Annotated in this window: 83 protein-coding genes and 1 tRNA gene (1 of these 84 running past the window's edge); 39 read left to right on the forward strand and 45 right to left on the reverse strand. The window is 69.2% G+C overall.

The window, feature by feature from the left end; all coding sequences use genetic code 11:
* From DM480_RS09350 to DM480_RS09365, 4 genes are all read right to left on the reverse strand, one after another.
* Positions 1-517: the beginning of a Ca2+-dependent phosphoinositide-specific phospholipase C gene (locus tag DM480_RS09350; RefSeq protein WP_115378581.1), read on the reverse strand. 605 nt of this gene lie to the left of the window's left edge; 517 of the gene's 1,122 nt are visible here — the first part of the coding sequence; it begins with the start codon at positions 515-517; its stop codon lies beyond the left edge, outside the window.
* 2 nt (positions 518-519) lie between these two features.
* Positions 520-3,207, reverse strand: a complete 2,688-nt coding sequence (locus DM480_RS09355; protein WP_115378582.1) for a TonB-dependent receptor — start codon at positions 3,205-3,207, stop codon at positions 520-522.
* 136 nt (positions 3,208-3,343) lie between these two features.
* Positions 3,344-4,540 (reverse strand): sensor histidine kinase, encoded by a 1,197-nt coding sequence (locus tag DM480_RS09360; protein ID WP_115378583.1) that lies wholly within the window; start codon positions 4,538-4,540, stop codon positions 3,344-3,346.
* Positions 4,530-5,774, reverse strand: coding sequence for a sigma-54-dependent transcriptional regulator (locus tag DM480_RS09365; RefSeq protein WP_115378584.1), 1,245 nt, complete (start codon positions 5,772-5,774; stop codon positions 4,530-4,532). Before DM480_RS09365 ends, DM480_RS09360 begins: the two co-directional genes overlap by 11 nt.
* 170 nt (positions 5,775-5,944) lie before the next feature.
* Between DM480_RS09365 and DM480_RS09370 the strand changes: the two genes are divergently transcribed.
* The 5 genes from DM480_RS09370 to DM480_RS09390 all read left to right on the forward strand — a co-directional run bounded on the left by DM480_RS09370 (position 5,945) and on the right by DM480_RS09390 (position 13,788).
* Positions 5,945-7,192 carry an efflux RND transporter periplasmic adaptor subunit gene (locus DM480_RS09370; protein ID WP_115381097.1) on the forward strand — a complete coding sequence of 416 codons (1,248 nt, stop codon included), beginning with the start codon at positions 5,945-5,947 and terminating at the stop codon, positions 7,190-7,192.
* A gap of 8 nt (positions 7,193-7,200) precedes the next feature.
* On the forward strand, positions 7,201-7,881 hold the full coding sequence (locus tag DM480_RS09375; RefSeq protein ID WP_115378585.1) for an ABC transporter ATP-binding protein: 681 nt from the start codon (positions 7,201-7,203) through the stop codon (positions 7,879-7,881).
* 123 nt (positions 7,882-8,004) lie between these two features.
* Positions 8,005-10,422: an ABC transporter permease gene (locus DM480_RS09380; protein ID WP_115378586.1), complete on the forward strand. Its 2,418-nt coding sequence runs from the start codon at positions 8,005-8,007 to the stop codon at positions 10,420-10,422.
* 14 nt (positions 10,423-10,436) lie between these two features.
* A complete protein-coding gene (locus tag DM480_RS09385; RefSeq protein WP_232833937.1) occupies positions 10,437-12,848 on the forward strand; it encodes an FtsX-like permease family protein in 2,412 nt (803 codons plus the stop codon).
* Between the two features lie 43 nt (positions 12,849-12,891).
* A complete protein-coding gene (locus DM480_RS09390) occupies positions 12,892-13,788 on the forward strand; it encodes an aldo/keto reductase (protein WP_115378588.1) in 897 nt (298 codons plus the stop codon).
* A gap of 1 nt (position 13,789) precedes the next feature.
* Here DM480_RS09390 and DM480_RS09395 read toward each other — a convergent pair whose 3' ends face one another.
* The 8 genes from DM480_RS09395 to DM480_RS09430 form a co-directional block, all read right to left on the reverse strand.
* Positions 13,790-15,709, reverse strand: coding sequence for an alpha-L-fucosidase (locus DM480_RS09395; RefSeq protein WP_115378589.1), 1,920 nt, complete (start codon positions 15,707-15,709; stop codon positions 13,790-13,792).
* The gene (locus DM480_RS09400; RefSeq protein WP_115378590.1) at positions 15,706-17,928 is read right to left on the reverse strand and encodes a hypothetical protein; all 2,223 of its coding nucleotides are present in this window, start codon (positions 17,926-17,928) and stop codon (positions 15,706-15,708) included. Before DM480_RS09400 ends, DM480_RS09395 begins: the two co-directional genes overlap by 4 nt.
* Positions 17,925-20,255, reverse strand: a complete 2,331-nt coding sequence (locus DM480_RS09405; RefSeq protein WP_115378591.1) for a GH92 family glycosyl hydrolase — start codon at positions 20,253-20,255, stop codon at positions 17,925-17,927. Before DM480_RS09405 ends, DM480_RS09400 begins: the two co-directional genes overlap by 4 nt.
* A 34-nt stretch (positions 20,256-20,289) precedes the next feature.
* On the reverse strand, positions 20,290-21,711 hold the full coding sequence (locus DM480_RS09410; RefSeq protein ID WP_115378592.1) for a glycoside hydrolase family 125 protein: 1,422 nt from the start codon (positions 21,709-21,711) through the stop codon (positions 20,290-20,292).
* The gene (locus DM480_RS09415) at positions 21,708-24,254 is read right to left on the reverse strand and encodes a glycoside hydrolase family 3 C-terminal domain-containing protein (protein ID WP_115378593.1); all 2,547 of its coding nucleotides are present in this window, start codon (positions 24,252-24,254) and stop codon (positions 21,708-21,710) included. The genes DM480_RS09410 and DM480_RS09415 overlap by 4 nt, the downstream gene beginning before the upstream one ends.
* The gene (locus DM480_RS09420) at positions 24,251-26,803 is read right to left on the reverse strand and encodes a beta-mannosidase (protein ID WP_232833938.1); all 2,553 of its coding nucleotides are present in this window, start codon (positions 26,801-26,803) and stop codon (positions 24,251-24,253) included. The genes DM480_RS09415 and DM480_RS09420 overlap by 4 nt, the downstream gene beginning before the upstream one ends.
* Positions 26,800-29,124: a beta-N-acetylhexosaminidase gene (locus tag DM480_RS09425; RefSeq protein WP_198665786.1), complete on the reverse strand. Its 2,325-nt coding sequence runs from the start codon at positions 29,122-29,124 to the stop codon at positions 26,800-26,802. Before DM480_RS09425 ends, DM480_RS09420 begins: the two co-directional genes overlap by 4 nt.
* Before the next feature lie 171 nt (positions 29,125-29,295).
* Positions 29,296-32,013 carry a TonB-dependent receptor gene (locus DM480_RS09430; protein ID WP_115378594.1) on the reverse strand — a complete coding sequence of 906 codons (2,718 nt, stop codon included), beginning with the start codon at positions 32,011-32,013 and terminating at the stop codon, positions 29,296-29,298.
* A gap of 277 nt (positions 32,014-32,290) precedes the next feature.
* Here DM480_RS09430 and DM480_RS09435 point away from each other — a divergent pair, with 277 nt between their 5' ends.
* The 5 genes from DM480_RS09435 (at position 32,291) to galA (ending at position 38,971) form a co-directional block, all read left to right on the forward strand.
* Entirely contained in the window at positions 32,291-33,070 is a 780-nt protein-coding gene (locus DM480_RS09435; protein ID WP_115378595.1) for a copper homeostasis protein CutC, read from the forward strand.
* 70 nt (positions 33,071-33,140) lie between these two features.
* Positions 33,141-33,878, forward strand: coding sequence for a GntR family transcriptional regulator (locus DM480_RS09440; RefSeq protein WP_115378596.1), 738 nt, complete (start codon positions 33,141-33,143; stop codon positions 33,876-33,878).
* 52 nt (positions 33,879-33,930) lie between these two features.
* Positions 33,931-34,935, forward strand: a complete 1,005-nt coding sequence (locus tag DM480_RS09445; protein ID WP_115381103.1) for an SIS domain-containing protein — start codon at positions 33,931-33,933, stop codon at positions 34,933-34,935.
* The gene (nagA, locus tag DM480_RS09450) at positions 34,932-36,068 is read left to right on the forward strand and encodes an N-acetylglucosamine-6-phosphate deacetylase (protein WP_115378597.1); all 1,137 of its coding nucleotides are present in this window, start codon (positions 34,932-34,934) and stop codon (positions 36,066-36,068) included. The genes DM480_RS09445 and nagA overlap by 4 nt, the downstream gene beginning before the upstream one ends.
* Positions 36,065-38,971 (forward strand): beta-galactosidase GalA, encoded by a 2,907-nt coding sequence (gene galA, locus DM480_RS09455; RefSeq protein ID WP_115378598.1) that lies wholly within the window; start codon positions 36,065-36,067, stop codon positions 38,969-38,971. The genes nagA and galA overlap by 4 nt, the downstream gene beginning before the upstream one ends.
* Positions 38,972-39,182: 211 nt before the next feature.
* Here the strand turns inward: galA and DM480_RS09460 are convergent, their stop codons facing one another.
* The gene (locus DM480_RS09460; protein ID WP_115378599.1) at positions 39,183-39,515 is read right to left on the reverse strand and encodes a hypothetical protein; all 333 of its coding nucleotides are present in this window, start codon (positions 39,513-39,515) and stop codon (positions 39,183-39,185) included.
* Between the two features lie 181 nt (positions 39,516-39,696).
* Between DM480_RS09460 and ptsP the strand changes: the two genes are divergently transcribed.
* A complete protein-coding gene (gene ptsP / locus DM480_RS09465) occupies positions 39,697-42,180 on the forward strand; it encodes a phosphoenolpyruvate--protein phosphotransferase (RefSeq protein WP_115378600.1) in 2,484 nt (827 codons plus the stop codon).
* Positions 42,180-43,895: an N-acetylglucosamine-specific PTS transporter subunit IIBC gene (gene nagE, locus DM480_RS09470; RefSeq protein WP_232833939.1), complete on the forward strand. Its 1,716-nt coding sequence runs from the start codon at positions 42,180-42,182 to the stop codon at positions 43,893-43,895. The genes ptsP and nagE overlap by 1 nt, the downstream gene beginning before the upstream one ends.
* Before the next feature lie 4 nt (positions 43,896-43,899).
* Here the strand turns inward: nagE and DM480_RS09475 are convergent, their stop codons facing one another.
* Both DM480_RS09475 and DM480_RS09480 read right to left on the reverse strand, forming a co-directional pair.
* The gene (locus DM480_RS09475) at positions 43,900-45,294 is read right to left on the reverse strand and encodes a sensor histidine kinase (protein ID WP_115378601.1); all 1,395 of its coding nucleotides are present in this window, start codon (positions 45,292-45,294) and stop codon (positions 43,900-43,902) included.
* Positions 45,291-45,965, reverse strand: coding sequence for a response regulator transcription factor (locus DM480_RS09480; protein WP_115378602.1), 675 nt, complete (start codon positions 45,963-45,965; stop codon positions 45,291-45,293). The genes DM480_RS09475 and DM480_RS09480 overlap by 4 nt, the downstream gene beginning before the upstream one ends.
* A gap of 159 nt (positions 45,966-46,124) precedes the next feature.
* Between DM480_RS09480 and DM480_RS09485 the strand changes: the two genes are divergently transcribed.
* Positions 46,125-46,787: a hypothetical protein gene (locus tag DM480_RS09485; protein WP_115378603.1), complete on the forward strand. Its 663-nt coding sequence runs from the start codon at positions 46,125-46,127 to the stop codon at positions 46,785-46,787.
* Positions 46,788-46,939: 152 nt separating this feature from the next.
* A complete protein-coding gene (locus tag DM480_RS18250) occupies positions 46,940-48,922 on the forward strand; it encodes a hybrid sensor histidine kinase/response regulator (protein WP_198665787.1) in 1,983 nt (660 codons plus the stop codon).
* 16 nt (positions 48,923-48,938) lie between these two features.
* On the opposite strand, the gene DM480_RS09500 is transcribed toward DM480_RS18250, so the two are convergent.
* Positions 48,939-49,844, reverse strand: a complete 906-nt coding sequence (locus DM480_RS09500) for a DUF4886 domain-containing protein (protein ID WP_115378604.1) — start codon at positions 49,842-49,844, stop codon at positions 48,939-48,941.
* Positions 49,845-50,088: 244 nt separating this feature from the next.
* On the opposite strand from DM480_RS09500, the gene DM480_RS09505 reads away from it, so the two are divergent.
* From DM480_RS09505 to DM480_RS09515, 3 genes are read left to right on the forward strand one after another with little or no spacing between them, the layout of a single operon-like run.
* Positions 50,089-51,213 carry an 8-amino-7-oxononanoate synthase gene (locus DM480_RS09505; protein ID WP_115381107.1) on the forward strand — a complete coding sequence of 375 codons (1,125 nt, stop codon included), beginning with the start codon at positions 50,089-50,091 and terminating at the stop codon, positions 51,211-51,213.
* Positions 51,210-51,833, forward strand: a complete 624-nt coding sequence (bioD, locus tag DM480_RS09510) for a dethiobiotin synthase (RefSeq protein WP_115378605.1) — start codon at positions 51,210-51,212, stop codon at positions 51,831-51,833. Before DM480_RS09505 ends, bioD begins: the two co-directional genes overlap by 4 nt.
* On the forward strand, positions 51,830-53,077 hold the full coding sequence (locus DM480_RS09515; protein ID WP_115378606.1) for an adenosylmethionine--8-amino-7-oxononanoate transaminase: 1,248 nt from the start codon (positions 51,830-51,832) through the stop codon (positions 53,075-53,077). The genes bioD and DM480_RS09515 overlap by 4 nt, the downstream gene beginning before the upstream one ends.
* A gap of 117 nt (positions 53,078-53,194) precedes the next feature.
* On the opposite strand, the gene DM480_RS09520 is transcribed toward DM480_RS09515, so the two are convergent.
* Positions 53,195-54,685, reverse strand: a complete 1,491-nt coding sequence (locus DM480_RS09520; RefSeq protein ID WP_115381109.1) for a deoxyribodipyrimidine photo-lyase — start codon at positions 54,683-54,685, stop codon at positions 53,195-53,197.
* Between the two features lie 45 nt (positions 54,686-54,730).
* Here DM480_RS09520 and pncB point away from each other — a divergent pair, with 45 nt between their 5' ends.
* The gene (gene pncB, locus DM480_RS09525; RefSeq protein ID WP_115378607.1) at positions 54,731-56,035 is read left to right on the forward strand and encodes a nicotinate phosphoribosyltransferase; all 1,305 of its coding nucleotides are present in this window, start codon (positions 54,731-54,733) and stop codon (positions 56,033-56,035) included.
* 147 nt (positions 56,036-56,182) lie between these two features.
* Here the strand turns inward: pncB and treY are convergent, their stop codons facing one another.
* The 6 genes from treY to DM480_RS09555 all read right to left on the reverse strand — a co-directional run bounded on the left by treY (position 56,183) and on the right by DM480_RS09555 (position 66,383).
* Positions 56,183-58,501, reverse strand: a complete 2,319-nt coding sequence (gene treY, locus DM480_RS09530; RefSeq protein ID WP_115378608.1) for a malto-oligosyltrehalose synthase — start codon at positions 58,499-58,501, stop codon at positions 56,183-56,185.
* Entirely contained in the window at positions 58,498-60,405 is a 1,908-nt protein-coding gene (gene malQ / locus DM480_RS09535) for a 4-alpha-glucanotransferase (RefSeq protein ID WP_115378609.1), read from the reverse strand. The genes treY and malQ overlap by 4 nt, the downstream gene beginning before the upstream one ends.
* 118 nt (positions 60,406-60,523) lie before the next feature.
* A complete protein-coding gene (treZ, locus tag DM480_RS09540; protein ID WP_115378610.1) occupies positions 60,524-62,215 on the reverse strand; it encodes a malto-oligosyltrehalose trehalohydrolase in 1,692 nt (563 codons plus the stop codon).
* A complete protein-coding gene (glgX, locus tag DM480_RS09545) occupies positions 62,212-64,314 on the reverse strand; it encodes a glycogen debranching protein GlgX (RefSeq protein WP_115378611.1) in 2,103 nt (700 codons plus the stop codon). Before glgX ends, treZ begins: the two co-directional genes overlap by 4 nt.
* A gap of 74 nt (positions 64,315-64,388) precedes the next feature.
* On the reverse strand, positions 64,389-64,943 hold the full coding sequence (locus DM480_RS09550) for a DNA-3-methyladenine glycosylase (protein ID WP_115378612.1): 555 nt from the start codon (positions 64,941-64,943) through the stop codon (positions 64,389-64,391).
* A gap of 60 nt (positions 64,944-65,003) precedes the next feature.
* Positions 65,004-66,383, reverse strand: coding sequence for a DUF418 domain-containing protein (locus tag DM480_RS09555; RefSeq protein ID WP_125471493.1), 1,380 nt, complete (start codon positions 66,381-66,383; stop codon positions 65,004-65,006).
* 184 nt (positions 66,384-66,567) lie between these two features.
* Between DM480_RS09555 and DM480_RS09560 the strand changes: the two genes are divergently transcribed.
* Together DM480_RS09560 and DM480_RS09565 are read left to right on the forward strand one after the other, a co-directional pair.
* On the forward strand, positions 66,568-67,098 hold the full coding sequence (locus DM480_RS09560) for a hypothetical protein (protein ID WP_115378614.1): 531 nt from the start codon (positions 66,568-66,570) through the stop codon (positions 67,096-67,098).
* A gap of 33 nt (positions 67,099-67,131) precedes the next feature.
* On the forward strand, positions 67,132-67,854 hold the full coding sequence (locus tag DM480_RS09565; RefSeq protein ID WP_125471495.1) for a hypothetical protein: 723 nt from the start codon (positions 67,132-67,134) through the stop codon (positions 67,852-67,854).
* A gap of 163 nt (positions 67,855-68,017) precedes the next feature.
* On the opposite strand, the gene DM480_RS09570 is transcribed toward DM480_RS09565, so the two are convergent.
* The 8 genes from DM480_RS09570 to DM480_RS09605 form a co-directional block, all read right to left on the reverse strand.
* Positions 68,018-68,093 (reverse strand) — tRNA-Phe (locus DM480_RS09570).
* Between the two features lie 29 nt (positions 68,094-68,122).
* The gene (locus tag DM480_RS09575) at positions 68,123-68,293 is read right to left on the reverse strand and encodes a DNA gyrase inhibitor YacG (protein WP_115378616.1); all 171 of its coding nucleotides are present in this window, start codon (positions 68,291-68,293) and stop codon (positions 68,123-68,125) included.
* On the reverse strand, positions 68,293-69,246 hold the full coding sequence (locus DM480_RS09580; RefSeq protein ID WP_115378617.1) for a ribonuclease: 954 nt from the start codon (positions 69,244-69,246) through the stop codon (positions 68,293-68,295). Before DM480_RS09580 ends, DM480_RS09575 begins: the two co-directional genes overlap by 1 nt.
* Complete coding sequence (locus DM480_RS09585; protein ID WP_198665788.1) at positions 69,239-69,841, reverse strand: Maf family protein; 603 nt, start codon at positions 69,839-69,841, stop codon at positions 69,239-69,241. The genes DM480_RS09580 and DM480_RS09585 overlap by 8 nt, the downstream gene beginning before the upstream one ends.
* Before the next feature lie 37 nt (positions 69,842-69,878).
* Complete coding sequence (infA, locus tag DM480_RS09590) at positions 69,879-70,124, reverse strand: translation initiation factor IF-1 (protein ID WP_055844981.1); 246 nt, start codon at positions 70,122-70,124, stop codon at positions 69,879-69,881.
* 152 nt (positions 70,125-70,276) lie between these two features.
* Entirely contained in the window at positions 70,277-72,367 is a 2,091-nt protein-coding gene (locus DM480_RS09595; RefSeq protein WP_198665789.1) for a response regulator, read from the reverse strand.
* 40 nt (positions 72,368-72,407) lie between these two features.
* Positions 72,408-73,763, reverse strand: coding sequence for an FAD/NAD(P)-binding protein (locus DM480_RS09600; protein ID WP_115378618.1), 1,356 nt, complete (start codon positions 73,761-73,763; stop codon positions 72,408-72,410).
* A gap of 13 nt (positions 73,764-73,776) precedes the next feature.
* On the reverse strand, positions 73,777-74,052 hold the full coding sequence (locus DM480_RS09605; protein WP_115378619.1) for a DUF6356 family protein: 276 nt from the start codon (positions 74,050-74,052) through the stop codon (positions 73,777-73,779).
* A gap of 150 nt (positions 74,053-74,202) precedes the next feature.
* On the opposite strand from DM480_RS09605, the gene DM480_RS09610 reads away from it, so the two are divergent.
* Positions 74,203-75,318: an NADH:flavin oxidoreductase/NADH oxidase gene (locus DM480_RS09610; RefSeq protein ID WP_115378620.1), complete on the forward strand. Its 1,116-nt coding sequence runs from the start codon at positions 74,203-74,205 to the stop codon at positions 75,316-75,318.
* Between the two features lie 46 nt (positions 75,319-75,364).
* Here the strand turns inward: DM480_RS09610 and DM480_RS09615 are convergent, their stop codons facing one another.
* Positions 75,365-77,140, reverse strand: coding sequence for an ABC-F family ATP-binding cassette domain-containing protein (locus DM480_RS09615; RefSeq protein WP_115378621.1), 1,776 nt, complete (start codon positions 77,138-77,140; stop codon positions 75,365-75,367).
* A 341-nt stretch (positions 77,141-77,481) separates the two neighbouring features.
* Here DM480_RS09615 and DM480_RS09620 point away from each other — a divergent pair, with 341 nt between their 5' ends.
* From DM480_RS09620 to DM480_RS09630, 3 genes are read left to right on the forward strand one after another with little or no spacing between them, the layout of a single operon-like run.
* On the forward strand, positions 77,482-77,781 hold the full coding sequence (locus DM480_RS09620) for a PepSY domain-containing protein (RefSeq protein ID WP_232833940.1): 300 nt from the start codon (positions 77,482-77,484) through the stop codon (positions 77,779-77,781).
* Positions 77,782-77,810: 29 nt separating this feature from the next.
* Positions 77,811-78,476 carry a response regulator transcription factor gene (locus DM480_RS09625; RefSeq protein WP_115378623.1) on the forward strand — a complete coding sequence of 222 codons (666 nt, stop codon included), beginning with the start codon at positions 77,811-77,813 and terminating at the stop codon, positions 78,474-78,476.
* Between the two features lie 10 nt (positions 78,477-78,486).
* Positions 78,487-79,881 (forward strand): sensor histidine kinase, encoded by a 1,395-nt coding sequence (locus tag DM480_RS09630; protein ID WP_115378624.1) that lies wholly within the window; start codon positions 78,487-78,489, stop codon positions 79,879-79,881.
* Positions 79,882-79,890: 9 nt separating this feature from the next.
* Here the strand turns inward: DM480_RS09630 and DM480_RS09635 are convergent, their stop codons facing one another.
* Together DM480_RS09635 and DM480_RS09640 are read right to left on the reverse strand one after the other, a co-directional pair.
* Positions 79,891-80,892 carry an LLM class flavin-dependent oxidoreductase gene (locus DM480_RS09635; RefSeq protein ID WP_115378625.1) on the reverse strand — a complete coding sequence of 334 codons (1,002 nt, stop codon included), beginning with the start codon at positions 80,890-80,892 and terminating at the stop codon, positions 79,891-79,893.
* Positions 80,893-80,936: 44 nt separating this feature from the next.
* Positions 80,937-83,261 carry a S8 family peptidase gene (locus DM480_RS09640; protein WP_115378626.1) on the reverse strand — a complete coding sequence of 775 codons (2,325 nt, stop codon included), beginning with the start codon at positions 83,259-83,261 and terminating at the stop codon, positions 80,937-80,939.
* A 127-nt stretch (positions 83,262-83,388) separates the two neighbouring features.
* On the opposite strand from DM480_RS09640, the gene DM480_RS09645 reads away from it, so the two are divergent.
* The 3 genes from DM480_RS09645 to DM480_RS09655 all read left to right on the forward strand — a co-directional run bounded on the left by DM480_RS09645 (position 83,389) and on the right by DM480_RS09655 (position 86,469).
* Positions 83,389-84,069 (forward strand): pyrimidine 5'-nucleotidase, encoded by a 681-nt coding sequence (locus tag DM480_RS09645; protein WP_115378627.1) that lies wholly within the window; start codon positions 83,389-83,391, stop codon positions 84,067-84,069.
* Positions 84,066-84,884 carry a 2,3,4,5-tetrahydropyridine-2,6-dicarboxylate N-succinyltransferase gene (gene dapD, locus DM480_RS09650; RefSeq protein WP_115378628.1) on the forward strand — a complete coding sequence of 273 codons (819 nt, stop codon included), beginning with the start codon at positions 84,066-84,068 and terminating at the stop codon, positions 84,882-84,884. The genes DM480_RS09645 and dapD overlap by 4 nt, the downstream gene beginning before the upstream one ends.
* Before the next feature lie 118 nt (positions 84,885-85,002).
* Entirely contained in the window at positions 85,003-86,469 is a 1,467-nt protein-coding gene (locus DM480_RS09655; RefSeq protein ID WP_115378629.1) for a carbohydrate porin, read from the forward strand.
* Positions 86,470-86,533: 64 nt separating this feature from the next.
* Here DM480_RS09655 and DM480_RS09660 read toward each other — a convergent pair whose 3' ends face one another.
* The gene (locus DM480_RS09660; protein WP_232833941.1) at positions 86,534-88,393 is read right to left on the reverse strand and encodes a methyl-accepting chemotaxis protein; all 1,860 of its coding nucleotides are present in this window, start codon (positions 88,391-88,393) and stop codon (positions 86,534-86,536) included.
* Between the two features lie 367 nt (positions 88,394-88,760).
* Between DM480_RS09660 and glpX the strand changes: the two genes are divergently transcribed.
* Together glpX and DM480_RS09670 are read left to right on the forward strand one after the other, a co-directional pair.
* Positions 88,761-89,726 (forward strand): class II fructose-bisphosphatase, encoded by a 966-nt coding sequence (gene glpX, locus DM480_RS09665; protein ID WP_115378631.1) that lies wholly within the window; start codon positions 88,761-88,763, stop codon positions 89,724-89,726.
* On the forward strand, positions 89,723-90,436 hold the full coding sequence (locus tag DM480_RS09670) for a CPBP family intramembrane glutamic endopeptidase (RefSeq protein ID WP_115378632.1): 714 nt from the start codon (positions 89,723-89,725) through the stop codon (positions 90,434-90,436). The genes glpX and DM480_RS09670 overlap by 4 nt, the downstream gene beginning before the upstream one ends.
* On the opposite strand, the gene DM480_RS09675 is transcribed toward DM480_RS09670, so the two are convergent.
* The 6 genes from DM480_RS09675 to DM480_RS09700 all read right to left on the reverse strand — a co-directional run bounded on the left by DM480_RS09675 (position 90,405) and on the right by DM480_RS09700 (position 98,426).
* Complete coding sequence (locus DM480_RS09675) at positions 90,405-91,232, reverse strand: DUF429 domain-containing protein (RefSeq protein WP_198665791.1); 828 nt, start codon at positions 91,230-91,232, stop codon at positions 90,405-90,407. The genes DM480_RS09670 and DM480_RS09675 overlap by 32 nt on opposite strands.
* A gap of 94 nt (positions 91,233-91,326) precedes the next feature.
* Positions 91,327-92,088, reverse strand: a complete 762-nt coding sequence (locus tag DM480_RS09680) for an ABC transporter permease (protein ID WP_115378634.1) — start codon at positions 92,086-92,088, stop codon at positions 91,327-91,329.
* On the reverse strand, positions 92,085-93,017 hold the full coding sequence (locus DM480_RS09685) for an ABC transporter ATP-binding protein (protein ID WP_115378635.1): 933 nt from the start codon (positions 93,015-93,017) through the stop codon (positions 92,085-92,087). Before DM480_RS09685 ends, DM480_RS09680 begins: the two co-directional genes overlap by 4 nt.
* 166 nt (positions 93,018-93,183) lie before the next feature.
* A complete protein-coding gene (locus DM480_RS09690) occupies positions 93,184-93,897 on the reverse strand; it encodes a DsbA family protein (protein WP_115378636.1) in 714 nt (237 codons plus the stop codon).
* Positions 93,894-95,246 carry a M48 family metalloprotease gene (locus tag DM480_RS09695; RefSeq protein ID WP_115378637.1) on the reverse strand — a complete coding sequence of 451 codons (1,353 nt, stop codon included), beginning with the start codon at positions 95,244-95,246 and terminating at the stop codon, positions 93,894-93,896. The genes DM480_RS09690 and DM480_RS09695 overlap by 4 nt, the downstream gene beginning before the upstream one ends.
* Positions 95,247-95,693: 447 nt before the next feature.
* A complete protein-coding gene (locus DM480_RS09700; RefSeq protein ID WP_115381113.1) occupies positions 95,694-98,426 on the reverse strand; it encodes a ribonuclease E/G in 2,733 nt (910 codons plus the stop codon).
* 474 nt (positions 98,427-98,900) lie between these two features.
* Between DM480_RS09700 and DM480_RS09705 the strand changes: the two genes are divergently transcribed.
* The 4 genes from DM480_RS09705 to DM480_RS09720 all read left to right on the forward strand — a co-directional run bounded on the left by DM480_RS09705 (position 98,901) and on the right by DM480_RS09720 (position 104,698).
* On the forward strand, positions 98,901-100,166 hold the full coding sequence (locus tag DM480_RS09705; RefSeq protein WP_115378638.1) for an N-acetylmuramoyl-L-alanine amidase family protein: 1,266 nt from the start codon (positions 98,901-98,903) through the stop codon (positions 100,164-100,166).
* Positions 100,167-100,272: 106 nt separating this feature from the next.
* A complete protein-coding gene (locus DM480_RS09710) occupies positions 100,273-102,774 on the forward strand; it encodes a penicillin-binding protein 1A (RefSeq protein WP_115378639.1) in 2,502 nt (833 codons plus the stop codon).
* 56 nt (positions 102,775-102,830) lie between these two features.
* Positions 102,831-103,958, forward strand: a complete 1,128-nt coding sequence (gene prfB / locus DM480_RS09715; protein WP_115378640.1) for a peptide chain release factor 2 — start codon at positions 102,831-102,833, stop codon at positions 103,956-103,958.
* Positions 103,958-104,698 (forward strand): class I SAM-dependent methyltransferase, encoded by a 741-nt coding sequence (locus DM480_RS09720; protein WP_115378641.1) that lies wholly within the window; start codon positions 103,958-103,960, stop codon positions 104,696-104,698. Before prfB ends, DM480_RS09720 begins: the two co-directional genes overlap by 1 nt.
* A gap of 27 nt (positions 104,699-104,725) precedes the next feature.
* Here the strand turns inward: DM480_RS09720 and DM480_RS09725 are convergent, their stop codons facing one another.
* Positions 104,726-105,115, reverse strand: coding sequence for a JAB domain-containing protein (locus DM480_RS09725; protein WP_115378642.1), 390 nt, complete (start codon positions 105,113-105,115; stop codon positions 104,726-104,728).
* A gap of 98 nt (positions 105,116-105,213) precedes the next feature.
* Between DM480_RS09725 and DM480_RS09730 the strand changes: the two genes are divergently transcribed.
* Genes DM480_RS09730 through DM480_RS09740 form a run of 3 tightly spaced genes read left to right on the forward strand, consistent with a single transcriptional unit; the run spans position 105,214 to position 107,415 of the window.
* Positions 105,214-106,008, forward strand: coding sequence for a thymidylate synthase (locus tag DM480_RS09730; protein WP_115378643.1), 795 nt, complete (start codon positions 105,214-105,216; stop codon positions 106,006-106,008).
* A complete protein-coding gene (locus DM480_RS09735; RefSeq protein WP_115378644.1) occupies positions 106,005-106,469 on the forward strand; it encodes a dihydrofolate reductase in 465 nt (154 codons plus the stop codon). Before DM480_RS09730 ends, DM480_RS09735 begins: the two co-directional genes overlap by 4 nt.
* Positions 106,470-106,488: 19 nt before the next feature.
* A complete protein-coding gene (locus DM480_RS09740) occupies positions 106,489-107,415 on the forward strand; it encodes a bifunctional riboflavin kinase/FAD synthetase (protein WP_115378645.1) in 927 nt (308 codons plus the stop codon).
* Between the two features lie 13 nt (positions 107,416-107,428).
* On the opposite strand, the gene DM480_RS09745 is transcribed toward DM480_RS09740, so the two are convergent.
* From DM480_RS09745 to queF, 3 genes are all read right to left on the reverse strand, one after another.
* Positions 107,429-108,712, reverse strand: coding sequence for a glycoside hydrolase family 130 protein (locus DM480_RS09745; protein ID WP_115381114.1), 1,284 nt, complete (start codon positions 108,710-108,712; stop codon positions 107,429-107,431).
* A gap of 49 nt (positions 108,713-108,761) precedes the next feature.
* Entirely contained in the window at positions 108,762-111,032 is a 2,271-nt protein-coding gene (locus DM480_RS09750; RefSeq protein ID WP_115378646.1) for a glycosyltransferase family 4 protein, read from the reverse strand.
* A 130-nt stretch (positions 111,033-111,162) separates the two neighbouring features.
* A complete protein-coding gene (gene queF / locus DM480_RS09755) occupies positions 111,163-111,609 on the reverse strand; it encodes a preQ(1) synthase (protein WP_115378647.1) in 447 nt (148 codons plus the stop codon).
* Between the two features lie 29 nt (positions 111,610-111,638).
* Here queF and DM480_RS09760 point away from each other — a divergent pair, with 29 nt between their 5' ends.
* The 3 genes from DM480_RS09760 to metC all read left to right on the forward strand — a co-directional run bounded on the left by DM480_RS09760 (position 111,639) and on the right by metC (position 115,321).
* A complete protein-coding gene (locus DM480_RS09760; protein ID WP_115378648.1) occupies positions 111,639-113,186 on the forward strand; it encodes a cryptochrome/photolyase family protein in 1,548 nt (515 codons plus the stop codon).
* A 67-nt stretch (positions 113,187-113,253) separates the two neighbouring features.
* Positions 113,254-114,117 carry a 3-mercaptopyruvate sulfurtransferase gene (gene sseA / locus DM480_RS09765; protein ID WP_115378649.1) on the forward strand — a complete coding sequence of 288 codons (864 nt, stop codon included), beginning with the start codon at positions 113,254-113,256 and terminating at the stop codon, positions 114,115-114,117.
* Complete coding sequence (gene metC, locus DM480_RS09770; RefSeq protein ID WP_232833944.1) at positions 114,107-115,321, forward strand: cystathionine beta-lyase; 1,215 nt, start codon at positions 114,107-114,109, stop codon at positions 115,319-115,321. Before sseA ends, metC begins: the two co-directional genes overlap by 11 nt.
* Positions 115,322-115,343: the final 22 nt, after the last annotated feature.

The following is a 115,343-nucleotide window of genomic DNA, read 5'->3' on the forward strand; positions in this document are numbered from 1 at the left end:
TATCGGCGGCGTTGATCGTCACCATGATCGGCAGGTGGCGCGGATGCGCGCGCGACCATGCGTCGATCTCGCCCAGACACCGCTTCAGCGTCACGCAGGTCGAGATGTAATCGACGTCGGGAATGTGGAACACCTTGTAGCCCGGCCGCAGCATCGCCGCCCGGTCGAACGCGCTCGTCTGGTGCGCGGCGCGGACCAGCGCCTCGCCCTTCGGGTCGGCGTAGCGGCCGCCCTTCGGATCGGCGAAGATGTCGATCTCCAACTGGCGGACGCCGTGGTCGAGCTGCCGCGAAAGCGGCAGGTGGTAATAATCGAGCGCGTCCGCCATCTGCGGCGCCCGCGCACGCAGCGCCGTCATGACGGCAGGCGGGATTTGCGCCTTGAAACTGTTGTGCGACCCCACGACCTGGATGTCGTTCATCCGCAGTGAGCGGGGCGCCTCCATACTGCCCGCCAGCGCGCCGGCCGCGCTGACGGTGGCGAGCATCGCGAAGGCGGGAAGCAGGAAGCGCCGCATGATCAGAACTCCGCCCGGGCGCCGAACAGGATCGTCCGGCCGTAATAGTTGATCTCGCCGAAGCGGATCGGATCGTCATTGTACGTGTAGAGCTTCGCGCCGGCGAGGTTGATGCCTTCGAGGCTGAACGTCAGCCTCGGCGTGACGCGCAGCGACAGGCTGCCGTCGAGCGAGCCGAAGGCGTCGGTGTAGGTCGGCGCCTGCGTCGTGCTGCCCGTGCCCGACAGATATTTGTCGCGCCACACGTACGATACGCGCGCCGAGACGGGACCGTAATCGTAGAAGCCGACGACGTTGAAGCTCTGCTTCGACAGTCCGAGCAGCTGATCGCGGATCGGCCGTGCGCCCGCGGTGTAGAGCGCGTTCACCGCGGTGCGCGTGTACGACGCCTGGAAGCCGAGGCCGTCGAACGGCTTGGGCAGGAAAGTGAAGACCTGGTTGTACGCCGCTTCCGCGCCATAGACCTTGGCATTGCCGCCGTTGACCTGCGTGCTGAGCAGCACCGTGCCCCGGTTGGGGATGACGATGTTGACGTTCTGCGCGGTGATGTAATCGTCCAGCGCCTTGTAGAAGACCGCGCCACTCAGCGAGCCGTGCGCGTTGAAATACCATTCCAGCGAGCCGTCGAACTGCGTCGCGAGGAACGGATTGAGCTGCGGGTTGCCGCCACTCGCGGTCGGCGCGTCGGTCGACACGGTGATGCGCGGCGCGCTGTCGGTGATGTTGGGACGGGTCAGCACGCGGCTGGCGGCGAGGCGGCCGACGAGGGTCGGCGTCAGTTCGGCGCGCAGGTTGAAGCTGGGCAGCCAGTCGTTGAACGTCTTGGGATAGCTGACCGCGGTGGGCGTCGCGCCGGTGGTCAGCGTGCCGCTGGCGACTTGGTCGGTGTGGACGAAGCGCACGCCGATATTGCCCGTCACCGGCACCGATCCCGCATCGAACCGATAGTCGGCGCGGATATAGCCTGCCGCGACCTTCTCCGTCGTCACGAACGACGAGCGCAGGTCGCCCGCGGTCAGCGGGGCGTTGGCGATCGTCTGGTTGAACAGGGCGTTGTAATAAGTCTGGGTAACCGGGACGATGAAGCTGCGCGGCGCGTTTCCGGGCACGCCCGAGAGGAAATCGTCATAGGGCAGCTGTTCGTAGGCGGGCGTGCCGAGGCTGGTCAGCGGCTGGCCGTTCGCCGAATTGACGATATAGTCGCGGCGCGAATAATCGCGCTTGCGCCAGTGATATTCGCCACCCATCGCGATCTTACTGAGGAAGCCATCGAAATCGTGGGCCACGTCGAGCCGGGCGTAGGCGTCCCAGTCCTTGCTGTTCTTGGGCGCGATGTTGAACGGATAGACGGCATAATTGGCCGGGTTGTTGACGTCGACCGGCGTGGTGAAGGGCGGCAGCACCTTGTAGCCGCCCGACGCGTCATACGTTAGCGGCGCGTTGAAGAAGGCGCGGCTGCGCACCGTCCCCTCCGCGTTGCTGGGGTGATAGCTGTGCGCCGACGACCAGTTGCCGTTCGCCGACACGTGCCAGGCGTCGCGATCCCACGTCTGCTTGAGGCCGATCGAGAGCAGGTCGTGGCGGTTGAGGCTGTATTCGCGCGACGCCATGAAGCGGACGCGGTTGATCGTCGCGGCGACGACGGTGTTGCCCTTGATGACCGCGCTGCCCGGAACGATCGAGGTATTGGGGTCGTCCGGATAGATATCGAGGCCGAATTCGTCATAGGCGACCTCCAGCCGGGTCGCGAGCACGTCGAGCGTGGTGCGCAGTTCCGGCGTCGGCTGCCATTCCGCCGAGACGAGACCCGAAAGCCGCTCGCGATGTTCGGTCTCGATCGTCGGGCGCGTGCGCGTCGGCGTGTAGAGCCCGGCGGGCAGGCCGCCCGCGGCGGCGGAGGTGAACTTGTCGAGGTTCCAGCCGAAGTTGAGGAATCGGTCGTTGCGGACGTCCTTGCCCCAATATTGCCCGGTAGCGAGCAGGCCGAAAGTGCCGTCCGGCGATTTCCAGCTGGTCAGCAGCGTCGCATTGGGCTCGACGCGATGCGTCTGCGTCGTGAACGTGTAGCGCGAATTGAGCGTCGTCTTCGTGCCGACATCGAGCGGGCGGAAGGTGTCGACATCGATATTGCCGCCCAGCGCGCCCTCGGTCATGTCGGCGGTCGGCGTCTTGATCACGTCGATGCGCGACACGAATTCGGCGGGCAGCATCTCGAAGCGGAACTGGCGGCCGTTGGCGCCGCCATTTTCGATCAGGTCGTTGAGGGCGATCGAGCGGCCGTTGACGAGCGTGTTCTGGAACTGCGGGCCGAGGCCGCGGACGGAGACGTACAGCCCCTCACCGCGCGGGCGCGTGATCGCGACGCCGGGCACGACCTGCAGCGCCTCGGCGACGTTCTGCGCGGGGAACTTGCCGATGTCGGTGGACGCGATCGAATCGACGCCATAAGCGGCGCGGCGCTTCACCTCGGTCGCCTCCGCGAGACTGCGCGCGTAGGTGCCGGAAACGACGATGTCGCTGTCGTCCTGCTGCTGCGGAGCATCGGCGGCCGGTACGGCCGCGGCAACGGGCGCGTCGTTGGCGTGCGGACCGGCGGCGGCCTGCGTTTGCGCAGCGGCGCCCTGAACCGCGAACAGCGCGGCGAACGTGAACGGAAGCGTGGCGCCCGCAAGGCGCGAAAGGTTGGTCATGTGAGAATCTCCCCCCGGCTTTATGCCGTTGCGAGGCGCGCTAGATTCCATTCATTACGGACCAAAGTAGAACCAATGACGCTTTCGTGAAGGCGTCGAATTTTCCTGCAAAGGATTGCTAGGCACGACGGATCGTTCAGAAGCCGCGGGGCAGCGGCAGGCTGGCGACGAACGCGGTCCAGCCCCCCGCAGCAGGCAGCAGCGCGATGTCGCCGCCATGACCGCGCACGATCTGCCGCGCGAGCGCGAGGCCGACGCCGCTGCCTTCGGGCTTGGTGGTCATGAACGGATGGAAGATCGTCTCGGCCAACTCGGGCGTGATCGCGGGGCCGCGATTGGCGATGGTGAAGGCGACGGCATCGACCGTCGTCGTCGCCGCCAGTCGCGCCGCCGGGGCGGGCACGGCGGCATCGATCATCGCCTCGGCCGCATTCTGGAGGACCGCCCACAAGGCGGCGGAGAGCTGGTCCGCATCGGCAAGTATCGTCGGCGGCGCGTGTGTGATGTCGACGTCGAGCACGATTCCCGGCCAGCGGACCGCGAACAGGCGGGCAAGGTCGGTGGTGAGATCGGCGATCCCGACCCGGTTGCGGTCGGGCGCGGGCAGGCGCGCAAGGCTGCGGTACGTGTCGCCGAACCGCTGAAGCCCACCGGACCGGCGCGCGACCGTTTCCACCGCCTCGCGCACCGCGGCAAGATCGGGCGGCGTATCGCGTAGCATCGCCGCCGCGGTATCCGCCAGCGAGGCGATGGGGGTCAGCGCGTTGACGATCTCGTGGCTGAGCACCTGGACGAGGTCGCGCAGCGCGGTCGCCTCCGCCGCCTTCAGCTCCGTGCCTATGTCGATCAGCGCGCCGACCTGCGCCACCCGGCCGCCCAGCAGCAACTCGCCCGCCGCCAGCGCGAACGGGCGGGCGATACCCCCCTGATCCAGCGTGACCGTCGCGGTGCGGCCGGGCGCGGTCTGCGTCATCACCGCGACCAGCGCGGGCGGGGCGGCGGCGATCGTATCGTCCGCAGCGAACAGGCGGCGCGCAGCCCGATTGACCGCGCGCAGCACGCCGTCCTCGAGCACGACGAGCGGCGCGGGCGACAGATCGAGATAGGCAACGAGGCGGCGGCGTTCGTCCTCGCCGGCGGGAACGGGTGGTGGCGGGGGCGGCGGCAGTGGCGGCCGGAGCGCGAACACCGCGGCGCCCCCCGTCCAGGCGGCGACCAGTAAGGCGAGCACAGTGGTGGCGTACAGCCCCGCCGCCGCGCTCCACGCCGCTGCCGCACCGGCCGCGGTCGCGACGAGCATGCGCACGCCGGTGGCGACGCGATCAGAGGCCATAGCGCGCCATGCGGCGATAGAGCGCGGCGCGCGTCAGCCCGAGTTCGGCGGCGGCGCGACTGACATTGAAGGCGTGACGCTTGAGCGCGGCGGCAACCAGCGTCTCCTCGCTGCGCGCGAGATTGAGGTCGCTGGCGAGCGCACGCGGCGAAAGGTCGTCGGGCGGCAGTGCCAGGGCGAGATCGGCGACGTCATGTGCCTCGCCCGTGCCGAGCAGCACCGCACGCTCCGCGGCGCGGCGCACTCCGCGCACATTGTCGGGCCAGGCATCGGCGGCGATCGCGCGCGCCGCCTCCGGCGTCAGCGCACGGGCGGACTTGCCGTGACGGCCCGCGAAGACGGCGAGGAAATGGCGTGCGATCAGAAGCGCATCGTCGCCGCGCGCGGCGAGCGGGGGCAGGTCGATCTCGATCGTCGCGATCCGGTCGAGCAGATCCTCGTGCAGCGCAGCGATCAGCGTCGGGCGGTCGCACCGGCTGGTCGCGATCACGCGTATGCCCGCGAGGCCGCGTGCGAGCACGGGCTGCAGGCCGGGTGCGAGCCGGTCGACCTGGTCGATCACCAGGCTGGCGCCCGCCGCCTCCGCCAGCGCGGCGTCGAGCATCGCCGCATCCGCCGCCCCGGCGTCCAGCGTCACCAGCGGCGCGTCGGCGCGCGGCGAAGCGCGGTGGATCGCGGACGCGGCCAGCGTCTTGCCGGTGCCGGCCGCCCCGCGCAGCAGCACGGGCGCATCGGTCGGCGCGATCCGCGCGATCAGGTCGCGGACCGCGGCGATGGCGGCGCTGTCGCCGAGCAACGCGGGGGCGGCATCGGCGGGCGGCAACGGCGCGGCGTCGCGTTTCGCCTGCGCCAGCGCGATGCCGCGTTCGACGGTGGCGAGCAGGCGCGCGTTGCTCCATGGCTTGATGACGAAATCGGCCGCGCCGCCGCGCATCGCCTGTACCGCGACCTGGATGCCGCTGTGGCCGGTGACGACGATGACCACAGCATGCCGGTCCGCCGCGATCAGCCGGTCGAGCAGCGCGAAGCCTTCTTCGCCGCTGGTCCGCCCGCGCGCGAAATTGAGGTCGAGCAGGATGACGTCGGCGGGCCGTTGCGCCAGCGCGACCCAGGCGGCGTCGGGATCGGCGGCAGTGGCGACGCGCATGCCGTGCCGCTCCAGCAGCAGTTGCGCCGCGCGGGCGATGTCGGCGTCGTCGTCGACGACGAGGATGCGGGGTGATTCGGTTGACATCGCGGCATCCCTGTTCGGAAACGGACACTTGCTACAGCCGGCGGCGGAAGGCTGGCTAGGGGTGTCGTAAAATCGCATCGGATCAGTGCTTTAGGCCCACGGACGCTGTCCGGCCTACACTGTCCGCCATGTTGGACACGCCTTCTTCGACCCCGATCAGCGGCGCGAGCATGGATCGCCGTATCGAACGCCCGGGCGCTCGGCGCCGCAAGCGGATCGTGCGGATCGCGATCGGCGTCGCGATCGCCTGCGCCGCCGTCGCCTTGTGGTGGCTGATGCCGGGGGGCAACAGCCTGGCGGTCGATGCGCAGGGCATCCGCACCGGTGCCGTCGTGCGCGAGGCGTTCCGCGATTTCGTGCCGCTGCGTGCCGAAGTCGCGCCCTTGCGCACCGTCTACGTCGCCGCGGTGCAGGGCGGATCGGTGGCCCAGGTGATCGCCGCGGACGGTACGATGGTCGCCGCGGGTGCGCCACTCGCGCGGCTGTCCAACCCCGGGCTCGAGCTGGACGTCGCCAGCCGCTCGGCGGGCATCGTCGGCCAGCTCAGCGCGAACAGCGGCGCGGCGCTCTCCGTGCAGCGCACCCGCCAGGACAGCGCCCGCGACATCGCCGATGCGCGCAACGCGCTGTCGAAGGCGCAAACCGCGCTGCGCCAGAAACAGGTGCTGTACGACAAGGGATTCGTCACCGCCGCCGCGATCGACCCCTTGCGCGAAGAGGTCGTCTATCAGACGAACCGCGTCGCCGCGCTGACCGCGGGACAGGCGCAGGCGAACGGCACGCTCGCCGACCAGTCCGCCGGCATCACCGCGACCGCGCGCGAATTGCGCGAAAGCCTGGCGATGGTGCGCGCGAGCCTCGCGGCGCTGACCGTACGCGCGCCAGTCGCGGGGCGGCTGACCGCCTTCACCATCCAGCCCGGCCAGATCCTGAAGGCCGGCGACCCCGTCGGCCAGATCGATTCGGAAGGCCAGTGGAAGCTCGTCGCCGACGTCGACCAATTCTACCTCGGCCGGGTGCGGACGGGCCTTGCCGCGCGCGCCGACCTCGACGGCACGAGCTATCCGCTCCACGTCATCCGCATCCTGCCGCAGGTGACCGAAGGGCGCTTCCGCGTCGAATTCGGGTTCGACGGCCGCGTGCCGGCGGGACTCAACCGGGGCCAGACGCTGGACGTGCGCCTGATCCTCGGCGCGGACCGCCCCGCGATCGTCGCGCCGGCGGGCGGCTGGCTGGATGCGGGCGGCGCCACCGCCTTCGTCATGGACGGCAGCGGCCGCGCCGTGCGCCGCCCGATCCAGACCGGTCGCCGCAACCCCGACCAGGTCGAGGTGACCGGCGGGCTCAATCCCGGCGAGCGCATCGTGACGACGCCGCTCGCCACCTACGCCCAATACCAGACCCTCCTCATCCGATAGGACTTGCCATGATCCAGCTTCAGGACGTCAGCCGCACCTATGCCTCCGACGAGGTCGAGACGACCGCCTTGGGCGGCATCGACCTCCACGTCGAAAAGGGCGAATTCGTCGCCATCATGGGGCCGTCGGGCTGCGGCAAGTCGACTTTGCTCAACATCCTGGGCACGATCGACCGGCCGAGCGGCGGCAAATATCTGTTCGAGGGCGAGGACATCGCCGCGGCGCCCGAGGCGGCGCTGGCGAAGCTGCGCCGCGACCGGCTGGGCTTCGTGTTCCAGAGCTTCAACCTGATCGACGAGCTGACGATCGCGGAGAATGTCGCGCTCGGCCTCGCCTACCGCGCGATGCCCGCGCGCGAGAAGAAGGAGCGGATCGCCGCGGCGATGGACCGCGTCGGCATCGCGCATCGCCAGCGCCATCACCCGCACCAATTGTCGGGCGGTCAGCAACAGCGCGCCGCGATCGCGCGCGCGATCGTCGGCGAACCGCGCCTGATCCTGGCGGACGAACCGACCGGCAACCTAGACACCGCGAACGGCGCGCAGGTCATGGAGATTCTGCAACAGCTCAACGCGGAGGGCGCGACGATCGTCATGGTCACGCACAGCCCCGCGCATGCCGACATCGCCAAGCGCACCGTCCACATGCTCGACGGCCGCATCCTCGCCTCCGCGCGGTTGGCGGCGTGATGCTGCGCCGCGCTCCTCGTGCGCGCGGCAACGGTCTCGTCGTCGTGCTGCTGATCCTCGTCCTGCTGCTGGTCCTGCGCGTCGCCGCGCAGACCCGCCCTGCTGCCTGAAGGGTATTTCCCGATGTCCGCCCCCGCATCCGCGCTGATCAGTTTCTACCGCGCGCTGACCCGCCATCGCCTGTTCGCGCTGCTCAATATCGGCGGGCTGGCGCTCGGTATCGCGGTGTTCCTGGTGCTGTTCCTCTACGTGCGGTTCGAGACGGGTTACGACCGCTCGATACCGGGCGCGGACAAGCTGTACATCGTCCAGGAACGCTATTTCACGCCGGGTTATCCGAAAGAGGCGAGCCCGTACACGATGGGTGCGTTCCTGGATCACCTGCGCGGCGACTATCCGGACGTCACCGGCACGCGCTTCTGGCCGATGAACGCGATCGTCCACCAGGGCAGCACCGTCACCGACGAGCAATTGTCCGCGGTCGATCCCAATTTCTTCGCGCTGCTGACCTTTCCCACCGCCAATGGCGATCCCGCGAAGGCGCTCGCCGGGCCCGATTCGGCGGTCATCACGCAGCAGGTCGCCCGGAAATATTTCGGGACGCAGCCGGCGATCGGCAGGTCGCTGACCATTACCATCGACGGCAAGACCTTCACCTATCGCGTCGCGGCGGTGATCGCCGATATGCCGACGGACTTCAGCTTTCCCAGCGACATTTTCGTGCCGATCGTGCGCGCCCGTTTCGCCAACGAATGGTTCGATCATTGGGGCAGCACGTCGCTGACCACCTTCCTCCGCTTTCCCGACCGGGTCGCCGCAACTGCATTCGAGGCCGAACTGAGCCGTTTCGCGGAGCGGCACGTCTTCCCGGACGGCAATATCAAGAAGGGGCAGTGGCAGCAGTCGCTGCGACCGCTGGTCGACAATCATCTGTACGATCCCGCCGATCGCAGCGCGGTGACGACGCTCGGCATCGTCGGTGCGCTGACCCTGCTCATCGCGATCGTCAATTACGTCAACCTGGCGACCGCCCGTTCGGGACTGCGGGCAAGGGAAGTGGCGGTCCGCAAGGTCCTCGGTGGCACGCGGGCAGCGCTGCTGCGCCAGTTCATGCTGGAGGCGATGGCGACCGTGGCGCTTGCCGCGCTGATCGGTCTGGCGATCGCCGAACTCGCCTTGCCGCTGGTCAATGCGGCGGGCGGCATGGCGCTGTCGATCCGCTATCTCGGGGCGGGGTCGATCCTGCCCCCGCTGATCGTCATGGTGTTCGTCGTCGGTGCCGTCGCGGGCCTCTATCCCGCATTGGTGCTGACGCGCTTTCGACCCGCGGCGGTGCTCGCCTCGGCGCGGGCGCCGGGTGGCGGCCGGGCGGGCGCGCGGCTGCGCGCCGCGCTGGTCGTCGGCCAGTTCGCGATCGCCATCGCTTTCGGCATCAGTACCGTGACGATGCTGGCGCAGGCGGCGCACGTCCGCGCCGCCGATCTCGGCTTCAAGCGGGAAAGCCTGTTCATCCTGACCAAATTCGCGTGGGTCGAGGAAAACCAGCAGGCGAGCGTGCTGCGCGCCTTCGCCGCCTTGCCGGGCGTCTCCGCGGTCACCTCGGCGCAGAACGCGCCGGGCGATCAGATGATGACCAACACGTCGAACATCTATCGCGCGGGGCTCGACGAAAGTCGTGGTCATTCGACGATGGACGTCACGGTCGGCACCAACTACTTCCCGACCGTCGGCGCCCGCCTGATCGCGGGGCGCCTGTTCGACACGGCGCATCCCGCCGACGATACCGCGCTGCGCCAGAAGGGCAGCAAGGCACCGTACAACGTCATCATCAACCGTACCGCCGCCGCTGACTTGGGTTTTGCCAATCCCGCCGCCGCCATCGGCCAGTCGCTGGACGGTAACGGCACGATGACGATCGTCGGTGTCGTCGACGACCTGCGCTTCCGCGGTCCGCGCGAGCCGGTCGCCAGCGTCGAATATCGCTATGCGAGCCAGCCGTTCGCCAGCCCGTACGGCATGGTCCGCTACGACGGCGATCCCGCCGCCTTCCGCGATGCGGCGGAAGCGACATGGAAGCGGGTCGTACCCACCGTTCCCTTCGCGGGTCGCACGGTCGAGGAGAATCTATATCGCCGCTATTACAAGACCGACGCGCAGCGCGCGAACCTGTTCACGATCGGGGCGGTGCTCGCGGTGCTGATCGGCTGTATCGGGCTTTACGGCCTTGCCGCCTTCGATACCGCGCGGCGGATCAAGGAGATCGGTATCAGGAAGACGCTGGGCGCATCGACGGCGGATGTGCTGCGCCTATTGATCGGGCAGTTCATGCGGCCGGTCGTGCTGGCGAACATAATCGCCTGGCCGATCGCGTTCGTCGCGATGCGGCGCTGGCTGGGCGGCTTCGACGACCGGATCGCGCTGTCGCCGATGGTGTTCGTCGGTGTCGCGCTGGCGGCGGTGGCCATCGCGACCGCGACCATCTTCGCTCAGGCGTGGCGCGTCGCCCGTGCCGAGCCCGCCCGCGCGCTGCGCTACGAATAAGGGGCGGTCTGTCGATGCACACCATGCTCACCTCGCTCTATCGCTCGCTCGCGCGGCATCGCCTGTACGCGGTGCTCAACATCGGCGGCCTCGCGCTCGGCATCGCCGTCTTCCTCGTCCTGTTCCTCTACGTGCGGTTCGAGACGGGATACGGTCGCTGGCTGCCGGGGAGCGACCGGCTGTGGCTGATCCACACGCAGGTCGCGGTGCCCAATTTCGATCCGTTCGACAACGTCACCACCTCCGCGCGTTTCCTGTTGCTGATCCAGGGCGATTATCCGGGCACGCGGGGCACGCGCTTCACGATGGGCAATGCGAGCATCCGCAAGGGGATGGGCGCGTCGAGCGAAAGCGTGATCCGGGCAGATCCGAGCTTCTTCCGCCTGCTGCCCTATCCGGCGGTGGCGGGCGACCCGATGCGCGCGATGCGCACGCCGGGCGCGGCGGCGATCACCGAGACGGTGGCGCGCACCTATTTCGGCGGTACCGCGAACGCCATGGGGCGGACGCTGACGATGACGCAGGAGGGCAGGACCGCCGACTATGTCGTCGCCGCGGTGCTACGCGACCTGCCCGCCGATACCATTTACGAAGCCGGCGTGTTCGTACCGATCGGCCCGCTCAAGGGGGACGAGCGCAACGACTGGAGCTTCGGAGACACGACGGTGCTGCTCAGCCTGCCCGATCCCGCGGCGGCGCGTGCGCTGTCGGCACAGCTGCCCGGCTTCCTACGCCGGCATCCAGCGAAGGAGGCGTTTCCCGGATCGAAGATCACGCTGAGCCTGGAACGCTTCGACGCGATGCATTTGCGTGACGGCGCGGCGAAGACGGTGGTGACGACGCTGGGCACGATCGGGATCGTCACGTTGCTGATCGCGCTGGTCAATTACGTCAATCTGGCGACGGCGCGGGCGGGTTTGCGCGCGCGCGAGGTCGCGATGCGCAAGGTGGTGGGGGCGACGCGGACCGCGCTCGTCGTCCAGTTCCTGGGCGAATCGATCGCGGCGGCGGCGCTCGCCGGCCTGCTCGGGCTGGCGCTCGCCGAACTGGCGCTGCCGCTGGTCAATGCGGCGGGCGGCACCAACCTTGCCATCCGGTACGGCGGGGGCGATTCAATCCTGCTGCCGCTCGCGCTGCTGACGATCGGCGCCGGTTTGGTCGCGGGCCTCTATCCCGCATTGCTGCTGTCGCGCTTCCAGCCCGCGGGCGTGCTTGCCTCCGCGCGTGCACCGGGCGGCGGACGCGCCGGCGCGTGGTTGCGGCAGGCGCTCGTGCTGTTGCAATTCACCATCGCGATCGCGCTGGGGGCGGGCACGGCGGTGCTCGTCGCGCAGACGCGGCATGTGCGCAACGCCGATCTCGGCTTCGCGCAGAACGGGCTGATGCTCGTGCCTGCGCTGGGCGATGCGGCGCTCGATCCGGGGCGGCGACAGCGATTGCTCGATGCGTTCCGCACCGTGCCCGGCGTGACCGCGGCGTCCTACGGCGTCTTCACGCCCGCCGGCGGCACGTACATGCTGCGTTCGATGAAGCGGCAGGGCGGGGCGGGCGGCGAGGTTCCGCTCAACTTCACGATCGTCGGCGCCGATTTCTTCAAGGTGATGGGTGCGCGCCTCATCACCGGGCGGCTGTTCGACCCGCGTTTCGCCGCCGACGATGCCGGTCGCAAGCGAAAGCCGGACACCATTTCGTTCGGCAATGTCGTGATGAACGAGGCCGCGCTGCGCAAGCTCGGTCTCGGCAGCGCGGCGCAGGCCACGGGCAAGATCGTCAGCAGCGAAGGGCATGAATCGACGCAGCTCGTCGGCGTCATCGCCGATATGCGTTTCAACGGCCCCAAGAACGGCGACGATGCGATGATGTACGTGTGGCAACCCTTGCCGAAGGAGAACAGCACCGCCTTCGTCCGCTTCACCGGCAGCCCGTCCGCCATGTCGACGCGGCTGGAGCGGGTGTGGCGGACGATGGCCCCCGGCGTGCCCTTCGACGCCAAGACCGTGGAGCAGGCGCGATACGACGCCTTCATCCGCGCCGATGCGCAGCGCATGCGCCTGTTCACGATGGGGGCGATGCTGGCGCTCGTGATCGCGTGCATCGGGCTTTACGGGCTCGCCGCGTTCGACACCGCGCGGCGGGTGCGCGAGATCGGGATCAGGAAGACGCTCGGCGCGTCGACCGCGGAGGTGCTGCGCATGCTCATCGGCCAGTTCCTGCGCCCCGTCGTCGTCGCGACGCTGATCGCCTGGCCGATCGCCTTTTACGCGATGCGCCAATGGCTTGCCGCCTTCGCCGACCGCATCGCGCTGTCGCCGGCGTTCTTCATCAGCGCGGGACTCGGCGCGATCGCCATCGCGGCGGCCACCGTCTTCGCGCAGGCGTGGCGGGTGGCGCGCGCCGAGCCGGCTCGGGCGTTGCGCTACGAATGAGGGGGGCTGTCGCGCGCGGCGGCGGCGTGGCAAGGCGTCGGGCATGACGACGATCACGCTTTCCGCCGCGCCGCGCCCGTTGGGGCGCAGCGACATCATGGTCTCGCCGATCGCCTGGGGCATGTGGCGGCTGGCGGGGGACGATATCGCCGCGGTGCGCGCGGCGATCGATGCGGCGTTGGCGGCCGGGATCACGCTGTTTGACACCGCCGATATCTATGGCGCGGACCAGCCCGCAGGCTTCGGATCGGCGGAGGTGCTGTTCGGGCGCGCGCTGGCAGAGGCGCCGGCGCTGCGCGAGGCGATGGTGATCGCGACCAAGGGCGGCATCCGGCCCGGAATCCCGTATAATTCGGGTGCTTCCTATCTGGCGGACGCGCTCGATGCGTCGCTGGCGCGGTTGCAGGTGGAGCGGGTCGAGCTTTACCAGATCCACCGGCGCGATCTGCTCACGCATCCGCAGGAGGTCGCTGGCGCGCTGGCGCGGATGATCGACAGCGGCAAGGTGCGCAACGTCGGCGTGTCGAACCACAGCCCCGCCGAACTCGACGCGGTGCAGGCGTTCCTGAACCAGCCGATCGTCAGCACGCAGCCGGAATTTTCCGCCCTGCACACCGCGCCGCTGTTCGACGGCACGCTCGACCAGGCGATGCGCGCCGACATTGCGGTGATGGCCTGGTCGCCGCTCGGCGGCGGGCGGCTGGCGGCGGGCGCGCACCCGGCCGCGACCGCGCTGGCGGCGCATGGTGCGCGCTTCGGCGTCGATGCGGCGACCGCGGCGCTCGCCTGGGTGATGGCGCACCCGGCACGCATCATCCCGATCGTCGGGTCGCAGCAGCCGCACCGCATCGCCGCGACCGCAGACGCGTACAAGGTCGAATGGACGCGCGCCGAATGGTATGCCGTGCTCGAAGCGGGGCTCGGCGCGCGTTTGCCCTGAATCAGCGCGTGAAGGCGCCGATGTCGGCGATCGCCAGCTTGCCGACGGGCTTGGCGACGGCGGAGAAGGTAAGGCGCAGGTAGCGCGCCCGCACCGGCGCGGCGAAGCCGATCCGCTGCGTCGACAGGGCATAGGCGATGTTGGGAAACTCGCCCTCGCCGGCCGGGGTCCAGCTCTTACCGTCGAGGCTGATTTCGGCGCGATAGCTGCGCGGCGGCGCGCTGTCCGCATCGGGATGGCGCCACGGCGTCAGGCTGAAACCGGCGAGCGACTGCGCGGCGCCCATGTCGACCGTGACGCTGGCGGGCGTTGCCGCGGTCGGCGCGGGCTGGCTCCATACGGTCGACCCGTCCGTATCGAGCAGCGTCTCCGCGCCGGGAGCGCTTGCGGCGACGATCGTCCAGCCGCGCGGCGACAGGATCGTGGGGCCGTTCGATTGCGGCGGGGCGACGGCGACGGGCGCGACGCTGCGGAACAGCGACAATTCGCTGATCGCGGGACATGCCGGTGCCGCCAGGATGACCAGCCGCACGCGGCGCGCGGTGACGGGCGCAGGCAGGCGGATGATCCGCTGCGCCCCGATGCATTCGTGCGTCGCGAGCCGCTGCCACGCGCCGCCCACCTCTGCCTCGACCGCGAACTGCGTCACGCGCACGCCCAGCGGCAGATATTCGCGCAACCGGATGAGGTCGAAGGTGCGGCCGGGCGGCAGATCGAGCGTCAGCGTCGGCGTCGTCACGCCGTCTGGCGTCGACCAATAGGTGTCGCGGTTGCCGTCCAGCACCCTGGCGGGGGCGAAGCCGGGTCCGCGCGCGTCGCTCGCGCTCGCGACCGATCCTTGCGCGAGGTCGGTGGCGAAGCTTCCGCGGATCGCATCGCCGAAGCTCTTCAGGACCGCGACGTCATGGTCGGCGATCCGCCCGCGCCGGTCGGGCGGCAGGTTGAGGTGCATGTTGGTGCCGCGCGCGACCGATTCGTCGAAAAAGCGGACGAGGCGTGCCGGACTCTTCACCTTCGCGTCCTCGTCGGCGTGGTAGAACCAGCCCGGACGGATCGACGTGTTGGTTTCCGCGGGCCACCACAAGGGTGCGCCGCGCACGCCGCTGTTCCCCTCTGCCTGGACGTAAGGATGGTCGGGCATCGTCGGCCAGCACGGATCGCCCGCGACGCCATCCTCGTTACCGACCCAGCGGATGTCGCTGCCCAGCGGATCGAAGGTGCAGGCCATCGGCTGATGCTGGTGGACGAGGGCGATGATCGAGGGCCAGTTATAGTATTTCGGCGCGTCGATCGTCCGCGTCTCGCGCGCGCCGCCATAATATCCGTCGCCGCCGTTCGCGCCGTCGAACCAGAATTCGAACAATTCGCCATAGCGGGTGCACAGCTCGACCACCTGCTTGCGATAATAATCGACATAGGCGGGACGGCCGTATTCGGGATGGTTGCGATCCCAAGGCGACAGATACAGTCCGAACGACAGGCCTGCGCGGCGCGCCGCACGTTCCATCTCGCCGACGATGTCGCCATGGCCATTCTTGTACGGGCTGTTGCGGATGCAATGTTCGGTCAGCATCGTCGGCCACAGGCAGAATCCGTCGTGATGCTTTGCGGTGAAGACGATCCCCGTCATGCCCCCCGCCTTCGCCGCGGCGACGATCTGGTCCGCGGAAAAGTCGGTCGGGTTGAACAGCGCCGGGCTCTCGTCGCCATAGCCCCATTCGCGGTCGGTGAAGGTGTTGATCGAGAAATGGATGAAGGCGTAGCGCTCGCGCGCGTGCCAGGCGAGCTGGCGTGGCGAGGGCGTCGCGCCCCACGGCTTGGGCGCGACGACGGTGGATACGCGCGGCCCGGCGGCAAGGGCAGGCGCGGCGCCCGCGGCGAGGCCGGCGACGACGAGCGTGCGGCGGGAGAGGTCGGTCATGGGTGCATGGCTCCGGAGGGGAGGGGATCGGGGGTCAGCCAGGTTTCGGCGATCTGCTTGCCGCGGCCGCTGCCGCCCATGCGGGGCGGGCGCGTCCAGGCGAGGTCGAGCGTGCCGCCCGCGGTCGCGGCGCGCGGGATCGCCAGCGTCACCTGCATCGGGTTGGCGGTACGGGCGAAGGCGTCCTGCAGGACGAAGCGGTCGTTGGCGACGAGCCGGATCGGCAGCGTGTAATCCTCGCCTGCATAGGTGATCGTCAGGCGATATTGCCGATGTGGGTCGAGGCCCGGGTAATGCAGGCGCAGCGGCCGGTCGTAGAGCGTTTCGGCATAATCGAGTGCGGCGGGGTCCCAACCGTCCGCCGGAATGCGGTCAGCGATGCCGTCGATCGCGGTCGCGAAGCCCTGCGGATCACGCGCCAGGCCAAGCCCGCGCACCAGATGCGGTTCGGCGTCGGGGCGGCCGAGATCGTCGTAGAGCGCGCCCTCGCTGCGGCGGCTGCGGTCGGGGATCGGCCAGCCATTCGCCATCTGCGCCTCGATCCAGGCGCGGCCCGTCAGGTCGATGTTCGCGCGGTCGAGGTTCGCGCCGCGCTCGACGTTCGATGCGCCGTAGCGCGGGACGCTGAGCTGCAGCCGCGCGCCCCGCCAAAGCCGTTCGGCGAGTGCGTTGAGCCGCGCGAGAAGGGCTGTCGCTTCCGGGCCGTCGGATCGGGCAAGGATCGCGCGCGCAGCGATGGCGTCTGACGCGGCCAGCGCCGCCGCGCGCCGCGCGCGCGCTTCGATCGTACGGTGGCGGACAAGCGCGTCGTAGACCGCGCGATAGCGCAGCGCGTCGATCCGCCAGTCGGCGAAGCGCGCCGGCCGGATCGCGTCGGCGCGCGCCAGCGTCGCGTCGATTCCGGCATTGGTCGCCGGATCGCCGACCCAGTTCGCCTCCAGCGCGGCGGGCAGCGCTGCGGCGCGGGGATCGCCGATAAAGACGCGCGCATAGTCGACCGCAAAGGCGGCCGGATCGGTATCCGGGTCCCAACCCAGCCGGAACCAGAGGAACTGGTTGAAATCGTCGTTGACGCCTTCGGAATAGGTGACAGACCCCGCGGTCCGCGGTGCGAGATCGGCGAAAATGCGCGCATAGGCGGCGGGGCGCGGGTTGATCGGTTCGCGTCCTTGCGTCAGCGCGAATTCGGGCCACCAGCGGTCGACCGGGAATTGCGCGTGCATCGTATGCGCGATGTCGGGGTAGAGGATCAGCGGATAGCGCGCGGGGATGCGCGCGCGCTGCACCGGCAAAGGATCGCGTGTCTGCGGCCCGACGAACACGCCGGTCAGCCAGTCGGGGCGTTTGTCCAGCTCGCGGTAGAAAGCGTCGAAGCCGGCGGCGTCGAACCCCTGCGACGAGATGTAGACCGGTGCCTTCGGATTGCGCGCATGCAGCACGGCCGCCTGCTGCGCGACGAGCGGGAACAAACGGTCGGGCGCGGTATGGCCGGGGTCGCCGCCCGGCACGTAGAGCGCATCGACATAGGGCAGGTCGGCGAGCGTCCGGCGGAACGCGGCCATCTCCGCCGCCACCGCGCGCGGGGTCGCATAATCGCCCAGTTCGGGGTAATAGAGCGCGACGTGGAGGCCGAGCCGGTGCGCGATCGTCGCGATCCCGGCCAGCGTCTCGCGCGGCGGGGCCGGGAACAGCGGGCCGGTCGCATCATCGTCCGACACCGGCGCGATCAGCTGCACGCCGCTCGCGCCCCAGAGCGCGAAATCCTCGATCCGTCGCCGGAACATCGCCAGCGTCCAGGCATCATAGCTGTTGTTCTTCGGCCGGTAGCCGATCTGCGTCAGGCGCGTCGCATAGGCCGGCGCCTGATCCACCGAGCGCGCCAGCGAGAGCCGCGCGGTACCACCTGCGACGTCCAGATGCCGCAGCACCCAGCCCGCGCCATAGACGAGGCCGCGCGTCCCGCGCGCGGTCACCACCGTCAAAGGTCCGACGCGCCGGATCGCAAAGGCCTGCTCCGCCAGGCGCGCGGGGGCACGCCAGCGCCGGCGCAGCGCGGGCGGCAGCGCGGCGGCGACGGCATCGACCGGCGCGACGACCAGCCGCACCGCGCCGCATCGGTCTATGCGCTCCGCGATCCGCGCGCGCAGCAGGTCGGCGGCGATCGCTCCGCCCGTGCCGGCGGTGACGCACGATGCGGCGAGCGCCGCCGCCGGCATCATGCGCGCGTGCGGCCGTTCGACGGCGGCCGGTCGGCAGGCGCGCGGCCATAGGCCTTGTCCGGCGTCGCGCTCATCGTGAAGCGCAGCGTGCCGCCTTTCACGAGGTCGGCATGGCGGATCCACGTCTTCCTCCACGGCCGCCCGTTCCACGCGACCGCGGTGACGTAGGGCGTGTCGGCGCGGTTGCCGGGCGCCTCGACCACCAGGCGCTTGCCGCCGGGCAGGCGCAATGTCACACGCTCGAACAGGGGCGATCCGAAGACGTAGACCGCCTCGACCGGGTCGACGGGGTAGAAACCGAGCGCGGACAGCACGAACCAGGCGCTCATCTGCCCGCAATCGTCGTTGCCGATGACGCCGTCGGGGTCGTTCCGGTACATCTCGGTGCACAGGCGGCGGACCATCGCCTGCGTCTTCCAGGCCGCGCCGGCGTAGGCGTAGAGATAGGCGACGTGATGGTCGGGCTCGTTGCCATGGGCATATTGGCCCACGAGGCCAGAGATATCGGGCGGCGCGTTCTTGGGCAGCGTCGAGGGCGCGGTGAACAGCGCGTCGAGCTTCGCCTCGAACGTCGCGTCGCCCCCCATATGGTCGATCAGGCCGTAGACGTCGTGCTGGTTGAGGAACGTCGCCTGCCAGCCGTTCGCCTCGGTATAGTCGCGCCACCACGGCTTTGGCATATGGCCGAGCTCGACGGGGTCGTAGGGCGTCCACCAGCTGCCGTCGGCGAAGCGCGGGCGCGCGAAGCCGATGCGGCCGTCGATGACGTTGCGCCAGTTGCGCGACCGCGCGAGCAGGCGGTCCGCCTCCGCCGTCTTGCCGATCGCGCGCGCGATGTGCGCGGACGCCCAGTCGTCATAGGCATATTCCTGCGTCCGGCTGACGCTTTCCCAGAAGGCGTCGGCGGGGACATAGCCCTTGGCGTCGTAGAGGTCGCGGCCCTTGCTGTTGTCGAGGTCGGGGGCGGTAAAGTCGAAGGACCGCTTGGCGATCCCCGGCCAGGCGGCGGCATAATCGCCAGGTATGCCCTTCGCCTGCGCCTCGGCCAGAACGGAGACGCCGTGCCAGCCGATCATGCACCCCGTCTCGACCCCCTGCAGCGGCCAGACCGGCGGGCCATAGGGGCTCTGCTGCGTCTGGCGGATCATGTCGGCGACGAGGCTCTGGACCCGCTCGGGTGCGATAATCGTCAGCAGCGGGTGGAGCGCGCGATACGTGTCCCACAGCGAGAGGGTGCTGTACGCGGCCTCCCCGCGGGGCAGCTGGTGGACCTTGCGGTCGAGCCCGACGTAGCGGCCGTCGACGTCACTGAACAATGTCGGCGCGAGCTGCGCGTGATAGAGCGCGGAGGCCATGATCGTGCGTTGGTCGGCGGTGCCGCCCTCGACGGTGATCGTGTCGAGCACATCCGCCCAGCGCGCGCGGGCGGCGCGGCGGATGCGGTCGAAATCCCAGTGCGGCGCCTCCGCGGCGAGGTTGGCGCGCGCGCCGGCGATGTCGACCGCGGAAATGCCGCAGCGCGCGAGGATCGGCGCCTTGCCCGCATCGTCATAATGCAGCACCGCCTTCAGTCGCATGCCCGCGACACTGCGCGACCCCGCCGGCTGCGGCGCATCGCCGTCGCCGTAGAAGGTGATGCGGTCGGGCCGGCGCGACAGTTGCAACGCGAAATGGATGCGCCGCCCCTTCGCCCAGCGGTTGACGGTGCGCGCGCCGATGATCGTGCCTGCCGCGTCCACCGCCAGCGTCGCATCGGTGATGAGCGGCGGCTGATCGCTCGAATCGAGGATCAGGTGCGACAGATCGATCAGGATATGCCCCGCCCCGGCGGGGAAGCTGTAGCGATGCCAGCCGGTGCGTTCGGTGACGGTGAGTTCGGCCGCGACGCCGCTTTCCAGCGAGACGCGATAATAGCCGGGCTCCGCCCGTTCGTCGCGGAAGCGCTGGCGATAGCCCTTGTCCGGGTCGTCGAGCGGGCCGGGGAGCAGCTGGACCGGGGCGTCTTTGGTTTTCTGGGCGGTGGGGACGAGCAGCACGTCGAGCATGTCACCGACGCCGGTGCCCGACAGGTGCGTGTGGCTGAACCCCATGATCGAGCCGTCGCCGCTGTGATAGCCCGAGCAGGCGTCCCACCGCTCGACGTCGGTATCGGGGCCGAGCTGGACCATGCCGAACGGCAGGCTGGGGCCGGGATAGGTGTGGCCGTGGCCGCCGGTGCCGACGAACAGATTGGGCGGAATGGGGGCAGACGTTGCCGCAAAGACCGGCAGAGGGAGGGCCGCGGTCGCGGTGGAGGCGAGCAGGGCGCGGCGGGTGAGGCTGGTCATACGTGCGATCCCTTCGACGTGAACATGGCCGTCATCAGAACGTCTCCTTGAGCAGGGCCGGGCGTGTTTTCGCCAGATGCACGATTAGCTCGCCGAACAGGCCGTTGGCCCAGGCGAACCAGTTGCGGGTGAATTTGGCGGGATCGTCGCGGTCGAAGGTTTCGTGAATGAACCCGGTGCCCGCGTCGGTTTCGCGGATCGTCTCTAGGCACGTGCGGATCGTGCCGGCATCGCGCGTCGACAGCGCGCGCACGATCAGCGACATCGGCCAAATCTGCCCCCGTCCGACATGCGGGCCGCCGATCCCCTCGCCCGCGCGGCCGCGGAAGAACCAGGGGTTGGCGGTGCTCCATGCCGCATCCGCGCTGCGTCGCCACAGCGCATCGGCCGGATCGACGCAGCCGAGATAGGCGAGCCCGGACAGCGAGGGGACGTTGGCATCGTCCATGAACAGCGCGTTGCCATAGCCGTCGACCTCATAGGCCCAGACCTCCTGCCCGTCGGGCAGACGCATCGTGCCATGACGGCGCAGCGCGGCTGCGACTTCGCCCGCGAGCAAGGTCGCCTCCTGCGCCAGCGCATCGTCCTGCCGTGCGGCGCGCGCGACGGTGGCGAGCTCGCCGAGCGCGGTGACCGCGAACAGATTGGCGGGGATCAGGAAGGGGTATAGGCAGGCATCGTCCGACGGACGGAAGCCCGATGCGATCAGGCCGACCGGGCGGACGGGGTTGCCGTGGCCCCACAGCAACGTCTCGGTCGGCTGCGGCGCGCTGCGGCGAAAGCTGTAGGGACCATCGCCTGTCATCCGCTGCTGCTCGCGGAACGTGCGGATGCTGGCGCGCGCCGCCTCTGCCCAGGTCGCGTCGAAGGGGCGTGGATCGTGCGTCGCCTGCCAATACTGATGCGCGAGCCGCATCGGATAGCAGAGCGAATCGACCTCCCATTTCCGCTCCGCGACGCCCGGCTTCATCACCGTCTCGTCCTTCAGCGCCCAGGGTAGATTGGTCGGCGCGGCCGGATCCTGCATGAAAGCGTTGGCGTAGGGATCGATCAGGATCGAGCGCGCCTGCCGCGCGATCAGACCGCGAAACAGATCGGCGAGCTTCGGGTCCTCACTGACCAGATGGAGGTACGGCTTCAGCTGCGCCGAGGAATCGCGCAGCCACAGGCACGGGATGTCGCCGGTGATGACGAAGGCGTCGGGCGCTCCGTCGACGACGCCCATCCGTACTGTCGTGTCGAGCGTGTTGGGATAGCAATTGCCGAACATCCACGCGAGCTTCGGATCGGCGATCTGCTTCTGGATGCGCGCGATCTCGCGCTCGACCGCGCGGCTGGTGAAGCGGCGGTCGGCGGGAGCGGGGCGTTTGCTCGGCAAAGCGGGACGGGCGGCGAGCGCGGGCGCGGCGGCGAGCGCCGCACCGGCGGCGATTAAGGTGCGGCGATCGATCGTCATTTCGGCAGCTCCATGTCGGCGCCGGTCACGGTTAAATCGTGCCACACGCCCGCGCCGTCGCCGGGCTGGCCGCCACCGACATACAGGCGGTATGCGCCCGGCACGACGTGGCGGCGACCGTCGCGGTCGACGATGCTGAGGTCACGCGGGTCGATCGCGAAGCGGACGCGCGTGCTACCGCCGCGCTTCACCGCGACGCGGCTGTAGCCGACGAGCTGGCGTTGCAGCACCGCCTCCGTCAGGCTTGGCGCCCCCGCGGGCGCGGGGGGCACCAGATAGGCCTGCACCACCTCCTCGCCGTCGCGCGCGCCCGTGTTGCGCACCGTCGCGGTTACGTTGAGCGTGTCGCCGGCGGCGATGCCGGTCGCCGCCTGCACCGGATCATAGGCGAAGCGCGTGTAGCTGAGGCCGTGGCCGAACCCCCACAAAGGCGTGCCGGTGAAGTAGCGATAGGTCCGCTCCTTCATCGCATAATCGACGAAGGCGGGCAGGTCGCTCGTCGCCTTGTAGAAGGTGACGGGCAGGCGGCCGGCCGGATTGGCGCGGCCGGCCAGCGTGTCGGCGATCGCGGTGCCGCCCGCCTGGCCGGGATACCAGGCGGCGAGGATGGCGTCGGCGTCGGCGGGGTCGACCGCGACCGCGCTGCCGCTGGTCAGGATCATGACGACGGGCTTGCCGGTCGCGCGGATCGCAGCGACCAAAGCGCGCTGCGGCGCAGGCAGCGCGATGTCGGTGCGGTCGCCGCCGACGAAGCCGGGGACGGAGACGCTGAGCGCCTCGCCCTCCAGGTCGGGGGACAGGCCCGCGACGATCACGGCGACGTCCGATGCCTGCGCGGCGGCGACCGCCTCCGCCAGCAACGGCGCGGCGGGCGGCATCCACGACAGGCGGAAGCTTTCGTCCTCGCTTTTATGGTCCAGGAGGATGTCGAGCGCTTGCGCGCTGCCGTCGCTGTCGAGTGTCAGCGCGACGCGGCCCTTCGCCAGCGGGCCGTCGTGCAGCACGTGGCCGCCGATCGTCACGCGCACGGCGTCGTGCGTTGTGCAATCCTTCCAGCATTGCGCCTGGTCGAGGATCAGGCGGTACCGCCCCGCGGCGGGGGGCACGAATTCGCCGGTCCAATGCGCGACATAGCCGGTCGCGGGCACGCCCTTCGCCGGGGCGGCGCGGTTGAGGTCGAGGTCGATGCGGCGGACGTGGTCGGTGACGATGCCGGTGGCGGAGCGGTATTCGACCGACAGGCCGGGCCGGCCACCGCTGCGCAGCGCGGTCTCGGGGACGACGACCGCAGCGCCGTCGGCGAGCACCGATCCTTGCGCATAGCGGACGTTCGCCGCGCCGAACGCGGTGCGCAGCCCGCCGAGCGGGGTTACCGGCGCGGCGGCGGTGCCGTGGTAATTGCCCTGCAATACCCCGAGGTCGTCGGCATCCGCGCCGATCACCGCGATCCGCGTGCCGGGTTTCAGCGGCAGCAGGTCGTTCGTGTTCTGGAGCAGCACGATCGCCTTCCTCGCCGCTTCCAGCGCGAGCGCGCGATGCCCGGGCGTATCGACCTCGCTCGGTTTGATCCGCGCGTAGGGGCTGGCGCCGCCGAACGCGATGCCGAGCGTGCGGCGGGCGCGCAGGGCGCGGGCGAGCGCGGTGTCGACATCCGCCTGCGTGACGAGGCCACGGGCGAGCGCATCGGGCAGCGCGGCATAGGCGCTGCCGCAATTGAGATCGGTGCCGCCGCGCACCGCCGCCGCCGCCGCCGCCGCGCCGTCGAGGCGATAATGGTGGAACAGGTGGATGTTGGCGACCGCGTCGCAATCCGACACGGTGAAGCCGGTGAAGTCCCAGTCGCGGCGCAGGCGATCGTTCATCAGCCATGATGCCGCGCAGGCGGGCGTGCCGTGGATCGAATTGTACGCGCACATCAGCGATTGCGCGCGCCCTTCGGTGACGACGCGGCGGAAGGCGGGGAAGTAGGTCGCCTCCAGGTCGCGTGGCGATGGATCGACGTCGAAGCCGTCGCGCCCCGCCTCCGGCCCGCTGTGCACCGCGAAATGCTTGGGCGTGCCGATGACGCGCGGGTGCGCCGGATCGGGTCCCTGCAGCCCGCGGACGAAGGCGGTGCCGAGCGTGCCCGTCAGATACGGGTCCTCGCCATACGTCTCCTGCCCGCGGCCCCAGCGGGGATCGCGGAAGATGTTGATGTTAGGCGACCAGATCGTCAGCCCTTCGTAGATGCGCCGGTCCGCCGACGCCGGGCGGGCGTTGAACCGCGCGCGCGCCTCCGTCGACACGACCGTCCCCGCCGCCTCGAGCAGCGGCGCATCCCACGTCGCGGCCATGCCGATCGCCTGCGGAAAGACGGTGGCGACGCCGTTGCGGGCGAGGCCGTGCAGCCCCTCGTTCCACCAGTCGTAGGCGGGCAGGCCGGCTGCTCGATCGGCAGGGGCGGTGCTTTGCAGCTGCGCCGCCTTTTGCGCCGGGGTCATCGTCGCGATCGCTGCGGCGACGGGATCGCTCGCCTGCGCCGCAAGGAAGAGGGCGAGGATCATCGTGCGAGCGTCCTTGGCGTCGGGGTAGGGCCGGTGATCGTGACGGTGCGGCTTTCGCCGGGCAACAGGTCGAAGCCGTTGTCCGACGCGCTGCCGCCCGCCGCGCCGAAATCGAGCATCACCGCGCGGGCGAGGTTGCGCGCGTTGATCGTCAGCGCGTCGCCCTGGCGGGTCAGCGTCAGGCCCGGATCGGGATAGGCCATGTCCTTCGGCGCCAGGCGCTCGACCAGTTCGCGGCTGACGATGCGGTCGCCGACGCTGAGTTCTGCGACCGCGTAGCTCTTTGCAGGATCGGCGGTACCGAACAGGTCGGTGTCGGCCAGCTTGGCGACATCGGTGGCGGATAGCGGCGCAAGGCTGGCCGTCCCCTCGCGCGTCGCCAGCGTCGCGCCGGTCATGTCGCGAACGGTCACGCGCCATGTCGCGGGTAACGGCGTCGTCGCGTCGGAGACGAGCGCGATGCGCGTCGCGCCATCCTTGTGTTCGGCGACGATCGCCTGCGGTGCGTACATCCGCCGCGCCTCATACTGGAGCAGTTTCCAGCGGCCGAGATGATCGATGCTCGCCCAGGACACCGCAGGCCAGACGTCGTTGAGCTGCCAGAACAGCGAGCCCATCGTCACCGGGCGGCAGGCGCGGTGGTGGCGTGCGGCCATGCCGATCGCCTGCGCCTGGTTGACCTGCGTCAGATAAACGAAATCGGCGAAATCCTTGGCCGGGCGCAGTCGCTGGTCGAGATAGAGTTGCAGGCGCGCATTGCCTTCGCCCGCCAGGAACTTCTGATGCGCCTTCATCACCGGGCTGTCGGGGGTGAGGCCCTTCAGCGATCCGGCGAAATCCCTGATCGTCTCCAGCGTCGGCATCGCCTGGAAGCCATATTCGCTCATGAAGCGCGGGCAGGCGTCGAGATAGCGTTCGACCGGCTTCGAGCCGGACCAGACGTCCCAGAAATGGCGGTCGCCGTTCGCGTCGGTATCTACCGGACCGTCGTAATCGGTCGAGGGTGAGCCGGGCATGTACGGCGTGCCGGGGCTGTTGCGCGTCACCGCGTCGCGCAGCACGCGGTCGAACAGCACCGCCATGCCGCTGCCGATCCGCTCCTGCATATCGGGGCCGACCGCGGTCTTGAATGCCTTGCGGTCGCTCCAATTCTCCCAGCCTGACAGCACTTCGTTGTTGCCCGTCCAGATGACGATCGAGGGATGATCGCCCAGCCGCGCGGTCTGTTCGTCCGCCTCGATCGCGACGTTTTGCCGATAGGCGAGGTCGGGGGGCGTCACCGCGCCGCCGAACATGAAATCCTGCCACACCATCAGGCCCATCCGGTCGGCCATGTCGTAGAAGGCGTCGTCGAGATAATAGCCGCCGCCCCACACGCGCACCATGTTCATGTTGGCGTCGCGCGCGCCGGTCAGCAGCTGCGCCATCTCGCCCTGCTCGACGCGCGCGGGGAAGCTGTCGAACGGGATCAGGTTCGCGCCCTTGGCGAAGATCGGCACGCCGTTGACCGACAGTGCGAAGGCGCCGCCGGTGCGATCGAGCGCCACCGTGCGCAGACCGATCGAGCGCGTCGCGCTGTCGCCCGGCATCGTCGCGGCGACGGTATAAAGCGGCTGCGCGCCATAGCCGACGGGTTGCCAGCGTTGCGGCTGCGCGACCGTCAGCGGGATCGCGACGATGTTGGTGCCCGCGGCGAGCGCGACCTGGCGCTCGACGGTCTGGTTCGCGCCGTTCGGGCCGGTCAGCGCGACGCGCACCGTCTGCGTGCCCGCACGGTCGGCGACGAGCGACAGGCGGGCGGTCAGCCGCGCCTCGGCGTCGTTGAGATCGTCCTGCGCGACCTGCAACCGGTCGATCCGCGCGGCGTCCCACGCCTCCAGCCGGACGGGGCGCCAGATGCCCATCGCGACGAGGCGCGGGCCCCAGTCCCAGCCGTATTGATACTTGGGCTTGCGGATATAGGGGCTGGTCTGCTTGCCCTTCGGCTCGTCGCCGAACGCGCTGTCATATTCGCCGGGCAGCGGGTTGTTCTCGGCCAGCACCATCGGTTGCAGCGTGCGGATCGGCGAGGCGATGCGCACGACGATCGCGTTGTCGCCCGCATGCAGCAACGCCCTGGCGTCGGCGCGCCAGCGGCGGTGCGCATTGTCCGCGGACAGCAGCCGCGTGCCGTTGACCCAGACGCTGGCAAAGGTGTCGAGCCCGTCGAAAACAAGGTCGAGGTGATCGTGCGCCAGCATCGTCGGGGTGACCGACAGTGTCCGCCGAAACTGCCAGTCGGCCAGCCCGACCCACTGGATCGCGCCTTCGTTGGTGTCGATGAACGGATCGGGGACGCGGTGCGCGCGGATCAGGTCTTCCTGCACGCTGCCCGGCACGCGCGCCGGCAGCCAGCGCGCTTCCTTCGGATGCGCCTTGACCGCGGCCGTATCGGCGGGATCGATCCGCACCTGCCACGCGCCGTCCAGCGTCACCGTGTCACGCGGCGTGGCGATGGCGGGGCTCGCGACGCCGGCGAGCATCAGCGCGAGGACGAGGCCGCGGATCATCGCGCGGCGTCCGACAGCTGCACGCGCTCGACCGCGTAGAACGGATCGCTCAGCGGGGCGGTGAATTGGAAGCACAGATCCGCGTCAGTCATCCCCGCGGGCACCGGCGCATCGAAGCGGAACTGCGTCGGCGCGCTCGCCGGATCGGGCAGCGGGAAGGTCGCGACCACCGGCATCTTCGGCCCGTCCTTCACCGGGCAACCGGCGGTGACGACCAGTTCGCCATAGTGCGTGACGTTGTAATGGCCGCGCAGCGCGGTGAAATCATGCGCGAGGCCATAATTGCGCGGCAGGCGCGCGACCGCAACGGTGATCGACTTCGCCCCCGCGAGCGGCGCGCTCTTCCACACGGTGCACGTGTCGAACAGATTGATATTGAACACCGGCGCGTTCGCGCTCGCTTCCGACGTCAGCGGCACGCGCAGGCCGAGCGCGCCGAGCGGGCAGGCGGCAAGATCGCTCGGCGTCGCGGCGAGCAGGCTGGCGCGGCTCGTTTCGAAGGTGCGCGGCGCGGCGAGCGCGGCGCCGTCGAGGAAGGTGGCGGCGCGGATCGTCGTTCCCGTCGCCACGCCGAGCGGCACGGTATAGGCGCGCGAGCGCGCGGTCGGGGCGCTGCCGTCGGTCGTGTAGCGGATCGTGCCGAGCGGCACCTGCGTCTTCAGTGCGACCGTCGCCTTGCCCGTACGCAGCGCGTCGCCGCGCGTTCCCTGCAGCGCATAGGCGACCGCATAGGCACTGTCCGCCACCTCGCCGCCGTCGCGGCGCCAGCGCGCCATCTGCGGCACGATCCGGCGCGCGAAGCTCGCGAAGTCGCGCGCGCTCTTGGGCGACCACGTCACCTCCGCCAGCGCGCCGAGCCGCGGATAGACGTTGTGGTCGACCTGATAGGGGGTGACCAGATATTCGCTCCACGCATTCGCCTGCGCCCCCAGCACGTGGCGTGCCTTGTCCGCGTCGATGCCGGGCGGCACGGGATCGTAGCTGTAAACGGTCTCCAGCGTCTGCACGCCGATCCGCCCGTTGGGTTCGTCGGGCAGATCGCTTTGCAGATTGTCGAGATAGAGGTTAGGGGCGGGCGACAGGACGACGTCATGCCCCTTGTTGGCGGCGTCGACCGCGCCCTTGTCGCCGCGCCACGACATCACGCTCGCCGACGGCGGCACGCCGCCCTCAAGAATCTCGTCCCAGCCGATCAGGCGGCGGCCCTTGCTCGCCAGATAATTGCCGAACTGATCGATCAGCCAGCTTTGCATCTCGTTCCCGGTCTTGGCGCCGACCTTCGCCATCTGCGCCTGCACCTGCGGGCTGCGCTGCCACTGGTCCTTGACCGCCTCGTCGCCGCCCAAATGGATGTAGGTGCCTGGGAAGACCGCCATCAGCTCGTCGAGGATGTCCTCGACGAAGCGCACCGTCTTCGCATCCGGATTGAGCAGATAGGGATTGACGCCCCAGTCGTGGCCGACGCCAGGCCGGTCACCGAACACGCCATGCTCGGGATAGGCGGCGACCAAAGCCTGTGCGTGGCCGGGCAGATCGATCTCCGGCACGATCGTGATGCCGCGTTCGGCTGCGTAGGCGACGAGGCCCTTCAGCTGTTCCTGCGTGTAGAAGCCGCCGACCTTCGCGCCCGGCGCGCCGCCCGTCGATGGCGGGGTGCGCCACGCGCCGATCGCGGTCAGCTGCGGATAGCGTTTCACCTCGAACCGCCAGCCCTGATCGTCGGTCAGGTGAAGGTGCAGCGTGTTGAGCTTGACCGCCGCCATCCGGTCGACGGTGTGGTAGAGATAGTCGATCGATTGGAAGTGGCGCGAGGGATCGATCATCAGCCCGCGCCACGCGAAGCGCGGCGCATCGGCGATGGCGAGCGCGGGGATCGCCACGGGCCTGCCGAACGCGTCGTCGGGACTGGCGAGCTGCGCCAGCGTCGCGGCGCCGTGGACAAACCCGCGGTCGCCGGAGGCGGTGATGGCGATGCCACGCGGTGTCACGTCGAGCCGATACGCCTCGTCACCGACGACCGTCGCATCGCGGACGAAACGGATCGCCGCCGGATCGGCGCTCGCGATCCGCAGCGTCAGGCCGCGCGCGCGCTTGACCTCCTGCGCGAGCACGCGCGCTGCCGTCGTTGCCCCCGCGTCACCGGCGACGGCGCCGATCGTCGCGCCGTCCGCCAGCTGGAAAACGCCCGCGGCCCGGGTCACACTCTGCGGCATGGGAACGAGAGGCAGCGGAAGCGCGGTCTGCGCCAGCGCCCCGCCAGCGGAGGCGAGCAACGTCGTTGCGAGGATAAGCGACGCGCGGCGGATCATGACCTGCTCCATGGTTCCGTTTTGGTATGGTCAGGTATCATGACGAAGCCGTTCCCCGGCGTCCATGCCCTTCCTTCGTAAAAAGGCGCCAAATACAAAGCCGATAAAAAATGGCCCCGGCATCGCTGCCGGGGCCGAGGGAAGGAGCGGATCGCAAGGACCCGCCCTCCTGGGGATCGGTGATCAGAAGCGCGCGGTGCCCGTGAGCGAGAAGACGCGGCCGTTCTTGTACAGCGCGGTCGGCGCCTGCGGCGTGCTGCTGTACTGGTAATAGGTTTCGTCAAGCAGGTTCGAGGCATTGGCCGTCAGGCGGAAATGCTCGTTGATGTTGTACGATGCCGAGAAGTCGAGCTGGCGATACGAGTCGGTGTAGTTCGACGACTGCAGGCGACCGAAGCCGTAGAAATACTTCGACCGATAGTTGTAGCTGACGCGCGCCTGGAACGGACCCGATTCGAAATAGGGTACGATGTTGTACGTGTTGCGCGACAGATACGGCAGGCCCTGGCCGGCGATGCCGGTATCGGCGCTGGCGAAGGTGTAGTTCGACTGGATGCCGAAGCCCCAGATCAGGCTTGCCTGCGCGGTCAGCGAGAAGCCGGTCACAGATGCTTTGCCGCCGTTCACCGGACGCGAGACGCTGTAGGTATAGGTGTTGCCGGTCAGTTGGTTGGTGATCTGCTGCTCGACCGTCTGATTGCCGATGTAGTTGGTGATGTCGCGGTAGAAGACCTCGCCCGAGAAGTAGCTTGCCGGGGCGAAATACCATTCCGCGGACAGGCCGAAGTTCGTCGCGGCATAGGGCTTCAGGTCCGGGTTGCCGCCGCTGCCGGTACGCTGCGTATCGTCGAGCGACAGCGAGCCGGCAAGGTCGCTGTAGCGCGGCCGGGCCATGACCTTCGCCGCCGCGGCGCGCAGCACCACGGTGGAAGAGGCGTCATAGGCGACGTTGACCGCCGGCAGGAAGCGGTCGTCCGTGCGCGGTGCGACGACGAGCGCGGTCTGGCCGCCCGAGGACAAATAGTAGGACGAGACGTCGCGGGTGCGCACGAACCGGCCGCCGACGTTGCCGCGGAACTTGCCCGTGGCATAATCGAGCTGGACGTAGCCAGTGCCGATCCGCTCCTCGACCTTGAAGAACGAGCCGGTGTCGAGCGCGCGGGTGACGTTGAGCGTGCCCGGTGCGTTCAGCGCCTTGATCGCATTGTCTTGCGTCAGCGTCGCATAAGGCGTCGCGTTGCCGGTGGTCGACAGGCCGTTGTACACGCTGCTGTCGAGCACGTACGAGCCGAGGTCGGCGAGCGTGAAGAAGTTGTTGGTGAAGGTCGCGCCGCCGTAGGTCGTTTGCTGGTTGTTGTGCACGTTGACGCGGACGCCGAAATACAGCCTCTTGAAGAAGCCTTCGAGGTCGTGGCTGAAGTCGACCTGACCGAACTTCTCCTGGTCGACGGTGTTCTCGGCCTGGGTGATGCCGCCGATCTGTGCGCCGAAGAAGCCGGCACCGTTCGTCTTGGCGAGAACGGCCGGTTCCGTCTGAAGGCTCGATTCTGCGGGCGAGGTGCTGATCCACTGCGTGCCGTCGCTCGCCGGATAGTCCCAGTTTAGCATCGTGTTGCGGCCGTTCGCGCCGACCGTGAAGCCCTGGCGCGTACGGAAGTTCAGCAGATATTCGGGGTCTTTGCCGCCGGTCGCGCGGGTGTAGCCGCCGTTGCCGGTGACTTTCCAGCCGCCGTCCAGATCCCAGTCGAACAGCGCGGTGTAGCTCTGGTTCGAGATGCGCGTGCGGCGGAAGTTGGTGTCGAGCTCGCCCATCCAGGTCTTGCTAGTGCTGGGCTGCGCGGCGAAGGTCGCCGAGGTGATCAGGCCGTTGTTGATCGTCGCCGCGGTCAGCTGCGACCCGCGGACGTTGTAGCTGTATTCCGAATTGCTGAAGTTGTCGTAATTGCCCTTGATGTAGATCGCGTTGGCGGTGAGCGTGAAATTGTCCGCCGGCTTGAACTGCATCGTGCCGGTGAAGCCCAGGCGCTGGCGCGTCTGCTGGAAATATTCGTGGGCGAGGAAGGCGGGCAGGCGCGCGGTCTGCAGGTCGGCGATCGAGCCGCCGGTGATCTTCGCGTTCGGATTCTGCAGCACGGTCTGGCCGGCGGCATTGGTCGTCGTGAACTGGCTGCCCGTCAGATAGCCGTAGACGGCGACGCCGGCGCGGGCGAGGTTTTCCTTGTCGTAGTTGACCGAGCCCAGGATCGCGAACGTGTCGCTCTCATTGTGCCAGCTGTACAGCGCCGAGCCGCGGAAATTGCCCTTCTTCGAACGGTCGTTGTATTCGTAACCGCCGGTCGCGGTGAGCGTGCCCGGCTTCAGGTCGAGCGGCTTGCGCGTCACGATATCGACGGTGCCGCCGATCGCTCCTTCCTGGATGCGTGCCTCGGGCGTCTTGTAGACGACGGCCTGGCTGATGATTTCCGGCGAGAGCAGCGAATAGTTGAACGTGCGGCTGGACCGGTCGCCGGGGTTGCCGCCCCAGTCGGCCGAGGCGATCGAGTGGCCGTCGATCAGCACGCGGTTCAGCGCCGGCTCGACGCCCGCGATCGACACCTGCTCGCCTTCGCCGAACTGGTGGTCGACGGTCACACCGGGAAGGTGCGACAGCGATTCGGCGACGTTCGTGTCGGGGAATTTGCCGACGTCCTCTGCGCTGATCACGTCGGTGATGGCGTTGGTCGATCGCTTGGTCGTGATCGCGTCCTGAAGGCTCTTGCGGATGCCGCGGACGACGATGTCGTTGTCCTGGCCGACGGCGCTTTCGTCCTGCGTCGGCGCGGGCGTCGCGGTCTGGGCGTGAGCGGTGCCGGCAAACCCGGCAAGTGCGGTGGTCACGAGAATGACGTGGCGCAGGCGCATATTCAAATCCCCCCTCTCAAGCGATCCGCGACCCGGTTTGGCGAGGATCGTCGTTAACACTGCCGGTGTGCCGGCCGGTATGTCGGCGTCGATCCCTCCCAACGGATCATCAGCCTTCTACCGTATACCGTTGTATACCAATTACGATCCAGTACGCTACCAGAAAAATTGCATTATTGTTTCAGACACGAAAATGGCCTTACAAAGAGGCGAAAAGCGGTCGGTTAATGGCGTTTTCGGTCGGTGCCTGATGGCGCCACGGTTCAGAGGAGGGGCAATGGGATCGCACGCACGAACGGGCCGAATCAGCCTTGAAATTTGCGTCGAGTCGGCCGCCGGCGCGCAGGCCGCGATTGCGGGCGGGGCGGACCGGCTGGAACTCTGCGCCGCGCTGGCGCTCGGCGGCCTGACGCCATCGCAGGGGCTGGTCGCGGCGGTGCTCGCCATCGCCGGACCCGCGGGGGTGCCGGTCCGGGCGATGGTGCGCCCGCGCGCCGGCGATTTCGCCTATGACGCCGATATGCTCGATCTTGCCAAGGCGGAGGCCGCCGCCCTGCTCGCGCAGGGGGTCGATGGCCTGGTGTTCGGCGCGGCACGCGGCGGCGTGCTCGATGTGGCGATGCTCGCGGATTGGGTGAGCAGCCTGTCGCGAGCCTTCGCGCCGCCGGGGCTGACACTGCACCGGGCGGTCGACCTGCTCGACGATCCGGTGTCGGCAGTGGAGTCCGCCGTCGCGCTCGGCTTCGATCATATCCTGACCTCGGGCGGCGCGCCTGTCGCCTCCGACGGAAAGCGCGCGATCGCAGCGATGGTGGTGCGCGCGCAGGGGCGATGCACGATCATGGCAGGGGCAGGCGTCACGCCCGACACGGTCGCGGCGCTGGTCCGCGACACCGGCGTACGTGCGGTCCACGCCTCCGCCAGCACGCTCGGCCACGATGGCGATCCCGCCGCCGCCCGCCTGTCGTTCGGTGTGCCACCACGCATGACCGATGCCGGTATCGTCGCGCGATTGCGCCATGCGATTGACGACATATCCAATCTAGGACAAATGTGATGTGGACCGCGATCTCCAGCGCGTTCGTTCTCCGTCCTGCAGGCGCCATCGGGCGTGCTAGGAGTCGCCGATGACCTTCGTGAGCAAGATCGGGACCTTCCGCGCCGACAACCCGTCGCCTCTGTACCTGCAACTGCAGCAGCTGATCCGCGACGCCATCGCCAACGACCTCATCACGCGCGGCGAGGCGATTCCCGCGGAGCGCGACCTTGCCACCGACTACGGCGTGTCGCGCATCACCGTGCGCAAGGCGATCGAGGGGCTGGTCGAGGATGGCCTGCTGACGCGCCGCCGCGGCGCGGGGACGTTCGTTGCGGGGCGCGTCGAGAAGAATTTCTCGAAGCTCTCGTCGTTCACCGAGGATATGATCGCGCGCGGCCGCGTGCCGAGCAGCGCATGGATCTCGCGCAGCGCGGGCATCGTCAGCCCGGAGGAATCGATGGCGCTGGCGCTGTCGCCGGGTGAGCCGGTGCTGCGTTTCCAGCGGCTGCGCTTCGCCGACGAGGTGCCGATGGCGCTGGAATTGTCGACGATCGCGGGCTTCTGCCTGCCCGGCGTCGATGCGGTCGACGCATCCCTGTACGAGGCGCTGACCAACGCGGGGCACCGCCCGGCGCGCGCGTTGCAGCGGTTGCGCGCGGTGCCGTTCGGTAGCGATCATGCCCGCATGCTGGGGGTCGACCCGGGATCGCCGGGCCTGCTGATCGAGCGGCGCGCTTTCCTGCGCGACGGGCGCGCGGTCGAATTCACCCGATCCTATTACCGCGGCGACAGCTACGATTTCGTGGCCGAACTCGCCGACGTCTGAACGCTTTGTCTTTGGGGGACGCGACGTGACCATTGCCACCGCGACGACGCTGATGCGCGCAGAAACCAACGAGGCGGGCGCGGCCGTCGCCCGGCTGCTCGCGCACAATGGTGAAAGCCTTGGCGCGCTGGGCGAGCGCCTCCGCGCGGAAACGCCCGACGTCGTCGTCACGTGCGCGCGCGGATCGTCCGATCACGCCGCGACCTATGGCAAATATCTGATCGAGACGATGACGGGCGTGCCCGTCGCTTCCGCCGCGCCCTCGGTCGTCTCGCTGTTCGATGCAACGGTGTCGACGCGTCGCGCGCTGTGTCTCGCCATCTCGCAATCGGGCCGCAGCCCCGACCTGCTCGCGACGGTCGACGCGCATCGCCGCGGCGGCGCGCAGGTGGTGGCGCTGGTCAATGACGAAGGGTCGCCGCTGGCGACCGGCGCGGACACGCTGCTCGCGCTGTGCGCCGGGCCGGAACGCTCGGTGGCGGCGACCAAGTCGTGCATCGCTGCGATGGCGGGGTTCGCCGCGCTGGTCGCCGCCTGGGCCGACGATGCCGACTTGAAGGCCGCGGTCGCGGCGCTGCCCGCGGCGCTCGACGCCGCGGTCGCGCGCGACTGGCACGCGGCGGTCGAGCCGCTGGCAGAGGCGCGGCAGATGTTCGTGATCGGACGCGGCTATGGCTTCGGCATCGCGCAGGAATGCGCGCTGAAGCTCAAGGAAACCTGCCAGCTGCAGGCGGAGCCGTTCAGTGCGGCGGAAGTCCGTCACGGCCCGATGGCGATCGTCGGCGAAGGGTTCCCGGTGCTCGCACTCGCGACGTCCGACGCGGCGGGCGACGACGTGATGCGCGTTGCGGACGCGTTCCGCGAACGCGACGCGCTGGTGCTTGCGGCGCATGCCGGCGACCTTGCGGGTGCGTTGCCCGCGGCGGCGGCGCATCCCGCGATCGAGCCGATCCTGATGCTCGCCAGCTTCTATGGCATGGCGGAGCAACTGTCGCGCCGCCGCGGGCTGGACCCCGACCAGCCGCCGCATCTCGCCAAGGTGACGCGTACGCTATGACCGGTCTCCATCGCTACACCAACGGCCAGGTCGTGGTCGGCGATGCCTGCTGGCCGGGTGTCGAGATCGCGGTGGAGGATCAGCGAATCGCCGCGATCCGCCCGCTCGCCGCCGATGCGGGCGACGCGGTGGACCTTGCGGGCGGGTGGATCATGCCGGGCTTCGTCGATACGCAGGTGAACGGCGGCGGCGGCGTGCTGTTCAACGACCAGACGAGCGTCGACGGTATCGCCGCGATCGGCGCGGCGCATGCGCGTTATGGCACGACCGCGTTCATGCCGACGCTGATCAGCGACACGCCCGACCGGATCGCGCTGGCGCTCGATGCGATGGACGATGCGATCGCGGCGGGCGTGCCGGGCGTCGTGGGCGTGCATATCGAGGGACCGTTCCTCAACGTCGCGCGCAAGGGCATCCACGATGCCGAGCGGTTCATCCCGCTCGACGACGCGATGGTCGCGCTGCTCGCGCGGCCGCGTCGCGGCCGCGTGATGGTGACGCTGGCGCCCGAACTGGCAGAGGTCGATCGGATCGCGACGCTGGCGAAGGCGGGCGTGCTGGTCAGCGCCGGGCATAGCGAGGCATCCTACGACACGATGATTGCCGCGTTCGATGCGGGGCTGACCGGCATCACGCATCTGTTCAACGCGATGCCGCCGATGGTGCAGCGTGTGCCGGGCCTCGTCGGCGCGGCGCTCGACGATCCGCGGCCGTGGTGCGGCCTGATCGTCGACGGCGTCCATGTCGCGCCCGCGGTGTTGCGTATCGCCCTGAAGGCGCGTGGGACCGCACGGATGATGCTGGTCACCGACGCGATGTCGTCGGTCGGCGCGCTCGACAAGGACTTCGTGCTGCAGGGGCGTGCGATCCGCGTCGCGGACGGCATCTGTTCGTACGAGGACGGCACGCTCGCCGGCTCCGACCTCGACATGGCGCAGGCGGCGGCGAACGCGATGGCGATGCTGGGCCTTGACCCCGTCACCGTCGCGCAGCTCGCGGCGGCCAATCCCGCGGCCTTCCTGGGCCTGTCGCAAGAGCGCGGGGCGTTGGCCGTGGGGCTGAGGGCGGACTGGGTGCAATTGTCGACCGCGATGGCGCCGGTCGCGACGTTCGTCGGAGGGAAACCGGCATGACGATCGACCGGCGCGGGATGTTGATGGGATCCACCGGCGCTGGTCTGACGCTCGCACTGCCCGCCGCGGCCCGCGCCGCGCCCGGTGCGCCGGTCGCGGGGGAGGCGGGCGCTCTGCCGATGCCGCCGGTCGGCGACATGTTGCCCGTGCCGCTGCCCCTCACCGACCCATCGCGGATCGGCTTCGACACCGGCTGGCTGTTCCACGAGGGCGACATTCCCGTGCCGCCCGCGCCGGACCACGAGGAAACCTACCTGCGCGCAAAGGCAGGCCATGCGGTCGGCGCGGCGGCGATGACCTATGACGACAGCGACTGGCAGTCCGTCACGCTGCCGCACGACTGGGCGAGCTTCCAGCCGTTCGTCGAAACCGCCAACGTCAGCCAGGGCTATCGCCCGCGCGGGATCGGCTGGTACCGGCGCACCTTCCACCTCGATCCCGCCGATCGCGGCCGCTATCTGGAGCTGCAGTTCGACGCGATCGCGACCAATGCGACGATCTGGATCAACGGCAGCGTCGCGGCGCACAACTGGTCCGGCTACAACAGCATCTACGTCGACATCACGCCCTTCGCCCGGTTCGGCGACGAGCCCAACGTCGTCGCGATCCGCGTCGATGCCGACGCGATGGAAGGCTGGTGGTACGAGGGCGCGGGCCTGTACCGCCACGCGTGGCTGGCGCGCCGCGCGCCGGTGTCGATCGTCACCGACGGGGTGCATTGCGATCCGCGGCGCGGCGATGCCGGCTGGCACGTCCCGGTCACGGTCATCGTCCGCTCGATCGAGGCTGCCGCCGCGACCGTCACAGCGCACGCGCGGCTGCTCGACCCGGACGGACGGCCGGTGGCGGAGGCCCGGTCGCTACCGGTCGCGGTGCCGACGCTCGACGCCGCGGACCTGACGCTGGACCTCGCGGTGCCCGACCCGCGCCTCTGGTCGATCGACACGCCGACGCTCTACACGGTTGCGGTGACGCTGGAGCGCGACGGCGCGGCGGTCGATACGCGGCGCGTGCCGATCGGTTTTCGCACGATCCGCTTCGATGCCGACCGCGGGCTGTTCGTCAACGACCGGCCGGTCAAGATGAAGGGCGTCTGCCTGCATCAGGACCATGCCGGCGTCGGCGTCGCGGTGCCCGATGCCTTGCTCGCATGGCGATTGTCGCGGCTGAAGGACATGGGTTGCAACGCGATCCGTTGCTCGCACAACGCGCCGTCCACCGCCTTCCTGCACCTCACCGACCGGATGGGGTTCGTCGTCATGGACGAGAACCGCAACTTCAACCCCGCGCCCGACTATATGGCGCAGCTGGAATGGATGGTGCGGCGCGACCGCAACCATCCCAGCGTCATCCTGTGGTCGGTGTTCAACGAGGAACCGATGCAGGGCACGCCCGCGGGCGTCGAGATGGTGCGCCGCATGGCCGCCGCGGTCCATCGCCTCGACGGCAGCCGCCCGGTGACCGCGGCGATGAACGGATCGTTCTTCGAACCCGTCAACGTCTCGACCGTGGTCGAGGTGATGGGCTTCAATTATTACCAGGCCGATTACGACAAGTTCCACGCGGCCAACCCGAGGAAGCCGACGACGAGTTCGGAGGATACCAGCGCCTATATGACGCGCGGCGCCTATGCCAACGATCCGGCGGCGCATGTCATCACGTCGATGGATACCGAGGCCGCGCCGTGGGGCGGCACGCATCGCAAGACGTGGCAGCGGATCGCCGAGCGGCCGTTCGTCGCGGGCGGCTTCGTGTGGACGGGCTTTGATTATCACGGCGAGCCGACGCCCTATGCCTGGCCGACGATCGCCAGCTTCTTCGGCATCCTCGACCTGTGCGGCTTTGCCAAGACCGCCTACGACATCCACCGCGCGCAATGGGTGGACGATGCGCCCGTTATCGGCCTGGCGCCGCACTGGACGTGGCCGGGGCGCGAGGGGCAGGCGATCGACATTTTGGTCACGTCCAACGCCGAGCGGATCGTGCTGCGTCTCAACGGCCGCATCGTCGGCGAGGGGCGGGCGGACCGGATCATGGGCAACAGCTTCAAGGTCGCCTATGCGCCCGGCACGCTGGAGGCGCTGGGCTATAATGGCGACCGCCTCGTCGCGCGCGTCGCCCATGCCACGGTCGGTGCGCCCGTCGCGCTGCGGCTGACGCCGGCGCGCCGCGTGATGGCGGGCGACGGCGTCGATGCGCAGCCGTTCACGCTGGACGCGATCGATGCCGCCGGGCGGCACGTCCCGACCGCCAACCTGCCCGCGCGCTTCGCGATAGAGGGCGGCCAGATCATCGGCCTGGGTAACGGCGATCCCAACAGCCACGAACCGGAAAAGGGCGATGCGCGCGCGCTGTTCAACGGTCTGGCGCAGGTGATCGTCCGGGCGGATGTCGGGCGGGGGCCGTTGACATTGCGCGCGAGTGCACCCGGGCTCAAGCCAGCGCGGGTACGCGTCGACCGGCTCGCCATCCCGCCGCTCGTCGAAGCCCCGGCGGTCGCATCGGCGACGCGGATCGAGCGCTGGCGCATGTCGCCGCTGCTGTCGTCGCGCCCCGATCCGGCGCTCGCGCCTGCGGATGGCGACAACAACAGCTGGGCCTTCGTGCGCAGCGGCGCCGCCACGCCCGCCGAGGCGAGCGCCGGCTGGCGCGTTTATCGGGCCAGGGTCGTGCCGCCGCGCCGCGTCGCGCGCGATGGCGGCACGCTGACGCTGTCGGCGATCGCCGGCCGCGCCGAGCTGTGGATCGACGGCAAGCGCGTCGCGACCAAGGCGGACGCGCGCACCGCCCCGATCGCGGCGCCGATAGCGGCGGGGCCGGGAGAACGAACGGTCGTGCTGATCGTCCGGTCGGATGCGGGCGCGGCGTCGGGCATCACCGGATCGGCCGCCGTGTCGCGCTAGGACGGATCGACATTCGGTTATCGCCGGTGTCGCTCTCCAGCGAATGGGCTACCCCTTTTGTCATCCCGGACCTGTGCCGGGGTCCATCGGGCCTCAAACGCTGTCGCTGGAGCCTCAAAACGCGTTGATCGCCGCGCCGTGGACCTCGGACACGTCCGAGGCGACGATGGAAACGTCGGTGGGCCCTAGCGCACGCCTCGGCGTGACGGGGCTAGCGCAAGCCGTACAACCACACGCTATCGTCCGGCATCACGGGAGTGATCGGCCCCGTGGCGATGCTGCACGGTGTCACGAACCGCAGCTGCGATGCCGGATAACAATAATCGCCATGCGCGCACAGGCTCACCATGCCGCTCTTGCGATCGATCTGCATCTGCGTCGCCGGCCCCCACGTCACGCCCGGCTTCATCGTCGCTGTGGCGCTTTCCACCGCATGGACGGTCGCCGTGGTCCGCATCATGCAGTCGGGCGTTCGCGACGCCGCCTGTGCGGGTGCGGCGCAAAGGGCGATCGTTGCGGCGCATCCGGCGAACAGTGTCTTCATGCATGGCCTCTCAAATCGGCCCGCGCCGCGACGCGGCGGCAGGCATCAGCGCCAAACCGCCCGACACGCCGAACCGTTCCACCTCAAGGTCGCGGAGAAGCCGTCACAAAATGGTCTTTAATAGGTATTGTCTGCGCGCAGGTATAAGATACCATGCCAAGCATGGGACGGGGTTTGCGACATGGTTGAGGTGAAACTGGCATCGCCGCTCGGCGGATGGGCGATGCCGCTGGCCGCCGTGCCCGACCCCGTCTTCGCCGGCGGTATGATGGGGGACGGGCTGGCGATCGACCCGGTCGGCGATACGCTCCATGCCCCGTGCGACGCGCGCGTCGTCTCGATCCACGCGGCCGGCCATGCGGTCACGCTCGATGCGGGGCAGGGTGTGCAGCTGTTGATGCACGTCGGCATCGACAGCGTGACGCTGGCAGGCGAGCCCTTCACCGCGTGCGTTGCGGCAGGGGCCCGGGTGCGGGTGGGCGACCCGTTGCTGCGCTTCGATTTGGATGCGCTGGTGCAGGGTGCGACCGCGGCGGTGACGCCGATCCTCGTCGTCGAGCCGCAGGGTGCGCATCTGGTCGCGCGCGCGGGCGAGGGGCGGATCGCGGTCGGCGACCCGCTCTATACGGTGACGATCGAAAACGCCGATGCCCCCGCCGCCGCGCCCGCAGACGGCGAAACGCTGCGCCACGCGATGACGGTCGGCCTGCCGCACGGGCTGCACGCGCGCCCCGCAGCGCGCATCGTCGCGGCGGCGCGCGACGCCGGCGCGGTCGTGACGCTCGTCCACGACGACCAGCGCGGAGCGGCGACCAGCCCGGTATCCCTGCTCGCGCTGGGGCTGTCACATGGCGCGGCCGTGACGATCGAGGCGCAGGGCGCGGGCGCTGCGGCGGCGATCGCGGCGATCATCCCGCTGCTTACCGCGGAAGTCGATGGCGAGGCACCGCGACGCGCGCCTATCGCAGCGGCGGCCGCCGCGATCGATCCCGATGCGATGCCCGGCGTCGCCGCCGCGCCCGGTCTTGCGATCGGTGTCGCCTGCTGGCTGCGCCCTGTCGTGCCGGACCTGCCGGCCTCCGGAGCCGGGATCGCGGCCGAGCAGGCGCGGCTCGATGCCGCGGTCGCCGCGGTCGCCGCCGACCTCGCCGCGGGCGGGCAGGGGACGCAACTTGCCGCCGTCATGGCGGCGCATCGTGCGATCCTTGCCGACCCCGACCTGATGGCCGACGCCCGCGCGCGGATCGACGCAGGGCTGCATGCCGCCGCCGCCATCCTCGCCGCGGCAGAGGCGCAGGGCAGCCGCCTGCGCGCGTCCGGCAATGCGCGCGTCGCGGAGCGCGCCGACGATATCCGCGACGTCGCGCTGCGCGTCGTCCATGCCGCGCTCGGCACGAGGCCGGCAGCGTTGATGCTACCCGATCGCGCCATCCTGCTCGCCCACGACCTGCTGCCCTCGCAGCTCGCCGCGCTCGACCCATCGCGGCTCGCGGGTATCGCGGTTGCCGGCGGTGGCCCGACGTCCCACGTCGCGATCCTCGCGGCGGGGATGGGCGTGCCGATGGTGGTCGCGCTCGGCAAGATGCTCGACGGGGTCGCGGATGGCGCGACGGTGATCCTCGACGGCGACGGCGGCCTGTTGTTCGCGAATCCCGCCGCGGAGCGGCTGGCCGCGGCGCAGGCGACGATCGACGCGCGCGCTGCCGCCGAAGCCGCCGCCCGCGCCGCCGGCGATCGCCCCGCGGTGACGCGCGACGGCACCGCCGTCTCGGTCTATGCCAATCTCGGCTCGGTCGCGGATGCTGAGGCCGCGGCGGCGGCGGGCGCCGAAGGCTGCGGCCTGCTGCGCACCGAATTCCTGTTCCTCGACCGTACCGATCCGCCCTCCGTCGCCGAACAGGCGGCGGATTATGCGGGCGTCGTCGCCGCGCTCGGCGGCAAGCCCGTGGTGATCCGCCTGCTCGACGTCGGCGGCGACAAGCCCGCGCCCTATCTCGACCTTCCGCCCGAGGAGAATCCGGCGCTTGGCGTGCGCGGCATCCGCGTCTGCCTGGCGCAGCCCGACCTGCTCGAGGCGCAGCTGCGCGCGATCCTGTCGGTGCCAGATCGCGCTGCGTGCCGGATCATGGTGCCAATGGTGGCGAGTGGGGAAGAGATGGCGCAGGTGCGTGCGATGCTCGATTCGCTGCTCGCCGAACTGGGCGGTGCGTCGGTCCAGCTGGGCGCGATGATCGAAACGCCCGCCGCCGCGGCGACCGCGGACCTGATCGCGGCGCACGCCGACTTCCTGTCGATCGGCAGCAACGACCTGACGCAATACGTCCTGGCGATGGACCGCGGCAATCCCGCGCTCGCGGCGGGGATCGACGGGCTGCACCCTGCGGTGCTGCGCCTGATCGGCCAGACATGCGAGCGTGCGGCGCTATCGGCGACGCCGGTCAGCGTGTGCGGCGGGCTCGCCGCCGATCCGCTCGCCGCGCCGATCCTGGTGGGGCTGGGCGTTCGCACGCTGTCGGTGCCGCCTGCACGCGTCCCCGCGGCCAAGGCGCTCGTCGCCGCGCTCGATCGTCACGCGGCGGAGGCGCATGCGCGCACCGCGCTAGCCGCCCCGTCCGCCGCCGCCGTCCGCGCGCTGGCCCGCGCCTTTGCCGAGGAGATGCGCTGATGTCGCGCGGCCGCTTCAACCCGATGTCCTTCCTCCAGCCGCTCGGCCGCGCGCTGATGCTGCCGATCGCGGTGCTGCCCGTTGCGGGCCTGCTGCTGCGGCTGGGCCAGCCCGATATCGCGGCCCTTGTTGGCGTCGACCTCTCGTTCCTCAACGCTGCCGGCGACGCGATCTTCGCGCATCTCGGCCTGTTGTTTGCAGTGGGTGTCGCGACCGGCTTCGCCCGCGACGGTAATGGTGCTGCCGCGATGGCCGCCGTCGTCTGCTATCTCGTCATCGGCAATACCGCGCAGGTTTTCTTCCTCGTCCCGCCCGGCGCAGTGCCCGCCGGGCTGGAGGAGAAGGTCACTGCGACCCTGGCCGCGGCGTGGAAGGCAGCGGCGGTCGACAAATTGCAGGTGCCGATCGGCATCATCGCCGGCCTGATCGGCGGGGGTTTCTACAACCGATTCTCGACGGTCAAGCTGCCCGACTACCTCGCCTTCTTCGGCGGGCGGCGGCTGGTGCCGATCCTGGCGGGCATCGCCGGGCTCGTCCTCGGCGGGCTGCTAGGGCCGAGCTATAGCGCGATCAGCGCTGGCGTCGACGGGCTCAGCCGCGGCGTCGTCGCGGCGGGCGGCTGGGGGCTGTTCGCGTTCGGCGTGCTCAACCGGCTGCTGATCGTCACCGGATTGCACCATATCCTCAACAACGTCGCCTATTTCGTCGTCGGCGATTACCACGGCAAGACGGGTGACCTGACCCGCTTCTTCGCGGGCGATCCGACCGCCGGCGGCTTCATGAGCGGGTTCTTCCCGGTGATGATGTTCGGCCTGCCCGCCGCCTGCTTCGCCATGTACCGGACCGCGCTGCCGGAGCGGCGCAAGGCGGTGGGTGGCATGCTGCTCAGCCTTGCGCTGACCTCGTTCCTGACCGGCGTCACCGAGCCGATCGAATTCAGTTTCATGTTCCTCGCGCCCGCGCTCTACGCGATCCATGCGGTGCTGACCGGCGCGGCGGAGGCGCTGATGAACGCGCTGGGCGTTCGGATGGGATACGGCTTTTCCGCCGGCCTGTTCGATTACGTGCTCAATTTCGGCAAGGCGACGAAGCCGCTGCTGCTGCTGCCGGTCGGCGCGCTGTACGCCGTGCTGTACTACGGCCTTTTCCAATGGGCAATCGTGCGCTTCGACCTCAAGACGCCGGGACGCGAGCCGTTCGAGGGCGACGCGCCCGCCGGACCGGCGCCCGCCACCGCGGATGCGAAGGCCGCCGCCTTCGTCGCGGCGCTCGGCGGACCGGCCAATCTGCGCAGCATCGACGCGTGCACGACGCGTCTTCGTCTGACCGTCGCGGATGCGCAGGCGATCGACGAGCCGCGTCTGCGCCAGCTCGGTGCGCGCGGCGTGCTGCGTCCGTCGCCGACCGCGGTGCAGGTGATCGTCGGCGGGATCGCGGACGGGCTGGCGATGGACATGCGCGCGGCGCTCGATGCCGCACCGGGTCCGGTGGCGCTACCCGACGTCGCGGCGGCCGCGCCGGTCGTGCTGCCCGATACGATTGCGGCGGCGCTGGGCGGCGCGGACAACGTCACCGCGGTCTCCGCTTACCCCGGCCGCTACCGCGTGCGCGTCACCGACCGGGCGAAGGTGAACGAAGGCGCGCTGGCGAAAGCCACCCGTATGGTCGCCTGGCCGCACGCCGACGTCGCGCACGTGCTGGTCGCCGGGATATAAGGCGCTAGGCCGCACGCGGCAGCGTCAGTGTCGCGCACAGGCCACCGATCGCCGCGGCGTCCAGCGTCAGCGCGCCGCCGTACAGCTCGGCGAGTTCCACGACGATGCCGAGGCCGAAGCCATAGCCCGGCTCGCGCTCGTCCAGTCGCACGCCAGGCTGCAGCGCCGCCGTCCGCGCCTCGGGCGGCAGGCCGGGCCCGTCGTCGGCGATCGTGATCGTCCAGGCCGCGTCCTGCCGCGTCGCCGCGATCCGCACCTGCGAGCCTGCATGACGACAGGCATTGTCGATCAGATTGCCCAGCATCTCTTCCAGATCCTGCCGCTCCACCGCGACGAGCGCGTCGTCAGGCACGACCACGGTCAGGTCGAGCGCGCGATCGGCGTGAATATGGCGCAGCGCACCGGCGACGTCGTCCGCCACGGCTGCCAGCGCGGTCCGCGCACGTTCGCCCGTGGAAGGGGCGGCGCTCCGCGCGCGGCGCAGGTGGTGCGCGATCCGCCCGTCGAGCTCGGCGACCAGTCCGCGCGCCTGTGCCGACGCGCCTTCGCGCTCCAGCCGGAGCGCCAGCGTCGCGAGCGGCGTCTTGAGCCCGTGCGCGAGGTTCGCGACATGGTGGCGCGCGTTGGCGAGCCCGGCCGCATTTTGGGCGATCAAAGCGTTGATCTCCTCGGCGAGCGGCACCAGCTCGCGCGGCTGGTCGAGCGGCAATGCGCTGTCCGCGCCGCGGCGCACGCGGGCCACCGCGCCCTGCAATCGTCGGATCGGCCGCAGCCCCAGCCTGAGCTGCACCCAGGTCGCCGCCGCCAACCCGATGCCGAGGATGGCGAGCGCCCCCGCGAGCGTGCCGAGCGCGGCGCGGATCGGGCGGCGCACCAGTGCGCGCGGCGCGGCGGCGACGATGTCCGCGGTGCCGCCCGCAACGGGCATCGTCATCCGCCGCAGATGGATGCGCGCGCCGTCCGCGTCCGTTCCATCGCCCGGCGTGATCGGTGAGGCAGGCGGCGGCACGCCCGTATCCGGCCGTGGCGGGACGGGCGGCGGCGGTGCGATGTCGCGGGGCGGGCGGGGCGGGGCATGCGGCGGCTGGCGCCCCGTCGCGACGTCGCCGATCCGCGCGCCGAGCCGCCACTCGCCCGCGGGCGTGCGCACCCGCCATCCCCAGCCCGATCCGGGCTGCGCAAAGCCGGGCAGGTCGACGACACGCGCCGGATCGAGCCGCCCGCGCGGATCGATCGCGCGCGCCAATACGGTGACCTGCGCATCCAGCCGCTCGTCGAGCCCCTGCGTCACGAAGCGTTCCAACACGCCGCCGATCGCGACCGCGGCGAAGGCGAGTGCCGCGACGCCGCTCGCCACCGCAATCAGCAGCAGGCGCGCGTGCAGCGACAGCCGGCTCATGCCGCCGCGCCGCCGCCGCAGGTCAGACGATAGCCGCGCCCGCGCACCGTTTCGATCATCTCCGCGCCGATCTTTCGGCGCAGCCGCGCGACGATCACCTCGAGCGAGTTGGAATCGCCCTCGGCATCATATTCGTACACGCGCTCCAGCAATTCGCCGCGATCGACCACCATGTCGCGGCGCAACATCAGCGCGGACAGAACGCGCCACTCGAACGCGGTGAGTTTGAGCGGCAGGCCGTCGAGATCGAAATGCCCGACCTGCGTATCATAGCCGATCCGCCCGCATTCGATCCGCGCGGCGGCGTGACCGGCGGCACGGCGCACCAGCGCGCGCAGTCGCATCACTACCTCCTCGATCCGGAACGGCTTGGTCAGATAATCGTCTGCGCCTGCCTTGAATCCGGCGACCTTTTCCGACCAGGCGTCGCGCGCCGTCAGGATCAGCACGGGCAGATCGCGCCCCGCCTTGCGCCACCCCGCCAGCACCGACAGGCCGTCGACGACGGGCAGGCCCAGGTCGAGGACCGCGGCATCGTATCGTTCGGTATCGCCGAGGTGCAGCCCGTCCTCGCCATTGTGCGCCACATCGACCGCGCAGTTTTCCGCGCGCAGGGCACGCGCGATCTCGCTTGCCAGCGCCGCATCGTCTTCGACCAGCAGGATGCGCACCGTTTCGTCTCCCCTAACCCAACCCGTCCCGTCCCGCTCCGCCGCGCCGATGTCGCTAGGCGCACAAGCCAAACCGAAACTGAACGATCCGGTTCAGTCTGGTCGGTGGATGGGCCGCCTATACCCCGTCTCGTCATTAGACGAAGAGGAGGTTTGAACATGGTTTTCGTTACTCCCAAGGCCCGGATCGCGCTGGCCGGCGCGGCATTGCTGCTCGCCGGCGGTGGTGCGGGCGCCGCCATCACCCACGCCGTCGCGCCGGAACGCGTGATGGCCGCCGCGCCGCCCGTGCGGATCGGGTCGCTGAAGACGATGCCGGCGCCGATACTGGGCGATCCGATCGCCACCATCCGCGGCCGGGTCGCCGAACAGTTCGGCAACCGCGTCGTGCTCGACGACGGCAGCGGCCGCGTGCTGGTCGACACCGGGCCAGGGCGCGACGGACCGACGCTGTCGCTGGGCCAGACGATCACCGCGCAGGGCCGCTACAACGAGGGCGCGATCCACGCGATGTATCTGGTCGACCAGAATGGCCGCGCTTACGCCACGGGTCGGCCGCCGCACGGGCCCGGTGGGCCCGGCGGCCCGGGTGGTCCCGGCGGTCCCCGTGGCCCGGGTGGTCCGCGTCCCGATGGCCCGCCGCCGCCCCCGCCGCCCGCCCCCGGCGGGGCGCCTGCGCCGCAACCCGGCGCCGTGCCGCCGCCCCCGCCCCCGGGCGCGGTGCCCCCGCCGCCTCCGCCGGCCGGGCAGGCGGGCGCTCCCGCGGCCCCTGCACCTGCCCCGGTTCCTGCCCCCGCACCGGCTGCCGCCCCCGCAGCCTGATCGGGGCCTGGAAGGCGCCGCCCGGTTTCGTACCGGGCGGCGTCATGCCGTTGTGCATGTCGCCACGCGGCCTATGGTGCGCGACCATGGGGGACGATCGCTCGACGCAAAGGCGCTCGCCGGACAGGCGCAGGCACGGCGACAACGCCGACGTGTCCGAGGATGCGGAGCGCGTCGAACTCGCCCGCGCCGCCGGCGCGATCATCGGGTCGTGGATGTGGGACCTGCCCGGCGACCGCTTCACGCTCGACGCGCAATTCGCGGCCGATTTCGGCATCGCGCTCGACCGGACCGAAAACGGCCCCCGCATCGACGATATCATCGAAACCGTCCATCCCGACGACAAGGCCGGCCTGCTCACCGCGATCAAGGCGGCGATCCGTCGCGGCGGACCCTATGCGCACCAATATCGCGTCCGCCATGTCGACGGCGCGTATCGATGGATCGAGGCGAACGGCCGCGTCGAACTGTCCCCCGACGGCAAGGCCCTGCGCTTTCCCGGCGTCCTCCTGGATGTCGAGGCGCGGCGGCGGATCGAGGCGGAACGCGATCGCGCACACGCGCTCGCGGCGTCGATCATCGAAGCGGTGCCCGGCGTCGTCTATGCCAAGGACCGGCAGGGGCGGATGCTGCTCGGCAATGCTGGTACGACCGCGCTGATCGGCCTGCCGCCGGAAACCTATATCGGGCGCACCGACCTCGAGAACCTCGCCGATCGCGCGCAGGCCGAGGCGGTGATGGCGAACGACCGCCGCATCATGGAAACGGGCGTTGCCGAGCAATGCGAGGAGGCGGTCAACCTGCCCGACGGTCGGCGCGCGATATGGCTGTCGACCAAGGCGCCGCTGTACAATGCCGCTGGTGAGGTGATCGGGCTGGTCGGCTCGTCGCTCGACATCACCGCGCGCAAGCAGGTGGAGGCGGAGCACGAGGCGCTGAACGACCTGCTCGAACAGCGTGTCGCCGCCGTGATCGCGGAACGCGAGCAGGTCGAGGAAGCGATGCGCCAGTCGCAGAAGATGGAGGCGGTCGGCCAGCTGACCGGAGGCGTCGCGCATGATTTCAACAACCTGCTGACGATCATCCGATCGTCCGTCGATCTGCTGCGCCGCCCCGACCTGCCCGACGAGCGGCGTCGTCGCTATCTGGATGCGGTGTCCGATACGGTCGATCGCGCGGCGCGGCTGACGCGCCAGCTGCTCGCGTTCGCGCGGCGGCAGGCGCTGAAACCCGAGACGTTCGACGCCTGCGCCAAGCTGCGGGAGGTCGTCGACATGATCGACACGCTGACCGGCGCGCGTGTCGATATCGCGCTCGATCTGCCCGCCACGCCCTGTTTCATCCACGCCGACCTCAGCCAGTTTGAAACCGCCCTGGTCAACATGGCGGTCAATGCGCGCGATGCGATGGACGGAACGGGGACGATCACCCTGCGCATCGCCGCCGACCGCGCGCTGCCCGCGATCCGCGGTCATGCGGAGGTGTCGGGGCCATTCGTCGCGGTCGACGTCGTCGATCACGGCGCCGGCATCGCACCGCATCATCTCGCGACGATCTTCGAACCCTTTTTTACCACCAAGGGCGTCGGCAAGGGCACGGGGCTCGGGCTCAGCCAGGTGTTCGGCTTCGCCAAGCAATCGGGCGGCGACGTCGGCGTCGAAAGCAAGCTGGGCCAGGGCAGCACGTTCACGCTCTATCTGCCGCAGGTTGCCGCCCCGATCGTGGCGGATCATGGACCGCCGGCAGCGTTCGCCCCGCACGGCCACGGCTGCCGCGTGCTGGTGGTCGAGGACAATGTCGAGGTCGGTGCCTTCGCCTCGCAGATCCTCGAAGATCTTGGCTATGCACCGCACTGGGTCACCAACGGCGACCTCGCGCTGCAGGCGCTAGATGTCGACGGCGCCGGGTTCGACATCGTCTTTTCCGACGTGGTCATGCCGGGCATGGGCGGTGTCGATCTCGCCCGCGCGATCCGGGAGCGGCTGCCCGCCATGCCGGTGATCCTGACCTCGGGCTACAGCCATGTCCTCGCCGAGGATGCGGAGCATGGGTTTCCTTTGCTCCACAAACCCTATTCGGCGGAAAAGCTGTCGAGCGCGCTCCGCGCCACGATGCGCGGGCTGACGATCCGGTAGGCTGCGCGCGCTTGGGTCAGCGGGCGCGCGGGCGCTCCGCCGCCAGCTGCGCGGCGGCGACGCGTTGCAGCGAGACGGCGAGATCGGGCGACAGCCCCAGTTCGTCCGCGGCGCGCTCGCCCGCGCCCAACGTGCGCGGGTCGACGCCGGTCACCTGGCCGAACACCATCAGCGCCTCCAGATAATAACCCGCGATGCTGGCGTGATACTGGTCGTACGACCATAGATTGACCTGGCCGAAGGTGATGCCGTCATACGGATCGGGATCGGCGACATGGTCCGCCATCGCGCGCGTCCAGGCAAGGCCGACGGGCACGACGACGTTCGCCCCGCTCGCCCGACGGGCGGCGACCGCGGCGGCCTGCAGATCCTCCGCCATCGCGGCGATACCGCGCCCGTACCAATGGCCGCCGGGGCGATAGGTCTGGTCGGCGCGGCTCCAGGTCGCGGTCAGTGCGACGCGGACGTTGACGTTGCGCGCGCGGAACAGTCGGGTCAGTCGGTCGACCGCCGACAGGTATTTGGCGGGGTCGCCGGGCCGTTCGCGATCCAGCGTGCTGTATTCCTGTAGCACGACGACGTCCCACGGCCGGTCGAACAGCTGCCGCCGCTCGTCATAGTGGAAGGCGAGGCTGCGGCCGCCCTGCGTCTCCAGACTGACCGCGTAGCGCAGACCCGCCTGCTCGGTGAATTCCTTGAACAGGGCGGGCACGCCGCCATAGCCCTGGCCGGTCAGGTCGGTGACGCGATCGGCATGCCAGTTGCGCACCGCCGAATGCGCGCCCTGCGTGAAGCTGTTGCCGATGAACAGGATCGTACGCTGCGTCGGCGCCGCCGGCGGTGGCGGGACGCGTTGCTGGCTGCGGGCCGCCGCGGGCAGGGGGGCAAGGGCAAGGAGCAGCGCGGGCAACAGACGGATCATGCGATGTTCCTTGCCAGAGCGGGCGGGGTGGCGACAACCGTGGACGGCGTTTTCGCAGGAACCGGAAGGGCGGCGGCTCATAACGATTTGCTGCCGGTTGTCCGGGATTTTTCGTGCCCGGAAAGGCCCACCTCTCGCCCCTTCCGCTAGCGGGACGGGAGAAGCTGCACGATTTTCCCCGCGGCAAGACGGACGCGTTGCCCGATGACGCGTCGGAAAAGCGGGGCTATCAGCGCGGGTGACGATGCCCCGCTTTCACCACGACGACCTTGCCCGCCTTGCCGCCGCCGACCGGCTACGGTCGCTGCGCCCGCGCGCCGGCGCGGACTTCGCGTCGAACGATTATCTCGGCCTTGCCGGATCGCCGCGGCTGGGCACCGCGGTCGCGGCGGCCCTGGCGCGCGGCGTCGCGGTCGGGTCGGGCGGCTCGCGGCTGCTGCGCGGCAACCATCCGGAGCACGAGGCGCTCGAGGTCGAGGCGGCGCGCCATTTCGGCAGCGCGGCGGCGCTGTTCTTCGCCAGCGGATTTGCCGCCAACCAGGCGCTGTTCGCGACGTTGCCCCAGCCGGACGACATCGTAGTCCATGACGAGCGGATACACGCCAGCGCACACGACGGCATGCGGTTGGGCCGCGCGCCGCGCCTCGCCGTCCGACACAATGACGCCGACGCGTTCGATACCGCGATCCGCGACTGGCGGGCGCGGGGCGGGACGGGCACGCCGTGGATCGCGGTCGAAAGCCTCTATTCGATGGACGGCGACGTCGCGCCGCTCGACGACCTTGCGCGGATCGCATCCCGGCACGACGCGATGCTGCTGATCGACGAGGCGCATGCGAGCGGTGTGTTCGGGCCACGAGGGCGCGGCCTCGCGCATCATCTCCACCACCGCGACGACGTCGTCACGCTGCATACTTGCGGCAAGGCGCTGGGCGTCGAGGGCGGGCTGCTCTGCCTGCCCGCGCATCTGCGTGAATTCCTGATCAATCGCGGGCGCGGTTTCGTCTTCTCCACCGCGCCGTCGCCGCTGGTCGCCGCCGCGGTGCGCGAAGCCTTGCGCATGCTCGCCGACGAGCCCGAACGGCAGACGGCGCTCGCCGCGCTGGTCACCCATGCCGGAAAGCGTCTCGTGGCGCTCGGTGTGCCTCCGACCGGGACCCAGATCGTCCCCGTCATCCTGGGGGAGGACGGCGTCGCGGTGGCGCGCGCGACCGCCTTGCAGGCGGCGGGATTTGACGTCCGCGCGATCCGCCCGCCCACCGTCGCGCCCGGCACCGCCCGCTTGCGCCTGTCGATCACGCTAAACGTCGATGCCGCCGCGATCGACGCGCTTGCCGATACTCTCGCTGCGATTCTGGAACCTGCATGACCTCTATCATCGTCACCGGCACCGACACCGACGTCGGCAAGACCGTCTTCGCCGCCGCGCTCGCCGGCGCGCTCGGCGCCTCCTATTGGAAGCCGGTGCAGGCTGGCGATGACGACGGCACCGACCGCGAGCGTGTCCGTCGGCTGTCGCGCCTGCCCCACGCGGCGATCCTGCCGGAGGCGTATCGCCTGCGCACGCCCTGCTCGCCGCACCGCGCCGCGGCGATCGACGGCGTGACGATCGACCCGGCGCGCCTCGCGCTGCCCGCCGTGAACGGACCGCTGGTGGTGGAGGGCGCGGGCGGCGTGCTCGTGCCCGTCACCGACGACCTGCTCTATGCCGACGTCTTCGCCCGCTGGCAGGCGCCCGTCGTCCTCGTCGCGCGCACCGGGCTCGGCACGATCAACCACAGCCTGTTGTCGATCGAGGCATTGCGCGCGCGCGGCGTGCCGATCCGCGGCATCGCGTTTATCGGCGAGGCGCAAGAGGACAGCGAGGCGACTATCGCGCGGATCGGCGGTGTCGCGCGCCTCGGTCGTCTGCCGCGGCTCGACCCGCTGACCCCCGATACGCTCGCCGCCGCCTTTGCCGTGAATTTCGACTTGGCGGCGTTCCGATGAGCGACAGCGCGATCTGGCATCCCTTCACGCAGCATGGCCTCGGCGAGCCGATCCCGATGGTGACGCACGCCGCGGGCGCTGCGCTGCATACCGCGGACGGGCGGCGGATCGTCGATGCGATCTCGTCCTGGTGGGTGACGACGCACGGCCATTGCCACCCGCGCATCGTCGCGGCGATCGCGGCGCAGGCAGCGCGGCTGGACCAGATCATCTTCGCCGGTTGGACGCATCAGCCCGCGCAGGAGGTGGCGGACGGCTTACGCGCGATCATGCCGCCGGAACTGACGCGCGTCTTCTTTTCCGATTCGGGGTCGACCGCGGTCGAGGTCGCGTTGAAGATGGCGCTCGGTTACTGGCTGCACCGCGGCGAACCGCGCCATCGCATCCTCGTGCTCGAACACGGTTATCACGGCGATACGATCGGCGCGATGTCGATCGGCGCGCGCGGCGCGTTCAACCGCGCGTACGAGCCGTTGTTGTTCGACGTCGCGACGATCCCGTTCCCGGCGGAGGGACACGAGCAGGTGACGCTCGATGCGCTTGCCACGGCGCTGCGCGACGGTCCCGCCGCACTGATCGTCGAGCCCCTGATCCTCGGGGCGGGCGGCATGTTGACCTATCCGCCGCGCGTACTCGCCGAGATGCGGCAGATGTGCGCCAATACGGGCGTTTTGTTCGTCGCGGATGAGGTGATGACCGGTTGGGGCCGCACCGGCACGTTGCTCGCGTGCGAGCAGGCGGACGTCGTGCCCGACATCCTGTGCCTGTCGAAGGGGCTGACCGGCGGCGCGGTGCCGCTGGCGGTGACGATGGCGATCGAGCCGATCTACCAGGCGCATTATGCCGCCGATCGCAGCCGCATGTTCTTCCATTCGTCCAGCTACACCGCCAATCCGATCGCCTGCGCCGCGGCGGCGGCGAACCTTGCCATATGGCGCGAGGAACCGGTGCGCGATCGCATCGCGGCGCTAGCGAACGCGCATCGGCGGCGGCTTGCAGCGCTGGCGGAGGTGCCGGGCGTGACCAACGCGCGTCAGCTCGGCACGATCGCCGCGGTCGACCTGCCGGGCGGGGAGGGCGGTTATCTATCGGACCGGTCACCCCGGCTGCTGCGCTTCTTCCGCGAGCGCGACCTGCTGCTCCGCCCGCTCGGTACCACGGTATACGTCATGCCGCCCTATTGTATCGAGGACGACGACCTCGACGCGATCTACGCCGCCATCGGCGAGGCGGCGGGGGTGTAGCGGGCGACTAGCCCCTCCCCATCAGGGGAGGGGTAGGGGGTGGGGGAGCCTCGCAGAGCGACCGGGTGCGGCGTTCCCCACCCCAACCCCTCCCCTGAAGGGGAGGGGCTTATCATCTTAGATCGGCACCTTCTCGCTCAGATACGGGTCCTTCGGGGGCGTGCGGGGCACGTGCACCTTGATCGCCGGGCGCGCCGCCTGTTCGGCGAGCCACGCCGGTCCGCCCTTCTGCTTGCGGATCGATGCATCGGTGCGATAGGCGACGAGGCCGTAGATCGGCCGCCGCCCGTAACCCGGTGCGGAATCGCCGAAGGCCCAGGCGATATTGCCGTAGGTGGACGGGTCGCGGCCATCCAGGCTGAACCGGTCGTTGAGATAGCAGGCGGTGGCCCAGCCTTCCTCCGGGCTCGGCGTCATCTGGATCAGCCATTTCGCCCAGAACATGCGCACGTTGTTGTGCATCCAGCCGTCGAGCAGGAACTGCTTCTGACAGGCGTTCCAGCTTTCGTTGTCCGTTTCGCCATGCACCAGCGCGTGCAGCGTTTCGCGGTTGGGCCGCTCGTCCTGCGCGTGTTCGGCCAGCTCTCGCCGCGCCCAGTCCGGCAGGCGCGCGTAGCTTTCCGGCACGCGCATCCGACGCGCCTTGTAATGGAACCACTCGCGCCATGTCAGCAGTTCGTCGAGATACTTGCCGCGCTTCTCCGCCGAGACGTCCGCGCCGCGCACCGCCGCGACGATCTCGCGCGGGCCGACCATGCCGAAATGGAGATAGGGCGAAAGCTCGCTCGCCCCGTCCGCGCGTGAGGCATCGCCGCGCGCATCGGCGTAGCGCGGCAGCACGACCTCGGCGAGCCGCTGCAGCCGTTCGGTCACCGCAGCGCGCGTCGCGGGGAAGCGCGCAACGGGGGGCAGATCGTGGTCGATGGCGAGGCTGGCGACCAGGGCGTCGAGCGCGGCGTCGTCCATCGTGGCGAGGTCGTCCGGCGTGTAGGGCAGCGCGCCGTCATACGGTGGGCGTTCCGGCTCCTCGTCGTGCCAATCGTACCAATCCTCGCGCACCGCCTCGTGGCGGCGGCGGAAGGCGCTGGTCGCGCGGATGTCCTGCGCGAGCGCAGCGGGCGGCACGGTGCAGGCGGCGTTGACCGCATAGACGGGGCGGTCGACCTTGTCCGCGACACGCTCCGCCTGCCATTGCGCGACGAAGGCGGGCTGATCCTCCAGCACCACCGCGGCGGCCCGCGCGGCGAGGCGGTAGACGAGGCCTTTCTCGCGTTTCTCCGAACGGTCGACATAGTGGACGCACGCGAGACCACGCTGCCGGCATCCTTTGCCGAGGTCGCGCGACGCGCCGAGGATGAAGCGATGCAGCCGGTCTGAGGCATAGGGATAATCCTCGCGCAGGCCGTGGTAGACCAGCACCGGCAGCCCCATCGCATTGCCCAGCCGTACCGCGGCGTCGATCACCGGATTGTCGTGCGCGCGCAGCGCCTGTTGCAGCCAGCACAGCACGTAATCCGCCTTGGCCGGGGCTTCGCGGTCGTTCATCGCGCGCACGCGCGGCGCCTCGCGCCAGTCGGCCAGCGCCTTGGGAAGGGTATCGGTCATCATCGCCCAACGCTTGCCGCGCGGTTCGGTGTCGGGCAATCCGCCGCGATGGCCGTAACCGACATCGCCACGCGGACGTGGGACCATAATTGGCGCCTCGACCCGATCGTGCGCAGCCTGCTCGACACCGATTTCTACAAATTGCTGATGCTGCAGATGATCCGGCATCTGCATGGCGACGTCGCCGCGACCTTCCGCCTGATCAACCGGACGACTGAGGTCCGGCTCGCCGATGTGATCGACGAAGGCGAGCTTCGTGCGCAGCTCGATCATGCCCGTACGCTGCGTTTCACCAAGAAGGAACTGATCTGGCTGGCGGGCAACAGCTTCTACGGCCGCGCCCAGATGTTCGCGCCGGACTTCATCGCCTGGCTCGCCGATTTCCGCCTGTCGTCCTATCACCTGCAAACCGTCGACGGGCAGTTCGAGCTGACGTTCGAGGGGCCGTGGACGCATACGACGATGTGGGAAATCCCCGCGCTCGCCATCGTCAACGAGCTGCGCGCGCGCGCCGCCTTACGCGACAAGGGCCGCTTCGCGCTCGACGTCCTCTACGCCCGCGCCAAGGCGAAGCTGTGGGACAAGGTGGAGCGGCTGCGCGACCTGCCCGATCTCGTCCTGTCGGATTTCGGCACACGGCGTCGGCACGGATTCCTGTGGCAGCGCTGGTGCGTCGAGGCGTTGAAGGAGGGGCTGGGCAACCGCATGGTCGGCACGTCGAACGTGCTGCTGGCGATGGACAACGATCTGGAGGCGATCGGCACCAATGCGCACGAACTGCCGATGGTGCTCGCCGCGCTCGCCGGCACGGACGAAGCGATCGCCGACGCGCCCTATCGCGTGCTCGCCGAATGGCAGGCGCATTATGCCGGCAACCTGCTGGTCGTATTGCCCGATGCGTTCGGGACGGAGGCGTTCCTGCGCGATGCGCCCGCCTGGGTCGCGGACTGGACCGGCTTTCGCCCCGACAGCGCGCCGCCGATCGCCGCGGGGGAGCGGATCATCTGCTGGTGGCAGAAGCACGGGCAGGACCCGCGCACCAAGCTGCTGATCTTCTCGGACGGCATGGACGTCGACAGTATCGAGCGCGTCTATCACCATTTCCACGGGCGCGTCCGGATGAGCTTCGGTTGGGGCACCAACCTGACCAACGACTTTCGCGGCTGCGATCCCGACGGGCTGCCGGGACTCGAGCCGATTTCGCTCGTCGCCAAGGTGGTGAGCGCGAATGGCCGGCCAGCGGTGAAGCTGTCGGACAATCCCGAAAAAGCGACCGGCGATCCCGCCGAAATCGCACGGTATCTGCGTATCTTCGGCGACGAGGGAAGGGCGCCGGCGGCGGTCCGCGTCTGACCCAGGTCCTCCCCTGCTATGCAGGGGAGGGGGACCGCCGCCGAAGGCGGTGGTGGAGGGGCAGCCCACGCACGTCGCTCTGTTGGGCTGCCCCTCCACCACCCGGCTGCGCCGGGCGGTCCCCCTCCCCGCGGAGCGGGTAGGAGGTTACGCGATCTCGAACCATATTGGCCGGTCGGCGAACAGCACGATTGCCGCCCGCTCGCCGTCCGCGAACTGGACCGTCGCGTCGGGAACGTCGACGCCGCGGATCAACGCCGCGACCTTCAGCGTGCGGCCGCCAGCCCGCCGCTCGAACGCCACGATCCGGTCGCTGCCGGTGACCTCGACGGGCCGATAGTCGCCGTCGGTGAACACCGTCGGGTCCGCACGCCGCAGCGCCAGCAGGTCGGCGATCAGCTGCATCTTGGCCGGCATGCCTTCGGCGAGCAACCGCTCGCGCATGGCGTAATCCACCGGTCGGCGATTGTCCGGATCGACCAGGCTGAGGTCGGTGAGCTCGGTGCCCTGGTATAGGTCCGGCACGCCCGGCACAGTGTAGCGCAATAGCGTCTGGACGATCGTGTTCGCGCGCGCCGCCGGCGCGAGCGCGGCGACATAGTCCGCCAGTTCCTGCACGAACGCGGCATCGGCGAGCAAATCGTCGACCAGCCCCGCCGCTTCCTCCTCATAGGCTTCGTCGGGCGCCTCCCACGACGAGCGCAGCTTGCCTTCGCGCAGCGCCTTTTGCTGCCACGCCTTGACCCGCTCGGCCAGGTCGTCCGCTGCGCCGTCTACGGGCCACACGCCGACCAGCGTCTGCAACAGCATGTAGCGGTCGTCCGCCACCACCTCGTGATCCGCGTGCAGCCGCATCCAGCGATCGGCGTGGCCAACCCATGTCGCAGGATCGGTGCTGAGCACGGCGAGCCGCGCGCGCATGTCCTCGCCGCGCTTGTGGTCGTGCGTCGCGGTCGTCAGCATCGCATGCGGCACGTGGCGCGCCCGCTCGTGCATCGCCTCGTGAAATGCGTCGAGCGATATCCCGAGCGTTTCCGCGTCGGCGCCGACATCGTTACGACTGATCAGGCGGCCGTAGCGGTAAAAAGCGGTGTCCTCGACCGCCTTCGCGGCGATCGGTGCGGACAATTGCTGGAAACGGCGGACCGCCTCCGCGGCGAGCGCGGTGTCACCGGGGCCGTCGCCCGCCAGCCACGCCAGAACCAGGTCGGTGACCGCATCCTCTCCCGGCGGGATCAATCCCTCGACCCGCTCGCGGACGATCGCGCGCGTCCGTGCATCCTGCGCCGGCGCCGCATCGCCGGTGCCGTATGTGCGGTAGACCGGGAACACCCACAGCAGTCGCTCGATCGCACGGCGCAGCATCGCGCGCGTGATCCCGTCGCCCTCCGCGCTCGATGTCGCCAGCGCGGCGAAGGCGGCGATGCAGCCGTCGAGCTGGCCCGCGAACTGCCACGACAGCATGTCCTGCCGCGCCTCGAACTCCTCGACCGCGAAGAATTCGCCGCGTCGGCTGATCCGGTCCCACGCTTCGGCAAGTGCGAGCGCACCCGCGGGATCGTGGAGCAACGTGCTCACCTGTTCCATGAAGTCGTAGCCGCTGGTGCCGTCGACGCCCCAGCCGACCGGCTGCGGCTCGCCGACGCCCAGGATCTTCTCGATGACGATCCAGGCGTCGGGGCCGAGCCGCGCGCGCAGCGACTGGCAATAGCCGATCGGATCGGTCAGCCCGTCGACATGGTCGACGCGCACGCCGTCGATCAGCCCCTCGTCGTGCAGCCGGAAATAGAGCGCGTGCGTCTTGGCGAACACCGCCGGGTCCTCGATCCGCACGCCGGCGAGGTCGTTGACGGTGAAGAAGCGCCGCCAGTTGAGCTCGTCATTGGCGACGCGCCATGATGCCAGCCGGTAATGCTGGCGGTCGAGCAGTTCGGCGAGTGGCATGCGATCCGCCGCCGCCTGGTCCGCATCGCGGATCGGGAAGCGATGTTCGCCATAGGCGACGAGGACCCAGCGCCCGCCGTCGCGCGACAGCGTCAGGTCGCCGTCGGCGAGCACCTGTGACAGCGGCGCGCCGAGCACGGGCAGCACGATCCTCTCGCGCCAGTCGATGTCGAACACCGCGGCATGCTCGCTCGCCTGGCCCTTGGCCAGCACGTCGTTCCACCAGGCGTTGCCGCCCGCGACGCCCATGTGGTTGGGCACGATGTCGATGACGATGCCCATCCCGCGTGCCTTCGCCGCGGTCGCCAGCGCGCGGAACGCCTCTTCGCCGCCCAGTTCCGGATTGATCCGCGTCGGGTCGACCACGTCGTATCCGTGCATCGATCCCGCCGCTGCGACGGTGATCGGCGACGCGTAGACATGGCTGATCCCCAGCGCATCGAGATAGGGGAGCAGGCGCTCGGCGTCCGCGAAGCCGAAACCTTTGTGAAACTGAAAGCGATAGGTGGCGCGCGGCGTCATGCGGGACGGCTTTCGGAAAGAAGGGCGGTTCGCCGCGCGACCTCTGGCCGGGCAAGCAGCGCCGCGGTCGTATCGGGCAGGCGACGGCGCCAGTTGGGATGTTCGTCGGTCGTGCCGGGCAGATTGGGCTGTTCCTCCAACCCGACCAGATCCTCGATCGGCACGATCAGCAGCGGACAGGCGGCAGTGGTCGTCAGTGCCAGCGCGGCGTCCACCGCCGGGGCGGGATCGTTGGGCATCGGCCCCGTCGCCACGCCCGCCGCGGTCGCGGCAGTCCACAATTTCTTGCGATCGCCGATGCGGCGGACGCGCTCGGCCCCCTCGTCGCCGTCACTCCGCTTCAGCTTGTGCGCCCAGGTGATGTCGCGCCCCGTCCACCAGCCCGCCAGCGTCGGCGTGTCGTGCGTCCCCGTCATCGCGACCGCGCAGGCGTCCCAACCGGCCGGGTCGGTGAAGGCGCCGTCCGCCGCGCGCTCGAACGGCAGCACGCGCATGCCGTAGATCGTGCGCGCCGCCATCGCTTCGCGAAAGCCGGGGGGCACGGTGCCCAGATCCTCGCCGATGACGACCGCGTCGGCGCGATGCGATTCGATCGCGAGGATACGCAGCAGGTCGTCGAACGGCATCGACAGATAGGCGCCGTCCGCCGCGGTGCCGCCATCGGGGATGACCCAGAGGCGCTTCAGCCCCAACGCATGGTCGATGCGGATACCGCCGGCATGGCACAAGGTCGCGCGAACGGTGCGGATGAACGCGTCGAACCCGGTGCGGCGCATCGCGAACGGGCACAAAGCGGTTATGCCCCAATTCTGCCCCTGGGGGCCCAGCGGATCGGGCGGCGCACCGATCGACAGGCCGGTGAGCAGATCGCCGCGCCGGCTCCACGCCTGCGCTCCGCCCGCGTCCATGCCGACCGCGAGATCCGCGATCAGGCCGACGCGCATCCCCGCATCACGCGCCGCCTGCTGCGCGCGCGCGAGGCTTTCTGCGCTCAGCCATTGCAGGAAGGCGTAGAAGGTGACGGCGTCGTTCTGCTCTGCGGCGAAGCGTGCGACGGCTGGACCGGCGGGGTCGTGGAAGGCGGCGGGCCAGTCCTGCCATCCCTTCGCGCCGCCCTGCGCAAAGAAATGCGCGTGCAGCGCGTCGAACCGCGCCTGCGCTTCCAGTTCGGCGCGCTCGCGGCGCGCCGCCGCGACCCGCGCGTGCACGTCCGGCGAGGCCGCCTCGAACGCGTGGCGCAGCATCGCCAGCCTTGCGGGCAGTGCCTGTGCCCAGTCGATCAGCGCCGGGGCATCGCCCGGCGCCGCGACGCCGACCAGCGCCGGCTCGGCGAGCAACGCGTGGTGAAATAGCCGCGAGGAGGGGGCATACGGACTGAAGCGCGTCGCGTCCGCCGGAAACAGCGCATGCGTCGGGCTGATCGCCAGCGCCGCTGCTCCCGCCGCTCCGAAGGCGCGCGCCGCGTCCGCGAGCGTGCCGAGATCACCATAGGCCGTCTGGCCATCGCCACGCAGCGCGGGGATCTGCACCGCGGCACCCCATAGCCGTCCCGGCGGCAGCGCCCGGCAGCGTGGTGGCGCGATGGCAAGGTCGATCACCCGGTCGCCGATGCGCAGCGTGTGGTATCCCGGCCGATCGATCGGCGCGAGCAGGCCGCCCGCGACCGCGACGGCATGTGTGTCGCCATCCTCGAACGTCAGTGTCGCCGCGCCGTCGCTACCATCGCCCAGATGCACGGGCGTGCCGACATCGGCGCTGACGAACGTCCGTTCGCCGCTGCGGGTGTCGAGCGTCGCGAGGATCGCGTCCAGCGTTCTGTCCGCGACGATATGGTGCCGGCCGTCGGCATCCTCCCACGTGCGGCACAGGCCGACCGCCGCGGCACGATCGTGAAGATCCGTCATAGCGACCCGCCTATCATGCCTGACCGATTAAGCCTTTCGCCGGTCCGCAGATGCCACCGCTCAGGCGCCTGCGGCACCGCGGATACCGAACCTGGCCCGGCGTGACGGATCCGCCGGGTCACCGGGCGATCCATGCCGCGAACCGCTCATCCTCGGCGTGGAGCAACTCGCCCTCGGCACCGGGCAGGGACGCCGGCGTCTCGCCGAGGTCGACCGCGATCGTCAGCACGGCGCCATCGCCAAGCCGCCAGCGCGCCATCACCGCCGCGTCGCCGGTCGCCTCCGCACCCAGCGATGTCGCGTCGTCGAGGTGCGGTGCGATATACGCCGCCCGCAGCGCGAGAAGATCGCGGTACAACGTCCGCCAGCGGTCGGCATCCGGCCCGGGCTGCGGACGCGATGCTTCGAAGGTCGCGGGAGCGTTGGGATCGGGAATGCGCGCACGTGCCGCCTCGTCGGCAAAAGCATCGAACTTGGCGAATTCCCTGCGCCGCCCTTCGCGCACCGCGTCGGCGAGATCGTCGTGGAAATCGGTGAAGAACAGGAACGGCGTCTCGCTCCCCTCCGGCTCTCCCATGAACAGCATGGGGATGTGCGGGCACAGCAGCAGCAACGCGGTCGCCGCGCGGAGCTTGGCGGCATCCGTCAGCCGGATCAGCCGATCGCCCATCGCGCGATTGCCGACCTGGTCGTGGTTCTGCAGGAACGACACGAACCGCGTCGGCGACAGATGCGCGCTCGGCGTGCCACGCGGCTTGCCGTCGTGATTCGCCGATCCTTCGCCCTGATAGATGAACCCTTCGGCGAGACAACGCGCCAAACGCGCCGCGGGCCGGTCGGCGAAATCCGCGTAATAGGCGCTGGTTTCGCCGGTCAGCAGCACATGGAGCACGTTGTGGAAATCGTCGTTCCACTGCGCATCGAACGCGCCCTCGCGCAGGCGGTCGGCGTCGTTTCGCTCGTTTTCGAGCACCAGATGGACGTGACGGTCGGGAAGTGCAGCCCGGATTTCGCGCGCCATCGCGTCGAGGAAGGCGTCGTTGGCGATGGCGTGCACCGCGTCGAAGCGCAGCCCGTCGACGCGATAGTCGTCGAGCCACATCAGGGCATTGTCGACGAAGAAGCGACGCACCGCCGGCTGGTCGACCGCGACCGCGCCGCCCCAGGGGGTGTGTACGTGGGCGTCGAAAAACGCCTTTGCGTAGGCGTTCAGGTAATTTCCATCAGGGCCGAAGTGGTTGTAGACGACGTCGAGGAACACCGACAGGCCGTGGCCGTGCGCTGCATCGACGAGCGCCCGGAGGTCGTCGGGCGTGCCGTAGCTTTCGGCGACGGCATAGGGCAGCACGCCGTCATAGCCCCAGTTGCGCTGTCCCCCGAACGCGTTGACCGGCATCAGCTCGATCGCGGTGATGCCGAGCGCCGCCCAGTCGGCGAGCTGCGCCATGACGCCGCGAAAGCCGCCGAGCGTTCCCGCATGCACTTCGAGCAGCACCGTTTGCGCCCACGGCCGACCGCGCCAGTCGGCATGCCGCCATGCGTAGGCGGGGTCGATAACCAGGCTCCAGCCATGGACGCCGTCCGCCTGCGCGCGCGACGCCGGGTCAGGGACGGCGGTGTCCGCGTCCAGCCGGAAGCGATAGCGGCTGCCCGCCGGCGCGCACGCCTCCGCCGCGAACCAGCCGGCATCCAGTCGCGTCATCGCCACGGTATCGCCGCCGTCGATCTCCAGCGTCACCGTATCGCGGTCGGGCGCCCAGAGCGCAAAGCGCGTGCGATCGCCGCCCAGCGGCTGGGGTCCCCATCTCACGCCTCCAGCGCTCCCGTCCAGGTCAGCAGCACCGCCCCCTGCGGCGCGACCTCATAGTCGTCGCCGATCGCGACCTCGCCCTGCTTGGGCTTCGCGCTGTCGATCAGGACGATCCGTGTCGCATGGGGTGGCGGCAGGCGGAAGGTGAGCGGCTCGGCCGATCCGTTGACCAACAGCGACACCGCCTCCAGCTCGCCCGCGTCGTTGCGGGTCGCGCGGCGCATCATCAGCGCCCGCCCATCGGGATTGTCCCAATCTTCCGGGGTGAGTTGCTGCCCGCGCTCGTCCCACCATTCGATGTCGTTGATGCCGTGGCCCGGCGAATCCTGTCCGTACAGGAAGGTCGCGGCACGCAGCACGGGGTAGCGGCGGCGCAATTCGGTCAGCCGCGCGACATAATCGATCTGGCGCTGCCCCTCCTCGGACGCGGCGGCGTCCCAGTCGAGCCAGCTGATCGCATTGTCCTGGCAATAGGCATTGTTGTTGCCCTGCTGCGTGCGGCCGAATTCGTCGCCCGCGACCAGCATCGGCGTGCCGAGCGAGGCGAGCAGCGTCGTTAGCATCGACCGCATCACGCGCCCGCGCGCATCGTTGATCGCGGGATCGTCGGTGGGCCCTTCCGCGCCCCAGTTGCGCGAATAATTTTCCGAATGGCCGTCGCGATTGTCTTCCTTGTTCGCCTCGTTGTGCCGCTCTTCGTACATGACGGTGTCCGCGAGCGTGTAGCCGTCGTGCGCGGCGAGCATGTTGATGCTCGCCCATGGCCGCCGCGCGCGCCGGTCGAACAGGTCGCCCGATCCCGACAATCGTGCCGCCAGGTCGCCGCGCTGACCCGGATCGCCGCGCCAGAAGCGGCGCACCGTGTCGCGATATTTGTCGTTCCATTCGGCGAAGCCGGGCGGGAAGTTGCCGAGCTGGTAACCGCCCGGCCCGACATCCCAGGGCTCGCCCATCAATTTGAGGCGGCCGAGCACCGGATCCTGCCGCACCACGTCGAAAAAGGCGGCGCCGGGGTCGAAGCCGTCATCCTCGCGCCCCAGAGTCAGCCCCAGGTCGAAACGGAAACCGTCGATCCCGAAGCTCGTCGCCCAGTAGCGCAGCGAATCCGCGACCATCTGGATGACGCGCGCCTTGCTGAGGTTGAGCGTATTGCCCGTGCCGGTGTCGTTGATCGCATAGCGCGGCTGATCCTTGACCAGCCGGTAATAGCTCGCATTGTCCAGCCCGCGCCACGACAGCGTCGGGCCCTTCTCGCTGCCCTCGCACGTGTGGTTGTAGACGACGTCGAGGATAACTTCGATTCCCGCCTTGTGCAGGCGGTGGACCGCACGGCGCAGCTCGTCCTGATGGTCCGACGCCATATAGGCCTGCTCGGGCGCAAAGAAACCGAGCGTGTTGTAGCCCCAGTAGTTCTTCAGCCCCTTTTCCTGCAGGAACCGGTCCTGGGTAAAGGCGTGGATCGGCATCAGCTCCAGCGCGGTGACGCCGATCCGCTTCAGATGCGCGATCACCGCGGGATGGCCGAGCGCGGCGTATGTGCCGCGTTCGCGTGCGGGGACCAGCTCCATCAGCTTGGTCAGCCCCTTGACGTGCGCCTCGTAGATCACCGTTTCCGACCAAGGCGTGTTGGGCCGCCGGTCGCGCGACCAGTCCCAATGATCGTCGACGACGACCGCCTTGGGCATCGCGGGCGCGCTGTCGCGCTTGTCGAAGGACAGATCCTCCTTCGCATGGCCGACCTTGTAGCCGTGGAGCGCGTCGGTCCACCGGATCTGCCCGGCGAGCTTGCGCGCATAGGGGTCGAGCAGCAGCTTGTTCGGGTTGAACCGATGCCCTTCCTCCGGCGCGTAGCGGCCGTGCGCGCGATAGCCGTAGAGCAGGCCCGGCTCCGCATCCGGCAGGTAACCGTGGAACACTTCGTCGGTACATTCGGGCAAGGCGATCCGTCCGACCTCGCGCTTGCCCGACGGGTCGAACAGGCAGAGCTCGATGGCGTCGGCGTTGGCGGAAAAGACCGCGAAATTGACGCCCAGCCCGTCGAAGGTCGCGCCAAGCGGGTAGGGCGAGCCCGGCTCGAGCCGGTTCGGCAAGGATTGCACCGTCGATTGACCCCTTCTGATTATGCCGCCCTAACGCAGGTGCAGCATGGAGGGTCCCGCCCGCTTGATCGAGATCAGCGCGGTGGTTTGCTGAGGAATCGCGATCCGACCGCGCAGAAGCGCCATGGCGTCTCTACGCCGACGCTGATCCCGATCCGGCGCCCGGCGTGGAGCGTGGGCGCATCGCCGCCCGCAAGCAGCGCGAAGGGCGGCCGGTCGAGTGGCGCGCCGTCCAGCGCCTTGTCGATGCCGAGCGCCTGGCACAGCCGCCCAGGCCCGGCGCAGAGCAGGCGCGGATCGTCGAGGCCGCGCCGCGCGACCATATGGTCGATACCGTGGACGGGCTCGATCGCGCGGATCAGCACCGCGCTGCCCGGGCGGCACACGACGTTGAGACACCAGTGTAGCCCGTAGCTGCGATAGACATAGGCACGGCCCGCCGGCCCGAACATCGCCGCGTTGCGCGGCGTGGGGCCGCGAAAGCTGTGCGCTGCGGGGTCGTCGGCGGCATAGGCTTCCGTCTCGACGATCCGCCCGCCGACCCCGTCGACCAACAGCGTCGCGCCGACGAGCGCGCGGGCGACGGTTTCGACGTCGCGATCGAAGAAGGCGGAGGGCAGGACCGTCATGGTTGTGCAGCCTGCCCGTTTCCGGCAGGCCGTGCCACGATGTCGATCACGTCGATCGGGTCAGCGCGGCGCGGGCTTCGCCGCCGCGGCGCGGCTGCCATAGGCGATGCGGCGCAGCAACGTTTCGGCCGGGCCCATCGGATGATGCGCGAGCCACTGGCGGCAGAAGATCGCCGAAACGATCCAGATGCCCCCTGCGATCAGCCACAATTGCGCGAGCGTGAAGGCGCCGACGAGCCCGAAACCGTAGAACAGGATCGAGCCGAGGATCGCCTGCAGGCAATAGACGCTGAGCGTCATCCGGCCGAGCGCGCGCAGCGTCACCGCCTCGCCCAGCGCGCCGCTGCGGAACAGCAGGGCGATCGCGCCGACATGGCCGAGCGTGACGAGCAGGCGCGCGGGCTGGAACAGCCCTTCCGATATCGCCCACAGCGCAGGGCTGGCAACGGGCAGGCTCATGTCGAGTCCGCTGCGCGCGAGCAGCGCGACGTGGAAGCCGCGCAGCGCCAGACCGCCGCCATAGCCGAGTACGGCCATAACCACATAAGTGCGCGTCTGCGCCTGCCCCGTCAGGATGCCCGCGCGGAACAGCGCCATGCCGACCAGCATGAACGCGAGGCTTTCGGCGACGTCGACCCAGCCGGTGACGGTCAGGTTCTCGGTCGTCCAATAGCCTTCGCTCCAGTGGAGCAGCGAGCGGACATGGGTGCGCTGCGCGATCTTGTCCGCGATCATCGCCGGCGTCGGATGCAGCCGCATCTGTTCGTCCACCGCCACCTTTACCGCAGCGCGCTGTTCGGTATCGAGCGCGTGGCCCTCCGTCGCCATCACCGCGGCGACGCGCCCCTGCTGCAGCTGCTGCGCCTGCTCGCGCGTCCAGTATCCGTCGCTCGCGCTCAGCCCCGCGATCAGCAGCAGCGCGGCGGCGATCAGCACGCGCGGTCGCGCGGTGCGAAAGGCGAGCAGGAACAGCCCGGTCACACCGTAATTCCACAGGATCTCGCCCGGCCACAGGAAGACCAGCCACAAGGCCGTGCCGAACCCCATCAGCGCCAGGCAGCGGCGGGTCCACACGTCGAGCGGCGCCGCGCCGCCGTCGGACCCCTCCGCGCGGCGCAGCATCAGCAGCATGCCCGCGCCGAACAGCAGCGTGAACAGGCCGCGCATCGCGCCCTGCACGAACAGCGTCTGCGCGCCCCACGTCATCCATTCGATGTTCCACGCCGCGGGGAAATGCCGGATCGGAAATTCGGTGATGCCGCCCATCGAATAGATGTTCATGAGCAGGATGCCGCAGATCGCGACCCCGCGCAGCACGTCGAGCGTATGGATGCGATCCGCCCCGGCGGCCGTCCCCGTCACCGGGCGCGGCGCGGACGGCGTCGATGCGGTCACCGGCGGCAGGGCGGGGAGCGCGTGGTAATCGGCACGTGGCGGCACGTGATGGATCCTCGACGACATGGCCCCCCGGCGATCGTCATGTGCGCCGCTGACCCCGGTCGGACAACGTTTAAATCCCCGGGTCACTGTATCGATTCGGGAAGCGGCTTACCGCGCCGGCGATCCGTGCATCGCGCCGTATTGTTCAGTTGCGGGCCAGCCGGCCTTGTGTATCCTTCTTTACGTGGGGTGGGCTCTGTGGGCCAGATTCGGCGCGATCGCAGCGCTGGCCGGAAGCGTTCCGGCGGCGGCGCAGCAATTCGCCCCGACGCCGCCGATGCCGGCGACGATCACCGAAGCCGCCGCGCTGGCGCAGGACGGCGCCGCGGTCGCCAATCACATCGGCGTTCCCGAGGACGAGGCCGCGCAGCAGCTGCGCCTGCAGCAGGATAGCGTCGCCACCACCGATGCGCTCGCGACCCGCTTTGCCGGGCGGCTGGCGGGAATAGCGCTGCGGCATCGACCGTCGTTCGGTATCGTCGTGCGCCTGACCGGTGACGAGCCCGTCGCCGACGAAAGCGCGATGATCGATGGTGCGGCGGTGCCCGTCGTCTTCGTCACCGGCGCCGCCGCGCGCCATGTCGAACTGGTGCAGGCGATCACCGCCTATCAGGCGGCGATCCGCGCCAGCCTGTTGATCCCGCCGGGGCTCGGCGTCGACCAGCGCACCGGCGAACTGGTCGCGGTCGTGTCCACCCGCGATGTCGCACGCTAGGGCGCGGACAGCCTGCGCGACCGACTCGCCGCGTTGACCCACGTGCCTGTGCGGCTACGCGTCGTCGACCAGCCGACGCTCGACATGGGCGGCATGATCGCGGGCGGATCGCGCGTCGTCGGCAGCGTGGCGGGCGATCCGCATCTGTATATGTGCACCGCGGGCTTCGTCGTCGGCGACGGGATGCGCACGGGCCTCGCCACCGCGGCGCATTGCCCCGACACGCTCAGCACGCGCGACGCCGATGGCGTCGAGACCGCCTTGCCCTTCGTCGGGCAATGGGGCTGGGGCAACCAGGACGTGCAGATCAACGCCAGCCCGGTGGCGCTCGCGCCCGTCTTCTTCGCGGACAGCGCACGCACGATCAGCCGCCCGGTCACCGCCGCGCGCCCGCGGGCCGGCATGCGCGCGGGCGACGTCGTGTGCCACCGCGGCGAGCGAACGGGGTATAGCTGCGCCGAGGTCGAACTCACCGACTTCGCGCCGGCGGGCGATCTGTGCGGCGGCGCGTGCCTGCCGACCTGGACGACGGTCGCCGGCCCGACGTGCAAGGGCGGCGACAGCGGCAGCCCGGTGTTCCTGGGGACCACCGCCTACGGCATCCTGAAGGGCGGCAGCTATCGCGCGAACGGCAGCTGCGCTTTCTATTTCTATATGTCGACGGACTATCTGCCGACCGGCTGGCACCTGCTGACCGCAGCGCAGGATACGGCGGCCGTCACGGGGGCGGACGACCCGGCGATCCCGGCGCCCTAAGGCGCAGAGCCGCGCGGCCTAGCTGCGCACCAGGGCGATGCCGAGGAACAGCATGCCGGCCATCGCGACGCCGAGGCACAGGATCGCGACGAGGATCACGCGGCGAACGGTCGGGCGGTCATCCATGGCGATCCTGCCCGGCAAATATGGATAGTGGGGGTTGTGGTGCCCGGGGACGGATTCGAACCGCCGACACTGCGATTTTCAGTCGCATGCTCTACCAACTGAGCTACCCGGGCTTGCCGAACCGCGTTCGGAAGCGCGGCCTTTAGTGGGCGGTTTCGCCGCTGTCCAGTCCGTCCCCGGCATTTTCCCGCACCGGAATGCGATAACCCTCGCCCAGCCATTGCAGCAGGTCGCGATCCTTGCACCCGCGCGAGCAGAAGGGCGCGAAGGCGGGGTCGGCGGGCTTGTCGCAGATGGGGCAGGTGGCGGGCATCAGGCACGGTCCAGTTCGGGGGCAAAGCCGGTGCGGCGGGAAAGCGCCGCGATCCATTCGGGTTCCGCCATCAGCCGGTCGTGGATGGCGGCGGCCAGGCGATGGCGGCGAGGGCCGCCGACGGGTTCGCGCTCCAGCCGGCGCAATGTGGCGCGCGCCGCCGCGCCGACCGGATCGGCGCGCAGGATTTCGGGCAGCGAGGGGCGCGGCCGTGGCCGTACGATCTGCAGAAAGCCGAAACCGTTGACCGCGGTGCGCTCGAACGGTTGCGGCAAGGCGGCGTCGATCGCATCCGCCACCGCCTGCCGCGCCGCCTTGCCCGACAAGGTGGGAAAATCGATGCCGATCGACCCGCCGATGCCATGGCGGCGGATCGCCTGCGCCACCGCGGTCGCCGCGGCGGTCGCCAGCGGCTCGAGCGGCGGCGGGCCATCGACGTCGAACAAGGTCATCGCCGGGGTGGGCGACAGGCGCAAATTGCCGAGTGCGAAGGCGATCTCGCCGCCCGTCGCTTCCTCCAGCACCTCGGACCATCCCGCCGCCTCCAGCGCATCGGGTTCGTGTGCGTGTAGGGTGCGAACCGGGATGCCAGTGGCGGCGAGCCGGGCGTGCAGGTCGGGGCCTTCCGCGGGATCGGCATCGGTCGCGATGGCGCGCGGGGGCTTGGGGCGGCCGGCCTCGGGGATCGCCTCGCGCACGATCTCGACGCTCAGCGACGCGCCCTGCGTAACGCCCGCGGGAACGCGCGCGATCACCGCCTCGCGTCCGCCGATGTCGAGCCGCCCCGCTTTGCCGGGCAGCGCCTCGACCAGCTTCGCGCGCACGACCGCGCCGAGGCGAAGGGGATCGGGCAGGGCGACAATCGCCTCGACGATCCGGCCGTCGATGACGAGAGCGGCGCGATCCTCGCCGATACCGGCCTCGTGCAGCCAGCCGGCGGCGGGGTCAGCCAAGTGCGACGCCGGCGGCGAGCAGCAGCGCGCGCGTCTCGAACAGCGGCAGGCCGATCACGCCGGAATGGCTGCCCTGCAGGAAGCGGACGAACGCCTCCGCGCGACCCTGGATGGCATAGCCGCCCGCCTTGCCCAGTCCTTCGCCGCTGGCGACATAGGCGTCGATCTCGGCGGCGGACAAGGGCTTGAACGCGACGATCGTGTCGGCGAGCCGCGTGCGCACCGTCCCCGCCGCATCGACGACGCAGATCGCGGACAGCGCATGGTGGCGGCGGCCCGAAAGCAGGCGAAGCAGGGCGCGCTGGATTGCCTCGTCCTCTGCGGGCGGCAGGATGCGCCGGCCGAGCGCGATGGTCGTGTCGCCGGCGATCACCACCTCGCCGGGCGCGCGCGCCACCGCTGCGGCCTTTTCGACCGCAAGGCGCAGCGCGTAGGCGCGGGGCAGTTCGCGCAGGCGCGGGCTTTCGTCGATCGCGGGCGCGGCGATGCGCGCAGGCACGACGCCGATCCGCGCGAGCAGATCGCGTCGGCGCGGCGAGGAGGAGGCGAGGACCAGCGTCGGCGGCGACGCAGGGCCCGGTTGCGGCGCGCTCACGAGCGGCGCCCGCGAACATGCGCCGGCATGACCTGGATCAGGACGGGCCGGGGCCGCCGCGGCCGGGCATGAAGCGATAGGTGATGCGACCCTTGGTCAGGTCGTAGGGGGTCAGTTCGACCAGCACCTCGTCGCCGACCAGCACGCGGATGCGGTTCTTGCGCATCTTGCCGGCGGTGTGACCCAGAATCTCGTGATCGTTTTCCAGCTGGACGCGGAACATCGCGTTGGGGAGCAATTCCACCACGCGACCGCGCATCTCAAGCAGTTCTTCCTTGGCCAAACAAAACCTCTGTCGAAAATGTACGGGGGCGCCCTTAGCGCGAAGGGCGCAAAAAGGGAAGGCGGGGGGCGACCCATCGGCCGTGCGCCACGGGTCAGCGCCTTTGTCCACCCTCCAAGCGATATGGGGCGAGCGGTTTCGCGCCGCAAGCGTCAGTCGAGCATCTCGCGGATGCGATGGCACAGCATGTCGATCTCGAACGGCTTGGAAATCAGGGCCATGCCCTCGTCGAGGAAGTCGCCCAGCACCATCGCCTGTTCGGCATAGCCGCTGACGAACAGCACCTTCAGTCCCGGTCGCCTGGCCCGGACCAGGTCGGCGAGGTCGCGTCCGTTGATGCCTGGCAGGCCGACGTCGGTGATGAGCAGGTCGACGCGCGCCATCGCGTCCAGCCGGGCCAGCGCCTCACGCCCGTCGGCGGCCTGCGCGACGGTATAGCCGAGATCGCCGAGCAAGTCCGACACCAGCATGCGCACCGCCGGATCGTCCTCGACCAGCAACACGCATTCGCCCGGTTGCGCCGCCCGTCGCGGCGCGCCGGCGGGCGCCGCCGCCGTCACGGCGACGAGCGCGCGCGGCAGCAGCAGTTCGATCGTCGTGCCGCATCCGGGCTGAGTTTCGATGCGGACATGACCACCGGTCTGGCGCACGAAGCCGTAGATCATCGACAGGCCAAGGCCGGTGCCGACGCCGATCGGCTTGGTGGTGAAGAAGGGGTCGAACGCGCGCGAGACGACGTCGGGCGCCATGCCGGTGCCTGTATCGACCATTGCGATCCGCGCATAGTCGCCGGGTTCCAGACCATCGTCTCCGCCCGGCGCGATCGTCCTGTTGCCGGTCACGATCGACAACCGGCCGCCGCCGGGCATCGCGTCGCGCGCGTTGATCGCGAGGTTGAGCAGCGCGCTTTCCAGCTGGTTGTGATCAGTAAGCGCAGGCCACGCATCGTCCGCCAGCGCGAATTCGAGCGAGACATTCTCGCCCACCGTGCGCAGCAGCAGCTCCTTCATGCCGATCGCCAGCGCATTGACGTCGGTCGCACGTACGTCGAGCGGCTGGCGGCGGGAAAAGGCGAGCAGGCGCTGTGTCAGCCCCGCCGCACGCTGCGCCGAGGTGGTGGCGGCGTCGATGTAGCGTGCGACGCGCGCATCGCTAGGATCACCCAGCCGGCGGGCGAGCAGGTCGAGGCTGCCGATGATGCCGGTCAACATATTGTTGAAATCGTGCGCGATCCCGCCGGTGAGCTGGCCGACCGCCTCCATCTTCTGTGCCTGGCGCAGCTGCGCCTCCGTCTCGCGCAGCCGCGCTTCCGCCGCCTTGGCATCGGTGACGTGGCGGCCGATCGCGAACACCTCGTCGGGGCCTGGCGCGGCGACCCACTGAATCCAGCGATAGCCGCCGTCCTTGTGGCGGAAGCGGTTCTCGAAGCTCGGCAACGTGCCGGCTTGCGCCGTCTCGAATGCCGCCTGCGTCGCGGCGAGGTCGTCGGCATGGGTCAGGTCTGTGGCATACAGGCCGACGACGTCCTCGGGCGCATAGCCCAGCACCGTCTGCCACGCCGGGTTGATCCGGCGATAAATGCCGTCCGGCGACAGCACGACCATCAGATCGGGCGACGTGTTCCACATCCGGTCGCGCTCGGCGGTCCGCTCCTCGACCTGCCGCTCCAGCGTCTCGTTAAGCGCCGTCAGTGCCGCCTGGCTCTCGGCCAGCGCACGGTCGGCGAGCACGCGCGCCGTCGTCTCATTGGTGAAAATGAACAGCCCGGCGATCTCGCCGCGGTCGTCCAGGATGCGCGAATAGGAAAAGGACCACCAGGTGTCCGCCGCCCCGCGATCGGTGTCGAGCTTCCACGGCAGATCGGTGAAACGCATGCTGCGCCCGGCGAAGGCGTCGTCGATGATCGGTTTCGCCTGATCCCAGGCGTCCGCCCACACTTCGGTGAACGGCGCGCCCATCGCCCATTCGACGCGCGGACCCAGCAACGGGCAATAGGTTTCGTTGAAGAAGAAATGCAGCGCGTCGCGGCCCCAGGACAGGATCATCGATTCGGGCGAGTTGAGCACCAGCCCCAGCGCGTTCTTGAGCCCGATCGGCCAGCCCGCCGGTTCGCCCAAAGGATGGTCCCGCCAGTCGCGCGTCAGGATCAGCCGCGTCGCCCGCCCGCCGCCGTGGAGGAAACCAAGTTCGGGGGGCAGCACGGGGTCGTCAGCGGGCGCGGGATCGGGCGGGGTGTCGATCATCGTCGCCTTCCTTACGCACGGATTCCGGCGGGCGGAAGCGCTACAATCCCTCGCCGCCCACCCAGTGCGCGTTGGACAGCTTGCGCGCGACGCTCCACGTCTGGGTGCGGATGTCGGGCACCGCGACGATCTCCCAGAAGGCGCCGCGCGTCATCGGGCCGAGCGCGTAGAGCCAGTCGTTCGGCCGTCCGTCCGCCGCGATCGTCCGCGCCGCCTCGTCGACGTCGATCCCCAGATGCGCCGCGTCGGCGCGGATCGTGCCGCGTTCCGCCAGCCGGCGCAGCAACGGCTCGGTCGTGCGCGCCAGGTCGCCCTGCGGCCCGGTGCAATTGACGATTCTCTGCACCACCATGGTCTGCGCAGCATCGTCCCCGCGCGCGCGCCAGGTCACCGCAACGCCGCCGGCGGTTTGGGCAAAGCCCAGCGTCTTGCCCGCAATGACATCCAGCCGCCCCGCACCACGCATCGCCTGCAGCCGCGCGTAGACCTCGGGCGCGAGGCGGTGGCGGTGGACGTCCCACCACGGGCGCAGGTGGCGCAGGAAGCGCGCGCGCTCCCTCTCGCTCGCATTCGCCCACATGCCTTGCGTGAATGGGCGCAACTCGTCGACCGCCTGCCGCCAGCCGACCGTTTCGCTCTTTGCGCGGACGCGCGCGAGCAGGTCCGAGGCGACCGTCGCCGGCCGTTCACGGATGCGGTCCGGGTTGGGCGCGGGCGGCGCGTGCTCGCGCGGCACCAGCCCGCGGCGCGACAGGGCAATGATCCGCCCGCGAAACCCGCGTGCATCCAGCGTCAGCGCGACGTCGATCATCGTCAGTCCGGTACCGATCACCAGCACGACATCGTCGTTGGCGAGCCCGTCGGCCATGTCCGCCGCCCAGGGATCGTTGCGGTACAGGCCCGGCGACAGCGCGTCGGCGTCGAGCCCCGGCGGGTCGTGCGGCGGCAGGTTGCCGACCGCGAGCACCGCGGCGTCCGCGCCGATCCGGCTGCCATTGTCAAGGCACAGGCACGCGCCATCGCCCTGTTCGACGACGTCGCAGACGTCGCCGCGGATCACCGTCAGCCGCTCGCCCGCCCGCGCCCGCGCGGCGTCCAGCAGATCGCGCAGGTAGGCGCCATAGGTGACGCGCGGGACGAAGACGCCCGCGGCATCGCCGATCCCGCGATCCGCCAGCCAGCGGACGAAATGGTCGGGCTCGTCGGGAAAGGCGCTCATGTTGCCGGCGCGCACGTTGAGCACGTGGCTGGGATGCGCGGCGCCATAGGCGATGCCGAGGCCAGGCACGGGCGCGCGCTCGACCAGGGTGGCGCGGGGGCCATCGTGACGCAGCAGGTTGATCGCCTGCAAGGTGCCCGAAAAGCCCGCGCCGACGATTGCGACGTGGCGGATCATGCGGTGCGTCTACTCAGATTTCGTAGGAGAGGCAGCCCCTCGCCGCGCTTTCGGCTTCGGCCGCGACATGCGCGCGTCCCTGCATGCGCGCGTGCAGCCGGCGCACCGTGCCGCTGCCCGTCGTCGTGAACAGCGCGGGGACGATGCCGTGGATCATGCAGGCGAGTCCGCCCGCGACCATCGTGCCGCCAAAGCGCAGCGCGGTCGCGGCATGAGCAAGGTAGCTTTCGCCGACATGGCGCGGATGCGCGGCAAAGGTGGCGTCGAGCAGGCGAGGCAGGCGTGGCATCGTCGGTAACCTCCCGGAGTATGCAGCCTATCGCGATGTCCCCGGCGGCGGCAAGCCGCCGACGCGGCGTTGCGGCGCGCCCGTCGTCTCCTGCGCACTGCTGGCCGCGATCACCATGGCACCGAACGGCGGGTCGGACGTAGTCGCCGCATGGCCAAGCTGTTCACTCCCATCACCGTCGGCGCACGCACGTTCGCCAATCGCATCGTCATTGCCCCGATGTGCCAATATTCCGCCGAAGACGGGCGGATGACCGACTGGCACACGATCCACCTCGGGCATCTGGCGCTGTCCGGTGCGGCGCTGCTGACGATCGAGGCGACCGCGGTCGTGCCGGAAGGGCGGATCACCTATGGCGACGTCGGCCTGTGGGACGAGGATACGGAAAGCGCGATGGCGCGTGTGCTGGAAAGCGTGCGGCGTCATTCCGACATGCCGATCGCGCTCCAACTCGCGCATGCCGGGCGCAAGGCGTCGACCGAAGTACCGTGGAAGGGCGGCGCGCAGATCGCCCCCGACGCGCCCGGCGGGTGGCAGACCGAGGCACCATCCGCGCTTTCGTTCAGCGCGGACGATGCTGTCCCGACCGCCCTCGATACGGCCCGCATGGCGGAGATCCGCGACGCCTTCGCCGCTAGCGCGACCCGCGCCGCGCGTCTCGGCATCGACGTCGTGCAGATCCATGCCGCGCACGGCTATCTGCTCCACCAGTTCCTCTCCCCGCTCGCGAACACGCGTGGCGATGGTTATGGCGGCAGCCTCGACAATCGCATGCGCTTTCCGCTCGAGGTGTTCGACGCGGTGCGTGCCGCTTTTCCGGCCGATCGGCCGGTGACGGTGCGGGTATCGGGCACCGACTGGGTCGAGGGCGGCTGGGACAGCGCGCAGACGATCGCCTTCGCCCGCGCGCTGGAGGCGCGGGGCTGCGCGGGCATCCACGTGTCGAGCGGCGGGCTGGACCCGCGGCAGGAGATTCCGGTCGGTCCGGGGTATCAGGTGCCGCTTGCCCGCGCGGTGAAGCAGGCGGTGTCCATTCCCGTCGTCGCGGTCGGGCTGATCACCGATTACGACCAGGCGGAAGCGATCGTGGGCACCGGCGATGCCGACATGATCGCGCTCGCTCGCACCATCCTCTACGACCCGCGCTGGCCATGGCACGCCGCCGCGCACCTCGGCGCGCGCGTCAAGGCGCCCGACCAGTACCTCCGCTCGCAGCCGCGCCAGTATCGGCATCTGTTCGACGTCGACGGCAGCGCGGAAGGCTGAGTCGTGCGAAAAGCCCCTCCCCTGAAGGGGAGGGCCTGTTGTCACGTTACCCCAATCCCTCGACCATTTCCGCCAGCTCTAGCCAGCGCATCTCGGCGGCGTCCTTTTCGTCGCGAAGCGCCGCGATCTCCTTGCCCAGCCGGTCGAACGCCGCGGGATCGCGCGCGTACAGGCCGGGATCGCCCATCGTTGCCTCGTTCTTCGCGATGATCCGGTCGATCTCCTCGATCCGCTTGGGCAGGAGGTCGTAGTCGCGCTGGTCCTTGTAGCTCAGTTTGGTGCGCGCTTGCGGGGGCGGGGGCGGCGCGACCTCCGCCTTTGCCTTCCGCGGTTCCGCCTTGGGCTTGCGCTTGCGCTCCCAATCCTCGTAGCCGCCGGCAACGACGTCGACCGTCCCCGATCCGTCGAGGCCCAGCGTCACCGTCACCGTGCGGTCCAGGAAATCGCGATCGTGGCTGACGATCAGCACGGTCCCGTCGTAATCGGCGATCACCTCCTGCAACAGGTCGAGCGTTTCGAGATCGAGGTCGTTGGTCGGCTCGTCGAGGACGAGCAGGTTCGACCGCCGCGCGAATTCGCGCGCGAGCAGCAGCCGCGATCGCTCGCCGCCCGACAATGTCCCGACCTTCGCCTCGGCAAGGCTCGGATCGAACAGGAATTCCTTGAGATAGCCGTGGACGTGCTTGCGCACGCCGAGCACGTCGATCCAGTCGCCGCCGTCGGCGAGCACGTCGCGCACCGTCTTTTCGGGCGCCATCAGGCTGCGCTGCTGGTCGATGACGACGCCGTCCAGCGTCTTGGCGAGCTTGACGGTGCCGCTGTCGGGCTGAAGCTCGCCGGTCAACATGCGCAGCAGCGTCGTTTTGCCCGCGCCGTTATGCCCGACGATGCCGATCCGGTCGCCGCGCGTGACACGCAGGTTTAGGTCGCGGATGACGGTGCGCGGGCCATAGCCCTTGGTGACGTGCAGCGCGTCGATCACCACCTTCGTCTTGGCATCGTCCGATCCGGTGACGAGGTTCGCGGCACCCTGCGGCCCGATCATCGCGGCGCGGTTCGCCCGCATCTCCTTGAGCTTGGCGAGACGCCCCTGGTTGCGGCGGCGGCGGCCGGTGACGCCGCGCTGTAGCCAATGCTCCTCGATTTTCAGCTTGGCATCGAGCTTTTCCGCGGCGCGCTGTTCTTCGGCATAGACGGCCTCCGTCCACGCCTCGAACCCGCCGAAGCCGACCTCGTTGCGGCGCATCTGGCCGCGGTCGAGCCACAATGTCTGCTTCGTCAGGCGGGTCAGGAAGGTGCGGTCGTGGCTGATGACGACGAACGCGCCGCGCCAGCGGTTCAGCCAATCCTCCAGCCATTCGATCGCGGCGATGTCGAGGTGGTTGGTGGGCTCGTCGAGCAGCAGCACGTCGGGGTCCTGCGCCAGCGCACGCACGATCGCGGCGCGGCGCCGTTCGCCGCCGCTCGCGGTCGTCGATTCGCGCGACAGGTCGATGCCCAGCTGGTCGGCGATCGCATCCGCCGCGTGCCGCTCCGGCGCATTGTGGCCGCCCAGCACGTAATCGGCGAGCGTCGGGCAGCGCGTCAGGTCGGGTTCCTGCTCCAGGATGACGACGCGCGTGCCGGGCACGACGGTGCGGCGCCCCTCGTCGCTGTCGATCGTGCCGGCGAGCAGCTTGAGCAACGTCGTCTTGCCCGCGCCGTTGCGCCCGATCAGCGCCAGCCGGTCGCGCGCGCCGACGTGGATGTCGAGATGGCGGAACAGCCAGCCCGACCCCTGGATGAGGCCGAGGTCTTCGTAGGAAAGGATGGGGGCAGCCATAGGCGCCGGGCGGTAGGCGGTGCGGGCGAGGGGGGCAAGCGGGGGCTGCCGAAATCCTCCCCTGCATCTGCAGGGGAGGGGGACCGCCGCCGAAGGCGGTGGTGGAGGGGCAGCCAAAACAGAGCCAGCGCCCTTGGCTGCCCCTCCACCATTCGGCTGCGCCGAACGGTCCATCCTCCCCGCGAAGCGGGAAGGATGGAAAAAGCGAAACCAAAACCGCCGGCGACAATTCTTCCCCCGCCAGATGTCAATTCCGCCGAAGCTCTTCTGTCCCAAGCTGAACCTTGCCCCGCCCGGCCCATTCACAGGCTGTTCAATGCCATCCGCCTATGTCACCCCTCATGCCGATGCTTGTCCCCCTTCTTCTCCTCGCGGCGGCGCCCGCGGTCGCGCAGGCGCCCGACCCGCAGCGACGCAGCGATCAGGAGCGTGCGTATGACGCGCGCCGGCGCGGCGACCTGTTGCCCAACAAGGTGATCGAGGCGCGCGTCGTGCCGCAGATGAGGGGCTATGAGTATCTCGGTTTCGACCTCGACTTTTCGAGCGGCGTTTACACGCTGAAATTCCTGCGCGATGGCACCGTCGTGTGGGTCGACGTCGATGGCCGCACCGGCCAGATCATCGGCCGTACCGGCCGCTAAGACCGCCAGAGTCAGGAACAGGGGATCACATGCGCGTTCTGATCGTCGAGGACGAACCCAATCTCGGCCAGCAGCTGAAGAATACGCTGGAGGGCGCAGGCTATGCCATCGACCTCGCCACCGACGGCGAGGAAGGGCATTTCCTGGGCTCGACCGAAAGCTATGACGCGATCGTGCTCGACCTCGGCCTGCCGGAGATCGACGGGCTGACCGTGCTCGATCGCTGGCGCAAGGAAGGCAAGACGACGCCCGTGCTCGTCCTCACCGCGCGCGACAGCTGGTCGGACAAGGTCGCCGGGCTCGACGCGGGCGCGGACGACTACGTCGCCAAGCCGTTCCAGACCGAGGAGCTGATCGCCCGCCTGCGGGCGTTGATCCGCCGGGCGAGCGGCAATGCGTCGAGCGAGCTGACGGCGGGCGACGTCCGCCTCGACACCCGCTCGGGCAAGGTGACTAAGGCGGGCGAGGCGGTGAAGCTGACCGCGCAGGAATACAAACTGCTCAGCTACCTGCTCCACCACAAGGGCAAGGTGGTCAGCCGCACCGAGCTGATCGAGCATATCTACGACCAGGATTTCGATCGCGATTCGAACACGATCGAGGTGTTCGTGACCCGCATCCGCAAGAAGCTGGGCCAAGATGTCATCACCACGATCCGCGGGCTCGGCTACAGCCTCGAAGACCCGGACGCCTGACGGCCACACGATGACCGATACCCCGCCGCTCGCCGAATCGCCGCCGCGTCGCCGCGCGCGGACGACGGGATCGTTGTCGCGGCGCATGATCCTGATCGCCACGGTGTGGATCGGCGTGCTGCTGCTCGGCGGCGGCTATGCGCTGGACAAGGTGCTGCGCGATGCGGTGACGCGCAATTTTGACGACAACCTCAGCTATGTCATGCGCTCGCTGCTGGTGTCGGCCTATATCGATCCGGACGGCGAGGTGGCGTTCAGCCGCAACGCGACCGCGGACCAGCGTTTCCTCGAACCCAATTCGGGGCTCTACTGGCAGATTTCCGCCCCCGGCCGCCCGGTGACGGAGGCGTTCCCGTCGCGCTCCTTGTGGGATCGCCGCCTGGCGTTCGGCGCCGCGCACGACGATCGCACCATCCACACCTACGACAGCACGCAGTTCCCCGACGAGAAACTGCGCGTCGTCGAACGCGATGCGCAGTTGCCCGGATCCAGCGTCCACTGGCGGTTCCAGGTCGCGCAGAGCCGCGACGGGCTCGACGCACAGATCGCGGCGCTGCGCCGGACGTTGGTGCGCAGCTTCCTGCTGCTCGGCGTCGGGCTGATCGCGCTGGCTGCGCTCCAGACCTTCTATGGGCTGTGGCCGCTGCGCCGCGTGCGCGAGGAGATCGCGCGGATGCGCGCCGGCCAGTCGAGCCGCGTATCGAGCGCGATGCCGATCGAGGTCGCGCCGATGGTCGAGGAACTCAATGCGCTGATCGAACATAACGAACGGCAGGCGGAGGAGGCGCGGCGGCATGCCGGCAACCTGGCGCATGCGCTGAAGACGCCGCTGACCGTCATCATGAACGCCGCGACCGCGCATGCCGACGACCTGGCCGACACGGTGATCCGCGAGGCGCGCACGATGCGGCGTCAGGTCGACCATCACCTCGCCCGCGCCCGCGCGGTCGGGCGCCGCGGTTCGGCACACAGCCGCGCCGACGTCTGGCCAAGCCTCGAATCGGTCGAACGCGCGGTCGGCCGACTCTATCGCCACGTCCGCATCGACGTAACGGGGCCGAAGGACCTTCAGGTCCACGTCGAGCGACAGGACCTCGACGAAATGCTCGGCAACCTCATCGAGAATGCTGCGAAATATGGCGGGGGCAGCGTCTTCGTCACCGTCGCGGCGCAGGCGAGCTTCGTCGAATTGATGATCGAGGACGACGGCGCCGGCATCCCAGAGGAGGATCGCGTGCGCATCTTCGATCGCGGCGTGCGGCTCGACACGGGCAAGCCGGGCACCGGCCTCGGCCTCGCGATTGTGCGCGACGTCGCTGAAATCTACGGCGGCACCGTCAGCCTCGAGGAGAGCGAGGACCTGGGCGGCCTGCTCGTGCGGTTGCGGCTGCCCGCCGCCAGCTGACGACGGCGGTCAGGCCGCGGCGCGCACCGTGTCGTGCATCACCTGCGCGGTGATCGACAGGCTGCGCTTGCGCGCCTCGTGGTCGTAGATCGCGCTCGTCACCATGATCTCGTCGACCCCTGTGCGTTCGATAAAGGCCGCGGTCTGCCGCGCGACCGTCGCGGGCGAACCGACCGCCGAACATTGCAGCACATGGTCGAGGATCGCGGACCCTTGCGGTCCGAGGCTGGCGCGATAGCCCGCGACGGGCGGTGGCAGCTGGCGCGGATTGCCGGTGCGCAGCGCGACGAACGACTGCTGCTGCGAACTGGCGAGCAGTTCGGCCTCTGCGTCGGTGTCCGCGGCAAAGACGTTGAACCCCGCCATCGCATAGGGCCTGGCCAGCTGCGCCGAGGGGCGGAAATCGCGGCGGTAGATCGCCAGCGCCTGGTCGAGCGCATCGGGGGCGAAGTGCGAGGCGAAGGCGTAGGGCAACCCTAGCGCGGCGGCGAGTTGCGCGCCGAACGTGCTGGAGCCGAGAATCCACAGCGGCACGTTCGCGCCCGCGCCGGGCGTTGCGGCGATCCCGGTCTGGCCGTCATCGGCGAAATAGCTCTGTAGTTCCAAGACATCCTGCGGGAAGGCGTTGGGATCGCTCTCCAGCGTCCGCCGCAATGCGCGCGCGACGCGCTGGTCGCTGCCCGGCGCGCGGCCGAGGCCCAGGTCGATGCGCCCCGGGAACAGCGCGTCGAGCGTGCCGAACTGTTCCGCGATCACCAACGGCGCATGATTGGGCAGCATGATGCCGCCCGCCCCGACGCGGATCGTGCGCGTCGCCGCGGCGACATGCGCGATGACGACTGCGGTCGCTGCACTGGCAATGCCGCGCATGCCATGATGCTCCGCCACCCAATAGCGGTTGAAGCCGAGCGATTCGGCATGGCGCGCGAGATCGGCGGCGTTGGCCAGCGATTGGGAAACGGTGCCGCCTTCGACGAGGGGCACCAGATCGAGCAGGGCGAAACGGGTCATGCCACCAAGATGGGGAGCCGCGGCGCCGCTGCAATCGGTCCCGATCAGAAACCGATCGCGTAACGGATCGCCCCGCCGCGGTCGTCGGGCAGGCTGGCGACATTGCCCGGATCGCGCCGCCAGAACAGATTGGCCTGTAAATCGCCCATGCCCAGCAGCACGCGATAGCGCGCCTCGATATCGATTTCGCGCCCGGTGGGGGCGAGGTTCATGCGTTGCATCGTCCAGTCGCTGACCGCCTGCGTCGCATAGTCCCAGCCGGTCGGCAGGCGATAGTCGATGCCGCCGCGCGTGACGCGCAGCGGTTGGGCAACGCGCAGGCCGATGCTGTCGCTGCCGAGCACGCCGTCCTTGCCCGCATCGAACGCGAAGGCCGCGGTCGACAGGCGCCCGCTGCCGGCAAGCCCGCTCTGCATCGCCGCGCGCGTCCAGCCGCGCCGCCAATTGCCGCCGACCGTCCAGCCACGCCCCAGGTCGGCGCGCGCATCCATGTCGAGAAACCAGCTCGTCGCCTGCGGCGCACCCAGCGATCCGTCGAATCGCGCGCCGAGTAACGTGTCGCGTTCGGCGAGGCGGCTCGCGGTGATACCGGTGGCGAGCCCACGCCAGCGCGTATCGACCCCGAAGCTCGCGCGGTCATAGCCCGACCGGCGGTAGCCCTGTAGCCCTGCGAGCAGCGGATCGCGCCGGCCGATCACGTCGCCGTTCTCGATGCCCGCGCTGACGCCGATCGGGCCCAGTTGCTGGCGCAGCGATCCCGCGGCGCGCGCCATGCTCTCGAACCCGACCCCGCCTTGCCCCGCGACGAGGAAGGCGGGGTCGCGCCGGCCCGCCATCTGTGCGGTGAGGACGTTCGATCCTTGCGAAAAGGCGAAGCCGAATTGCGTGCCGTGGCCCAGCGCCTGCGTCACCGATCCGGCGATGGCGCGCGCGGTGTCCGCCTGCTGCTGGCTCAACATGCTGCGTTCGACCGCGACGCTGCCGTCGCGGCGCGGCGCCAGCGTCAGCGACACGGTCGTGCCGGCATTGGCGAGCGACAGGCTGCGCATCGGCATCTGCAACGTGCCGGCCAGCATCGGCGTCGGTGCGCTGCGCTGGATCGTATGCGCCAGATCGATCGCGAAGGCGCGGGCGTAACTGTCGAGGATCACCGCGCCGAGCGTGCCGACCTGCGCATCGCCCATAGGCGCGGAGAGCGTCGCATTGCTCGTCGTCGACACCGCCACCTTTGACCCCGCAAGCGCGGTGGTGCCGACCGGCTGGAACGCCTTGGTCAGGTCGAGCACGCCGTTGCCGTATACGCTGTCGACCCCCGCCGCGCCCGCATCGCGCGCGGTGCGGAACAGGAGGTCGACGATCTGTGCTCCGGAAAGGTTGGGAAATGCTTGGGCGAGCAGCGCGATCGCGCCCGAAATCTGCGGCGCGGCAAAGGACGTGCCCGACCAGAGATAGGGCGTGTTGGTCTGGTCGGGCGCGCGCACTTTCTCCCCGACGGCGGCGAGATAATGCGCCGCGCCGGTGCCGGCCTTGTCGCTGAACGAGGACAGGACGTCCGTCGTCCCCACGGACCCGGCGATGATGACGAGGTTGCGCGCCGCCGCGTTGGACGCGACCGAGGTAAAGGGGTCGGGATTGTCGCTGCCGTCGTTGCCCGCGGCGATGACGACGATGATCCCCTGCGCGGTGGCGCGGCCGATCGCATCGACCAGGTTCTGCGGCATCGCCGATCCGCCGAGCGACATGTTGATGACGCGCGCACCCGCCACGCGCGCCGCATCGACGCCGCGCGCGATCGCATCGGTGTTGAACTTGCAGGGCGAATCGGTGCCCGTCGTCGTCGCGGTGCAACTGCCCGGCGTATCGGCGCGCAGGATGGTCAGCGTCGCGTCGAACGCGACGCCGTGCGAGCCCACATCGTTGCGTCGCCCCGCCGCGGTGAAGGCGACGGCGGTGCCGTGGCCGCCTTCGTCCTTGATGCTGGTGTTGCCGGCGACGTCCTGCGACGCGGCGGAGATACGGCTGCCGAATTCGGCGCTCGACGTGTCGATGCCGCTGTCGATGATCGCCAGGTTGACGCCCAGCCCCGTCGCGCCGCGGTTGTAGGCGGCGAGCGCGTTCATCGACACCGCGCCCACCGTCGCGCGATATTCGCTCGTGTCGTAGCTCGCCGTGGGTGTGGGGGAGGGCGCTGGTGTCGGGGCGGGCGTGGGCGCAGGAGCGGGTGTGGGCGACGGCGTGGGAGTCGGGATCGTCGCACTGGGCGGCGGCGAAATCGTGTTGACGCCGCCACCCCCGCCGCCGCCGCATGCCGCCAGCGCCATCGTACCGCTAAGCGCCACCGACTGCAGCAACCCCGTCCGACTATTCATTGGCCGCCCACCCAACGCCTACCGATCGCAATCTATCATGCGCGCCCAACGGTTTACAGGGGATTGACGGCCGCCGGGGCGATGCGCTGCTTGCCCCCCGCGGGCGTGCCGCCTAGACGCCCGGGCCATGCTGGAGCGTCTCGCCTCGATCGACACCTGGATCTTCGACTTGGACAACACGCTCTATCCGGCGAGCGCCAATCTGTTCGCGCGGATCGATGCGCGGATGACCGCCTACGTCGCGCGGCGGCTGGGCGTCGACCCGGCGGAAGCGCTGCGGATCCAGAAGGCGTATTTCCACCAGCACGGCACGACGCTGACCGGCCTGATGGCGGACCATGGCGTCGACCCGCATGAATTTCTGGCCGACGTCCACGACGTCGAGATGGACGTGCTGGAATCCGATGCGCCGCTCGCCGCTGCGATCGCGAAGCTGCCCGGACGCAAGCTGGTCTTCACCAACGGCGACAAGCCCTATGCGCTGAAGGTGCTCGACCGGCTCGGGCTGGGCGACAGCTTCGAGGCGATCCACGACATCCACGCGATGGGGCTGGTGCCCAAGCCGCATCCGTCCGCTTATGCGGGCCTCTGTACCGCCTTCGGCATCGATCCGACCCGTGCATTGTTCGCGGAGGATATGGCGCGCAACCTCGCGCCCGCCAAGGCGATCGGCATGACTACCCTGTGGGTCGACAATGGCTCAGAACAGGGGGGCTCCGAACAGGGGCCGGAGGCCGCGCGCGAACACATCGACTTCATCGTCCACGACCTGGCGTCGTGGCTCACCCACGTCACGGAGGCATCATGAGCCAGGAACTGGAAACCATCATCACGGCGGCGTGGGAGGATCGCGCCACCATCGGTTTCGACACCGCAGGCGAGACGCGGCTGGCGGTCGACCGCGCGCTGGCGATGCTCGATGCGGGCACGGCGCGCGTGGCCGAGCCCGACGGTGAGGGCGGCTGGCGCGTCAACCAGTGGCTGAAGAAGGCGGTGCTGCTCAGCTTCCGCCTCAACGACAACAGCCTGATCGACAACGGGCCGGGCGCGGGCCATTGGTTCGACAAGGTGCCCAGCAAGTTTTCGGGCTGGAGCGAGGCGGAATTCCGCAGCGCGGGCTTCCGTGCCGTGCCGGGCAGCATCGTACGCCGCGGCGCCTATGTCGCGCCGGGTGCGATCCTGATGCCGAGCTTCGTCAACATCGGCGCCTATGTCGGCGAAGGCACGATGGTCGACACCTGGGCGACGGTGGGCAGCTGCGCGCAGATCGGCCGCAACGTCCACCTGTCGGGCGGCGCGGGCATCGGCGGCGTGCTCGAGCCGTTGCAGGCGGACCCCGTGATCATCGGCGACGGCGCGTTCATCGGCGCGCGGTCCGAAGTCGCGGAGGGCGTGCGCGTCGGCGAAGGCGCGGTACTGTCGATGGGCGTATACCTCGGTAAGTCGACCAAGATCATCGACCGCGAAACGGGCGAAGTATTCAAGGGTGAGGTGCCGCCCTATGCCGTGGTGGTGCCGGGCTCGACCGGCGGAAACCTCGGCTTGTACTGCGCGGTCATCGTCAAGCGCGTCGATGCGCAGACGCGCAGCAAGACCAGCATCAACGACTTGTTGCGCGACTGATCGATCCGGCGGCGACTTTCGCCGCGGTTGTGACGGGTCGTTACGCAGCGAGAACCTAATCGCGCCATCGACGTTATCCTTTCCAGGCAGGCTCGGAACTGCGTAAAAAGGGGATGGCATGACGAAGGGGCGGATGTGTCGCCGCGCGTGTGCGGTGATGCTGGCGAGTGTTGCGGGATGCGGCGCGGTGGCGGCGCAACAGGTCGACGTTGGCGCCTCGCCGCCCGCCGATGCCGGCGCGACGCAGCAGACGCCCGCGCCGGAGACACGCCAGCAGTCACCGGACACCAGCCTCGGCGACACGCAGCACCGGCCGCAGACCGCGGTGTCGCGCACGCGCCAGCGCGACACCTCGCCCTCCGCGCTCATCGGCGACACGCAGAGCGCGCCCCCGCCGGGGCTGATCGGCGACTGGCAGGATATCCGCACGCGGCTGGGCCGGCGGGGCATCGGGCTGAGCGCGCGCTACGCCTCCGAAAGTGGCTATAATTTCGCGGGCGGCACACGGAACCTGCTGCGCGAGACGGGGCAGTTCGACGTCGGCGCCCTGCTCGACCTCGAAAAGCTCGCCGGGCTGAAGGGCGGCGCGTTCCAGGCGACGGTGACGTGGCGGCGCGGCGACAACCTGACCGCGGACGCCGGGATCAACGCGCTGCAACAGGTGCAGGAGATCTATGGCCGCGGCCAGACGGTGCGCGTCACGCAATTATGGTACGAACAGAAACTGGGTCCGGCGATCGAGGTCAAGCTCGGCCTCACCAATCCGGGCGAGGATTTCGCCGTCTTCTCCTGCCATTTCATGAACCTCAGCTTCTGCGGCGCACAGCCGGGCAATCTGGTCGGCGATTACTGGTACAACTGGCCGGTCAGCCAATGGGGCGCGCGCGTGCGCGTCGACCTGCCGCATGATTTCTACGTCCAGGGCGGGGCGTATCAGATCAATCCGCGCAACCTCGATGCGCATTTCTTCGTCGCACATTTCCAGGGCGCGACGGGCACGCTGATCCCGATCGAGGCGGGCTGGTCGCGCGGCGGCAACGACGGCCGCGTCGGATCGTACAAGATCGGCGGCTGGATCGGGACCGCGCCCGGCGACGACGTGCTGCTCGACATCAATCGCAACCCGGCGGTCGTCACCGGCCTTACGCCGCTGCAGCATAGCAGCCGCTACGGCGTCTATGCGACGATGCAGCAGCAGCTGACCGGCCGGTCGAAGGACGGCAAGGCGCTGACCGGCCTGTCGATGTTCGCCAACGTGACGCAGGCGGACCGACGCACTTCGGTCACCGACAATCAGGTGGCGCTGGGGCTGTTCTACAAGGGGCTGGTACCGGCGGTGCCGGGCGACGTGCTCGGCTTCGGCGTCGCGCGCACCAACGTCAACGGCCGCGCCGCGACCGCCGATCGGTTGGTGCCGGGCACGCCCGTACGGCATGCGGAATATGCGGCGGAGGTCTATTATTCGGTGCACCCGGCCGACTGGCTCGAACTGCGGCCGAACGTCCAGTACATCCATCACCCCGGCGGCATCCGCGAGGCGGCGGATGTGGGCGTCGTCGGGATGAAGGCGGCCATTACGTTGTAGCGGATGCGCAAAAGGCGGCGACCCGATCGGATCGCCGCCTGACGTGCGTCGCGCGCGGGAAGCGTCAGAATTCCGACCAGTCGTCCTGTGCCAAGGCGACGGCGGCGTTGCCGTGACGGCGCGTCGGCGTCGCGCGGGCGATGCGGCGGCCGGCTTCCGCGGCGCGCTGCTGCAGGTCGTGGACCGGGCTCGCCGGCGTGAGTGCAGCAGGCCGCTCGTGCGACACCTTGAAGCGCGTCACCTGACGGGCGAGCTCGTCCGCCTCGGCCGACAGCGATCGCGCGGCGGCGGTCGCCTCCTCGACCATCGCGGCATTCTGCTGCGTCACGCCGTCCATCTCGCTGACCGCGGTGTTGACCTGTTGCAGACCGGTCGCCTGGCTTTCCGCGGCCTTGGCGATTTCGCCGACCAGCGCGCTGATCTCGCCGATGCGGCCGATGATGCGGTTGAGCGCCGCACCCGTCTCGCTGACCAGCTGAACCCCCGCTTCGACCTGCTGTGTCGATGCGGTGATCTTGGTCTTGACGTCCTTGGCCGCATCGGCGGAGCGCTGCGCGAGCGCGCGCACTTCGCTCGCGACGACGGCAAAGCCCTTGCCCGCGTCGCCTGCGCGCGCCGCCTCGACGCCCGCGTTGAGCGCGAGCAGGTTGGTCTGGAACGCGATGCCGTCGATGACGGAGATTATCTCCGAAATCTCGTTCGATGCGCGTTCGATGCCGCCCATCGCGTCGACTGCGCGGCTGACGATGCCGCCCGATTGTTCCGCCTCGACGCGTGCGTCCTCGACGGCGCTGTTCGCCTTGACGGCGCCTGCGGCGGTCTGGCGCACCGTCGTGGTGATCTCGTCCATCGCGGCCGCCGTCTCCTCCAGGCTCGCGGCCTGCTGCTCGGTACGCTGCGACAGGTCGTCCGATGCCTGGCGAATGTCGCTGGCGCCGCTGTTGATACCGCTGGTCGCCTCCGTCACCGCCCGCATCGCATCGCCCATCGCGGACAGCGCACGGTTGAAGTTCTCGCGCAGCTTGGCGAAGGGTCCGGTCAGCTCGGTATCGATCCGCGCGGTGAGGTCGCCTTGCGCCAGCGCTTCCAGCCCGCGCCCGACGCTGTCGACGATCAGGGTCGTCTGCTCGGCCTTGGCGCGCTCCGCCGCGTCGAGCTGGTCGCGCAAATTCCGCATCGCCCTTGCAAGGTTGCCGATCTCGTCGCGGCGGTCGTCGTCCGGCACCGCGACGGCGGTGTTGCCGGTGGCCAGTTCGGTCAGCCCCGTGGTGACGGTGCCGAGCGGCGTCGCGATCGAGCGGACGAGTGCCACCAGCAGGACGATGATGATCGACGATACCAGCACGATCGCGCCGATCATCCAGTTGCGCGTCCTGACATATGTGTCCTGAACCTCCTGCGCGATCTTGACCATATTGTCTTTTTGCATGGTCAGGATGGCAGAGGTTGCGGTGTTGCCGCGATTATAAAGATGGCGGGTCGCGCTATAGCGCGCCATAGCCTCGTCATGCCGGCCCGCGCGGACCAGCGCGGTGATCGGCTGAACCGTCGCGGTATAGGCGTTCCATTCCGCCTTCATCGTTTCCAGTGCCTTGCGTGGGCCGGCAGAGACGAGTCGCGGGCCAAGCCACGCAATATCCCGATCGATCGCGGCGCCGCGGCTGGCCAAGGCCTGCTCGGCGATCTGGAGCTGCTCGGGCGTGCTGGCATTCATGATGTTGGCCTGCGCCGTGCCGTAGTCTGACGTAGCAGTGTTGAGATCGTCCTCGACAACCAGTTTCTGCGACTGGTCGCGCCCGATATAATCCGCGCGTTCCGCGGCGATGGACAGGGACGAGACGCTGAAGGCGCCCAGCGCGATGAGCGCGAGCAGTGCGATCGCAAAAGCCAGCAAAAGCTTGCTGGCGATGGGCAGGTTTTTCAAAGGTGCGTCCCTCAGCTGAGCGGCGCATTTGCGCCTCAAACGCGGCAGACTTCGTCCGGAGGACGCGCCCCACGCGTCCTCCAGCCCGCCGCAGCCGCGTCGGCGGTCTTTTCCGTATGCCGGGCGTCGGTGCCATTCGCAGGCCGCCGCCGCGCCGTTCATGGTTCCGCCGCCCCCCCCGGAAGGTCTGGTTTTCCCCAGCTCCCTCTGACAGGGACTGGTGAAAATAGCGTTAAGTGAGTCCGCAACGGACGTTACTCGAAATGGGGGTTTTCGCCGCTCGCAGGCGCCAGGTGCGTCGCGACCTCGACACGCACCGCCCGTCCCCCTATCGCGGCGGCAACATCGATAACATCATGGGGAAGATATGACCGCCGCCAGCCAGGTCCTCGACCGCGTTCTCGTTCTGGAGATGGTGCGCGTCACCGAAGCGGCGGCGATCGCTGCGTCGACGCTGACCGGGCGCGGGGATGAAAAGGCCGCGGATGCCGCCGCGGTCGAGGCGATGCGCGCCGCGCTCAACGAGCTATACATGAACGGCACCGTCGTGATCGGCGAGGGCGAACGCGACGAGGCGCCGATGCTGTACATCGGCGAGAAGGTCGGCACCGGAAAGGGCCCGGAGATCGACATCGCGCTCGATCCGCTCGAAGGCACCACGATCTGCGCCAAGGCGGGGCCGAACAGCCTTGCGGTGCTGGCGATCGCGGAAAAGGGCGGCCTGCTCAACGCGCCCGACGTCTATATGGACAAGATCGCCGTCGGCCCCGGCCTGCCCGACGGCGTCATCGACCTCGACAGGTCGCCGACCGAGAACGTCACCGCGATCGCCGCGGCGAAGGGCGTCAAGCCGTCCGACATCATCGCCTGCGTCCTCGACCGGCCCCGGCACGAGGCGCTGATCGCGGAGCTGCGCAGCCTGGGCGTCGGCGTGATGCTGATCGGCGACGGAGACGTCGCGGGCGTGATCGCCACCGCCGACCCGGAAACGACGATCGACGTCTATATGGGATCGGGCGGCGCGCCGGAGGGCGTGCTGGCGTGCGCTGCGCTGCGCTGCGTCGGCGGCCAATTCAAAGGCCGGCTGCTGTTCCGCAACGACGATGAGCGAGCGCGTGCGCGCAAATGGGGGATCGAGGACCTCGACAAGCAGTACGACCTCAAGGAACTGGCGCGCGGCGACTGCATCTTCGCGGCGACCGGCGTCACCGACGGTTCGCTGCTCGAAGGCGTCAAACGCCGCAAGGGCAAGATGACTACGGAGAGCGTCGTGATGCGCGCCTCGTCGGGCACGGTGCGCTGGGTGAAGGGCGAACACCGCATCGACGGATGATCGCGCAGGCGCTCGCCGCGCTGATCGGCGCCTATGCCGCCGTCCTGTTGTGGCGTGGGCGGCTGTGGCTGCCGGTGGCGGTGCCGATCGGCGCGCGGCACACGCGCTGGGCCGCGGGGCTGTGGCTGGGTTATGGCTTTCCTGCGCTGCTGGTGCTGGTGCTGACGGGCCAGATCGGGGCGATCGTGCGGTTGGCGGCGGCGTTCGGACCGCTCGCCACGGCGCTCGACCTCCTGCCCGGCACGATCGGGGTGGGAACGGTGGCCGTCGGACTGGCGGGTGGCAGCCTGCTCGGCCTTATCGCGACCTGGTGGCGCGCGCGGCGCGGGCGCGCGCCGTGGACCGCGGGCGACACCTGCGCGATCATGCCTGCAAGCGATGCGGAGTTGTGGCCCGCCACCCTGCTCGCGCTCAGCGCCGGCGTGACCGAGGAGCTGTTCTTCCGCCTCGCGCTGCCGCTCGCGCTGGCGCCGCTGACCGGGTCGGTCGCGATCGGTTGCGGGCTCGCCATCGCCTGTTTCGCGGCGATGCACCGGTATCAGGGCTGGGTGGGCGTCGTCGCCACCGCGATCGGCGGCGCGCTGATGACCGCGCTGTATATGGGCAGCGGCGCTTTATGGCTGGCGATGGCGGCGCATGCGTTGACCGACCTCAACGCCCTCGTGCTGCGACCCGCGCTCAGCGCATGGATACGACGGTCCCGTCGATAGCGACGCCGTGCAGCGCCGCCGCGACCCGCAGCCGGTCGCACAGCGCGGGAGCGAGCGGGGCGACGATATAGCCGCTGTCGAGGTCGCCGATCATGATCGACTGCCCTGCCGGTGCGCGGCGCCAGTGGAGCGCGATGGCGAGGCACAGCATCGCGTCCAGCCGGTCCTGATCCGCCTTGCGCGGGCGGGACAGCGTAGCAGCATCCTGGCACCATGCGGCGGGTTCGGGAAGCTGCCAGCGGTCGTATTGCGTGGCAGCCGCGGCGGCGACACGGCGCCAATCGTCCGGGCGGTAAAGCGGGTTGGAGGGATTGTACTTGGGCGCGCCACGGCGGCAGGCGAAGGCGGGCTCGAACGCGGCGAGTGCGAGCGCCGGGAACACCTCCATGACATGCCGCCCCGCTGCGGCCTCGCGGGCAGCGAGCGGATCGTCGTTTGCGCCGAGCGCGGCAAGGAACGGCCAGATCGGCGCGGCGTCGCAGAACATGCCCGTCCTCGCCCGGCTGGCGGGCTGCACCCCGCCGCCCAGCCAGCTGATCGCGGCGGCCGCGACGCGTTCGGCGGGACGCATGCCGGTGGGGTTGGCGACGATCGTCGGCTGGTCGAGCGCGATCAACGTGTAATCGGCGGCGACCGCTTCGATGAAGTCCAGCGCGTCGCCGAAACGCGCGAGACGGGGCGGATGAAAGGTGGCGGTGCCGTCCGCCGCCAGCGCGACCGCACAGATCGCGCCGGGTGCGCGGGGATTGTCCGTCCAGGCGGAATCGAAACCGACGAAGGTCTCGGCTGCCCTCACCCTTCGCAGCCTGCGGCGGCTTTGTCTTCCCCCATCGGGAGAGGGAGGGAGGCGTGCAGCGCCGGAAGGGGGAGGGCAGGCCGGTACGAAGCCATCAATTCTTCAGCCGCCATCCGGTGCGGAATATCCATCCCACGACGCCCAGGCACAGCAGCAGGAACCCCGCCGTCACGCCCAGGCTGATCAGCACCGGCACGTCGCCCGTCCCGAAGAAGCTCCAGCGGAACGCGCTGACGAGGTAGACGACGGGATTGAACAAGGTCACCGTCCGCCACGGCTGCGGCAGCATGTCGATCGAATAGAAGACGCCGCCCAGGAAGGTCAGCGGGGTCACCACCAGGGTCGGCACGAAGTTCAGCTGCTCGAAATTCTTCGCCCAGATGCCGATGATGAACCCGAACAGCGAGAAGGCGAGGCTGGTCAGGATCAATAGCGCCGCCATCGCGAACGGATGATCGATGTGTACCGTGACGAAGGCGGTCGCGGTCGCGAGGATGACGAGGCCGATCGCGACCGACTTGGTCGTCGCCGCGCCGACGAAGCCGATCACCATCTCCATCGCGGAGATCGGCGCGGAAAGCAGTTCGAACACCGTGCCGGTGAATTTGGGGAAGTAGATGCCGATCGACGCGTTGCTGACGCTCTGCACCAGCAGCGACGACATGATGAGGCCGGGGACGAGGAAGCTGCCATAGGGGACGCCGCCCACTTCCTGGATACGGCCGCCAAGTGCGCCGCCGAAGATGATGAAGTTGAGGCTGGTGAGCAGGACCGGCGTGATCAGGCTCTGCCACAAAGTGCGCAGCGCACGCGCCATTTCGAAGCGATAGATCGCCCAGATGCCGTTGAGGTTCATGCGGCGCGCGCTCCCACCAGATCGACGAAAATGTCCTCGAGGCTCGATTTCGAGGTTTCCAGGTCCTTGAACGCAATGCCCTGGTCGGCCAGCGCGCGCAGAAGCGAGGGGATGCCGGTATGCTCCTCGGTCGCGTCGAAGACATAGCGCAGCGTCTTACCGTCGTTCTCGAGGCTGAGGTGCCAGCGTTCCAGCCCGGGCGGTACCGCCGCCATCGGTTCGGCGAGCGTCAGGTCCATCTCGCGCTTGCCGAGTTTTCGCATCAGCGTCGCCTTGTCCTCGACCAGCAGCAGCTTGCCGCCGGTGATGACGCCGACGCGATCCGCCATCTCCTCCGCTTCCTCGATGTAGTGGGTGGTCAGGATGATCGTCACGCCGCGCTGCCGCAGCTTGTGCACTAGTTTCCACATGTCGCGGCGCAGCGCGACGTCGACGCCCGCGGTCGGCTCGTCGAGGAACAGGATCTCGGGCTCATGCGCCAGCGCTTTGGCGATCAGCACGCGCCGCTTCATGCCGCCGGACAATTCCATGACCTTCGCGTCGCGCTTGTCCCACAGCGACAGGTCGCGCAACACCTGCTCGACGTGCGCGGGGTTCGGCCCGTGGCCGAACAGGCGGCGGGAATAGCTGACCGTCGCCAGCACCGTCTCGAACATGTCGACGGACAGTTCCTGCGGCACCAGCCCGATCATCCCCCGCGCGCGCTTGAAATCGCGCAGCGCGTCGTGGCCGCCGACGGCGATGCTGCCGGTCGACGGCGTGACGATCCCGCAAACGATGCTGATCAGCGTCGTCTTGCCGGCGCCGTTCGGCCCGAGCAGCGCGAAAATCTCGCCCTTGTTGATCGTCAGATCGACGCTGGCGAGTGCGGTCGTGCCGCTCTTGTAGGTTTTCGACACGCCGGTGAGCGTGAGGATCGGTTCGGCCATGCCATGCCCCTTTTGTTGCTGCGGGAGATAGGGCGGGCAGGGTGGTGTGGGAAGGGCGGGGGAGCATTCCCTTCCGCCTGCGAAAAAACGAGAGGGGCTGTCCCTTCACGCAGGTCTCGGTAAGGCCGGAGCCTACCCCGGCCGCCTCGGGCAAGCGGTGCCGGCGTTAACGCCCGCGTGCCGTCGCGATCGCCTTCTCCAGTTCCTCGATCGGCAACGCGCCGGCCAGCATCTGGTCGCCGATCACCCAGGTCGGCGTGCCCGTCATGCCCAGCTTTGCCGCCGTCTCCATGTTCCGGGTGATCTCCGCATCCAGCACCGGCGCGTTGCTGCCCGGCAGGGATACGCCCGTCTTCGCCGCGGTTGCGCGGATGCTGGCGTCGCTCACCGGTCCGGCGGCGTAGAGCGCGTCGTGGAAGGCGACGAACTTGCCCTGCTGCGCCGCCGCCAGGCTGGCGCGCGCGGCGGGGCGGCTGGTCGGCCCCAGGATCGGCAGTTCGCGATAGACGACGCGCAGGTTCGGATCGCGCCGGATCAGATCGGCGATCATCGGCAGCGACGCCCGGCAATAGCCGCAATTGTAATCGTAATATTCGACCAGCGTCACGTCGCCCTTGGGATTGCCCGCCCAGGCACCCGCAAACGGCGTGGTGATCGCGTCGCGATTGGCGGCGACCGCCTTGCCCGATTCGCGCGCCTGCAGCGTCTGCATCGCCTGCGGAATGATCTCCGGATGCGACAGGACGTAATCGTGGACGACGCGCTCGATACGCACGCGGTCCGCGCGGCCCGGGGCGACGAGGCGATCGGCGCTCCACACCGCGCCGGCGCCGATCAGGGCGCCGAGCGCGGCGACGCCCAGAAGATGCAGGGGTTTCACTTGCGCTTATACTTCTTCGGATTGTCGTCCATGTCGTTCTGCGCGGCCATGGCGATGTCCTGCGCGCGAATCCAGTCCGTGGTGTTGGCGGGGATGTTCGCCATCGCATAACGCGCGCTCTGCGCCGCGGTGCGCTGGTCGCCGGTCATGCTCGCGCGCTCCGCCGTCGCCAGTGCCGCGCGCGCGGCGTCGCCGGTCAGCTCGTACGCGGTGCCGAGCTGGTACCAGGCGAAGGGATTGTCGTCGTCGCGCTGCGTCGCGATGCGCAGCACCTTGATTGCCTCGGGATAATTGGCCTTGTTCTCCGTCGCGATCAACGCGTGGCCGAAGGTGGTGGCGATCAGCGGGTTGTTGCCCGATCCCTCCGTCGCGCGGCGCAGCGGCACCAGCGCATCGACCGGCCGCCCCGCCTCGAGCAGGATCTGCCCGCGGATTTCGAGGAAATAGGGGTCGTTCGGCTTCGCCTTCAGCAGCGCGGCCGATTCTGCATCGGCTTTGTCGGGATAGCCCGCCTTGTGATAGGCGTAGGCGCGTGCGTAATGCGCGTAGACCGACGCGTCGGTTTCGGGGAAATCGGCGAGCGTCCGCTCGGGCGGCATCACATAGCCTTCGAGCTTCGCCTTCACGCGGCGGAACCGTTCCTCCAGCGCAGGGTCCGACGGCGTGTTCCATGACGGCGACGCCTGCAGGTCTGCGGTCAGGTGGGCGATGCGCTCGCCCGACAACGGGTGCGTCTGCATGAACGGGTCGATATTTTCGACGCCATAGCGATATTCCTGCTGCTGCAGCTTCTTGAAGAAGCTCAGCATGCCCTTGCCGGTGACGCCGGCGGTGTTGAGATATTTGACGCCCGCCGCGTCCGCGGTCGATTCCTGCGTGCGGCTGAAGGCCAGATACTTGCCCAGCCCCGCCTGCTGGCCGAGCGCCATCAGACCCGCGCCCGCCTCGCCGCTGCCCGCCGCGATCGCGGCAAGCCCCAGCACCATCGACAGCAACGTGATGCCCATCGCCGGCTTCATGCCGCGGTCGGCGAGCACGACATGGCCGTCGGCGATATGGCCCAGCTCGTGCGCGATCACGCCCTGCACCTGGTTGGCGTTGTCCGCCGCCTGGAGCAGACCGGAATGGACGTAGACCGTCTGGCCGCCCGCGACGAAGGCGTTGATCGAATCGTCGTTGATCAGCACGACCTTGACGTCGCGTGGGCTGAGGCCGGCCGCCTTGATAAGCGGGTTCGACATGTCGGCGAACATCGCCTCGGTTTCCGCATCGCGCAGGATCGACTGCGCCGCGGCGGGCTGGGCAGCGAGCAGGATCGCGGTCGCCGCGACGGCGAGCAGACGCTTCATGCGCTATCGATCCCCGGCCGGTATCATGCCGACCAGCATAGGCGCACCGCGGCGACAGGTCACGGCGAAACACGGCAAACGAAGCATCGTGTGCGCTTCATCGCGAAACCGAGGTGAACGGGGGGTGAAAGCGCCCGGTGGTGTAGGCTGAATCGACCTTCAGCCGTCCCCGATGTCGCCTTCGATCGAACAGCCTGCCCTTTCGGCACCCCGAACGTATTCCGGGGGCCACCGAGCCGCAATCGCTATCGATAGAGGCTCAAGCCGTGCCGATCGCCGCGCCGTGGACGCCGGAACACGTTCGGGGTGACGAAGGGGGCTTGGATGGCGATCGGCCTGAGGATCGGCGGCGGATAGGTCGCTCACCGATGCAACCGGCCAAACGGCAAAAGGCCCTCCCGCCACGGGGCGGAAGGGCCTTTCGATCGTCCGTCTTGGCGCGGATGGTCAGCCGCCGAAGGTGCGCTGCCACCAGCCGCGGCGCGGCGTCTCGCCGGCGTCATCGGCCGGGTTGGCGTCAGCGCCGGTGTCGTCGCCGGCCGGTTCCGCCGCCACAGGGGCGGGGGTGTCGGGCACCGGCGCGGCGGCGGCCTGCGTCGGCGCGCCTTCCGTACCCGCGTCCGCGGTCGCGGCGGGCGTCGCCTTGCGGCGCGTCCGCTTCGGCTTGGGCGCTGGCTCGGCAGTGGCTTCCGCCGGTGCTTCGCTGACGACCGGCACGTCTTGCGCAACGGTCGCGGCCTTCTTGCGCGTCCGCTTGGGCTTGGCGGCGGGCACCGCCTCCGCGGCTTCGGCGGCGGGAGCAACCTCGGCGGCGACCGTGTCGGCTGCCGGCTGCGCGGGCGCTGCCGTCTCGACCGCCGTGTCGGCGGTCTTGCGTGCACGGGGGCGGCGACGGGTGCGCGGTGCCTCGGCGGGTGCGTCCTCGACCGGCTCGGTGACGGGGGCGTCAAGGCCCGTGGTCACCGGCCCGGCGTCGCCCGCCTCGACGATCGGCTCGAGCTCCGGCGCGGCGGGGTCGCCGGCCTCAGCATCCGCGCCCTCGGCGGCGTCGATCGTGCCTTCCACGATGCGACGTCCGCCGCGACGACCGCGACGACCGCGGCGGCGGCGCTTTTCGCCCTGCGCCTGGTCGGTGGGGGTATCGTCCTCGGCGTCGATATGCGCCTCGTCGTCTCCGGTATCCTCGGCACTGTCGTCATCCGCCGGCGCGATGTCCGCCTCGGCATGCTGCCCGTCCTGCCCGTTCTGCTCGTCGCGACGACCACGGCCGCGACCGCGGCGGCGGCGGCGGCCGCGACCACGACGGCCCTCGCCATCCTCGCCTTCGCCACGCTCCTCGCGCGGGGCACGCGTATCGGTTTCCGCCTCGACCTCGTCCTCCTCGTCGAACTCCTCCTCGATCTCCTCGGGCAGGTCATCGTCGAGATCCTCGACCAAAGGCTCGATCTTCGGGGCGTGCGCGGGCGGCGGGCCGCTCGCCTCGACCGACATGCGCGCGCCCTCCTCCTCGCGATCGGGCAGAATCTCGACGATCACGCCATAGCGATCCTCGATCTCCGCGATGTCGCCGCGCTTCTTGTTGAGCACGTAGATCGCCGCTTCCTGGCTCGCGCGCAGCGTCAGCACCGAGCCGCGGCCGCGCGCGGCCTCGTCCTCGATTAGGCGCAGCGCCGACAGGCCCGACGACGAGGCGGTGCGAACGAGGCCGGTGCCCTCGCAATGCGGGCAGGGGCGCGTCGACGCCTCGAGCACGCCGGTGCGCAGGCGCTGGCGGCTCATCTCCATCAGGCCGAAACTGCTGATCCGGCCGACCTGGATACGCGCGCGGTCGTCCTTCAGCGCCTCCTTCATCGCCTTTTCGACCTTGCGGACGTTGGAGCCGTTGTCCATGTCGATGAAGTCGATAACGACGAGGCCGGCCATGTCGCGCAGGCGCAACTGGCGGGCGATTTCCTTCGCCGCTTCCAGGTTCGTCGCCGTCGCGGTCTGCTCGATGTTGTGCTCACGCGTCGACCGGCCGGAGTTGATGTCGATCGACACCAACGCCTCGGTCGGGTTGATGACCAGATAGCCACCCGACTTCAGCTGGACGACGGGGTTGTACATCGCCGCCAGCTGATCCTCGACGTGCGCGCGCTGGAACAGCGGCACTGCGTCGGCATATTGCTTCACGCGCCGCGCATGGCTCGGCATCAAGAGCTTCATGAAGTCCTTGGCGTGGCGATAGCCTTCCTCGCCCTCGACGATGACTTCATCGATCTCGCGATTGTAGATGTCGCGGATCGCGCGCTTGATGAGATCGCTGTCGCCGTAGATCAGCGCCGGCGCCGACGAATGCAGCGTGTTCTCGCGGATGCCGTCCCACAGGCGCGCCAGATAGTCGAAGTCGCGCTTGATCTCGGTCTTGGTGCGTTGGAGTCCCGCGGTGCGCACGATGCAGCCCATCGACGAGGGCAGCTGCATATCCGCCATGATCGACTTCAACCGCTTGCGGTCGGCCGCGTTGCTGATCTTGCGCGAAATGCCGCCGCCGTGCGACGTGTTGGGCATCAGCACGCAGTAACGGCCGGCGAGGCTGAGATAGGTGGTCAGCGCCGCACCCTTGTTGCCGCGCTCTTCCTTGACGACCTGGACCAGCAGCACCTGGCGGCGGCGGATCACGTCCTGGATCTTGTAGCGGCGGCGCAGGTTCATTCGGCGCTGGCGCAGCGCCTCGACCTGGTCGTCGTTGCCGTTGCCGCGCGGGCGCTTCGACGTGCCGGCGGCGGGCGCCTCGCCGTCCTCGGCATGGTCGTCATGCTCGTCGTGGTGACGATCGTCGTCATGGTCGGCGGCGTCGTGGTCGCCGTCGAAATCCTCGTCGTCCCCGTCATGTTCGGCGCGCAGCGCGGCTTCCTCGGCGGCATGCTCCGCCTCTTCGCGCAGCAGCGCGTCGCGATCCTCCTTGGGGATCTGGTAATAATCCGGGTGGATTTCGCTGAACGCCAGGAAGCCGTGGCGATTGCCGCCGTAATCGACGAACGCCGCCTGCAGCGACGGCTCGACGCGCGTCACCTTGGCGAGATAGATGTTGCCCTTGAGCTGCTTGCGTTCGGCGGATTCGAAGTCGAATTCTTCAATACGATTGTTCTTGACGACGGCGACCCGGGTTTCTTCCCGGTGGCGTGCGTCGATCAGCATGCGCGTGGTCATTGAATAGTCTCCACGCGCGTCCCGGTGGTGCGGCAGGGCCGGCAGCAGGGCGGGGCGCGCGATGATAAGGCGCGCCGATCGTGTCGGCGCGGGTGTTTGGCAAAGATGCGTCTGCTCGCCCGGCACGTCGGGGGGCACGGCCCGCCCACACGCCCACGCACCCGCCGGCCGGGGCCGGGCGGTGTCGGGACATGGAGAAGTGCGTCATGCGAGCGTCAACCTGGTTAAATCCCGCGCCAGGACGGTGCGGATGACCGGCGTGTCGCGGACACAGTCGCGACGCACGGGTGCGACTGGGTAGGTAGCATCACCGAACGCGCATCGCAACCGGCGGGATATTGCCGGTGCGGCCGGCAAAATCGTGCCGAACGCGATGTTAACCGTGCCGCGCAACCCCGCGTCAGGGCCTTGGCGCCTATCCGAACTCCTCGCGATCACAACGGGATCGCCAAAGGGGTAACGATGGTTTTTCGCTGGACCCGGGGATGGGTGAAGCGGCAAATACGTGCCGTGTTCGCGTTCTTCGCCCTCCTCGCCGGATGGCTCGTCGGCGGTCCCGCGACCGCGGCGACGGCGGTGCGCAGCGTGGCGGTCGTCGACGGGCGCATCGACATCCGTTTCGACGGCCCCGTTCCCGACGCCACCGGCCTGATCCTGAAGAGTACGCGCCAGATCGCGGTCGACGTCGCGGGCGCGATGCCCGGCCTGCGCGCCATGCCCGGCCTGCGCGCCATGCCCGGCGGCCCGGTTACCAACGTTCGCCAGATCGCGCATGCGGGCGGCACGCGGCTGCTGTTCGATCTCGCGCAGCCTGCGGTGATCGGCGACGGCGGCTTCGATGCCGACGGTCGCCGCCTGACGCTGTCGCTCCAGACGGTCGACATCGCGCGCTTCGCCGCGGCGAGCGCGGCGGGACCGCTCAGCTTCTTCCCCTTCGACCTCGGCAACTGGGCGGCGCGCCCCAGGTACAAGGTGTCGGTGCCCGTGCCGCCGCCCTCGCGCGGGGTGAAGCTGCCACGCGTCGCCGGCGACGACGACCGGCCGCTGGTGGTGATCGACCCCGGCCATGGCGGCGTCGACCCCGGCGCGATCAATCCCGACACGGGGCTGCGCGAAAAGGACGTGACGTTGCGCATCGCCCGGGCGATCCGCGACGAATTGCTCGCCAGCGGGCGGGTGCGCGTCGCGCTGACCCGCGACGACGACCGCTACCTCGTCCTGCGCGAACGGTTCGGCATCGCGCGGCGGCTGCACGCCAGCCTGTTCATCTCGATCCACTGCGACAGCGTCGGCAGCGGGGACGCGACGGGCGCGTCGGTCTACACCCTGTCCGAGGTCGCGTCCGACAAGGAGGCCGCGCGCCTCGCCACGCGCGAGAACAAGGCGGACGTCATCGCCGGCGTCAACCTGGGCAGTGCACCGGCGGACGTGTCGTCGATCCTCATCGACCTGACGCAGCGCGAGACGATGAACACCTCGGCCAATTTCGCCCGCCTGCTCGGCCGCGAGGCGAAGCCGCTGATCCCGACCAAGGACGTCTTCCACCGCATGGCGTCGCTGATGGTGTTGAAGGCGCCCGACATGCCATCGATCCTGTTCGAGACGGGTTATATCTCCAATCCGCGCGACGCTGCCTTCCTCGACAGCCGCGACGGCCGCGGCAAGATCGCGGAAAGCGTGACGCGCGCGGTCGAGGTCCACTTCGCCCGCCAGATAGCCAGCCGGTAACCTGGGCTCGCCGTACCGGCCGAAACCGGGGGCACCCATATCGGCACGGCCAGCCGCAACCCGGCTGGCAACGTCCCGCGAACCTGCTACAGCCGCGGCCATCGTTATGGCGTCCGATCCCCCCCGCATCACCCGCATGACCAGGTTCCGCGACGCAGTCGGCGGCGCGCTGCGCCGCGTGCGGGGGCGCTGGTGGGTGAAGGCGCTGGCGGTGCTCGCGGTGCTTGCCGCAATCGGCTATGGCGTCTTGTGGATCACGATCCTGCGCGATCTGCCCTCCGTCGCGCAGCTGCGCACCTACGAGCCGCCGCTGCCCACCAACGTGCGCGGCAATGACGGCAGCCCGATCCAGTCCTACGCCCGCGAACGGCGCGTCGAATTGTCCTATGCCGAATATCCGCCGCTGCTGGTGCGCGCCTTTCTGGCGGCGGAGGACAAGACGTTCTTCGAGCATCACGGCGTCGATTATCCCGGCCTCGCCGGCGCGGTGGTCGATTACGCGCGCAAGTTCGGCACCGGGAAGCGCGCGCGCGGCGGATCGACCATCACGCAACAGGTCGCCAAGAACCTGCTGATCGGCAACGAATATTCGCCCACGCGCAAGCTCAAGGAGGCGATCCTCGCCTTCCGCATCGAGGATACGCTACAAAAGCCGCAAATCCTCGAACTTTACCTCAACCAGATCGCGTTGGGGCGTAACGCGTTCGGCGTCGAGGCGGCGAGCCACGCCTATTTCGACAAGGAACTGCCCGAACTCGATCTCGCGCAGCTCGCCTATCTCGCGATCCTGCCCAAGGGCCCGTCGAACTACGATCCCGTTCGCCACCCCGACCGCGCGCTGGCACGGCGCAACTGGGTGCTGGGCGAGATGCTGAAGAACGGCTTCATCACGCAAGGCCAGCACGACCGGGCGGTCGCCGAGCCGCTCGGCACCGTGCTGCGCCGCACCCCCAAGTTCGAGCGCGTCGGCGGCTATTTCGTCGAGGAGGTGCGCCGCCAGCTGATCGACAAGTTCGGCGAGACGTCGCGCGACGGGCCGCACAGCGTCTATGCGGGCGGCCTGTGGGTGCGCACCAGTCTCGACACGCGGCTTCAGGACCTCGCCACGCAGGCGCTGCGCGACGGCCTGGTCCGCTACGACCGTGGACGCGGCTGGTCGAGGCCGATGCGCCATGTCGATATCGACGGCGACAATTGGCTTGGCGCGCTGATCAACACCAACATCGCGCTCGATTATGCCGACTGGCGCGCCGCGATCGTCATCGCGCGAAACGGCGACGCTTGGCAGATCGGCTTCGCCGACGGCAAGACCGCCGAGCTGCCACGATCGCGCGCGGCGATGCCGGTGCGCGGCGGCGCAGCGAGCAGCTTTTCGGCGCTGAAGCCCGGCGACATCATCGCGGTCGCGCCGGAAGGCGGCGGCTGGGCGATCCGATCGATACCCAAGGTGTCGGGCGGCTTCGTCGTCGAGGAACCCGCGACCGGCCGCGTGCTGGCGATGCAGGGCGGTTTCGACAGCCGTATCCAGGCGTTCAACCGCGCGACGCAGGCGATGCGCCAGCCGGGATCGACGATCAAGCCGATCATCTATTCCGCCGCACTGGAAAACGGGATGACGCCCGCGACGATCATCGTCGACGGTCCCTATTGCGTCTATCAGGGCGCGCGGCTGGGGCAGAAGTGCTTCCGCAACTTCGCCAACATGCGCGCGGCGGGGCCGCACACGATGCGTTGGGGCATCGAACAGTCGCGCAACCTCATGACGGTGCGCGCCGCGGCCACGACGGGCATGCCCAAGGTCGTCGACGTGATGAAGCGCCTCGGCGTTGGCACCTATTCGCCCTATCTGGCGATCGCACTGGGCGCGGGCGAGACGACGGTCAGCCGCATGGTCAACGCCTATGCGACGATCGCCAATCAGGGGCGCGCGCACGAGCCGACGCTGGTCGATTTCGCGCAGGATCGCCACGGCCAGGTGATCTGGCCGGAAAACTGGCGCGCCTGCGACGGCTGCAACGCGCCCGACTGGAACGGCAAGGCGATGCCGCGTCCGCGCGACCGCACGCGCCAGGCGATCGACGCGATGACCGCCTATCAGATGGTCCATATCACCGAAGGCGTGATCCAGCGCGGCACCGCGACGACGCTGCGCGATCTCGACCGGCCGATGTTCGGCAAGACGGGGACGACGACGGGCCCGACCGACGTCTGGTTCATCGGCGGCACGCCGCAGTTCATCGGCGGGCTTTATCTGGGCTACGACAGTCCGCGCCGACTGGGCGCGGCGGAGGGCGGCACGGTTGCCGCGCCGATCTTCAAGGAATTTGCGGTCAAGGCGTATGACGGGCTGGAAAAGCTGCCGTTCCGCGCCGCGCCGGGCATCCGCATGGTGCGCATCGATCGCGCCAGCGGTCGTCCGGTCTATGGCACCTTCCCGACCGACAGCGATCCCAAGCCGGCGGTGATCTGGGAAGCGTTCAAGCCCGAAAGCGAACCCCGCCGCGCTGCGCGCCACGCTGGCCCCGCCCCCGCGGCGACCACCGCCGCACCCAAGGCGCAGGGCCAGCGCGACAGCGATTTCTTGCAAAGGGAAGGCGGAATCTACTAGCGCCGCTTCCATAGTCGCGGCCCTTCCGCCATTCTCGAATTTTCCGGAGACGTTTCATGCGCGCCGAAGCGCAATCCCATGTCGACCGCATCAAGGACGCGCTGGCGCTGCTGCGCCGCTTCCTCGATTGGGACCGCGCGCTGCGCCGGCTCGACGAACTCAATGCGCGCGTCGAGGACCAGGCGCTGTGGAACGACCCCAAGGCCGCGCAGGAAGTGATGCGCGAGCGTCGCCGCCTGGACGAGGCGATCACCGCGACCAAAGCGATCCAGAGCGAACTCGACGATACCGTCGAACTGATCGAGATGGCGGAGGCCGAGGGCGACACCGCGATGGAGGCGGAGGGCGTCGAGGCGCTCGCGGCGCTCGCCGCGCGCGCCGAGCACGACAAGGTTCAGGCGCTGCTCGCCGGCGAGGCGGACGCGAACGATACCTATATCGAGATCAACTCGGGTGCGGGTGGTACGGAGAGCCAGGACTGGGCGGGCATGCTGCAGCGTATGTACACGCGCTGGGCCGAACGCCGCGGCATGAAGGTCGAGCTGATCGACTACCACGCGGGCGAGCAGGCGGGGATCAAATCCGCGACGTTGCTGGTCAAGGGCGAGAACGCTTATGGCTTCGCCAAGACCGAAAGCGGCGTCCACCGCCTCGTCCGGATCAGCCCGTATGACAGCGCGGCGCGGCGCCACACCAGCTTCTCGAGCGTCTGGGTCTATCCGGTCATCGACGACAATATCGAGGTCGAATACAACGAAAGCGACCTGCGCATCGACACCTATCGCGCGAGTGGCGCCGGCGGCCAGCACATCAACACCACCGATTCCGCGGTGCGCATCACGCACATCCCGACCGGCATCGTCGTCCAGTGCCAGAACCAGCGCTCGCAGCACAAGAACAAGGCGGAGGCGTACAACCAGCTGCGCGCGCGCCTGTACGAGCGTGAACTGGCGATCCGCGAGCAGGCGGCCAACGCGGAAAATGCGACCAAGACCGACATCGGCTGGGGGCATCAGATCCGCTCCTACGTCCTCCAGCCGTATCAGCTGGTGAAGGACCTGCGCACCGGCGTCACCTCCACCGCGCCGGGCGACGTGCTCGACGGCGCGCTCGATCCGTTCATGGCGGCGGCGCTGTCGCAGCGCGTGACGGGCGAGAAGGTCGACGTCGAGGACGTCGATTGATGGACGCGACGCGTCGCATCGGGCGGGGTTGGGTGGACGGCGTGCTGTGCGCGCTGCTGCTGCTCGCCGCGTGCGACGGGTCGAAACCGCTGATCCGCCACGATGCCGAGGAGCCGGGGCCGTTCCCCGCCGCCGATCGCCCCGTCGCCAATATCGTCTCGTCGCGCTGGTCGAACGAAGAGGCGCGCGATCGGCTGAACGAGGCGACCGAGGTGATGGACAAGGCGAAAATCCGCCGCGGCATGACCGTCGCCGACATCGGTGCGGGGGAGGGCTATTATACGATCCGCCTGGCGCAGCGCGTCGGCAAGACGGGGCGCGTGCTGGCGGAGGACATCGTCGCGAGCGTCCGCGACGCACTCGCCGACCGCGTCGCGCGCGAGGACCTGGAGAACGTCTCCGTGCGCCTCGGCGAACCCGCCGATCCGAAGCTGCCCGAAAAGAGCTTCGATCGCGTATTGATGGTGCACATGTATCACGAGATCGCGCAGCCCTATGAATTCCTGTGGCGGCTGCGCCCGTCGGTGAAGCCGGACGGCCTCGTCGTGGTGGTCGACGCGGACCGCCGGCCGCAGGATCACGGCACGCCGCCCGAACTGCTCCGTTGCGAATTCGCCGCGGTCGGCTATCGCCTGGTGTCGCAGTCGCCGATGCCGTCGGCGGGCGGCTACATGGCGACCTTCCAGCCGAGCGGCGCGCGGCCGGAGCCAGCGCAGATCAAGGCATGCCGCCTGCGCTGACGCGCCCGATATCGACGCGGCGAAGGATCAGAGCAGGCCCAGCGTCCGGAAGCTCGTCGTCGCGGTCGCGGTCAGGATCAGATGGTCGACGAGCGTCACCCCGACGGGCTCCGCGGCCCGCGCCAGCGCGCGCGTGTAGGCCAGGTCGTCTGCGCTCGGCGTCGCCGAACCGCTCGGGTGATTGTGTGCGAGGATCAGCGCGGCGGCATCCTGGACCAGCGCCGCACGGATCAGGTCGCGCAGCGGCGGCGACACCGCGACCACATGCCCTTCATAGTCCAGCCGTGCCAGAAGCCTCCATTCCGGATCGAGTAAAGCGACCGCCGCGCGCTCGACAGCGCCGCCCCGCAGGTCCGCGAACAGCGCGGTCGCGGCGGCGACGTCGGCGATACGGGGTAGGGCGGGCGCGGGATGCACGGACCATCCTGCCGCCTGCGCCTTCGCGCTTCACCGCAAAGCGCGTCCGGAATGGCGGCATGCTTGGCGACTCGCGGCGCGCAGGGTAGGCGGTGGCGATGCGCCAGTATCTCGACCTGATGGACCGCGTTCTCACCTCCGGCAGCCGGCAGGAGGATCGTACCGGCGTCGGCACGCTGTCGGTCTTCGGTGCGCAGATGCGTTTCGACCTGCGGCAGGGCTTTCCCGTGCTGACGACGAAGAAGCTGCACCTGCGCTCGATCATAGTCGAACTGCTGTGGTTCCTGCGCGGCGACACCAACGTCCGCTGGCTTCAGGAGCAGAAGGTCAGCATCTGGGACGAATGGGCCGACGCGAACGGCGATCTTGGTCCGGTCTATGGCAAGCAGTGGCGCGACTGGGTCGCGGCGGACGGGCGGCATATCGACCAGATCCGAGAATTGGTCGACACGATCCGCACCAATCCCGCAAGTCGCCGCCAGATCGTCACCGCCTGGAACCCCGGCGACCTCCACGCCATGGCGCTCAGTCCGTGCCATTGCCTGTTCCAGACGCATGTCGCGGACGGGCGGCTGAGCCTGCAGCTCTACCAGCGTTCGGCGGACATCTTCCTGGGCGTGCCGTTCAACGTCACGAGCTACGCGCTGCTGACGCACATGCTCGCGCAGCAGGCGGGGCTGGCGGTCGGCGACTTTATCTGGACGGGCGGCGACTGCCATCTCTACCTCAACCATCTCGACCAGGCGCGCATGCAGCTGACGCGCGATCCCGGCCCGCTGCCGCGCCTGGAGATCGTCCGTACCCCGCCGTCGATCGACGCTTATGCGTACGAGGATTTCGTGCTGCACGATTACGTCGCGCAGCCGCATATCAAGGCGCCCGTCGCGGTATGACGATCGTGTTCGTGCTCGCGCGCGCCGACAATGGCGTGATCGGCCGCGACGGGCAGCTGCCTTGGCATCTTCCCGCCGATCTCAAACGGTTCAAGGCGCTGACGACGGGCAAGCCGATGGTGATGGGGCGCAAGACGTTCGACAGCTTTCCCGCGCCGCTGCCCGCCCGCCGGCATATCGTGCTGACGCGCGATCGCGGCTGGTCCGCGCCGGGTGCGGAGGTCGCGCACGATCCGGCAGACGCGCTGGCGCGCGCCGGCGCAGGCGAGGTCGCGGTGATCGGCGGTGCGGAAATCTTCGCGTTGTTCGACGCCGACCGGATCGAACTGACCGAGGTTCACGGTGCCTTCGACGGCGATGCGGTCGTGCCGCCGTTCGCGGGTTATCGCGAGGCGGCGCGCGCGGACTATGCCGCGGTGGACGGCCGGCCGGCGTACAGCTTCGTGACACTGGTTCGTTAGCCCCCTATAGGCGCGCGTCATGGAGCGGCTGGACGGCGGCTCGGCCATTCCGCGGCACCTTGCCGGCGGCATCGTCGCGCTCGGCAATTTCGACGGATTTCACCTGGGCCATCAGGCGGTGGTCGGCCGCGCCGTCGCGCGCGCGCGCGAACAGGGACGTCCCGCGCTCGTCGCGACGTTCGATCCGCATCCGGTCCGCCACTTCCGCCCCGACACGCCGCCGTTCCGGCTGACGACGCTCGACCAGCGCGAGCAGTTGTTCGCCGCGGCGGGCGTTGATGCGATGGTCGTCTTCCATTTCGACGCGTCGCTCGCCGCCCTGTCGGTCGAGGATTTCGTCGTGCAGCGGCTCGTCGAAACGCTGCGGGTCGGCGGCGTCGTGACCGGAGAGGATTTCACCTTCGGCCAGGGCAAGCGCGGCAGCGTTGCCGATCTCGCCGCCTATGGCGCCGCGCTGGGCTTCACCGCGGAGACGGTCGCCCCCGTCACGCTGGACGGCGAGATCGTCTCGTCCAGCCGTATCCGCGCCGCGCTGCGCCTGGGTGAAATGCGCGCGGCGGCGCGGCTGTTGACGCGGCCCTATGCGATCGAAGGGGTCGTGCAGCACGGCGACAAGCTCGGCCGCACGATCGGCTATCCGACCGCCAATATCGACATGGGCAAGTATCTGCGCCCCGCCTACGGCATCTATGCGGTGACCGGGCGGCTTGGCGATGGGCGCGTGCTGAACGGCGCGGCGAACCTGGGCATCCGCCCGACGTTCGATCCGCCCAAGGAACTGCTCGAACCCTATTTCTTCGACTTCGCCGGCGATCTGTACGGCCAGACGATCGAAGTCGCGCTGGTCGAATACCTTCGGCCGGAGGCGAAGTTCGACAATCTCGACGCGCTCGTCCGCCAGATGGATGCGGACTGCGCGCGGGCGCGAGCGATCCTGGACGGCTGACCGCCGCCGCGCGTCACGCCATTGCGGCGAGCATCTCCGTGATCTTGACGAAGGCGAAGCCAACCGAGCTGTCGGCGATGCCATAGGGCAGGAACAACGTGTCGTCGTGGCGGATCGCGCCGCACGAATAGACGACGTTGGGCACGTACCCTTCGCGATCCTGATCCTTGGCGGCCAGGATCGGCTCGACCGTGCGGCCGATCACCCTCGACGGATCGTCCTTGTCGAGCAGCACCGCGCCGATCGAATATTTGCGCATCGCGCCGACGCCGTGGGTCAGCAGCAGCCAGCCTTCGTCCAGCTCGATGGGCGGTCCACAATTGCCGATCTGCACCAGTTCCCACGGATAGACGGGGGTCAGGATCTTCTCGCCCTCGTCCCAATGTTCCAGCGTGTCGGATTTCAGCAGGAACAGATTCTCGCCGTCCTGCCGGCCGATCATCATATACTGGCCGCCGACCTTGCGCGGGAACAGCGCCATGCCCTTGTTGCGCGCCGCCGGGCCGCTCATCGGCACCAGGTCGAACGCGCGGAAATCGCGCGTGCGCATCAGTTCGGACTGGATGACCGAGCCGTTATAGGCGGTGTAGGTGCCGATCCATTCGAAGCTGCCGTCGTCATGCTGGAAATGCACGATCCGCAGATCCTCCAGCCCCTTCGACTGGGCACTGGTGATCGGGAAGATGACGGTGCCCGACAGCGTCGAATCGCGGTGGCGATAGACGGTAACGGGGCCTTCCGGCATCTCGTCCTCGATCCCTTCCGCAACGTCGGCGGCGGTGGCGAAGGGCGGCTCGGGCGCCAGCTTCAGCTGGTTCTCGTCGGTGATGATGCCTTCGCGGAACGCGACGGAGCTGATGTGCCCCTCACCGACCGAGCGCAGTGACATCAGGATGCGCATCGACCCCGGCGGCATGCCCGACTGATCGAAATGCGGCACCGCACTGGGATTCATCAGCGCGGCTGCGGCGTAGCTGTATTCGTGGCAGAAATACGCGCCGATCAGTTGGCGCTTTTCGTCGCCGATCTCGCTGCCGTCGAGGCCGAGCAGGTCGGCGATCTCGTCGTAGCGCGTCATGAACACGCGGCGGGTCTGCCAGTGACGCGCCTCGAAGTCCTTCAGCACCTCTTCCAGCTCGTCGCGCGCCTGCTGCGCCGTCATGCGCAGCACTTCGCCGACCAGCCGCTCGGTCCGGTTCGGCGCGCCGCCTTTGCCACCCCATGCGATGTGGAACGGCCGCACGACGACGCGCGACGGATCGGCGTGCAGCCGCAGATCGTGGTTGAACAACTCCATCGCGGGGTACAGCCTCACCGGTCGTTTCAGGCCGCCGCCCCGTGAACGATCACGCGACGACGCGACCGGTCCCTGCCACGCCTTGGGCGTTCTTTGAAAGAGCCGAAATCGCGCAATTCGCCAACTGGAGCGCCAAAATCGACTCGGCACCCTGGTTGCGGTTGAGCCCGGTCGGCATCAGACCATCGAAACAGCCGCCGTCCGTGCTCGTCGCGAGCGGCAGGTCGAGGTCGTTGTGGCCGAGATACCAGGCATAGGCACGTTCCGCCTCGACGATCCAGCGCTCGTCGCCCGTCGCCTCGAACGCGGTGGCGCACGCATCCACCGTCGCTTGCGCCTCCAGCGGCTGCTGGTCGAACTGCAACGGTTCGGCGTAGGGGCGGTGGAAACTCTCGGTGCCGACCGCGCGGAACCGGCCTTCGGGCGAGGTCTGCTTGGCGACGATCCAATCGAGCGTCTCCAGCCCTCGCGCGACGAGTTCGGGACGGCCCAGCGCCATGCCCGCGCGGATCATACCCTGCGGCAGGCGCGCATTGTCATAGGCGAGTACGATCTCGAACCACTGCCATTGTGGTCGCCGCGCCTCCTCGAGCAATGCGAGCTGATCGTCGGGGAAGCGTTCCAGGATGGCATGCGCTAGCTTGTGACCGGGCGATGCCTCCAGCATCGCGGCGGCGCCGAGCATGGCGAACGACTGCGCGCGCAGCGACCCGAGTTCGAGCGCGCAGCTCGCCGTCGCATCGAACATCGACTTCGCCCAGTCGCGATGCTTCGGTTCGCGGCCGTCACGTGCGGTGACGCCCAGCGCCCAGATCGTGCGGCCGTTCGAGTCCTCGCTGCCGACGTCCTCGCACCACGTCCGGTCGAAGTTCATGAAGTTGCGGAACCGCCGTGCTTCCGGGTTCCAGGCATATTGCAGGAACGACGCGTAGATCGTCGTCCACTTGTCACGCACCACCGGATCGATGTCATCGATCGCGCTCATCAACATCAGCGCGCGGGCATTGTCGTCGATACAATAGCCGTGGCGACGGTCGGGCACCGAATAGATCGAATGTTGCAGCATGCCGGTGGCATCGCTCATCCGCTCGACTGCGGCGAAATTGGGCGCGAGCGGTTTTGCTTTCGCATGCGACTGGCTGAGCCGTTTAGGGTGCGCGGTGACCGCCGCCTCCACCTGCGCCAGCGTCGCTTCGGCGAGGCGCGGCCAGATCATGGTGCGGCCGCGGTCGTAGGCGCGCTGCGCCAGTCGCGTCCGGTCACGGCCATTGGCGAGCAGCCGCTCCATTTCGCGCGAGAAGGCGGCGACGTCGCGGAAGTCGACCAGCACGCCGTGCCCGTCTGCGAGGATTTCGGTCGCATGGACGTATGGCGTCGAAATCACCGCCTTGCCGACGCCGACCGCGTAGGACAACGTGCCGCTCGTGATCTGCGCGGGATTCAGATACGGCGTCGCATAGATGTCCGCGGCCTGCAGATAGTCGATCAGTTCGTCGTGCTCGACGAAGCCGTCGATGAACGCGACATTGTCGCTGATGCCGAGCTCGGCGGCCTGCGCCTTCAGCCGGTCGCGATAAGCTTCCCCTTCATGCGCAACGAGATTGGGGTGCGTCGCGCCGAGCACGACGTAAAGCAGATGGGGATGCTTGGCGACAACCGCGGGCAACGCCTCGATCATCGTCTCGATGCCCTTGTTCGGCGCGAGAAGGCCAAAGGTCAGCACGACTTCGCGCCCTTCCCAACCGAAACGGGGCTTGAGTTGTTCGGGATCGACGAAGGCGCGGTCGGGCACGCCGTGCGGAATCATCGCGATCTGGCGCGGGTTCGCGCCATAGACGCGGCGAAGGATCTCGCGCCCGCGCTCCGCCATCACGACGACCTTGGCGCAGCGGCGCAGCAGGCCCTCCATGACGCGCCGTTCGTCGGCGTTGGGCTTTTCGAGCACGGTGTGCAGCGTCGCGATCACCGGCAATGTGGTCCGATCGAGCAGGGTCAGCAGATGCTCGCCCGCGGGGCCGCCATAGATGCCGTATTCGTGCTGCACCCAGATCGCCTGGGCACCGCTCGTTTCGATGGCGCGTGCCGTGTCCACATAGGCGGCAAGCTCGTTCTGCGGGATCGCGGCGGTGACCGCGGGCGGATAGGCGTAGCGGCCGGGATGGTCGTCCATCGCGTAAACGTCGACGCGTACCTCCGGGAAGCGGTCCCGCATCGCCTGCCAGACATCGGTGGTGAAGGTCGCCAGACCACACTGACGCGGCAGGAAGTTGCCGATTAGCGCCAGATGGTTGATGCTGCCCGTCGCCGCGTTGCCCGCCATGCCAAACCCTTCATATGCCGCCGAAAGTCCGCCGGACGTACCGGCAACCTTGCGGCACCATGAACACGCGACAGGGCTAAAAGGTTGCAGTATTGCTGCAACGCAACGACGGCGAGTTTATTGAGGCAGATCAACCTCTTCCACGATAGGGCGCGACGCCCTGATCGGGCAGCCACAGCGTCGCGGGGGGCGCGCCGCTCTGCCAGAAGACATCGATGGGGATGCCGCCGCGCGGATACCAGTAACCGCCGATGCGCAGCCATTCCGGTGCCATCTCGTCGAACAGGCGCTGGCCGATGCCGACGGTGCAATCCTCATGAAAGGCGGCGTGGTTGCGGAAGCTGCCCAGGTACAGCTTGAGCGACTTCGATTCGACGATCCTGTCGCGCGGGGCGTAATCGATCACCAGATGCGCGAAATCGGGCTGGCCGGTGACGGGGCAAAGCGAGGTGAATTCGGGCGCCGCAAAGCGGACGCAATAGAGCGTGCCGGCGCGCGGATTGGGAACATAATCCAGGATAGCTTCTTCCGGAGAAGCGGGCAGGTGGCTCGTCTGGCCGAGATGCATCGGGGTCATGGCCGCGCATGTAGGAGCTTCACGCCGCAATGAAAACGCTCGTTCCCATCCTCGGCGACCAGCTGACCCCGACGATCGCGTCGCTGCGCGACGCCGATCGGGAGGATACGGTCGTGCTGATGATGGAGGTGGCGGAGGAGACGGGCTATGTCCGCCACCACAAGCAGAAGCTCGCCTACATCCTGTCCGCGATGCGCCACCATGCCGCGGCGCTGCGCGACGCGGGATGGACGGTGGACTATGTCGCGCTCGACGATCCCGACAACGGCGGCAGTTTCACCGCCGAGGTCGCGCGCGCCCTCGAACGCCACGGGGCGCGGCGGATCGTGGTGACCGAGGCGGGCGAGTGGCGCGTCGCGGGGATGCTCGATGGCTGGTCGACCCGGTTCGGAGTGCCCGTCGAAATCCGCGCCGACGACCGCTTCCTGTGCAGCCACGCCGATTTCGCCGCCTGGGCGGACGGGCGCAGCCAGCTGACCATGGAATATTTCTATCGCGATATGCGCCGCCGCACCGATTTGCTGATGGTGGACGGCAAGCCGGAGGGCGGGCGGTGGAATTTCGACAAGGACAATCGCAAGCCCGCGCCGGGCGGCGGCCTGTTCGTGCCCAAGGCGCTGGCGTTCGAACCCGATGCGATCACCCGCGACGTGCTCGCGCTGGTCGAGCGGCGGTTCGGCAATCATCCGGGCAGCCTCGACGGCTTCGCGTGGGCCGTCACCGCTGCGGATGCGGAGGCGCAGGCGGCGCACTTCTTCGCCGAGGCGCTGCCGCTGTTCGGCGATTACGAGGATGCGATGCTCACCGGCGAGCGGCACCTGTGGCATTCGATCCTGTCGCCCTACATCAATTCCGGCCTGCTCGATCCTATCGACCTCTGTCGCCGGGCAGAGGCGGAATATCGCGCTCGCCGCGCGCCGCTCAACGCGGTCGAGGGTTATATCCGCCAGATCATCGGCTGGCGCGAATATATGCGCGGCATCTACTGGCGCGAAGGGCCGGACTATGTCGACCGCAACTTCCTGAACCACCATCGCGCGCTGCCGGGCTGGTACTGGACGGGCAACACCGACATGCATTGCCTGAAGGAGGCGATCGGCCAGACGCTGGCGACGGCGCACGCGCATCATATCCAGCGGCTGATGGTCACCGGCAATTTCGCGCTGCTGATCGGCGCGGACCCCGCCGCGGTGCATCGCTGGTATCTCGAAGTGTATATCGACGCCTATGAATGGGTCGAGCTGCCCAATACCTTGGGGATGAGTCAGTTCGGCGACGGCGGGCTGCTCAGTTCGAAACCCTATATTTCGTCGGGCGCATACATCGACCGGATGAGCGATTATTGCGGGCGGTGCCGTTACGACGTGAAGAAACGCGTCGGCGACGACGCCTGTCCGTTCAACGCGCTCTATTGGGATTTCCTCGCCCGGCACGAGGACAGATTGGGGGACAATCCCCGCCTGCGTATGCCGTATGCGACATGGAAGAAGCAATCGGCGCAATCTCGTAACGAAACGCGTGCCCAGGCTAAAACATTCTTGCAGGCTCTCGACTCGGGCGGCGAAGGCGGCTATTGAGTGCACCGGGCACTCCTCCCCAGCGTAGCCCGGACGTGAACGTGTAAACGTGGATGGAGGACGTGTGATGGATGCGTTGGTGACGACCGCATGGCTGGCCCAGGAAATGGGTGCGAGCGACCTCAGGATCGTCGATGCCACCTATTTCGCCAATTTCCCCGGCGAGGCGCCGCGCGATGCCGCCGCGGAATATGAGGCGGCGCACATCCCCGGCGCGGTGTTCATGAACCTGGGCGAATTGCGCGATACCGACAGCGACCTGCCGATGATGCTGCCGAGCGCCGAGAAATTCGCCAGCCGCATGCAGAGCCTGGGGCTGGGCGATGGCAGCCGCATCGTCCTCTACGACAATTCGCCGCACCATACCGCGGCGCGGGCGTGGTGGATGCTGCGGACTTTCGGCGCGCACGATGTCGCGATCCTCGACGGCGGCTTCGCCAAATGGCAGGCGGAGGGGCGCGAGACGGCGAGCGGCAGGGAAACGTCGCGGCATCGCCACTTCACCGTCTGGGTCGATACGAAGACCGTCCGCACGCTCGACCAGATGAAGGCGAACGTCGACAGCCGGGCGGAGCAGGTCATCGACGCCCGATCGGCGGCACGCTTCACTGGCGAGGAGCCCGATCCCCGCCCCGCGACGCACGCGGGCCACATTCCGGGATCGAAGAACCTGCCGCAGGGCCAGCTGTTCAACGCCGATGGGACATGGAAGACGGGCGACGCGTTGCGCCGGGCGTTCGCGGACGCGGGCGTCGACCTCGACCGGCCGATGGTGGCGACATGCGGTTCGGGCATTACCGCGGCGGTGCTCGCCTTCGGCGCGCATCTGGTCGGCAAGGACATGCCGATCTATGACGGCAGCTGGTCGGAATGGGGAGCGGACCGCTCGACCCCCAAGGCCATGGGAGCCAAGGAAGCCGTTGACGCGTAACTCCGACGACGAAACCTCCCCGGAAGCTCGCCTGGCCGACGCGACCCGCGTCGTCCAGGCGGGCCGCCGCCCCGAATGGACCGCCGGCATCGTCAACCCGCCGGTCTGGCGTGCCTCGACCATCCTCTACGACAGCATCGCGGACCTGCGCGCCAACGGCCATGGCGACACGCATCATCGCCTCTATTACGGTCGCCGCGGCACGCCGACGCAATGGAGCCTCGCCGATGCGTTGACCGCGCTGGAGCCTGGGGCGGAGGCAACATTCCTATACCCATCGGGAGTCGCGGCGGTCGCCGCCGCGCTGCTTGCGGTGCTGTCGCCGGGCGACGAACTGCTGCTGGTCGACAGCGCCTACGAGCCGACGCGCAGCCTCGCGAACGGCCTGCTCAAGCGGTTCGGCATCACGACGCGCCTGTACGACCCGCTGATCGGCGCAGGCATCGCCGATCTGATCGGCGAGCGGACGCGGGCGATCTTCCTCGAAAGCCCGGGCAGCCTGACCTTCGAGGTGCAGGACGTGCCCGCGATCGTCGCTGCGGCGGAGGCGCGCGGGGTCGCGACCCTGCTCGACAATACCTGGGCGACGCCGCTGTTCTTTCCCGCGATCGCGCACGGCATCGACTATACGATCCTCGCCGCGACCAAATATGTCGTCGGCCATTCCGACGTGATGATGGGGTCGGTCACCGCGGCGCACGGACGCTATGCCGCCTTGCGCGACGTCAGCTACCAGCTCGGCCAGGTGACGAGTCCCGACGACGCGTGGCTCGGCAGCCGCGGCCTGCGCACGATGAAGGTGCGGCTCGACCAGCATCAGCGCTCCGCGCTCGCGATCGCGCGTTGGTTGCAGGACCGGCCGGAGGTGGCGGAGGTGCTGCATCCCGCGCTGCCCGGATGTCCCGGCCACGACCTGTGGGTGCGCGACTTCAAGGGATCGAGCGGTCTGTTCTCCTTCGTCCTCGCCGGCGGGGGCGAGGCGGCGCGCGCCGCGCTGATCGACGCGCTCGACCTGTTCGGCATCGGCTACAGCTGGGGCGGCTATGAAAGCCTCGCCATCCCCGTCGACGTCGCGCGCATCCGCGCGGTGGCGCGGCGCGACTTTCCGGGGCCGGTGGTGCGGCTGCAGATCGGGCTGGAGGACACGGATGACCTGATCGCCGACCTCGATCGCGGGCTCGCAGCCTTCCGGGCGGCGATGTGATCGCGCTGCCGCGCTAACTGGC

It is taken from the genome of Sphingomonas sp. FARSPH, assembly GCF_003355005.1.
In the GTDB taxonomy this organism is placed as follows: Bacteria; Pseudomonadota; Alphaproteobacteria; order Sphingomonadales; family Sphingomonadaceae; genus Sphingomonas.

Excerpts from the sequence above, each read along its gene's own strand:
- malQ (WP_115378609.1), bottom strand. The coding sequence starts at position 60,405 with ATGACGGATCTTCACGATCGTGCCGCGGCGGTCGGCCTGTGCCGCACG.
- ptsP (WP_115378600.1), top strand. The coding sequence starts at position 39,697 with ATGGTTGAGGTGAAACTGGCATCGCCGCTCGGCGGATGGGCGATGCCG.
- DM480_RS09390 (WP_115378588.1), top strand. The coding sequence starts at position 12,892 with ATGACGACGATCACGCTTTCCGCCGCGCCGCGCCCGTTGGGGCGCAGC.
- sseA (WP_115378649.1), top strand. The coding sequence starts at position 113,254 with ATGGATGCGTTGGTGACGACCGCATGGCTGGCCCAGGAAATGGGTGCG.
- DM480_RS09515 (WP_115378606.1), top strand. The coding sequence starts at position 51,830 with ATGAGCGACAGCGCGATCTGGCATCCCTTCACGCAGCATGGCCTCGGC.
- DM480_RS09605 (WP_115378619.1), bottom strand. The coding sequence starts at position 74,052 with ATGCCACGCCTGCCTCGCCTGCTCGACGCCACCTTTGCCGCGCATCCG.
- DM480_RS09670 (WP_115378632.1), top strand. The coding sequence starts at position 89,723 with ATGATCGCGCAGGCGCTCGCCGCGCTGATCGGCGCCTATGCCGCCGTC.
- DM480_RS09505 (WP_115381107.1), top strand. The coding sequence starts at position 50,089 with ATGCCCCGCTTTCACCACGACGACCTTGCCCGCCTTGCCGCCGCCGAC.
- DM480_RS09710 (WP_115378639.1), top strand. The coding sequence starts at position 100,273 with ATGGCGTCCGATCCCCCCCGCATCACCCGCATGACCAGGTTCCGCGAC.
- DM480_RS09750 (WP_115378646.1), bottom strand. The coding sequence starts at position 111,032 with ATGGCGGGCAACGCGGCGACGGGCAGCATCAACCATCTGGCGCTAATC.
- DM480_RS09575 (WP_115378616.1), bottom strand. The coding sequence starts at position 68,293 with ATGCCCGCCACCTGCCCCATCTGCGACAAGCCCGCCGACCCCGCCTTC.
- DM480_RS09410 (WP_115378592.1), bottom strand. The coding sequence starts at position 21,711 with ATGACGATCGATCGCCGCACCTTAATCGCCGCCGGTGCGGCGCTCGCC.
- DM480_RS09655 (WP_115378629.1), top strand. The coding sequence starts at position 85,003 with ATGACGAAGGGGCGGATGTGTCGCCGCGCGTGTGCGGTGATGCTGGCG.
- DM480_RS09475 (WP_115378601.1), bottom strand. The coding sequence starts at position 45,294 with ATGAGCCGGCTGTCGCTGCACGCGCGCCTGCTGCTGATTGCGGTGGCG.
- DM480_RS09720 (WP_115378641.1), top strand. The coding sequence starts at position 103,958 with ATGGACGCGACGCGTCGCATCGGGCGGGGTTGGGTGGACGGCGTGCTG.
- DM480_RS09355 (WP_115378582.1), bottom strand. The coding sequence starts at position 3,207 with ATGACCAACCTTTCGCGCCTTGCGGGCGCCACGCTTCCGTTCACGTTC.
- DM480_RS09375 (WP_115378585.1), top strand. The coding sequence starts at position 7,201 with ATGATCCAGCTTCAGGACGTCAGCCGCACCTATGCCTCCGACGAGGTC.
- DM480_RS09615 (WP_115378621.1), bottom strand. The coding sequence starts at position 77,140 with ATGGCTGCCCCCATCCTTTCCTACGAAGACCTCGGCCTCATCCAGGGG.
- DM480_RS09760 (WP_115378648.1), top strand. The coding sequence starts at position 111,639 with ATGAAAACGCTCGTTCCCATCCTCGGCGACCAGCTGACCCCGACGATC.
- DM480_RS09360 (WP_115378583.1), bottom strand. The coding sequence starts at position 4,540 with ATGGCCTCTGATCGCGTCGCCACCGGCGTGCGCATGCTCGTCGCGACC.
- DM480_RS09730 (WP_115378643.1), top strand. The coding sequence starts at position 105,214 with ATGCGCCAGTATCTCGACCTGATGGACCGCGTTCTCACCTCCGGCAGC.
- DM480_RS09500 (WP_115378604.1), bottom strand. The coding sequence starts at position 49,844 with ATGATCCGTCTGTTGCCCGCGCTGCTCCTTGCCCTTGCCCCCCTGCCC.
- DM480_RS09735 (WP_115378644.1), top strand. The coding sequence starts at position 106,005 with ATGACGATCGTGTTCGTGCTCGCGCGCGCCGACAATGGCGTGATCGGC.
- DM480_RS09425 (WP_198665786.1), bottom strand. The coding sequence starts at position 29,124 with ATGGAGCAGGTCATGATCCGCCGCGCGTCGCTTATCCTCGCAACGACG.
- DM480_RS09595 (WP_198665789.1), bottom strand. The coding sequence starts at position 72,367 with ATGATCGACACCCCGCCCGATCCCGCGCCCGCTGACGACCCCGTGCTG.
- DM480_RS09705 (WP_115378638.1), top strand. The coding sequence starts at position 98,901 with ATGGTTTTTCGCTGGACCCGGGGATGGGTGAAGCGGCAAATACGTGCC.
- bioD (WP_115378605.1), top strand. The coding sequence starts at position 51,210 with ATGACCTCTATCATCGTCACCGGCACCGACACCGACGTCGGCAAGACC.
- DM480_RS09385 (WP_232833937.1), top strand. The coding sequence starts at position 10,437 with ATGCACACCATGCTCACCTCGCTCTATCGCTCGCTCGCGCGGCATCGC.
- DM480_RS09395 (WP_115378589.1), bottom strand. The coding sequence starts at position 15,709 with ATGACCGACCTCTCCCGCCGCACGCTCGTCGTCGCCGGCCTCGCCGCG.
- DM480_RS09625 (WP_115378623.1), top strand. The coding sequence starts at position 77,811 with ATGCGCGTTCTGATCGTCGAGGACGAACCCAATCTCGGCCAGCAGCTG.
- DM480_RS09365 (WP_115378584.1), bottom strand. The coding sequence starts at position 5,774 with ATGTCAACCGAATCACCCCGCATCCTCGTCGTCGACGACGACGCCGAC.
- DM480_RS09435 (WP_115378595.1), top strand. The coding sequence starts at position 32,291 with ATGGGATCGCACGCACGAACGGGCCGAATCAGCCTTGAAATTTGCGTC.
- DM480_RS09700 (WP_115381113.1), bottom strand. The coding sequence starts at position 98,426 with ATGCTGATCGACGCACGCCACCGGGAAGAAACCCGGGTCGCCGTCGTC.
- DM480_RS09685 (WP_115378635.1), bottom strand. The coding sequence starts at position 93,017 with ATGGCCGAACCGATCCTCACGCTCACCGGCGTGTCGAAAACCTACAAG.
- prfB (WP_115378640.1), top strand. The coding sequence starts at position 102,831 with ATGCGCGCCGAAGCGCAATCCCATGTCGACCGCATCAAGGACGCGCTG.
- DM480_RS09485 (WP_115378603.1), top strand. The coding sequence starts at position 46,125 with ATGGTTTTCGTTACTCCCAAGGCCCGGATCGCGCTGGCCGGCGCGGCA.
- DM480_RS09405 (WP_115378591.1), bottom strand. The coding sequence starts at position 20,255 with ATGACCAGCCTCACCCGCCGCGCCCTGCTCGCCTCCACCGCGACCGCG.
- DM480_RS09380 (WP_115378586.1), top strand. The coding sequence starts at position 8,005 with ATGTCCGCCCCCGCATCCGCGCTGATCAGTTTCTACCGCGCGCTGACC.
- DM480_RS09420 (WP_232833938.1), bottom strand. The coding sequence starts at position 26,803 with ATGATCCGCGGCCTCGTCCTCGCGCTGATGCTCGCCGGCGTCGCGAGC.
- DM480_RS09440 (WP_115378596.1), top strand. The coding sequence starts at position 33,141 with ATGACCTTCGTGAGCAAGATCGGGACCTTCCGCGCCGACAACCCGTCG.
- DM480_RS09600 (WP_115378618.1), bottom strand. The coding sequence starts at position 73,763 with ATGATCCGCCACGTCGCAATCGTCGGCGCGGGCTTTTCGGGCACCTTG.
- DM480_RS09630 (WP_115378624.1), top strand. The coding sequence starts at position 78,487 with ATGACCGATACCCCGCCGCTCGCCGAATCGCCGCCGCGTCGCCGCGCG.
- DM480_RS09695 (WP_115378637.1), bottom strand. The coding sequence starts at position 95,246 with ATGAAGCGTCTGCTCGCCGTCGCGGCGACCGCGATCCTGCTCGCTGCC.
- DM480_RS09520 (WP_115381109.1), bottom strand. The coding sequence starts at position 54,685 with ATGATGACCGATACCCTTCCCAAGGCGCTGGCCGACTGGCGCGAGGCG.
- DM480_RS09445 (WP_115381103.1), top strand. The coding sequence starts at position 33,931 with ATGCGCGCAGAAACCAACGAGGCGGGCGCGGCCGTCGCCCGGCTGCTC.
- queF (WP_115378647.1), bottom strand. The coding sequence starts at position 111,609 with ATGACCCCGATGCATCTCGGCCAGACGAGCCACCTGCCCGCTTCTCCG.
- DM480_RS09400 (WP_115378590.1), bottom strand. The coding sequence starts at position 17,928 with ATGATGCCGGCGGCGGCGCTCGCCGCATCGTGCGTCACCGCCGGCACG.
- nagE (WP_232833939.1), top strand. The coding sequence starts at position 42,180 with ATGTCGCGCGGCCGCTTCAACCCGATGTCCTTCCTCCAGCCGCTCGGC.
- DM480_RS09430 (WP_115378594.1), bottom strand. The coding sequence starts at position 32,013 with ATGCGCCTGCGCCACGTCATTCTCGTGACCACCGCACTTGCCGGGTTT.
- DM480_RS09620 (WP_232833940.1), top strand. The coding sequence starts at position 77,482 with ATGCCGATGCTTGTCCCCCTTCTTCTCCTCGCGGCGGCGCCCGCGGTC.
- DM480_RS09610 (WP_115378620.1), top strand. The coding sequence starts at position 74,203 with ATGGCCAAGCTGTTCACTCCCATCACCGTCGGCGCACGCACGTTCGCC.
- DM480_RS09370 (WP_115381097.1), top strand. The coding sequence starts at position 5,945 with ATGGATCGCCGTATCGAACGCCCGGGCGCTCGGCGCCGCAAGCGGATC.
- DM480_RS09460 (WP_115378599.1), bottom strand. The coding sequence starts at position 39,515 with ATGAAGACACTGTTCGCCGGATGCGCCGCAACGATCGCCCTTTGCGCC.
- pncB (WP_115378607.1), top strand. The coding sequence starts at position 54,731 with ATGGCCGTAACCGACATCGCCACGCGGACGTGGGACCATAATTGGCGC.
- DM480_RS09635 (WP_115378625.1), bottom strand. The coding sequence starts at position 80,892 with ATGACCCGTTTCGCCCTGCTCGATCTGGTGCCCCTCGTCGAAGGCGGC.
- glpX (WP_115378631.1), top strand. The coding sequence starts at position 88,761 with ATGACCGCCGCCAGCCAGGTCCTCGACCGCGTTCTCGTTCTGGAGATG.
- DM480_RS09640 (WP_115378626.1), bottom strand. The coding sequence starts at position 83,261 with ATGAATAGTCGGACGGGGTTGCTGCAGTCGGTGGCGCTTAGCGGTACG.
- DM480_RS09680 (WP_115378634.1), bottom strand. The coding sequence starts at position 92,088 with ATGAACCTCAACGGCATCTGGGCGATCTATCGCTTCGAAATGGCGCGT.
- galA (WP_115378598.1), top strand. The coding sequence starts at position 36,065 with ATGACGATCGACCGGCGCGGGATGTTGATGGGATCCACCGGCGCTGGT.
- DM480_RS09645 (WP_115378627.1), top strand. The coding sequence starts at position 83,389 with ATGCTGGAGCGTCTCGCCTCGATCGACACCTGGATCTTCGACTTGGAC.
- DM480_RS09415 (WP_115378593.1), bottom strand. The coding sequence starts at position 24,254 with ATGATCCTCGCCCTCTTCCTTGCGGCGCAGGCGAGCGATCCCGTCGCC.
- DM480_RS09745 (WP_115381114.1), bottom strand. The coding sequence starts at position 108,712 with ATGGAGTTGTTCAACCACGATCTGCGGCTGCACGCCGATCCGTCGCGC.
- DM480_RS09550 (WP_115378612.1), bottom strand. The coding sequence starts at position 64,943 with ATGACGGTCCTGCCCTCCGCCTTCTTCGATCGCGACGTCGAAACCGTC.
- DM480_RS09740 (WP_115378645.1), top strand. The coding sequence starts at position 106,489 with ATGGAGCGGCTGGACGGCGGCTCGGCCATTCCGCGGCACCTTGCCGGC.
- nagA (WP_115378597.1), top strand. The coding sequence starts at position 34,932 with ATGACCGGTCTCCATCGCTACACCAACGGCCAGGTCGTGGTCGGCGAT.
- dapD (WP_115378628.1), top strand. The coding sequence starts at position 84,066 with ATGAGCCAGGAACTGGAAACCATCATCACGGCGGCGTGGGAGGATCGC.
- treY (WP_115378608.1), bottom strand. The coding sequence starts at position 58,501 with ATGACGCCGCGCGCCACCTATCGCTTTCAGTTTCACAAAGGTTTCGGC.